At 32.9% G+C, this 115,343-nt stretch carries 113 protein-coding genes, 2 tRNA genes, 1 pseudogene and 1 riboswitch (1 of these 117 running past the window's edge); of the genes and pseudogenes, 44 read left to right on the forward strand and 72 right to left on the reverse strand.

Annotation, left to right across the window (positions count from 1 at the left end):
• Both CHB81_RS15985 and CHB81_RS15990 read right to left on the reverse strand, forming a co-directional pair.
• Positions 1-247 (reverse strand): GIY-YIG nuclease family protein (locus tag CHB81_RS15985; RefSeq protein WP_141130411.1); only part of this gene is annotated, 247 nt, incomplete at its 3' end.
• Positions 248-302: 55 nt separating this feature from the next.
• Positions 303-377, reverse strand: a tRNA-Pro gene (locus CHB81_RS15990).
• A 152-nt stretch (positions 378-529) separates the two neighbouring features.
• Here CHB81_RS15990 and trxB point away from each other — a divergent pair.
• The gene (gene trxB / locus CHB81_RS15995; protein WP_089352866.1) at positions 530-1,477 is read left to right on the forward strand and encodes a thioredoxin-disulfide reductase; all 948 of its coding nucleotides are present in this window, start codon (positions 530-532) and stop codon (positions 1,475-1,477) included.
• 342 nt (positions 1,478-1,819) lie between these two features.
• Here the strand turns inward: trxB and CHB81_RS16000 are convergent, their stop codons facing one another.
• The 5 genes from CHB81_RS16000 to CHB81_RS16020 form a co-directional block, all read right to left on the reverse strand.
• Positions 1,820-2,653: a DUF2807 domain-containing protein gene (locus CHB81_RS16000; RefSeq protein WP_089352867.1), complete on the reverse strand. Its 834-nt coding sequence runs from the start codon at positions 2,651-2,653 to the stop codon at positions 1,820-1,822.
• An 87-nt stretch (positions 2,654-2,740) separates the two neighbouring features.
• On the reverse strand, positions 2,741-3,475 hold the full coding sequence (locus CHB81_RS16005; RefSeq protein ID WP_089352868.1) for a head GIN domain-containing protein: 735 nt from the start codon (positions 3,473-3,475) through the stop codon (positions 2,741-2,743).
• 3 nt (positions 3,476-3,478) lie between these two features.
• Positions 3,479-5,209 carry a PspC domain-containing protein gene (locus tag CHB81_RS16010; RefSeq protein WP_089352869.1) on the reverse strand — a complete coding sequence of 577 codons (1,731 nt, stop codon included), beginning with the start codon at positions 5,207-5,209 and terminating at the stop codon, positions 3,479-3,481.
• A 3-nt stretch (positions 5,210-5,212) separates the two neighbouring features.
• Complete coding sequence (locus tag CHB81_RS16015) at positions 5,213-5,545, reverse strand: PadR family transcriptional regulator (RefSeq protein WP_008464689.1); 333 nt, start codon at positions 5,543-5,545, stop codon at positions 5,213-5,215.
• A gap of 131 nt (positions 5,546-5,676) precedes the next feature.
• On the reverse strand, positions 5,677-6,156 hold the full coding sequence (locus CHB81_RS16020) for a DUF4870 domain-containing protein (RefSeq protein WP_089352870.1): 480 nt from the start codon (positions 6,154-6,156) through the stop codon (positions 5,677-5,679).
• Positions 6,157-6,387: 231 nt separating this feature from the next.
• Here CHB81_RS16020 and CHB81_RS16025 point away from each other — a divergent pair, with 231 nt between their 5' ends.
• On the forward strand, positions 6,388-6,840 hold the full coding sequence (locus CHB81_RS16025; protein ID WP_089352871.1) for a DUF4442 domain-containing protein: 453 nt from the start codon (positions 6,388-6,390) through the stop codon (positions 6,838-6,840).
• Positions 6,841-7,008: 168 nt separating this feature from the next.
• On the opposite strand, the gene CHB81_RS26910 is transcribed toward CHB81_RS16025, so the two are convergent.
• The 3 genes from CHB81_RS26910 to CHB81_RS16040 all read right to left on the reverse strand — a co-directional run bounded on the left by CHB81_RS26910 (position 7,009) and on the right by CHB81_RS16040 (position 12,109).
• Positions 7,009-7,173 carry a hypothetical protein gene (locus CHB81_RS26910; protein WP_176427537.1) on the reverse strand — a complete coding sequence of 55 codons (165 nt, stop codon included), beginning with the start codon at positions 7,171-7,173 and terminating at the stop codon, positions 7,009-7,011.
• Between the two features lie 130 nt (positions 7,174-7,303).
• Complete coding sequence (locus CHB81_RS16035) at positions 7,304-9,556, reverse strand: multicopper oxidase family protein (protein ID WP_089352873.1); 2,253 nt, start codon at positions 9,554-9,556, stop codon at positions 7,304-7,306.
• A gap of 9 nt (positions 9,557-9,565) precedes the next feature.
• Positions 9,566-12,109: a heavy metal translocating P-type ATPase gene (locus tag CHB81_RS16040; RefSeq protein ID WP_089352874.1), complete on the reverse strand. Its 2,544-nt coding sequence runs from the start codon at positions 12,107-12,109 to the stop codon at positions 9,566-9,568.
• Positions 12,110-12,432: 323 nt separating this feature from the next.
• On the opposite strand from CHB81_RS16040, the gene CHB81_RS16045 reads away from it, so the two are divergent.
• Complete coding sequence (locus tag CHB81_RS16045; protein ID WP_089352875.1) at positions 12,433-12,633, forward strand: DUF2683 family protein; 201 nt, start codon at positions 12,433-12,435, stop codon at positions 12,631-12,633.
• A 252-nt stretch (positions 12,634-12,885) separates the two neighbouring features.
• Here the strand turns inward: CHB81_RS16045 and CHB81_RS16050 are convergent, their stop codons facing one another.
• The 4 genes from CHB81_RS16050 to CHB81_RS16065 all read right to left on the reverse strand — a co-directional run bounded on the left by CHB81_RS16050 (position 12,886) and on the right by CHB81_RS16065 (position 15,403).
• Entirely contained in the window at positions 12,886-13,446 is a 561-nt protein-coding gene (locus CHB81_RS16050; RefSeq protein ID WP_089352876.1) for an AraC family transcriptional regulator, read from the reverse strand.
• Between the two features lie 2 nt (positions 13,447-13,448).
• A complete protein-coding gene (locus CHB81_RS16055; RefSeq protein ID WP_089352877.1) occupies positions 13,449-13,979 on the reverse strand; it encodes a DUF3347 domain-containing protein in 531 nt (176 codons plus the stop codon).
• Positions 13,980-14,112: 133 nt separating this feature from the next.
• Positions 14,113-14,499: a hypothetical protein gene (locus CHB81_RS16060; RefSeq protein WP_254921135.1), complete on the reverse strand. Its 387-nt coding sequence runs from the start codon at positions 14,497-14,499 to the stop codon at positions 14,113-14,115.
• A gap of 70 nt (positions 14,500-14,569) precedes the next feature.
• The gene (locus CHB81_RS16065) at positions 14,570-15,403 is read right to left on the reverse strand and encodes an AraC family transcriptional regulator (RefSeq protein WP_089352878.1); all 834 of its coding nucleotides are present in this window, start codon (positions 15,401-15,403) and stop codon (positions 14,570-14,572) included.
• Between the two features lie 103 nt (positions 15,404-15,506).
• Between CHB81_RS16065 and CHB81_RS16070 the strand changes: the two genes are divergently transcribed.
• From CHB81_RS16070 to CHB81_RS16085, 4 genes are all read left to right on the forward strand, one after another.
• The gene (locus CHB81_RS16070) at positions 15,507-16,673 is read left to right on the forward strand and encodes an MFS transporter (protein WP_089352879.1); all 1,167 of its coding nucleotides are present in this window, start codon (positions 15,507-15,509) and stop codon (positions 16,671-16,673) included.
• Positions 16,674-17,569: 896 nt separating this feature from the next.
• On the forward strand, positions 17,570-20,803 hold the full coding sequence (locus CHB81_RS16075; RefSeq protein ID WP_089352880.1) for a TonB-dependent receptor: 3,234 nt from the start codon (positions 17,570-17,572) through the stop codon (positions 20,801-20,803).
• A 16-nt stretch (positions 20,804-20,819) separates the two neighbouring features.
• Complete coding sequence (locus CHB81_RS16080) at positions 20,820-22,613, forward strand: RagB/SusD family nutrient uptake outer membrane protein (RefSeq protein ID WP_089352881.1); 1,794 nt, start codon at positions 20,820-20,822, stop codon at positions 22,611-22,613.
• A gap of 33 nt (positions 22,614-22,646) precedes the next feature.
• Positions 22,647-24,209 carry a DUF5123 domain-containing protein gene (locus CHB81_RS16085; RefSeq protein ID WP_089352882.1) on the forward strand — a complete coding sequence of 521 codons (1,563 nt, stop codon included), beginning with the start codon at positions 22,647-22,649 and terminating at the stop codon, positions 24,207-24,209.
• A gap of 296 nt (positions 24,210-24,505) precedes the next feature.
• Here CHB81_RS16085 and CHB81_RS16090 read toward each other — a convergent pair whose 3' ends face one another.
• From CHB81_RS16090 to CHB81_RS16105, 4 genes are all read right to left on the reverse strand, one after another.
• The gene (locus tag CHB81_RS16090; RefSeq protein ID WP_089352883.1) at positions 24,506-25,078 is read right to left on the reverse strand and encodes a pentapeptide repeat-containing protein; all 573 of its coding nucleotides are present in this window, start codon (positions 25,076-25,078) and stop codon (positions 24,506-24,508) included.
• A 46-nt stretch (positions 25,079-25,124) separates the two neighbouring features.
• Positions 25,125-25,328 (reverse strand): hypothetical protein, encoded by a 204-nt coding sequence (locus tag CHB81_RS16095; protein WP_089352884.1) that lies wholly within the window; start codon positions 25,326-25,328, stop codon positions 25,125-25,127.
• Between the two features lie 72 nt (positions 25,329-25,400).
• Entirely contained in the window at positions 25,401-26,306 is a 906-nt protein-coding gene (locus CHB81_RS16100; protein WP_089352885.1) for an AraC family transcriptional regulator, read from the reverse strand.
• Between the two features lie 3 nt (positions 26,307-26,309).
• Entirely contained in the window at positions 26,310-26,873 is a 564-nt protein-coding gene (locus tag CHB81_RS16105) for a DUF6642 family protein (protein ID WP_089352886.1), read from the reverse strand.
• 577 nt (positions 26,874-27,450) lie between these two features.
• Between CHB81_RS16105 and CHB81_RS16110 the strand changes: the two genes are divergently transcribed.
• The gene (locus CHB81_RS16110) at positions 27,451-27,690 is read left to right on the forward strand and encodes a hypothetical protein (RefSeq protein WP_089352887.1); all 240 of its coding nucleotides are present in this window, start codon (positions 27,451-27,453) and stop codon (positions 27,688-27,690) included.
• Positions 27,691-27,798: 108 nt separating this feature from the next.
• Here CHB81_RS16110 and CHB81_RS16115 read toward each other — a convergent pair whose 3' ends face one another.
• The 5 genes from CHB81_RS16115 to CHB81_RS16135 form a co-directional block, all read right to left on the reverse strand.
• Entirely contained in the window at positions 27,799-29,025 is a 1,227-nt protein-coding gene (locus tag CHB81_RS16115; protein ID WP_089352888.1) for an NAD(P)/FAD-dependent oxidoreductase, read from the reverse strand.
• A 210-nt stretch (positions 29,026-29,235) separates the two neighbouring features.
• Positions 29,236-30,456 carry a DUF763 domain-containing protein gene (locus CHB81_RS16120; RefSeq protein ID WP_089352889.1) on the reverse strand — a complete coding sequence of 407 codons (1,221 nt, stop codon included), beginning with the start codon at positions 30,454-30,456 and terminating at the stop codon, positions 29,236-29,238.
• A gap of 84 nt (positions 30,457-30,540) precedes the next feature.
• Complete coding sequence (locus tag CHB81_RS16125; protein WP_089352890.1) at positions 30,541-31,176, reverse strand: SMI1/KNR4 family protein; 636 nt, start codon at positions 31,174-31,176, stop codon at positions 30,541-30,543.
• A 27-nt stretch (positions 31,177-31,203) separates the two neighbouring features.
• Positions 31,204-31,461, reverse strand: a complete 258-nt coding sequence (locus CHB81_RS16130; protein ID WP_089352891.1) for a hypothetical protein — start codon at positions 31,459-31,461, stop codon at positions 31,204-31,206.
• A 196-nt stretch (positions 31,462-31,657) separates the two neighbouring features.
• Positions 31,658-31,731, reverse strand: a tRNA-Met gene (locus CHB81_RS16135).
• A 154-nt stretch (positions 31,732-31,885) separates the two neighbouring features.
• Here CHB81_RS16135 and CHB81_RS16140 point away from each other — a divergent pair.
• Together CHB81_RS16140 and CHB81_RS16145 are read left to right on the forward strand one after the other, a co-directional pair.
• Complete coding sequence (locus CHB81_RS16140; protein WP_026984135.1) at positions 31,886-32,278, forward strand: START-like domain-containing protein; 393 nt, start codon at positions 31,886-31,888, stop codon at positions 32,276-32,278.
• A 55-nt stretch (positions 32,279-32,333) separates the two neighbouring features.
• Positions 32,334-33,173, forward strand: coding sequence for an aminotransferase class IV (locus CHB81_RS16145; RefSeq protein ID WP_089352892.1), 840 nt, complete (start codon positions 32,334-32,336; stop codon positions 33,171-33,173).
• Here the strand turns inward: CHB81_RS16145 and CHB81_RS16150 are convergent.
• The 7 genes from CHB81_RS16150 to CHB81_RS16180 all read right to left on the reverse strand — a co-directional run bounded on the left by CHB81_RS16150 (position 33,170) and on the right by CHB81_RS16180 (position 39,169).
• Positions 33,170-33,730: a YqgE/AlgH family protein gene (locus CHB81_RS16150; RefSeq protein ID WP_089353007.1), complete on the reverse strand. Its 561-nt coding sequence runs from the start codon at positions 33,728-33,730 to the stop codon at positions 33,170-33,172. The two genes, CHB81_RS16145 and CHB81_RS16150, sit on opposite strands and share 4 nt — an antisense overlap.
• Before the next feature lie 127 nt (positions 33,731-33,857).
• Entirely contained in the window at positions 33,858-34,130 is a 273-nt protein-coding gene (locus CHB81_RS16155) for an HU family DNA-binding protein (RefSeq protein WP_017498096.1), read from the reverse strand.
• 180 nt (positions 34,131-34,310) lie between these two features.
• Positions 34,311-35,258: a methionyl-tRNA formyltransferase gene (gene fmt / locus CHB81_RS16160; protein WP_089352893.1), complete on the reverse strand. Its 948-nt coding sequence runs from the start codon at positions 35,256-35,258 to the stop codon at positions 34,311-34,313.
• Positions 35,258-37,153, reverse strand: coding sequence for an ATP-dependent DNA helicase RecQ (locus tag CHB81_RS16165; RefSeq protein WP_089352894.1), 1,896 nt, complete (start codon positions 37,151-37,153; stop codon positions 35,258-35,260). Before CHB81_RS16165 ends, fmt begins: the two co-directional genes overlap by 1 nt.
• Positions 37,154-37,218: 65 nt before the next feature.
• The gene (locus CHB81_RS16170) at positions 37,219-37,752 is read right to left on the reverse strand and encodes an AAA family ATPase (protein WP_089352895.1); all 534 of its coding nucleotides are present in this window, start codon (positions 37,750-37,752) and stop codon (positions 37,219-37,221) included.
• 93 nt (positions 37,753-37,845) lie between these two features.
• On the reverse strand, positions 37,846-38,145 hold the full coding sequence (locus CHB81_RS16175; protein ID WP_089352896.1) for a hypothetical protein: 300 nt from the start codon (positions 38,143-38,145) through the stop codon (positions 37,846-37,848).
• Positions 38,146-38,251: 106 nt separating this feature from the next.
• The gene (locus CHB81_RS16180) at positions 38,252-39,169 is read right to left on the reverse strand and encodes a S9 family peptidase (RefSeq protein ID WP_089352897.1); all 918 of its coding nucleotides are present in this window, start codon (positions 39,167-39,169) and stop codon (positions 38,252-38,254) included.
• Positions 39,170-39,460: 291 nt separating this feature from the next.
• Between CHB81_RS16180 and CHB81_RS16185 the strand changes: the two genes are divergently transcribed.
• The 4 genes from CHB81_RS16185 to CHB81_RS16200 all read left to right on the forward strand — a co-directional run bounded on the left by CHB81_RS16185 (position 39,461) and on the right by CHB81_RS16200 (position 43,040).
• Positions 39,461-39,757: a DUF493 family protein gene (locus tag CHB81_RS16185; protein WP_089352898.1), complete on the forward strand. Its 297-nt coding sequence runs from the start codon at positions 39,461-39,463 to the stop codon at positions 39,755-39,757.
• A gap of 3 nt (positions 39,758-39,760) precedes the next feature.
• Positions 39,761-40,483, forward strand: coding sequence for a DUF4290 domain-containing protein (locus CHB81_RS16190; protein WP_089352899.1), 723 nt, complete (start codon positions 39,761-39,763; stop codon positions 40,481-40,483).
• A 216-nt stretch (positions 40,484-40,699) separates the two neighbouring features.
• Positions 40,700-42,013: a UDP-N-acetylglucosamine 1-carboxyvinyltransferase gene (gene murA, locus CHB81_RS16195; RefSeq protein WP_089352900.1), complete on the forward strand. Its 1,314-nt coding sequence runs from the start codon at positions 40,700-40,702 to the stop codon at positions 42,011-42,013.
• A gap of 151 nt (positions 42,014-42,164) precedes the next feature.
• On the forward strand, positions 42,165-43,040 hold the full coding sequence (locus tag CHB81_RS16200) for a cation diffusion facilitator family transporter (RefSeq protein ID WP_089352901.1): 876 nt from the start codon (positions 42,165-42,167) through the stop codon (positions 43,038-43,040).
• 512 nt (positions 43,041-43,552) lie between these two features.
• Here the strand turns inward: CHB81_RS16200 and CHB81_RS16205 are convergent.
• The 3 genes from CHB81_RS16205 to CHB81_RS16215 all read right to left on the reverse strand — a co-directional run bounded on the left by CHB81_RS16205 (position 43,553) and on the right by CHB81_RS16215 (position 47,318).
• Positions 43,553-46,042 carry a DUF5686 and carboxypeptidase regulatory-like domain-containing protein gene (locus CHB81_RS16205; RefSeq protein ID WP_089352902.1) on the reverse strand — a complete coding sequence of 830 codons (2,490 nt, stop codon included), beginning with the start codon at positions 46,040-46,042 and terminating at the stop codon, positions 43,553-43,555.
• A gap of 169 nt (positions 46,043-46,211) precedes the next feature.
• Positions 46,212-46,625: a type II 3-dehydroquinate dehydratase gene (gene aroQ, locus CHB81_RS16210; protein ID WP_089353008.1), complete on the reverse strand. Its 414-nt coding sequence runs from the start codon at positions 46,623-46,625 to the stop codon at positions 46,212-46,214.
• Between the two features lie 132 nt (positions 46,626-46,757).
• A complete protein-coding gene (locus tag CHB81_RS16215; protein WP_089352903.1) occupies positions 46,758-47,318 on the reverse strand; it encodes a porin family protein in 561 nt (186 codons plus the stop codon).
• A gap of 458 nt (positions 47,319-47,776) precedes the next feature.
• Between CHB81_RS16215 and CHB81_RS16220 the strand changes: the two genes are divergently transcribed.
• The 4 genes from CHB81_RS16220 (at position 47,777) to CHB81_RS16235 (ending at position 51,805) form a co-directional block, all read left to right on the forward strand.
• Positions 47,777-48,355: a porin family protein gene (locus tag CHB81_RS16220; protein ID WP_089352904.1), complete on the forward strand. Its 579-nt coding sequence runs from the start codon at positions 47,777-47,779 to the stop codon at positions 48,353-48,355.
• A gap of 183 nt (positions 48,356-48,538) precedes the next feature.
• Positions 48,539-49,162 (forward strand): porin family protein, encoded by a 624-nt coding sequence (locus tag CHB81_RS16225; protein WP_176427538.1) that lies wholly within the window; start codon positions 48,539-48,541, stop codon positions 49,160-49,162.
• An 83-nt stretch (positions 49,163-49,245) separates the two neighbouring features.
• Positions 49,246-50,142 (forward strand): site-specific tyrosine recombinase XerD, encoded by an 897-nt coding sequence (gene xerD, locus CHB81_RS16230; RefSeq protein ID WP_089352906.1) that lies wholly within the window; start codon positions 49,246-49,248, stop codon positions 50,140-50,142.
• Positions 50,143-50,284: 142 nt separating this feature from the next.
• Entirely contained in the window at positions 50,285-51,805 is a 1,521-nt protein-coding gene (locus CHB81_RS16235; protein WP_089352907.1) for a PAS domain-containing protein, read from the forward strand.
• Positions 51,806-51,877: 72 nt separating this feature from the next.
• Here CHB81_RS16235 and rny read toward each other — a convergent pair whose 3' ends face one another.
• The 3 genes from rny to CHB81_RS16250 all read right to left on the reverse strand — a co-directional run bounded on the left by rny (position 51,878) and on the right by CHB81_RS16250 (position 54,238).
• Positions 51,878-53,440 carry a ribonuclease Y gene (gene rny, locus CHB81_RS16240; protein ID WP_089352908.1) on the reverse strand — a complete coding sequence of 521 codons (1,563 nt, stop codon included), beginning with the start codon at positions 53,438-53,440 and terminating at the stop codon, positions 51,878-51,880.
• 207 nt (positions 53,441-53,647) lie between these two features.
• Entirely contained in the window at positions 53,648-53,941 is a 294-nt protein-coding gene (locus tag CHB81_RS16245; RefSeq protein ID WP_012022231.1) for a cell division protein ZapA, read from the reverse strand.
• A 6-nt stretch (positions 53,942-53,947) separates the two neighbouring features.
• The gene (locus tag CHB81_RS16250; RefSeq protein ID WP_089352909.1) at positions 53,948-54,238 is read right to left on the reverse strand and encodes a hypothetical protein; all 291 of its coding nucleotides are present in this window, start codon (positions 54,236-54,238) and stop codon (positions 53,948-53,950) included.
• 179 nt (positions 54,239-54,417) lie between these two features.
• Between CHB81_RS16250 and CHB81_RS16255 the strand changes: the two genes are divergently transcribed.
• The 4 genes from CHB81_RS16255 to CHB81_RS16270 are packed head-to-tail and all read left to right on the forward strand — an operon-like array spanning position 54,418 to position 60,002.
• On the forward strand, positions 54,418-56,112 hold the full coding sequence (locus CHB81_RS16255) for a M23 family metallopeptidase (protein ID WP_089352910.1): 1,695 nt from the start codon (positions 54,418-54,420) through the stop codon (positions 56,110-56,112).
• Between the two features lie 11 nt (positions 56,113-56,123).
• On the forward strand, positions 56,124-58,583 hold the full coding sequence (locus CHB81_RS16260) for a TonB-dependent receptor plug domain-containing protein (RefSeq protein WP_089352911.1): 2,460 nt from the start codon (positions 56,124-56,126) through the stop codon (positions 58,581-58,583).
• A complete protein-coding gene (locus CHB81_RS16265) occupies positions 58,580-59,233 on the forward strand; it encodes a hypothetical protein (protein WP_089352912.1) in 654 nt (217 codons plus the stop codon). The genes CHB81_RS16260 and CHB81_RS16265 overlap by 4 nt, the downstream gene beginning before the upstream one ends.
• A gap of 46 nt (positions 59,234-59,279) precedes the next feature.
• Positions 59,280-60,002, forward strand: coding sequence for a hypothetical protein (locus CHB81_RS16270; RefSeq protein WP_089352913.1), 723 nt, complete (start codon positions 59,280-59,282; stop codon positions 60,000-60,002).
• 215 nt (positions 60,003-60,217) lie between these two features.
• Here the strand turns inward: CHB81_RS16270 and CHB81_RS16275 are convergent, their stop codons facing one another.
• The 6 genes from CHB81_RS16275 to CHB81_RS16300 form a co-directional block, all read right to left on the reverse strand.
• A complete protein-coding gene (locus tag CHB81_RS16275) occupies positions 60,218-60,919 on the reverse strand; it encodes a DUF2971 domain-containing protein (RefSeq protein WP_089352914.1) in 702 nt (233 codons plus the stop codon).
• Positions 60,920-61,050: 131 nt separating this feature from the next.
• Positions 61,051-62,880, reverse strand: coding sequence for an ABC transporter ATP-binding protein (locus tag CHB81_RS16280; protein ID WP_089352915.1), 1,830 nt, complete (start codon positions 62,878-62,880; stop codon positions 61,051-61,053).
• Positions 62,881-63,918: a YhcG family protein gene (locus CHB81_RS16285; protein WP_089352916.1), complete on the reverse strand. Its 1,038-nt coding sequence runs from the start codon at positions 63,916-63,918 to the stop codon at positions 62,881-62,883.
• 5 nt (positions 63,919-63,923) lie between these two features.
• Positions 63,924-65,651 carry a phospho-sugar mutase gene (locus CHB81_RS16290; protein WP_089352917.1) on the reverse strand — a complete coding sequence of 576 codons (1,728 nt, stop codon included), beginning with the start codon at positions 65,649-65,651 and terminating at the stop codon, positions 63,924-63,926.
• A 129-nt stretch (positions 65,652-65,780) separates the two neighbouring features.
• Positions 65,781-66,737 (reverse strand): glycosyltransferase family 2 protein, encoded by a 957-nt coding sequence (locus CHB81_RS16295; RefSeq protein WP_089352918.1) that lies wholly within the window; start codon positions 66,735-66,737, stop codon positions 65,781-65,783.
• Positions 66,738-66,746: 9 nt separating this feature from the next.
• Positions 66,747-67,277, reverse strand: coding sequence for a DUF4199 domain-containing protein (locus tag CHB81_RS16300; protein WP_089352919.1), 531 nt, complete (start codon positions 67,275-67,277; stop codon positions 66,747-66,749).
• Between the two features lie 248 nt (positions 67,278-67,525).
• On the opposite strand from CHB81_RS16300, the gene CHB81_RS16310 reads away from it, so the two are divergent.
• On the forward strand, positions 67,526-67,780 hold the full coding sequence (locus CHB81_RS16310) for a type B 50S ribosomal protein L31 (RefSeq protein WP_041516871.1): 255 nt from the start codon (positions 67,526-67,528) through the stop codon (positions 67,778-67,780).
• Between the two features lie 334 nt (positions 67,781-68,114).
• Positions 68,115-69,290: a GlmU family protein gene (locus tag CHB81_RS16315; protein WP_089352921.1), complete on the forward strand. Its 1,176-nt coding sequence runs from the start codon at positions 68,115-68,117 to the stop codon at positions 69,288-69,290.
• Between the two features lie 83 nt (positions 69,291-69,373).
• On the opposite strand, the gene CHB81_RS16320 is transcribed toward CHB81_RS16315, so the two are convergent.
• The 5 genes from CHB81_RS16320 to CHB81_RS16340 form a co-directional block, all read right to left on the reverse strand.
• Positions 69,374-70,237: a PepSY-like domain-containing protein gene (locus tag CHB81_RS16320; RefSeq protein ID WP_089352922.1), complete on the reverse strand. Its 864-nt coding sequence runs from the start codon at positions 70,235-70,237 to the stop codon at positions 69,374-69,376.
• Between the two features lie 152 nt (positions 70,238-70,389).
• A complete protein-coding gene (locus CHB81_RS16325) occupies positions 70,390-70,848 on the reverse strand; it encodes a PepSY-like domain-containing protein (protein ID WP_141130412.1) in 459 nt (152 codons plus the stop codon).
• Positions 70,849-70,876: 28 nt separating this feature from the next.
• Positions 70,877-71,314: a PepSY-like domain-containing protein gene (locus CHB81_RS16330; RefSeq protein WP_089352924.1), complete on the reverse strand. Its 438-nt coding sequence runs from the start codon at positions 71,312-71,314 to the stop codon at positions 70,877-70,879.
• Positions 71,315-71,387: 73 nt separating this feature from the next.
• Positions 71,388-72,659 (reverse strand): HAMP domain-containing sensor histidine kinase, encoded by a 1,272-nt coding sequence (locus CHB81_RS16335; protein ID WP_089352925.1) that lies wholly within the window; start codon positions 72,657-72,659, stop codon positions 71,388-71,390.
• A complete protein-coding gene (locus tag CHB81_RS16340) occupies positions 72,659-73,330 on the reverse strand; it encodes a response regulator transcription factor (RefSeq protein WP_089352926.1) in 672 nt (223 codons plus the stop codon). Before CHB81_RS16340 ends, CHB81_RS16335 begins: the two co-directional genes overlap by 1 nt.
• Positions 73,331-73,634: 304 nt before the next feature.
• Between CHB81_RS16340 and CHB81_RS16345 the strand changes: the two genes are divergently transcribed.
• The 4 genes from CHB81_RS16345 to CHB81_RS16360 all read left to right on the forward strand — a co-directional run bounded on the left by CHB81_RS16345 (position 73,635) and on the right by CHB81_RS16360 (position 79,522).
• On the forward strand, positions 73,635-75,269 hold the full coding sequence (locus tag CHB81_RS16345) for an ABC-F family ATP-binding cassette domain-containing protein (RefSeq protein ID WP_089352927.1): 1,635 nt from the start codon (positions 73,635-73,637) through the stop codon (positions 75,267-75,269).
• 330 nt (positions 75,270-75,599) lie between these two features.
• Complete coding sequence (locus tag CHB81_RS16350) at positions 75,600-76,871, forward strand: hypothetical protein (RefSeq protein WP_089352928.1); 1,272 nt, start codon at positions 75,600-75,602, stop codon at positions 76,869-76,871.
• A 53-nt stretch (positions 76,872-76,924) separates the two neighbouring features.
• Complete coding sequence (locus tag CHB81_RS16355) at positions 76,925-78,070, forward strand: porin (protein WP_089352929.1); 1,146 nt, start codon at positions 76,925-76,927, stop codon at positions 78,068-78,070.
• 21 nt (positions 78,071-78,091) lie between these two features.
• Positions 78,092-79,522: an anion permease gene (locus CHB81_RS16360; protein ID WP_089352930.1), complete on the forward strand. Its 1,431-nt coding sequence runs from the start codon at positions 78,092-78,094 to the stop codon at positions 79,520-79,522.
• Here CHB81_RS16360 and CHB81_RS16365 read toward each other — a convergent pair.
• Positions 79,519-79,830 carry a GNAT family N-acetyltransferase gene (locus CHB81_RS16365; RefSeq protein ID WP_230717524.1) on the reverse strand — a complete coding sequence of 104 codons (312 nt, stop codon included), beginning with the start codon at positions 79,828-79,830 and terminating at the stop codon, positions 79,519-79,521. The genes CHB81_RS16360 and CHB81_RS16365 overlap by 4 nt on opposite strands.
• 286 nt (positions 79,831-80,116) lie before the next feature.
• Between CHB81_RS16365 and CHB81_RS16370 the strand changes: the two genes are divergently transcribed.
• Positions 80,117-80,776: an alpha/beta hydrolase gene (locus CHB81_RS16370; protein WP_089352931.1), complete on the forward strand. Its 660-nt coding sequence runs from the start codon at positions 80,117-80,119 to the stop codon at positions 80,774-80,776.
• Between the two features lie 159 nt (positions 80,777-80,935).
• On the opposite strand, the gene CHB81_RS16375 is transcribed toward CHB81_RS16370, so the two are convergent.
• A complete protein-coding gene (locus tag CHB81_RS16375) occupies positions 80,936-81,451 on the reverse strand; it encodes a hypothetical protein (protein ID WP_089352932.1) in 516 nt (171 codons plus the stop codon).
• A 166-nt stretch (positions 81,452-81,617) separates the two neighbouring features.
• On the opposite strand from CHB81_RS16375, the gene rpmH reads away from it, so the two are divergent.
• Complete coding sequence (gene rpmH / locus CHB81_RS16380; RefSeq protein WP_008464848.1) at positions 81,618-81,779, forward strand: 50S ribosomal protein L34; 162 nt, start codon at positions 81,618-81,620, stop codon at positions 81,777-81,779.
• A gap of 147 nt (positions 81,780-81,926) precedes the next feature.
• The gene (gene carB / locus CHB81_RS16385; RefSeq protein ID WP_089352933.1) at positions 81,927-84,782 is read left to right on the forward strand and encodes a carbamoyl-phosphate synthase large subunit; all 2,856 of its coding nucleotides are present in this window, start codon (positions 81,927-81,929) and stop codon (positions 84,780-84,782) included.
• Between the two features lie 66 nt (positions 84,783-84,848).
• Here the strand turns inward: carB and CHB81_RS16390 are convergent, their stop codons facing one another.
• Positions 84,849-86,057, reverse strand: a complete 1,209-nt coding sequence (locus CHB81_RS16390; protein WP_089352934.1) for an alpha/beta hydrolase — start codon at positions 86,055-86,057, stop codon at positions 84,849-84,851.
• A gap of 232 nt (positions 86,058-86,289) precedes the next feature.
• On the opposite strand from CHB81_RS16390, the gene CHB81_RS16395 reads away from it, so the two are divergent.
• Together CHB81_RS16395 and CHB81_RS16400 are read left to right on the forward strand one after the other, a co-directional pair.
• On the forward strand, positions 86,290-86,637 hold the full coding sequence (locus CHB81_RS16395) for a hypothetical protein (RefSeq protein ID WP_089352935.1): 348 nt from the start codon (positions 86,290-86,292) through the stop codon (positions 86,635-86,637).
• 45 nt (positions 86,638-86,682) lie between these two features.
• Entirely contained in the window at positions 86,683-87,675 is a 993-nt protein-coding gene (locus CHB81_RS16400; RefSeq protein WP_089352936.1) for a S41 family peptidase, read from the forward strand.
• Between the two features lie 47 nt (positions 87,676-87,722).
• Here the strand turns inward: CHB81_RS16400 and CHB81_RS16405 are convergent, their stop codons facing one another.
• Positions 87,723-88,274: a DUF6252 family protein gene (locus CHB81_RS16405; RefSeq protein ID WP_089352937.1), complete on the reverse strand. Its 552-nt coding sequence runs from the start codon at positions 88,272-88,274 to the stop codon at positions 87,723-87,725.
• A gap of 192 nt (positions 88,275-88,466) precedes the next feature.
• The gene (gene yiaA / locus CHB81_RS16410; RefSeq protein WP_089353010.1) at positions 88,467-88,862 is read right to left on the reverse strand and encodes an inner membrane protein YiaA; all 396 of its coding nucleotides are present in this window, start codon (positions 88,860-88,862) and stop codon (positions 88,467-88,469) included.
• Positions 88,863-89,139: 277 nt separating this feature from the next.
• Between yiaA and CHB81_RS16415 the strand changes: the two genes are divergently transcribed.
• The gene (locus CHB81_RS16415) at positions 89,140-89,952 is read left to right on the forward strand and encodes a M57 family metalloprotease (RefSeq protein ID WP_089352938.1); all 813 of its coding nucleotides are present in this window, start codon (positions 89,140-89,142) and stop codon (positions 89,950-89,952) included.
• A gap of 491 nt (positions 89,953-90,443) precedes the next feature.
• Here CHB81_RS16415 and CHB81_RS16420 read toward each other — a convergent pair whose 3' ends face one another.
• From CHB81_RS16420 to CHB81_RS16435, 4 genes are read right to left on the reverse strand one after another with little or no spacing between them, the layout of a single operon-like run.
• Positions 90,444-90,986, reverse strand: a complete 543-nt coding sequence (locus CHB81_RS16420) for a DUF4252 domain-containing protein (protein WP_089352939.1) — start codon at positions 90,984-90,986, stop codon at positions 90,444-90,446.
• Between the two features lies 1 nt (position 90,987).
• Positions 90,988-91,515 carry a DUF4252 domain-containing protein gene (locus CHB81_RS16425; RefSeq protein ID WP_089352940.1) on the reverse strand — a complete coding sequence of 176 codons (528 nt, stop codon included), beginning with the start codon at positions 91,513-91,515 and terminating at the stop codon, positions 90,988-90,990.
• Between the two features lie 17 nt (positions 91,516-91,532).
• Positions 91,533-91,991 carry a hypothetical protein gene (locus tag CHB81_RS16430; protein ID WP_089352941.1) on the reverse strand — a complete coding sequence of 153 codons (459 nt, stop codon included), beginning with the start codon at positions 91,989-91,991 and terminating at the stop codon, positions 91,533-91,535.
• Positions 91,978-92,487: an RNA polymerase sigma factor gene (locus CHB81_RS16435; RefSeq protein WP_089352942.1), complete on the reverse strand. Its 510-nt coding sequence runs from the start codon at positions 92,485-92,487 to the stop codon at positions 91,978-91,980. Before CHB81_RS16435 ends, CHB81_RS16430 begins: the two co-directional genes overlap by 14 nt.
• A gap of 236 nt (positions 92,488-92,723) precedes the next feature.
• On the opposite strand from CHB81_RS16435, the gene CHB81_RS16440 reads away from it, so the two are divergent.
• Positions 92,724-94,196 carry a S41 family peptidase gene (locus CHB81_RS16440; protein ID WP_089352943.1) on the forward strand — a complete coding sequence of 491 codons (1,473 nt, stop codon included), beginning with the start codon at positions 92,724-92,726 and terminating at the stop codon, positions 94,194-94,196.
• A gap of 77 nt (positions 94,197-94,273) precedes the next feature.
• Here CHB81_RS16440 and CHB81_RS16445 read toward each other — a convergent pair whose 3' ends face one another.
• From CHB81_RS16445 to CHB81_RS16480, 8 genes and pseudogenes are all read right to left on the reverse strand, one after another.
• Positions 94,274-95,320 carry a YncE family protein gene (locus CHB81_RS16445; RefSeq protein WP_089352944.1) on the reverse strand — a complete coding sequence of 349 codons (1,047 nt, stop codon included), beginning with the start codon at positions 95,318-95,320 and terminating at the stop codon, positions 94,274-94,276.
• 4 nt (positions 95,321-95,324) lie between these two features.
• On the reverse strand, positions 95,325-97,178 hold the full coding sequence (locus CHB81_RS16450; RefSeq protein WP_089353011.1) for a TonB-dependent siderophore receptor: 1,854 nt from the start codon (positions 97,176-97,178) through the stop codon (positions 95,325-95,327).
• A gap of 26 nt (positions 97,179-97,204) precedes the next feature.
• Positions 97,205-97,405: riboswitch (cobalamin riboswitch) on the reverse strand.
• A gap of 67 nt (positions 97,406-97,472) precedes the next feature.
• A complete protein-coding gene (cobC, locus tag CHB81_RS16455; protein ID WP_089352945.1) occupies positions 97,473-98,009 on the reverse strand; it encodes an alpha-ribazole phosphatase in 537 nt (178 codons plus the stop codon).
• Entirely contained in the window at positions 97,994-98,785 is a 792-nt protein-coding gene (locus CHB81_RS16460; RefSeq protein WP_089352946.1) for an adenosylcobinamide-GDP ribazoletransferase, read from the reverse strand. Before CHB81_RS16460 ends, cobC begins: the two co-directional genes overlap by 16 nt.
• 66 nt (positions 98,786-98,851) lie before the next feature.
• Entirely contained in the window at positions 98,852-100,531 is a 1,680-nt protein-coding gene (gene cobT, locus CHB81_RS16465) for a nicotinate-nucleotide--dimethylbenzimidazole phosphoribosyltransferase (protein ID WP_089352947.1), read from the reverse strand.
• A gap of 165 nt (positions 100,532-100,696) precedes the next feature.
• Positions 100,697-101,206: a bifunctional adenosylcobinamide kinase/adenosylcobinamide-phosphate guanylyltransferase gene (cobU, locus tag CHB81_RS16470; protein ID WP_089352948.1), complete on the reverse strand. Its 510-nt coding sequence runs from the start codon at positions 101,204-101,206 to the stop codon at positions 100,697-100,699.
• A pseudogene (locus CHB81_RS16475) lies at positions 101,203-101,614 on the reverse strand (four helix bundle protein). The gene cobU and the pseudogene CHB81_RS16475 overlap by 4 nt, the downstream one beginning before the upstream one ends.
• Positions 101,615-101,645: 31 nt before the next feature.
• Positions 101,646-102,008 carry a DUF5522 domain-containing protein gene (locus CHB81_RS16480; protein WP_089352949.1) on the reverse strand — a complete coding sequence of 121 codons (363 nt, stop codon included), beginning with the start codon at positions 102,006-102,008 and terminating at the stop codon, positions 101,646-101,648.
• 177 nt (positions 102,009-102,185) lie between these two features.
• On the opposite strand from CHB81_RS16480, the gene CHB81_RS16485 reads away from it, so the two are divergent.
• The 3 genes from CHB81_RS16485 (at position 102,186) to CHB81_RS16495 (ending at position 105,268) form a co-directional block, all read left to right on the forward strand.
• Complete coding sequence (locus CHB81_RS16485) at positions 102,186-103,328, forward strand: ABC transporter substrate-binding protein (RefSeq protein WP_089352950.1); 1,143 nt, start codon at positions 102,186-102,188, stop codon at positions 103,326-103,328.
• A gap of 65 nt (positions 103,329-103,393) precedes the next feature.
• Positions 103,394-104,362 (forward strand): iron ABC transporter permease, encoded by a 969-nt coding sequence (locus CHB81_RS16490; protein WP_089352951.1) that lies wholly within the window; start codon positions 103,394-103,396, stop codon positions 104,360-104,362.
• 129 nt (positions 104,363-104,491) lie between these two features.
• Positions 104,492-105,268 (forward strand): ABC transporter ATP-binding protein, encoded by a 777-nt coding sequence (locus tag CHB81_RS16495; protein WP_089352952.1) that lies wholly within the window; start codon positions 104,492-104,494, stop codon positions 105,266-105,268.
• Here CHB81_RS16495 and CHB81_RS16500 read toward each other — a convergent pair.
• The 4 genes from CHB81_RS16500 to CHB81_RS16515 all read right to left on the reverse strand — a co-directional run bounded on the left by CHB81_RS16500 (position 105,265) and on the right by CHB81_RS16515 (position 107,132).
• The gene (locus CHB81_RS16500; protein WP_141130413.1) at positions 105,265-105,666 is read right to left on the reverse strand and encodes a hypothetical protein; all 402 of its coding nucleotides are present in this window, start codon (positions 105,664-105,666) and stop codon (positions 105,265-105,267) included. The genes CHB81_RS16495 and CHB81_RS16500 overlap by 4 nt on opposite strands.
• Before the next feature lie 79 nt (positions 105,667-105,745).
• Positions 105,746-106,201: a tRNA (cytidine(34)-2'-O)-methyltransferase gene (locus CHB81_RS16505; protein WP_089352954.1), complete on the reverse strand. Its 456-nt coding sequence runs from the start codon at positions 106,199-106,201 to the stop codon at positions 105,746-105,748.
• 87 nt (positions 106,202-106,288) lie between these two features.
• Positions 106,289-106,861: a pseudouridine synthase gene (locus CHB81_RS16510; protein ID WP_089352955.1), complete on the reverse strand. Its 573-nt coding sequence runs from the start codon at positions 106,859-106,861 to the stop codon at positions 106,289-106,291.
• 64 nt (positions 106,862-106,925) lie between these two features.
• On the reverse strand, positions 106,926-107,132 hold the full coding sequence (locus CHB81_RS16515; protein WP_089353012.1) for a hypothetical protein: 207 nt from the start codon (positions 107,130-107,132) through the stop codon (positions 106,926-106,928).
• A gap of 177 nt (positions 107,133-107,309) precedes the next feature.
• Here CHB81_RS16515 and CHB81_RS16520 point away from each other — a divergent pair, with 177 nt between their 5' ends.
• Positions 107,310-107,699 (forward strand): hypothetical protein, encoded by a 390-nt coding sequence (locus tag CHB81_RS16520; protein WP_254921140.1) that lies wholly within the window; start codon positions 107,310-107,312, stop codon positions 107,697-107,699.
• A gap of 55 nt (positions 107,700-107,754) precedes the next feature.
• Here CHB81_RS16520 and CHB81_RS16525 read toward each other — a convergent pair whose 3' ends face one another.
• The 4 genes from CHB81_RS16525 to CHB81_RS16540 all read right to left on the reverse strand — a co-directional run bounded on the left by CHB81_RS16525 (position 107,755) and on the right by CHB81_RS16540 (position 111,717).
• On the reverse strand, positions 107,755-108,282 hold the full coding sequence (locus CHB81_RS16525; RefSeq protein WP_089352956.1) for a MepB family protein: 528 nt from the start codon (positions 108,280-108,282) through the stop codon (positions 107,755-107,757).
• A 53-nt stretch (positions 108,283-108,335) separates the two neighbouring features.
• Positions 108,336-110,081: a hypothetical protein gene (locus tag CHB81_RS16530; protein WP_089352957.1), complete on the reverse strand. Its 1,746-nt coding sequence runs from the start codon at positions 110,079-110,081 to the stop codon at positions 108,336-108,338.
• A complete protein-coding gene (locus CHB81_RS16535) occupies positions 110,078-110,629 on the reverse strand; it encodes an RNA polymerase sigma factor (protein WP_089352958.1) in 552 nt (183 codons plus the stop codon). Before CHB81_RS16535 ends, CHB81_RS16530 begins: the two co-directional genes overlap by 4 nt.
• 206 nt (positions 110,630-110,835) lie before the next feature.
• The gene (locus CHB81_RS16540; protein ID WP_254921141.1) at positions 110,836-111,717 is read right to left on the reverse strand and encodes a protease complex subunit PrcB family protein; all 882 of its coding nucleotides are present in this window, start codon (positions 111,715-111,717) and stop codon (positions 110,836-110,838) included.
• A 187-nt stretch (positions 111,718-111,904) separates the two neighbouring features.
• Here CHB81_RS16540 and rmuC point away from each other — a divergent pair, with 187 nt between their 5' ends.
• From rmuC to CHB81_RS16565, 5 genes are all read left to right on the forward strand, one after another.
• Positions 111,905-113,278 carry a DNA recombination protein RmuC gene (rmuC, locus tag CHB81_RS16545; protein WP_089352960.1) on the forward strand — a complete coding sequence of 458 codons (1,374 nt, stop codon included), beginning with the start codon at positions 111,905-111,907 and terminating at the stop codon, positions 113,276-113,278.
• 6 nt (positions 113,279-113,284) lie between these two features.
• Positions 113,285-113,650 (forward strand): 6-phosphogluconate dehydrogenase, encoded by a 366-nt coding sequence (locus tag CHB81_RS16550; protein WP_089352961.1) that lies wholly within the window; start codon positions 113,285-113,287, stop codon positions 113,648-113,650.
• A gap of 6 nt (positions 113,651-113,656) precedes the next feature.
• Positions 113,657-114,205: an acyl-CoA thioesterase gene (locus CHB81_RS16555; protein WP_089352962.1), complete on the forward strand. Its 549-nt coding sequence runs from the start codon at positions 113,657-113,659 to the stop codon at positions 114,203-114,205.
• 20 nt (positions 114,206-114,225) lie between these two features.
• Entirely contained in the window at positions 114,226-114,621 is a 396-nt protein-coding gene (locus tag CHB81_RS16560) for a VOC family protein (RefSeq protein WP_089352963.1), read from the forward strand.
• Between the two features lie 482 nt (positions 114,622-115,103).
• Positions 115,104-115,343: the beginning of a YceI family protein gene (locus tag CHB81_RS16565; protein ID WP_089352964.1), read on the forward strand. It continues 330 nt past the right edge of the window; only the first 240 of its 570 coding nucleotides appear in the window; its start codon is at positions 115,104-115,106; its stop codon lies off the right edge, out of view.

Consider the following 115,343-nt stretch of genomic DNA (forward strand, 5'->3'; position numbering starts at 1 on the left):
TCACATATTCAAATTTTATGCCGTCAAGATATCGCTTGGCACCGCGTTTTTTTATTTTGGTTTCTAGTAAGACAGCCTCAGATCTTGATTCTAGTTTAATGAAATATATTATTTTCCACGGAATACCACCTTTTGTAGAAAGAGATGCCCCACTATTATGTCTTCTAAGTCTGTCATCAATATCATTTGTCTGACCAATATAAAATTTTGATTTTGTAGTGCTATAGAGAATATAAGTGTAATACATATTAGTGAGTTAAAAGCAAAAAAAAAAGTCTTCTCAAAAAATGAAAAGACTTTTGTCGGGGTGGCAGGATTCGAACCTGCGGCCTCCTGCTCCCAAAGCAGGCGCGATAACCGGGCTACGCTACACCCCGTAAGCGGATGCAAATATAGTAATAAATTTGGTTTGCAAAAGAAAAAAGTAAAAATAAATAAAACTTATTTCGAGATAGTTATTTAGGATTTGTTTTGGGTGCAAATTTTTATAATAAAGTTTACATTTGCATCACTAAAAACTATACATACTATGTCAGATACAATCGAAAAAATTAAATGCCTAATTATTGGTTCTGGTCCAGCGGGTTATACTGCTGCTATTTATGCTGCCAGAGCAAATATGAATCCCGTATTATATCAAGGAATGCAGCCTGGAGGTCAGTTGACTACAACAAATGAAGTAGAAAATTTCCCTGGTTATGTTGATGGTGTTACAGGTCCTGAAATGATGATCCAGTTACAAGAACAAGCAAAACGTTTTGGTGCTGATATTCGTGATGGTTGGGCTACTAAAGTTGATTTTTCAGGAGATATTCATAAAGTTTGGATTAACGATACAATCGAATTGCACTGCGAAACTGTTATTATTTCTACAGGAGCATCAGCAAAATATTTAGGATTACCATCAGAACAACATTATTTACAAATGGGAGGTGGAGTTTCTGCTTGTGCTGTTTGCGACGGATTTTTCTACCGTAATCAGGAAGTAGTGATTGTTGGAGCAGGAGATTCAGCTTGTGAAGAAGCACATTACTTATCTAAACTTTGTAAAAAAGTAACCATGTTGGTAAGAAGCGAAAAATTCAGAGCTTCTAAAATTATGGAAGAACGCGTTCGTAAAACCGGAAATATCGAGATTTTAATGAATCATGATACTGTTGAAGTTTTGGGTGACGAGAATGTAGTTCATGCTATCAAGGCAAAAAACAAAACTACAGGGGAAGTTTTTGATATTCCTGCAACTGGATTTTTCGTTGCAATTGGTCATAAACCAAACACAGATATTTTCAAAGATTACATTACACTAGACGAAACAGGTTACATCATAAATACTCCTGGAACTTCTAATACAAATGTACCAGGTGTTTTTGTAGCAGGTGATGCCGCAGATCATGTATATCGTCAGGCAATTACTGCTGCAGGTACAGGATGTATGGCTGCACTTGATGCTGAAAGATATTTGGCATCTAAAGAGTGAAAATTTTGTTTCAGGTTTATATCTAGAGTTTAAATAAAAGTTTTACCGCAAAGTTCGCTAAGGTTTAATTTTACATTACGCGTAGAAAACACAAAGTTCGCAAAGCTAGATCAACATAAAGCTTTGCGGACTTTGTGTTTTTATAAAACCACCGATATATAAAAACTTTGTTGCCTTTGTGGTAAAATTAGACTGTTTCAGGTTTTTCTTGTTTCAAGTTTCAAGTTATTCGAAATGTGAATGTGAAGTTTATAAAAAAGTCCCAATCATTTATTTGATTGGGACTTTTTATTTTTTATACGTTCCAACAACTTGAAACTTGAAACAAGAAAAACCTGAAACTTATTTAATCTTCTTAAGAAGTTTTGCTTCTTCAGAGAAACGAGTTAATTGAATCGCCGGATTTCCAAAAAGAGAAAGTTCCGCTTTATCTCCAATCGCTAATGAGATTGTTGTATCAGCCAAAATACTTCCAACAGAATAATTTTCGGCAGTAATATTTGCATCTTTTAAGGTGAATTTTGTTCCGGTAAATATTGAATTGTTATCTAAACGAATTGTTGCTTTTTCGGCAATTCCTTCAATAGTAGCATTTGCTTTTTGATATAAATCACATTTAAATTTTATTGCTGAAACTAATGATTTAACAGTAGCGTATTTACTCAATTGTAAACTTGCGTCTTCAGATTTTAAATTCAGTTCTGTTTTTGATTTGTCGTCTGCAATCAAATTGAATTTTTTTGAGTTTACGTTCAGAAATAATTTAGAAAAATCAACACTATTAAAAGTGATATCATCCAATTGAAGCTCCTGAATAGCATAAATTATAGCCTCATTTTTAGCAATTACATTTTTTAAAGAACTTGTATAAGTAACACGTATGCTAAGTTTTTTAAAGATTGTACTTTCTTTCGAAGTATATAAACGGAGTGTTCTGTCTCTTAAATCCATTCCAATGATATCATGCAGATTGTCATCGGCTTCAATTTTGATTTCATTTTTCTCTCCTTTTTCCAGGTAAACTTCCAGATTATCATCAACTTCAATACCATCAAATTCTCCTACTTCTTTCATTGAAGTAGTGACAATTTTAGAACCTTTTATTTTTTCTCTTTTTTGAGCAAAAGTTAATGTTGTAACAAGTAATAGTAAGACTAGGGCTGCGTGTTTTTTCATTAATTCTATAATTTGATTTTCACAAATATAAAAAAATCATCCACTGTTGATGAATGATTTCTTTTATATTTAACAGATATGTAAGGTTTAGCCTTGACTAATGCTTCCTCCTGAACTAGAAGTTTTTTCGATTGTTTTAGGAGCATTATTATAATTAATACTTCCTCCGCTAGATGCACCAGCTTTCAAACTCAAAATTGGGTGTACTTCCAGACTTCCACCGCTTGAAGCATCAGCCTCAATTTCATTTGCCATTAATTTTCCAGCATTTACACTAGATCCACTCGAAGCTTTTGCTACTGTTTTTAATGCTTTACCTTGAATAGTAATAGAACTTCCACTACTTGTTCTGCAGGAGATATTATCTGATTCTACATTTACATCCATCGTTGCGGCACTTGATGTTTCTAATTCTACATCTTGTCCCTGAATAATGTTTTTACTCATTACAGACGCGGCACTCGAAGCTTCTATTTTATTGATAACAGGCATTTTAACCGTTACCTTTTTTTGTGATATGTTGTGGAAAGAATTGAATTTACATCTGATTACCAAAGTTCCATTTTCAACCTTTGTTTCAATTTCTTTCTGCAAATTGTCATCGGCTTCTACTATAATTTCAGTCGAATCAGATTGCACAATAACTAAATCGATCGCATTGCTCACTCGGATATTCTTAAAATCTCCCTGAACAATTCTTTTTTCGGTTGTTACATTTCCGCTGCCTTCAATTGTATTCATGTTAAAATTACATGAGGCAAATAATAATGCAGTAATAGTGACAACAATTAATTTCGTAATATGAATGATTATTTTTATCATGGCTTAGTTAATTTTGATTATAACTCCGTTTTTATCAGTGGTTAATTTTCCTGATGTTTTTTTTCCGTTTAAAACTTCTTTTCCATTTATTTTAATAGATACTTCTTTTACAGTATCGTTATCAATTGTGTTTCCTTCATCGTCATAGTCCATATCATCATGGTCATTTTCGTCTACTGGACAATTCAAGCATTTAATTTTTGATCCTTCAACTTTATAATTATAGTTCCCACTAAAGTGTAAGTTGAAAAAATCGTTGTCAGAATCATCATAATCCTGAACAGAAGAATCTGGTTTAAACAATTGTCCTTCTGGTAAGTACAAATATACATCAACTTCCTGACCTCTAAATTTGTTTTTTACATCTGTCAAAAAATAATTATCAAGAAGTAAATGATTCCCTGTAATTTGATATTTGTAATTGATTTTTTCAGCTCTTTGTCTTGCATTTACAAATGAATTTCCTCTTGCGCTTTTCTCTATTTGCAAATAAGCAGTAGGATTGTCAGTGTGTAAAACATGTAAACGAACATCAGTAGAATAAATCAATTGATTGTTGGCCGAATCCTGAACGAATTCAAAATCACTATGTTGATTTAGGCTTTTAGCGTAGTAATCATTGTATCTGAATTTTACATAAAGAGTATCTGTTACACGAGCGCTGATATCTTTTTTCTCAATTGTTTTGTTGTCATATGAAAGTTCAGTCGCTTGTTTAATTCCAACACTAATTGCAATTGCAACAGCAATAATCCATACAGCTAATAAGGTGTATTTTGTTATGTTTCCAATTGATTTTAAGTTTGGAGACAACAATTTGAAACCTAAAAGAGTCAAAAAGAAAAACGGAATTCCAACTGCAAAGAACATTAATAAACCAAATGACCAGATTGGGTAATCAGTAAAGTTTCCGGCTTCGATAAAGTTTTGCCAAGGAAAATCAATAAAGATATTTGTTCCCAAAGTAAAAACTCCAATCAATAACGCAATCAAAACACTAATTCCAGAAATGATTAAAATTACTCCTAAAAATTTTGCGAAGATTTTAAAAACCGTCATTACAAAGTCTCCAAATGAACTACTTATTCTCTCAGCTCCCGACTTTACCTGGTTTCCCATTGCGTCATAATCTGCATTTTTGAATTTATCAGATAAGTTTTCAATTTCCTCACGAACTTTTTTCTCGATGTTCGAAATGGTAACCGGTTCTCCTGTCATTTCCAATTTTTCAGAGGTTGTAACCGCTTCCGGAGTTACAACCCAAAGAACGAAATAAGCTAAAATTCCAGTTCCAAAACCTGCAAAAACAAATATTAAGAAAATGATTTTTATCCAAACAGCGTCAATTCCAAAATAGTGTCCTAAACCAGTTGCAACACCACCAACCATGCCTTTTTCTTTGTCACGGTACAATTTTTTATGTTTTCTTGCACCATATTCATTAAAAGACTGATTTGGTTTTTCTTCGTCCTCAATAATGTAGTCCTCAGGTTGTCCCATAACCGTAATCACTTCGTCAACGTCTTTTAAGCCTACAACATGTTTTTCGCTTTTTTGTTTTTCTGTTAATAATTCAGAAACACGCATTTCGATATCTTTAATAATTTCATCCTGTCCGGACGAGTTGTTAAGTGATCGTTTTATAGCGTCAAAATAGCGTGTCAATTTTAAATATGCGTCTTCATCGATGTGAAAAAACATACCGCCTAAGTTAATATTTACTGTTTTGTTCATGACTTATTGATTTTGATTGGTGATTAGATTTACGGCGTCAGACAATTCTGTCCAGGTACCGCTAAGTTCGTTTAAAAATGTTTGTCCTATTTCGGTTAATCCATAATATTTTCTTGGTGGCCCGGAGGTCGATTCTTCCCAACGATAATTAAGCAAACCGTCGTTTTTCAGCCTAGTCAAAAGTGGGTAAACTGTTCCCTCTACAACTAGTAATTTAGCGTTTTTTAAAGTGTCTAATATTTCAGATGTATATGCGTCTTTTTCTTTTAATACTGATAAGATGCAAAACTCAAGAACACCTTTGCGCATCTGTGCTTTTGTGTTTTCAATGTTCATAATTTCATTTTGTTTTTTTTAGATTGAACAATTCGTTTTTTGATTGATGATGATTGATTGATGATTGATTTCGAAACTATTCTAATTGATTGTTTATAATGTCCCGACTATAACTTTTAATTTTTTTCAGATTACTTAATAAAAGGAATCGTTAGCGGATATTTATACAATTCTCCGTTTGAAGCTTTTATTGAAGCATAAATCACTAAAAAGAATTCAGCAAACTTTAATAATCCAAAAAGTAAAACTGCTGTCGCTCCAATACTTAATAATGCAATGTTTCCTTGAAAATCGATATTTCTAATAAAGAAATCGTCATCGTTAAAAACAGCTTCCATTGGAAGATTCTGAAGAATAACAGTGATAAAAATCGGAATTGCAATCAAAGCCAAAATCAATGTGTAAAGCAATAAGCTTAATTGAAAATTCAGCGTTTGTTTTCCGTGGTGATTAACAAATTCTGATTTGTCTTTGTAACTCGTCCAGATCAATATTGGGAAAATATAATTTCCAAATGGAATGAAATACTGAGTTAAAGTACTTAAGTGTGTGAACGTTGCAGTGTTCTTTTCTGATGATGTTTCCATGATGAGTGGTGTTGTTGTTTCCATGATTAAAAGCATATAGTAATTTCTTATACAAATATATAGCTAAAAGACAGTATCTTGTTTTGCATAGTACTAATTATTAACAAAATTTTAACAAATCTGAAATTTTAGAACGACTTATAATGAGCTGGAAATAATTGGTAAGTCTTGATTTTATTGGTGAATTAGGAAAGTAATTGGAATTTATTGTGCGTGCATAGTTTTTTTGTATTTTTACATAAAAAAATAAATACCATGGCAATATCAGTTTCTAAACTTAACAAATTTGTATTATTCAAATTACCATCAGCATACATTTGTGGTGTACGTGTAAAGGCAATCGACCAGGATAGATGCGTGGTAAGTGTAAAACACAGATGGATTAATCAGAACCCCTTTAATTCAATGTACTTTGCTGTTCAGGCTATGGCCGCCGAATTAACTACAGGAGCTTTAGTGATTTCTCAAATTCAGCAAAGCGGAAAAAAAATCTCAATGCTGGTTGCTAATAATAAAGGGAACTTTACTAAAAAAGCCACCGGAAGAATAACATTCGTTTGTAATGATGGCCATTTAATTGCCGAAGCAATTCAAAGAACAATCGCAACAGGCGAGGGGCAAACTTTCTGGATGAAATCTATTGGAACAAATGAAGAAGGAGTTCAGGTTTCTGAAATGGATTTCGAATGGAGTGTAAAATTGAAATAGGTTTAAAAGTTTTTTGCCACGAATTTCACGAATTGACACTAATTTTAAATACGTAATTCAATTTGCACAAATTAATTCGTGTGAATTTGTGAAATTCGTGGCGAAAAAAAAATCCCATAAAAAAGGGCTCGAATATATTCGAGCCCTTTTTGTTGAAATACGTTTCTGTTATTTTTTAACGCAACATGCTTTTTTGTCTTTTTTATCTGTTGAAGTTTTCTTGCAGCAAGACTCCTTTTTAGTAGTCTCTTTTTTAGGAGCTGGTTTAGTGTCTTGTGCTTGTGCACCAATTGTAAATAAAGCGATAGCTAAAACGGTAAATAATTTTTTCATTTTTGTTTAATTTAATTGTTAAGTATTTTTCTTTTTTTGATTGAAGATGTTCTTCAAATATAATACGCTTTGGCTTTAGAAATTGTCAACGATAAGTTAATGCGTATCAAAATAATATTAAATTTTATTTCTAATAATTCAGATTTACCCCAAAACCAATTCCCATATCACTATCATAATGAGTTGTAATCCCAAAGTTTCTGCCAGCGATATATTTTAGACCCGCCATATATTCTTTATCTGTATTCCACATTAAGTTCATTCGCAAACGTCTCGAAAGCGGAATGTCTTTTCGTTCAAATTGAATTCTCACATTTCCATCGGTGTAAACCTCAACTTGCGCTTTTACTAGCATTGGCAAAGTATACTCCATACCGGCACTAAAAACCGAACGATTGTCTTTGGTATTCTTTTGTCCAAACATATTTTGTTCCTGTTCGTCCATTCCCATTCTTCTGTAACGCCAGTCAAAACCAATAAAAGGCATAAACCACTGCATTTTACCTATATATCTACCAATATGGGTTTCGGTTTCATAACCATGTTCGTTATTATAACCCAATCTCCATTCGGTTCCAATGCTCCAGCGCGTGTTGCTGAACATTGCTTCACCGTCGTTTCCGTTTGAGGCAAAATCATTCTCAGCCATAAAATGAAACATACGATCGTCCATTTTTAGCATTTTATACGCCATTTTTGGATCGTGAATCAACGGATTTGGTGCTGAATTTTCATAACTAAAAATACGTCCCATTCCCGCCATCATGTGATATAAAATGTGGCAGTGAAAAAACCAGTCGCCATCGGCATTAGCCTGAAATTCGATTGTATCGGTTTCCATTGGCATAATATCAATCACATTTTTTAACGGAGAATATTCGCCATGTTCATTCAAAATTCTGAAATCGTGTCCGTGTAAATGCATTGGATGACGCATCATTGATCCGTTGTACAAGGTAATCCGAACGGTTTCACCTTTTTTAATTAAGATTTTATCCGTTTCAGAAATCACTTTATTGTCCAGACTCCAAACGTAACGGTTCATGTTTCCTGATAATTCAAAACGTAATTCTTTTACCGGCGCATCTTTTGGAAGCGTTGTTTTGGTTGGAGATTTTAGCATTCCGTAATTCAAAGTCGTAATCTCGGCAGTTTCTGTTGTATCGCTTGACATTTTCATATCCTCCATTTTCATGCTTTCCATATTATGCATAGAATGATCTTCGGTTTTTGCAGATTCATCTTCTCCGGAAATTTCAGGATACATAACGGTATTCATGTCCATTTTGTTCAAAGACATTTTCATGCCCATATCGTTCATTTCTCCGTTCATTTTCATCATGTCGTTCATCATTTTCATGCCTTCAAAATATTTCAATTTCGGAAGATGTTTGACAGGCTGTTTAGTTCCATCACCTAAAAACAAAGAAGCAGATCCGGTTCTGTCTTCGGCTGTAGCCAAAAAAGCAAAAGATTTATTGTCTTCAGGAATTGTAACGACAACATCATACGTTTCAGAAACCGCAATAATTAATCGATCGACTTCTACAGGTTCAACATCGTTTCCGTCGCTGGCAACAACCGTTATTTTTCCACCGCCATAAGTAAGCCAGAAATAACTGGAAGCACCACCATTTGCAATTCGCAATCTGACTTTATCACCAGGTTTAAATTGCGAAAGTTGATCTTCATTTTTTCCGTTAATTAAAAACTTCTCATAATAAACATCACTCACATCCATCGCATTCATGCGTTTCCATTCGTTGGTGACTTTTGTTGAAAACTGACCTTTCTTGATTGCTTCGGCATAACTTTGAGTTGTTCCTTTTTTTATAGCAAACCAATCGTTGGCATTGTGTAACATTCGCTGAACATTTTCCGGTTTCAAATCTGTCCATTCACTTAAAATGACAGGAATTGTTGGTAAATCATCGATTCCTTTTCTAAAAGTAGTATCGTCTTTCTTCTTATTGATAATGAAAAGTCCATACAAACCAATTTGTTCCTGCAAACCAGAATGACTGTGATACCAATAGGTTCCGTTTTGAATAATTGGGAAAGTATATTTATGAGTTGTTCCCGGTTTAATAGGCATTTGAGTTAAATACGGAACTCCGTCTTCTTTATTCGGAAGAAATAATCCGTGCCAATGCAATGCTGTATCTTCATTTTTTAAATCATTGTGAACGTAAATCTCCGCAATATCACCTTCAGTAAAAGTTAATGTTGGCATCGGAATTTGTCCGTTGACTGCGATAGCGCGTTTTTCTTTTCCGGAAAAATTCACAATTGTGTCCCGAACATGTAAATCGTAACGAACTACTTTTTGAGCTTGCGCACTCAAGGCAATCAAAAAGACAAGTATAATAGTATGTAGTTTCATATTGATTTTTTAAAGGTTTAGATTTCGCAATCTCAAAGCATTTACAATTACCGAAACCGAACTCAAACTCATGGCAAGAGCTGCTAACATCGGCGAAAGCAAAATCCCAAATACTGGATATAAAATTCCAGCTGCAATTGGAACTCCCAAAACATTATAGATAAAGGCAAAAAATAGATTCTGTTTGATGTTTTTCATCACGGAATGACTTAGTTTTTTCGCCTTTACGATTCCGTTTAAGTCGCCTTTTACAAGTGTTATTTTGGCACTTTCAATGGCAACATCAGTTCCGGTTCCCATTGCGATTCCAATATTCGCTTGCGCTAAAGCGGGAGCATCATTGATTCCGTCGCCCGCCATTGCTACAATTTTGCCTTCGGCTTGCAAACGTTTAATTTCTTTTAGTTTATCTTCAGGCAAACAATCTGCTTTAAACGAACTTAGTTGTAACTGATCTGCAACCGCTTTTGCAGTATTGCCATTGTCTCCCGTCATCATAATGACCTCAACGCCCTGATCAATTAAATCTTTGATTGCTTTTGCACTGCTTGCTTTTATGGCATCTGTAATCGTTACATAGCCTAAAACAATTTTATCAACGGCGATATAAGAAACTGTTTTACCCAGATTTTGCTCGGCAATAATTTTATTTTCAATATCCTCAGAAATTGAAGCACCAACCTGAAGCATTAGTTTTTTGTTTCCTAAAGCTACTTTTGAATTATTTACAGTTCCAATAACTCCTTTTCCGGCAACGGCTTCAAAATCCGGAACGTCAAGTATAGTTTGGTTTTTAGCCTTAGCAAAATTAACTACGGCTTGCGCCAAAGGATGCTCGCTGTGTTGATTTAGCGAAGCAATATTTTGCAATAAAACATCTTCGTTATTATTAACTGAGTAGATTTTTTCGACAGATGGTTTTCCTTCTGTAATAGTTCCGGTTTTGTCTGTGATTAAAACATCGATTTTATTCATGTTTTCGAGCGCTTCGGCATTTTTTATCAGGATTCCTGCTTGCGCTCCTTTGCCGACACCAACCATAACCGACATTGGAGTTGCTAATCCTAAAGCACAAGGACATGCAATAATTAAAACTGCAATCGCATTAATTAATCCGTAAATGTAAGCAGGTTCAGGACCAAATTTCGCCCATAAAATAAATGTCAATATTGAAATTGCGACAACTGTTGGAACAAAATATTTTGCCACACGATCTGCCAATTTCTGGATTGGAGCTCGTGAACGGCTTGCATCATTTACCATTTGTATAATTTGCGAAAGCAAAGTTTCTGAGCCTACTTTTTCGGCAATCATCACAAAAGATTTGGTTCCGTTTATAGTTCCGGCAATTACGGTATCACCCACTTTTTTATCCACCGGAATTGGTTCTCCGGTAATCATCGCTTCATCGATACTGCTTTCGCCAGTAGTAATTTTTCCGTCAACCGGAATTTTTTCTCCAGGTTTTACACGTAATAAATCTCCTTTTTTAATATTATGAATCGAAATTACTTTGTCATTTCCGTTTTCTACCAAAGTTGCTTCGGTTGGAGCCAATTTCAATAATTCTTTTATGGCTCCGTTTGTTTGCCCGTGTGCTCTGGCTTCTAATAATTGTCCTAATAAAACTAAAGTTATAATAACCGTTGCGGCTTCAAAATAAAGATGAATGGTTCCGTGATGTGATTTGAATTCAGAAGGAAAAACATCAGGAAAAAACATTCCGGCAATACTGAATAAAAAGGCAACACCAGTTCCAATACCGATAAGCGTAAACATATTCAGATTCCAAGTGATAATCGATTTATAGGCACGAACAAAGAACATCCATCCTGCATAAAATAATACGGGAATTGAAAATAGGAACTGAACCCAATTCCAGTTTTCAATGGACATTATCTTAAAAAGAGGATTATCAGGAATCATTTCTGACATTGAAATAATAAAAATTGGAAGCGTAAACAAAATCGCAATCTTCATTTTCTTTAATAAGTCAGTATATGTTTTGTTTTCTTCGTTTTCAGAAGCCTGCATTGGTACCAAATCCATTCCGCAAATTGGGCAATCGCCAGGTTCGTTCGAAACGATTTCGGGATGCATTGGGCAAGTAAATTGTGTTCCAATAGCAACTTGAGGAACTAAATCCATTCCGCAAACCGGACAATCTCCGGGTTTGTCATAAGTTTTATCACCTTCGCAATGCATCGGACAATAATAAACTCCCGTTGCATTATGATTGTGATTATGAGTTACAGTTGCTTTTTTTGTATGCTCATGACCAGCATGATTGTCTTTATTGTGACTTGAACAACAAGATTTGACCGCTGGTTCTGTAGCGCTTTTAGAGGAAGTCATCTCAATAGTATACTTTCCGGCTTCGGTTAAGACTTCCTGAAATTTTTCAGTCGGGACATGTTTTTCCATTGTTATAGTTGCCAATGGAGGATTTAAAGTTACTTCAGCCTGAATTCCTTCTACTGAGTTTAAAGTTTTCTCCACTTTTTTACGGCAGCCATCGCAGGACATTCCTGAAATTACATATTGATGAGTCATTGTTTCTAGTATTTAAAGTATTACAATGCAAATTTCCGAAGTAAGGTTTACAACGGTTTGTATAATTTTGAGAATGATTTGTAATATTTATAAAAAAGATAAATTAACCGCAAAGGGCGCAAAGTTTTTTGTCTTTACTAGATTTTATAAAAACGCAAAGTTCGCAAAGCTTTTTGTTCTTTGCGTAAATCTTCGCACTTTGTAGTTAAAGAAATATTTACAAATTCTCAATTTTGATTCATATAAATTTAACTATATTTTAGTTCAGAATTGCATTGTAGGAAAATAGTTTAGGTTTTGTACCTTGAATAAAAAATATAATTATGATAACTATAACCATAGATGAGGAAACGGAAGCAGGTAAAACATTCCTTGAAATTGCAAAGATGTTAGCACTTAAATATAAAGGGATTAAAATAGATGAAGAGAACTCTTACAATCGGGAATTTGTTAAGAAGATTGAGGAAAGTTATGATGATTATAAAAGCGGGAAATCTAAAAGTATAACGGTTGATACTAAATGATGTATGGGGAAGTTTAGGGTTGAAAGAATGATGGAAGTTATAGCTGTTGTCTTGATTTCAGAAATGAGACATTATTCAGATAGATTAAAAACGTGCTAGATTAGCACGTTTTTTTATTGTATAAACTTGATTAATCGTAAAGATGGCAAGACGTTTACGCAGAGCTATTTAGCTAAAGCTTTGCGAACTTTGCGTTTTCATAAAATCTAGTAAAGACAAAAAACTTTGCGCCCTTTGCGGTTAAAAAAACAATTACAAATTCTCAATCTGAATACGTTTTTTATCCTTCAATTGTTTAAAGTAAGTAGGAGTAAAGCCGGTGATTTTCTTAAATTGATTGCTCAAATGCGCTACATTACTATAGTTTAGAATATCGGCAATCTCGCTTAATGAAAGTTCATTGTAGATTAATAACTCTTTTACTTTTTCTATTTTCTGACTGATAAAATATTTTTCGATAGTAGTGTTTTCAACTTCCGAGAATAGATTACTTAGTGTGCTATAATCCTGATTGAGGTTTTCGACTAAATAATCGGATAAGTTGACTTTAAGATCGTTGTTTCTGTGATGAACTAAATCGACGATCAGATTTTTTATTTTCTCGATGGTTTTACTTTTTTTATCATCAATAAAGTCAAAACCTAAGGCTTGCAGATTTTTAAGTAAAACTTCTTTTTGGCTTTCGGTAATTGGATCTTGCAGTTCGACTTCGCCTAATTCAACAGAAATAGTATGAAGTCCGAGTTTTTCAAACTCAGACTTCACAACCATTTTACAGCGACCACACACCATGTTTTTGATGTAGAGTGTCATATTTATTTGATGGTTTCTACCACATTTCCACAAGTTAGCATCGAAGAACCATAATAAGGATTCTTAACTGCTTTTTCTTTGCTTAACCAATCAGCATCTGCCATTGGGCAATATTGTTTGTAAACAACCTCAGTAGATTTAGAAACTTTAATTAGATCGTAAGTGTTTTTTGAAAGTGATTTGAAAGTTTCACGTTGCTTTTTAAGATCTGTTGTTGCAGAAATACTTTTGGCATCAGCAGTTATTTTTTTAACGACTTTCATCCATGCAGTATGTTCGTTGCTTTTTAGTTTATCCATTTTTACCGCAGTAATTGCAGTCAGTAAATCCTGGGCTTTCGCCGAAGTTAATTTGGCATCACTTTTAATTAAGGCATCTTTTACAGTAAAGTAAGCATCATAAACAGCTTGTAACTGATTTGAATCTGCGTCTTCAATTGTAGTTGTTTCTGTTTTAATTGTAGTTGCCTGAATACTATTTGCATTGAAAACTAATGCGATTATTGCGATTATAGTTGCTATTGATTTTTTCATTTTATGTGATTTTAAGAGAGAATGTAAATTCTTCTCTAAGTTAAATAATTTTAATTTTTCTTTGCGAGCTTAGCGTAAATCTCTGCGAACTTTGCGGTTAAACAAAACCCAATTATGGCTATCAGAAATACAATTATTTTATTTTAGGTGGTAACCAAATAGAAGTAAAACCATCAGAAATACTAGCGGTTTTATGGTGTAAAGTTGTTTTCTCGGTAGAGAAATTGAATAGATTATTGTCGAATTCAAATTCATTTGTCGCAATCAAACTAAAGACTAACCCTGAAGGTGTGCAACCCGAATGATCGCATTTTCCGTTACAGCCATGTTGGTCTTTTTTAGAATTATGATTGTCTTTACAACAATCTTTTTGACAAGAATCAGCAGTTTCTTTTTTAGAAGCTGTTTTCGTTTCACAAGAAGTTTTTTCAGAAGTTTTTCCGCAAGCATAACCACTATTGGACATCAAAAAGAAGCCAAGAGTTATAAAAAGAAATAATATGCGGAACTTTTTTGCCAATGAAATTGTTTTAGAAATACAAATTTAGATATTTTTTTTTAGAGCGTCTACATATTTAAGATTTCAAATTTTAAGTTTTCTTAAAATCTGTAGGTTTCATGTTTTTTCGCTTTTTAAAATAATTTGACAAATGGCTTTCATCGGTAAAACCAAATTCATACGCAATTTGCTTAATCGGTAATTGGTTGTTATGGATTCTTTTTTCGATTAAAGTTGTTCTTAAATTATGAATATAATCACGATAACTAATAGTGAATGTTCTTTTGAAGTAAGCACTAAAATAAGTTTCCGCAATATTAAAATGACTCGCAATCACTTTGATCTGAACTAATTTCGGGTTGTATATATTCTGATGTATATAAGATGTGATTTGTTCGTTATCAATAGAATTTCCTTTAACGATAAGATTCTGACTGCGCATAGTTTCTTTGATTAATCCAAAAATTGAAAGAATCTGGTAAAATACAATAGGCGAGGTCGAAACATCTGTTTTGCAATTATAAGCGGCAATGTTTTCGATCGTATTTTTTAATATGGTTTTGCAAGGATCGTCTAATTTTAGAACCGTTTCTTTGAGCGTTTTATCACGCATGAAACTTTCCGGAGTATGAATTAAAAATTCATCGCAAGTAAGATTTTGTTTTGAGTTAAAATAGTTGTCGGTAAACTTTATATAAAAGAAACGCGTACTTTTTTTAATATCAAAATAATGCTCGTCTTCAGGCGAAATCACAAAAAGATCTCCGGATTTATAAGGTAATAGGTTGTTATTCAGGTGATGAACTCCGCTTCCTTTTTTGATGTAAATAATTTCATAATAAGTATGCGTGTGTGGCGGAAGGTGAAATTTTTCATCTTCAAACTCATCAATAACCAATGTCTTGAATTGATTTAATATTGGCATAACATAAATTTACAAGTTTATATCGCAAATGTACAACTTATTTTGCGTTTAACAGCGTTAACTTTGCATCATAGAAATTCTATTCCTTTCTTGTAAAAATAAAATGAAAAAAAGTCTTATTGCACTCTCATTAGGAGGATTAACTATCGGAATTACCGAGTTTGTTATGATGGGTTTGTTGCCAGATATTGCCTCAGATATGAAAGTTTCGATTCCGGTTGCCGGATATTTAATTTCGGCTTACGCTCTTGGCGTTGTTATAGGAGCTCCTTTATTAGTAATCTTAGGAAGAAATTTAGCTCCAAAGAAAATGCTTTTAATACTAGCTTTGATGTTAACGGTTTTTAATGCGCTTTCTATTATTGCACCTACGTACAATTTTTTATTCGCATCGAGATTCCTTTCCGGATTGCCGCATGGCGCCTTCTTTGGTGTTGGAGCTGTAGTTGCAAGCCGTTTGGCAGACAAAGGTAAGGAAGCTCAGGCAATTGCAATTATGTTTTCAGGTTTAACGCTGGCGAATTTAATAGGTGTTCCAATTGGTACTTATATAGGGCACAATTTTGTTTGGCGTTATACTTTTATATTAATTGCCGCTGTTGGTTTGCTTACATTTTTGTTTATTTCTTTATGGATGCCAAATCTGGAGAAAAGCGGGAATGTAAATATGAAAACACAATTACTGTTTTTTAAGAAAACAGAAGCTTGGTTAATTATCGGAATTACTGCGATTGGGTTTGCAGGATTGTTTGCCTGGATTAGTTATATCGCACCTTTGTTAATCAATGTTTCTAAGTTTGCTGCCGAAGATGTTTCATACATTTTAATTTTGGCCGGACTAGGAATGGTTGTTGGAAATTTTGCAGGCGGTAAACTTGCTGATAAATTCTCTCCGGCACCAACTGTATTGGCCTTATTGTTTGTAATGTCGATTGATTTAATCTTAGTTTATTTATTCTCTTATAATCAATACATTTCTTTATTCCTGACTTTTTTAACGGGAGCTATTTCTTTTTCAGTTATTGCACCTATTCAAATGTTAATGATTAAAACAGCAAAAGGCGCTGAGATGATTGCTTCGGCAGCGCTTCAGGGAAGTTTTAATATTGGGAATGCTTTAGGAGCTTTTTTAGGCGGATTACCTTTGGCGGCTGGTTACAGTTATACTTCTCCAAACCTTATAGGTGTTGGAATGGCGATTACCGGTATGATTATTACTGTTGCTTTAATGCAGAAACACAAAAGTAATTTGCAGTTGCAGAATGCTTAAAAAATAATTATGAATAACTGTTTTCCAATATTCAGAATATAAAAAAAATCTGATGAAATATTGTAAACAATATTTTGTTCCATCGGAACATTTCATCGGTAGAAAAAAATGTTCACGATTCGATATCATCCTGTAGGGATGTTTGGTAAATTGTATGCATTGTATTGGACACGAAATAAACGTTCCTATGGAACGTAAAAAAAGCGCATTATTGTTGAGGTTACCGATGAGATGTTCCGATGGAACAAAACGTTGTTTATAATATTTTCATAAGATTGGTGTTACCAATGAAATGTTCCGATGGAACAAAAAAAATGTAGATATATACAAAAGCCCTTAAATCTAATTAGGTTTAAGGGCTTTTTTGTGTTTATAAGTAATTAGACTAAAACCTTTTTTAGTTTGAAATTATCTCTTCTCAAATTTGAATAGTTAAGGCGGCTATTCAATTTCTTCTTAAAAATAATACCTGATTTTTTTGATTCGGATGATTAATTTATTCCTACTAATAATTTTGCAATATTTAATTGTGTAATCGATTATTTTTTCTGAATAACCGAAACAAATTTAAATTCTACAATAATATTTTTAATATTTATTAGTGACATAAATTACACATGTAATAGAAAAAAACGCTTTTATTTTTGATATATAATTTTATTTATGAAATTTTTAGGAAAATTAATTTTTTATATAAAAAAAATATTTATGTTTGTGTAATCGATTACAATATTCTAATTGCTTAAAATGTGATAATCTTAAAATGTCATTTGGAGAATGAAAGAGGTAGATTGTTCCTGCTAAAATGAGAGTTTAAATTGAAAATAGGAGCTGGGATAAAAAAGAAAAAATAAACAAACAACGATATAACCAATTAGTAATTTAAACAATTAACCATGAATTTTAAAGATTTATTTGATAAAGGAGCGAATTGTTCTTTTGCAGTTGTTTTCTTATTGTGCTTGCTAACGTGCAATCGCATGAGCGCACAAAATTTAGCAGTAGAAGGTACTGTTAAAGATGCTGCAGGATTGACTTTGCCGGGTGTAAATATAATTGAAAAAGGAACTAAGAATAGTGCTTCTACCGATTTTGACGGTCATTATAAAATAAAACTAACGAATGCGAAAGCGGTATTAGCTTTTTCATTTATTGGGTTTCAAACCAAAGAGATAGCTGTAGCAGGTAAAAGCAAACTGGATGTTAGTTTAAGCGAAGATTCACATGCATTAAACGAAGTAGTTGTGGTTGGATATGGATCGGTAAAAAAATCAGATTTAACTGGTGCCGTTTCTTCAATTTCAGGAAATGAATTGAAGAAAATACCGGTTTCTAATATTGCCGAAGCCTTAACAGGAAGAATAGCCGGGGTTCAGGTTACATCAAGTGAAGGTTCTCCTGATGCTGATATTAAAATTAGAGTTCGTGGCGGCGGATCGTTAACGCAAGATGCCTCACCTTTAATTATAGTCGATGGTTTTCCAGTGAATAGTATGAGTGATATTGCTGCTTCAAATGTTGAATCGATGACGGTATTAAAAGATGCTTCTTCGACTGCAATCTATGGTTCCAGAGGAGCAAACGGAGTTATTATTATTACAACTAAAACTGGTAAAGATGGAAAAATGGCCGTGAGTTTTAATATGTTTTATGGTATGAAAACAATGGCTAATGATATAGAGGTTCTTCCTGTTGATGATTTTGTAAAGTGGCAATATGAATATGCTTTGCTTAGCCAAACAGATAAAACTATTTTGAGTAATCCAAATTCTTATACAAAGTATTTTGGTAACTGGCAGGATCGCGATTTATATAACGGTGTAAAAGGAACCGATTGGCAAAAACAAATTTATGGCCGTCGTGGTGAAGTAAATAGCCGTGATTTAGGTATTCGCGGGGGAAATGAAAACTTAAGCTACAATTTTAACTATGCTTATTATGATGAAAAAGCAATTATGGTTGGCTCAGATTTCAAGAGAAACAACTTATCATTGGCGTTGAAAAATAAAGCAAGTGACAAAATTGATCTTGCTTTTACAGTTCGTTATTCTGATACAGAAATAAATGGAAGCGGTGCAAATGAGCAAAACGAAGTTTCATCGCTTGATAGCCGTTTGCGTCATAGTGTTGGTTATTCTCCAATTCCAATGCCGGGATTAACGACGGATAATGATGATCAAAGTGTGAACAGTTATTTAGTGAATCCTTTTTTAGCGATATCAGATAATGCACGTCAGCAAACCAAGAAAAATTACAACTTATTAGGAAGCTTTGGATGGAAACTGGCTCAAAATTTAAAATTTCAAAGTGATTTAGGTTTAGATAATTATAATTATTCAGATTATCGTTTTTACGGCTCCTCTACTTATTTTTCAAGTACTGCAAAAGTTGGAGCAGGAAAACCGGCTATGGTAATGAGCGATCGTAAAGATGTACGTTTTAGAAATGCCAATACTTTAAATTATGATTTTAAAAATCTTTTAGGAGTAAACCATCATTTAACCGCTCTTTTGGGAGAAGAAATGATTACGACTACATCAAATATTAACACTACTACAATGTTGAGTTATCCTGATTTCTTTGATTTGGATGATGCAAGGAAGTTGACCACGCAGGGAACACCGTTTTCAGTTGATAATTTTTACAGCCCTGATGATAAGTTACTGTCATTTTTCGGACGTGCAAATTATGATTACAAAGACCGTTATTTATTGACGGCTTCTTTTCGTGCCGATGGTTCAAGCAGGTTTTTGGGCGATAATCGTTGGGGATATTTCCCGGCAGCGGCTGCAGCATGGAAGATTTCTGAAGAAAGTTTCCTGAAAAATACTTCATGGCTTAATCTTCTTAAGCTGAGACTAAGTTATGGTGAAGCGGGTAATAATAATATTCCGGTAGGGCAAACAGTTCAGAGTTATATGTCTACAACTAACTCTTTCATAGATGGTTTTGGTAGTTACTGGGCGCCGTCAAGTGTTTTGGCAAATCCAAATTTAAAATGGGAAACTACTGTGACACAAAATATTGGTCTTGATTTCGGATTTTTTAAAAATCGTTTAAACGGAACTTTCGATGCATATAAAAATGTAACGCATGATTTGTTAATCGAATTTCCGGTAGGAGGAACAGGATATAAAACTCAGTTTAGAAATATGGGTGAAACTCAAAATACCGGTTTTGAGGCAACAGTAAATTTTATCGCATTTGAAAGAAAGAATTTTGGTTTGAATTTTTCTGTGAATGTTGGAATTAATAAAAATAAAATCAACTCGCTTGGCGTAATGGACAATTTTGGTGTAAATACCAATTGGGCATCGACAGATATTGGTAATGATTATGCTGTAAATGCAGGTTCTGCAATGGGATTAATGTACGGTTTTCAAAGTGCAGGACGATATGAAGTTTCAGACTTTGATTATGTTGGCGGAAAATATACTTTAAAAACGGGTGTTGCTGATGCAACAAGTGTTTTAGGAAGTGCCGTACAACCCGGTATGATGAAGTTAAAAAATACCGATGGTTCTGCAGATAACAAAGTTACGACATCAGATCAAACAGTTATTGGTAACGCGAATCCTAAAAGTACAGGAGGTTTAGTTATCAATGCAAATGCTTATGGTTTTGATCTTTCTGCGGCTTTCAACTGGACTATCGGAAATGATATTTATAATGCCAACAAAGCAGAATTTTCTACCGCAAACAGAAACGGACAATATAAGAATTTAAGTACGGAAATGGCTGATGGTAAAAGATGGACAAATTTAGATCCTGCTTCAGGACAATTAGTAACTGATCCTACTGATTTAGCAGCTTTAAATGCCAACACAACAATGTGGTCTCCGTATATGCAAAAATTTATGTTTACGGATTGGGCTGTAGAAGATGGTTCATTCTTTAGATTAAATACTTTGACTTTAGGATATTCTACACCAGAAGCATTAACGTCTAAACTGGGAGTAAGCAAGTTAAGATTCTATTTTACAGCAACTAATGTTTTTATAATTACAAATTATTCCGGTCCGGATCCTGAGGTGTCAACAAAAAGAAAATCACCGCTAACGCCTGGAGTCGATTATTCAGCATATCCGCGTAGCAGACAATTGGTTTTTGGTTTAAACCTTAATTTCTAATTTAAAATTTATCAAAATGAAATATAAAGTAATAATAGCAGGATTAATTATCTCAGGTTTATTGACTTCGTGTCAGGATTTTGGTGAAGATTTTTTTGATACTCCTGCGCAATCAACATTAGGAGATGAAATTATTTTTTCTAATGCTGAACTGGCACAAGGTGCTGTTGATGGAATAAAAGTTTCCTTTGGAGAAGAACAATCCTATAGAGGAAGACTTTTGGCTTATCAGGGATTGAATACAGATACAGAATGGCTTTTGGCATCTTCAATTGAAGGCGCCAAATCAGATTTGGTAACCTATAATGCCAGACCAGATAATACCGAAATGAACTCGCCAAAAAATGCGTGGGCAATGATGTACGAAGGAATCGAACGTGCCAATTTGTGTATTAGAGGTTTACGTACTTATGGCAATGTAAAATCGAATAAACAACTGGGACAATTGTTAGGAGAAGCATTAACATTACGTGCTATTTATTATGCTGATTTGTTAAGAAACTGGGGAGATGTTCCCGTTCGTTTTGTGCCTGTTGTTACCTCAACTATTTATATACCTAAAACAAATCGCGACGAAACTTACAAGCAATTGATCGCAGATTTAGCCGAAGCTTCAACTTTGGTTGGATGGCCAAATGAAACTTCGGCAACAAATAGTACCGAACGTGTAAATAAGGCTTTTGTAAAAAGTTTTAGAGCTCGTCTGGCTATGATGGCAAGCGGATATCAACAATATCCTGATGGAGTGAGAAGAAGTACAGATCCGGAACTTTCAGTAGCAAAGATGTACAAATTGGCATTAGAGGAATGTCGCTCCGTTATTGCCAGCGGTTCTGCACATTTAGAACCTACGTTTGAAGGATTATGGAAAAAATACAATCAGGAAATTGTAACGGCAGGTGGAGAATCTCTTTGGGAAATTCCTTTTGGCGATACACGCGGAAGAATGCTTTTTACCTTAGCAGTTAAACACGATACTTCAGATCAGTTCCAGCAAATGGGAGCGAGTAAAGGTGGTGTTAACGGACCTTTGCCATTTGTTTTCTATGATTACGATCAGGTAGATACTCGCCGAGATGTTACCTGTGTTCCTTATAAATGGGGTACTGCAGTAAGTGGTAAAGCAAAACAGGAACTTACAGATTTACAAACCTGGTATTTCGGAAAATATCGTTTTGAATGGATGAACCGAATTGTTACTGCACCAAATGACGATGGTTTAAATAAAATTTATATGCGTTATGCCGAAGTACTTTTAATTGCTGCAGAAGCGGCAAACGAATTAGAAGGTCCCGGAGCGGCTGCAGGTTATCTTAAAGAAATTCGCCGTAGAGCTTTTGCTCCAGCAGATCAGGCGGTAAAAGTAGATGCTTACGTAGACGGATTAACTGGTAAAGATGCCATGTTTAATGCTATAGTTGAAGAGAATAAATATGAATTTACAGGCGAAATGGAACGCAAATATTCGCTAATCAGATGGAATTTACTAAAAATAAAATTAGACGAAGCTAAAGTTAAAATGACTGATTTGAAAGCACGCTCAGGGAATTATCAGGATGTGCCTTCGACTTTGTATTACAAATATGAAGACGATGGAATTACATTGGATATTTATGGTTTAAACCGAGGCGAAATTCAGGCTCCAACAGGATATACTTCTAAAGCCTGGGATAAATTGGAAGACAATAAAATAACGACTTTATACAAAACCGGAATTGATCCTGATAAAAGACAATTCTGGCCAATCTGGCAAACATTTATAGACAATAGTAATGGTCAATTAGTAAATGACTGGGTAATCGGAAACTAATAAAATCAACAAATAAATTATAGTTATATAATTATGAAAGCAAAATACATATTTAAAGGATTGCTGGCTATGTTTTTATTGATAGTTGCCGGTTGCGAAAGCTACAATGAACCAGTATTGAATGATATTGGAGCCAATAGAACATTTTCTCCAATAGAACTTAAAGCCATCGTTAGAAATCAAACTTCGGTAGAATTAAATTGGACCGTAAAAGACGATGCAGATCATTATGTAGTAGAATTTAGCGCAGACGATACTAAGTTTACAACGATCTATAAAACAGTAAAAGTTTTGCCTACAGAACTTCCGGTAACAATTGCGTTAGAAGGAGAAACAGTTTATTCAATCAGAGTAAAAGGTGTAAGTGCAGCAGGATTAGCAGATTCAAAATGGTCTGTTGTTACAGCAAAAACATTGACAGAGCAAATTTTGTTTGCTGTCGAAGATATCGATGTTGAGGCAAAACAGGTTACTTTAAGATGGACTCCAAATAGCGCTGTAACACAAATCTCAATTGCTCCGGGCGGAATTACACATACAATAACACCAGCAGAAAAATTAGCAGGAGTTGCAGTTGTAACCGGATTAACCGGCGAAACAGATTATACAGCTACTTTGCTTAACGGAACTAAAACAAGAGGACTTAGAACCTTTAAAACCGGAATTGATATAGGAACCGGTATTTTAGTAAAACCTACAGATGATTTAAATGCTGCTATTACCGCAGCTCCTGCAGGTTCAATATTAGTATTGATGCCAGGAGATTATCAGGTATACAAAGATGAAATTGTATTAAATAAAGCAATTACTATAAGAGGATTACGAGCAGGCGATAAACCGTTATTGCATGTAAGGTTTACACTTACTGCCGGCACAGGCAATGTTTCCTTAATTGATTTGAATGTTGAAGGAACAACTATTGGAGATACCAGTTTTATTACCGTTTCTGGTGCCAATAGTACTTATGGAGATATTTTAATTAGCGGTTGTAATATTCATGATTATCTACGCGCCTTAGTGTATGGAAATGCTGCAGCTTCAAAAGTAAATTCATTTACTATAGAAAACAGTACTGTAAAAAATGTAAATACAAATGCACAAGCAGATTTTATAGATTTCAGAAATACTTACGTAGTAAATATAGTAGTCAAAACCAGTACGTTTAATTCTTGTTCAATAGGACGTGATTTTGTTAGGGTTGATGCTGTAGCTTCTCCTAATGGCTTTTCAGGAACGGGATTAACAACAAATGTATTAATTGACAGTTGTACTTTGTATAACGTATCTAATAATGCGACACCAAGAAGAATTTTGTATGTTCGTTTTGCATCCAATAAATCAGCGGTAAAAAATACTTTGATTACATCGACAAGCGCAATATATACGAATCAGGCAAGTACGGATCAGCCTGTATTTAATAAAAATTATTATTATCAGGCGTCAGGTTTTATGGATTCCTCAATTTTAAATAATAAAATAGATGCTTCGGGAACTACTGCAAATCCTCAATTTGCAGATCCTGTAAATGGAGATTTCACAATTGGTAATCAAACATTAAAAGATAATGCAATTGGAGATCCAAATTGGATTAAATAGATTTTTCTACGGTTGGTTTTTATAGAGAGAGGGATGCAGTTTTTGTATCCCTCTCTTGTTTTTTAGTTGGCATGAGATTGGCACGCGGATGACGCGGATTTAAACGGATTTTAATTTTGTTGGAATATTCTTGTACGTTTAGCTTGTCAGACTGAGCGAAGTCGAAGTCCCGCAATGTAAACAATCAACTAGTATAGATTATTGTTTATAGACTTTTGTCTAAGTTTAAAACTTTTACAAAAAATAAAAATCAGCATTAATCTGTTTAAATCGGCGTCATCCGTGTGCCATAAAATTTACTCAATATCCAAATCAAATTTTTCAAGCAAACCAGCAAGTGCAGTATGAGATACTCTGGCTCTTTTTACTTTATTTTCAGAAGGATCAAAAGCGTAATTTCTGGAAGTTCTAAAATCAGTTTTTTCTAGATTCACTTCCACGAAAGTGGCATTTGCAAGATCACAATTTTTGAAAACTGCCAGAGATAAATCAGTATTAGAGAAATCTACATCTTTTAATGAACAATCAATAAAATTAGTTTTCTTTAGTTTTTTGTAAATGAAAGTCGAATAATCAAGAAGACAATCCTGAAAATTCATCGAAAACAAAAAGCTATTACTGGCACTAAAATCAAGTCCCATTAATTTACAACCAATAAATTTGATGTTCTTTAATCCGGTACCTTTTAGAATTGCTAACGAAAGATTACAATTTTTGAACGTGCAGTCTAAAAAGTCAATATAGCTAAAATCACTTTTAGAAAAATTGCAATTGATAAATTCACAATTTACAAATTCGTTATCTGATAATTTCTGATCAGAATAATCAATCGTGTCAAAAGTTTTGTTTTGATGTAATACAGTTTCCATAATACGAGGTTGAGGTTGCAAAGAGGTTTTTTGGGGCAAAAAAGGATTATTCTAATTCGACACAATCAAAAATGTTGTTTTGTAACATTGTTTCAGTTATTTCATTTTCGCTGTCGATTCTTAAAATGTTATCACAATCCTCCAGATCAAAATTCCATATAGTATTATCCGTTAGCAATTCATTAAGAAGCGAAGTTGCTAACTCTAATTTAGATCTTGTATCAACAGAAGTTTTAAAAACATAAATCATAATTTGCTCATTTTTTTACAGGGCAAATTTCTGTAAATGCTTTTTTAGTTACTAGGATTCTATAATCAATAATTAGGACTTATCAATCATTTTTCGGTACTGAGCAGGACTCATTGCTTCGTGTTTTTTAAAGAAACGGCTAAAGTAAGATTGATCCTCATGCCCAACCTGCATTGCTATTTCGCTTACCGAGAGTGTTGTTTGGTACAACAAATACTTCGCTTCAAGCAAAATGGTCTCATCAATCCAAGTAGTTGCAGATTTGCCGGTTGTAGCTTTAACTGATTTATTCAAATGATTTGGCGTAACATTAAGCAATGAAGCATAATAATTTACCTGATGATTTGTTCTGATATTCGGGTAAATAAGTTCCTTGAACTTCGCTGACAGAACCTCAGCAGCAGTTCCTCCCTTGGGAGTTTTGACCGTGTTTCTATTCATTTCACAAAACAAAGTCATTAAATAAGTCTGTATAAGATCCAGATTTATCGTTTCGGCTTCCAGATATTCTGCCTCAAGGCGAATTAGTATGTTACTGATAAAAGCAGCATCTTTTTCGGAAACAATAATTTTAGGATTTCCCGATATTTTTAGAAAATCAAAATCATTGATTATATCACGGTTTCCATACTTTCCGATTAAAACATCAGGATGAAACTGACAAATAAAACCGCTATGTTTACTGTTAATATGCTCAATAGAAAATATCTGACCTGCAGGAACTACAATGATTTCATTTTTATTGGTCTGACATTCTTCAAAGCCCAGTTTTATAATGTTTATCCCCGAAGTAATAAAAATTAAAGTATGGCAATTGTGTTTAGAAGGTGGAACAGGATATTGAAGCTGCATTATCTTCAAACAGAAAAAATGATCTGAATTTGTTTTGAAAAGTTTATTAATTGGATTTTCCAAACCAAGAAATTTTTCACGAAATCCCTTTGTACCATACGTTTTTATTTTTTCGTTTGTTTCCATTTTCTAATAGTACAATCTAAAATCCAATAATTTGCACAACGCATAATGTTTTTGGTACAACTCTTCGACAACTTCCGTAATATCATCATTTTCCTGATACAAGCTAAAAAAAGCTTTGTCGATCGTACTGCTGCTTGCTATTTTATTATAAGATGATCCATAACCTGAGATTGCCCGTGCTCCTGTAATGTCCAGAAAATATTGTGCTTCTTCGTCATTTAAATCCAAAACCTTTAAATTGGCAAAATGTATAATTTTACCTTTCATTTTACCCTCAAATAATTCGGCAATTTCTTCAAGGCTATAATAATAATCATGAAGGCAGATATTGTTGGGTTCGCCAGGCATAACTAAATAAATGATCTCATAATCCTTAAAATTATGATCTTCATAAAGCAGTACATTCAGGCTTTCTTCTAAACCTTCAATTGTATCGCAGGTTTTGTAGATGCTGGTAATGCCTTGATCAATTGCTATCTCTTCTAAGTTTTTTACCACTTGAGTCGCAACTGGAGTATCTATGTCAGGAACACCTTCCAAACAGAAAATAAATTTTTCACTATCCATATCAGCAAACTTTCAGATTAGATATAAATTGAAGTACATTTTTTTAGTTTGACAAAAGTATTTTTTATTGGATAAAAACTATAATCTGAACGATATTTTTAACTCATTTTTGACATTAGTTTAAAATATTGTGATCGCATTTTTGAAAATTGCAATCGTAGTATTAAAAAAGAAACGTTTTTTTTTAACTTAAAAAACATAAAAGTTTAAGAGATTCTTACGAATTTAGCAATAGACAGGTTGGTTCTTTCTTTTCTGAATTTTTTATTTATCTGGCATAATTTTAAGCATGGTTGGTTTTTCCTTAGATTGTGATGTTGCATTTAAATGATTAAACAAATTTCAGGTTTCATTTTATAATATGAAACAGAGTTGAATTGTAAATCGCTTTTTTAGATTTCAATATGACTTAATTTTATACAAGATTTTTTTCGATATTTTATCGGCTCTTGATGGAATTTTAATGAAACGGAGAGTGATTTGTCTTTAAGAAAGAAAATTTAATTCAACAGTTTATTGTTATTCATTTTGTGATTTAGTGGTTTTGAACTCAGTTTGTTTTAAAAAATTATATGCTATGGCTGTTCCTAAAGAGTTATATAATGCAAAATTCCTGGAATATATAGAATCGCTAAAGATTTTATATCTCGTTGATGACAAATTCAAAGTGATTTGTGATGATTATTGCAGGAGTAAAATGAAAACAGAAAAGTATAAGAGAAAATTTGAAAAATATTTCCAGCATAAATTAGAGTTTGAAAATTTGTCTAAAGAATTAGAAGATGAAATATTGATTTATTTGATCCGAAAAGGTTAGGATAATTATTAATTTTTTTACAAATAGTTATAGATGAACCCTTAATTAAACAATGATTAAGAGTTTGTTTTTTTTGATAATGTATTTATTAAATAAAAAAGGATAAAATTAAACAGCGTTTTCTGCAACGTTTGGAACTTCAGGATAAGAATCTTCCAGAGCGGTAATAACATCGTCAGCTGGATAAATTAGTTTTGTTGTGACTTCCATTTTTATATTTTTCCCTTCAATTCCGCTGGCAACTAGTTTGCGATCCCATCCAGAAGTTAACATTCCGTCTTGTTGACCTAAATCTACACAAGTCACATAATCTTTATAACTATACGCTTTTAAAGGTTCAGAGAATAAACTATTAACAGCATTATGACCAGCAAATTTACCCAAAAACATAGAAAACTGACAAGCCATGAGCGAACTGTTTCCTTCATCATCAGTCGGAATATTAGCAACATCGCCCGCAGCAATTACATTGTTGTATTCTTTCAATTGTAGAAATTCATTTACATGCAAGCGTCCTAGTTTGTCTTTTTCTCCTTTAAAAAAGTTACAAAGCGAACTCGCTACTAATCCAATAGTCGAAATAACTGTTTGAGAAGCAATAAAATGACCATCGCTTAATGTGGCTCCATTGTTTTCTACAGCTTTCAGATAAACTCCATTCGCAACTGTTATATCTTTGGCTTTTAAGGTTTCAATTACATAATCCTGTGCTTCAGATGCATAATAATTTCCTACTTTATCAGACTTTTCGATAAGTACGACTTTAAAATCAATTGAATCTTTACCTTGATCAGTCAATATTTTATTGGCTTTTTCTTTGATTACAGTTACCATTTCAAGTCCGGTTAATCCGCTTCCGGCAACTATAAAGGTTGTAGCGCCATTGCCTTCAAAGTTTTTATGTGCCAATTTTGTTAAGTGATCTTCCAGTTTTTGAGCACCATTAAAAGTATCCACATTAAAAGTTTTTTCAATACCCGGAATGTTTATAGCCTTCAAAACACTTCCAGAAGATAAAATCAAATAATCGTAATTCAGAATTCTTGATCCACTTTCGGTTGCAACTGTAACGAGTTTTTGCTCTGGATTGATAATTTCTGCTTTACCAATCATAAGTTTAATGTTCAGTTGTTTGAAATATTTATTCAGTTCAACTCTTAATCCTTCTAGAGAAACCTCGTATAATCTTGGACGAATCGTTAAATATTCATCCATATTTACTAAAGTTACTTCTAACTCGTTTTCTTTTTTCAATTCACGACTTTGACGAATGGCACTCAAAGCGCTCCAAAATCCTGCAAATCCACCTCCAATAATTAATAATTGCTTCTTCATTTTTATAAGATAATTACGATAATATTTTGCTGCAATTTAGAACAAATAATTTATTATTGTAAAATTATTCCTATAATTTTATCTTAAAGCACAATATATAATTTGATATAAAAAGTCTTGGAATATTAGGTGTGCTTTTCCTTATAAATTTTTTAGAGGAAAGTAAAAAACATTAAAATGAAAAATAACTGTCCTGAATTTGCAATCAACTTAAAATAATTCAAGCTGATTATTTGGCTTTTCAGGTTTATTTTTAGGAGATTTAGCATCCCCAAAAACAGTTCTTCCGCCATATTTATGCGAATTGTCGCGTTCTCTTTGAATCAAAGCATCAAAATTAGAGTTGGGCGTAAAACTTTCTTCGGCTTTTCGGGAGATTTCAGATAATTTTCTGATCGCTTCTATTTTGTCTGCATTTCCAATTTTAGCACGATTAATGGCTCTTTGCAAAGTATCAATTGTCTCGTCATAGATTTTTACCGGAACCGGAAATGGATGTCCGTCTTTTCCGCCATGAGCGAAAGAAAAACGCGCAGGATCTTCAAATCGGGTAGGAGTGCCATAAATGATTTCGCTAACCAATGCTAATGATTGCAAGGCTCTTGGTCCCATTCCTTTTAAAAGTAATAGTTCTTCAAAATCTTCAGGTTTATTTTCATGAGTTGTCCAAAGCATTGCGCCAAGTCGTTTCATGTTAACATCTTCCATTCTCACATCATGATGTGCAGGCATAGAAAGATATTGCATTTCCTTCATGATTTTTGTTGGAGATTCTTTAGATAATTCTAAAATACCTTCTCTGGATTTTGTGGCTGCCTCAGCGGTAAGATTTAATATAGTACCCTGGTTTTCGCCATAAATAAAAGTATGAGGCTCATTTATAAAAGATTTTAAATCTTGCGAATGCCAATGATATCTTCTTGCGGTTTTAGAATCGGGATTCATTCCTTGCTGAATAACCGCCCATTGTCCTTTGTTATCAACGATAAAATTATGCTGATACAATTGAAATCCATCCTGAATGGCTGTGTTATCAACTTTGGCGGTAAGTCTGCTGCAATTTGCAAGATTGTTCCCGTCAAGACCGGTTTTTTCGCCCACAAACAAAAGTTCTTGTGGTGTTAACAACGAATTTTTGCCTTTCCCTCCACAAATATAAATTCCCAATTCTTTAGAATGTGGATTTACAGATTTTTTTAATGCTCCAAGTACCGAAGTTGTGATTCCCGACGAATGCCAGTCCATTCCCATAACGGCGCCAAAACTTTGAAACCAAAAAGGATTGCTTAGTTTGCTTATAACTTCTGAAGTTGAAAATTCCATTGCAATCGTTTCTACAATTGCAAAACCAAGTTTAGACATTCGGTCAGCAAGCCATAAAGGAACATGTCCGTAATGTAAAGGTAGATCTGCTGTGCCGGAACGTTTCATTTAAAGGAATTTGTATTTATACAAAAATAAACAAAATACTTCTAAAAGCTTATTTGTAAAATGAAGATCTACAGGTTGTTGAGGTTAATGTCTGGAATTGTATTCATCGGCAATATCGGTCCAATCATTTTCCCAGGTTTTGTTAAAATAAATTTCTGCTTTTTCCCAATCTTCCTCATCCCATTCGTCTCTTTCATCGGTCAATTCCAATTTTTCAGAAATAATGGCATCAATTAAAAAGGTAAGAAACTCTTCAAAATCATCAGCTATGACGGAAATTGGTTCGGGATCTCCGGCAGGTAAATATAAAATCTGACCATTCTTTCCTTCAATTTCAGGGTCATAATCTATGCATAAAAGATTTCCTGAGCCATCATGACCAAACGGGATTCTTTTTACAGAATATAATTCATTCTTGATTTTATTTTTTTGATAGACAGAGTCGGGTTCTCGTTCTCCTTCTGCCATTTTAAAAAAATCCCATTGAACTTTTACTTCTTTGATTGTTAAAAATTCAAATCCTGCCATTACGCCAAGACTTTTCTTTTCGCCATTGTATGTCTTTAATAAATCTATATAGGAAGCTGGCAAAATTTGATTTATATATTTTTCTAAATCAGAAATGTCTTTTTCATTTGCTCCATCATTCATAAATGAATCAAAAATATCTAGTTTTGATCTGAAAGTTTCAAATAGTTTGTTGACCAATATAGTATTCATTAACGACTTGATTTATAATTTTGGGTATTATTTCTCTTCTTCTAAACCGTCAACGGCAGAAATTTGATCCAATATATTGGTTTGGTTGGGCGAAATATAGTTTTTTACCTCTGCCGGAGCTTCTTTCTTAAAAAGAATATCTAATGCATTGTAAAGTTTTAATAAAACATCTTTGTCTTCTTTTGCAATATCTAAAGCAGTATTAAAATTAAAAACATAATTATTCGAATTGCGTACTTCTACTTTTATCGTTTTTGATGTGATTTTAAATTTAACTATGTCCATATTTATAACGTATTAACTTTTTTGTTTTTTTTAATATGAAAATTATAAGATGCTTCTAAAAAGTATTAAAGATATTTAATTATTTAGAGTTACAACTCAATTATTTAAAGTTCCTTACTACAATTTTTTAAACAATGAGTAATTAATTTGAATAAAAAAACCCTTAAACATGTTATGTTTAAGGGTTTAGGTTTTGTAGCGAGGACGGGAGTTGAACCCGTGACCTCAGGGTTATGAATCCTGCGCTCTAACCAACTGAGCTACCTCGCCAAGATTGCAAGTGAACCGTGTTCCTCATTGCGGGTGCAAAGATAGAAATAATATTAAAGGTTGCAAGAATAAAATGAAGAAAAAAAAATATTTTTAAAAATGCATTGTTTTCGGACATATATTCTTATATTTCCAAAAAAATTAAAAGTAGCACATGGATCCAAAAATACGTTACGAAATCGAGTTTCCTATAAATTCTTCGCCGCAATTATTATATCAATATATATCAACACCGTCAGGTTTGTCAGAATGGTTTGCAGACAATGTAAATTCCAGAGGCGAATTCTTCACTTTCATTTGGAATGACTCGCAGGAAAAAGCGCGTTTGGCTTCTAAAAAAACCGGAGAAAAAGTAAAATTCAAATGGGTTGACGAAAGCAGTAAGGATACGGAGTACTTTTTTGAATTGCATATCTTAGTTGATGAATTAACTAAAGATGTATCATTAATGGTAGTTGATTTCGCTGAAAAAGAAGAAGTAGGTGAGGCTAAACAATTGTGGGAGAATCAGATCTCAGATCTGAAACATCTTATAGGATCAGTTTAGTAAAAGTCTATTTTATACCTTATATTTGCCCTGAACAAAATTCAGGGTTTTTTTTATGATCAATTTTAACGGAAACATAGTAGAGCAAAACGATAATATATTAACTCAAAATCGTGCTTTTTTGTATGGAGATGGTGTTTTTGAAACGCTAAAAATAGTCAACAACAAAATCTTGTTTCTCGAGGATCATTATTTTCGATTAATGGCTTCGATGCGTGTTGTGAGAATGGAAATCCCAATGAATTTTACAATGGAGTTTCTTGAAGAACAGGTTTTAAGTCTTGTTCAACAAAACGAAATTTCGGCATCAGCCCGAGCCCGAATTACTGTTTTTAGAAACGATGGCGGATTGTATTTGCCAAAAACTAATGAAGTTTCATATTTGATTCATGCAACGACGCTTGAGAACGTTGTTTATGCTTTAAACACGGCTGAGTATGAAGTTGATTTGTATAAAGATTTCTATGTAACCAAGCAGTTGTTATCGTCTATTAAAACGACCAATAAGTTGATTAATGTTACCGGAAGTATTTTTGCTCATGAAAATGGTTTGGCAAATTGTCTTTTGATAAACGATACAAAAAATGTGGTCGAAGCATTACAAGGTAATTTATTTATGGTTGTGGGTAAAAAACTAATTACTCCGCCAATCTCTGAGGGTTGTCTGAATGGTGTAATGCGTAAGCAAATTTTAGCTTTGGCTAAAAAAGTTGAAGGTATAGAAGTACAGGAAGAAATAATTTCGCCATTTGATCTTCAAAAAGCTGACGAATTATTTCTTACAAATGTAATCATGGGAATACAACCGATAACCAAATATCGAAAAAAGGAGTTTACCAGTAATCTGGCTCATTTATTATTACAAAAACTAAATGAATCCATCTCTGAAAATTAATTCAGATATGGATTTTCAGGTGCATTTGACCATATAAGATAGTCTCCGCCAAGCTCAATAATTTGTTCTTTCCAAAAATGAGTGGTTGACTTTCCTATAATTTTGTTTTTGTAACTATTATCAGCAATGATCCAGGAGTTTCCCTGCATTTCATTCTCAAGCTGATTTTCGTCCCAACCGGTGTAACCTAAGAAAAAGCGAATATTATTTTTGCTAATAGATCCGTCGTTAATTAAGTCTTTGGTTGATTCAAAATCACCTCCCCAATAAATTCCATTAGATATCTCGACACTATTCGGGATCAACTCTGGAATATTGTGAATAAAATATAGATTATCCTGCTCAACAGGACCTCCATTATATATCTTAAACGAAGCTTCGATCTCCGGAATTAGATCATTAATAGTATACTTTAGTGGTTTATTAATGATAAATCCTATTGATCCTTCTTTGTTATGGTCTGCTAATAAAATTACCGATCTATTAAAAGATAAATCTCCAATTATCGAAGGTTCGGCAATAAGCAGGTGTCCTTTTTTTAATTTTTCTGAAATCATACGGCTACAATTTTTATTAAATTTAATCATAAAATATTTAAAATCCCAAATAAAATCGTTAAACCGCACAAAAAAACCCTCCATGGGAGGGTTTTGATTATATTATAAGTTTAGAGAACTTTCTTACTTAGTTCACTGCACCTTCTAATTCAGCTCCAGCTTTGAATTTAACTACATTTTTAGCAGCGATTTGGATAGTTTTACCAGTTTGTGGGTTTCTACCGTCTCTAGCAGCTCTAGCAGATACTGACCAAGATCCAAAACCTACTAATGAAACTCTTCCTCCTTTTTTCAAAGTAGCTCCTACGTTACCTAAAAATGACTCTAAAGCTAATTTTGCCGCAGCTTTTGTAATTCCTGCATCAGCAGCGATAGCATCGATTAATTCTGATTTGTTCATAATAATTAGTTATTAATTGTTGGTTAAAAAAAATTGTTAATACACAAATTTAGTAGGAAATCCGTTCCTTGCAAGTGTTTTCTTTAATTTTAGCAAAAATTGTTGATAACTTGCTTTTTTTGTTCATAAAGCAGGCTGTTCATCGGTGAAAATCAGGTAAAAACCCCCGTTTTACTGACTTTAATAGACCTTTGCACTATCAGAAAAAGTTATCCCGTTTAGTAATTCTGCCACTTGCATTCTCTTTTTTCCTGGTAATTGTAAACTCAATAGCTGAATAAAGCCATCCTGAACGGCAACTTTGATTTCTTTTTTGCTGCAAATTAAACTTCCTGACTCATAAGAATGTGCTTCTGAAATGAGTTTTGCTTCATATATTTTGATCGTTTGCTCTTCATTTTTATCTTTCAAAAAACACCAGGAAGCAGGATAAGGACTTAACCCCCGAATCAGATTATTGATTTCGTCTCCCGATTTTGTCCAATCGATTTTACAATTTTCCTTATTTAGTTTGTAAGCTGTTTTAATTTCTTCATTATCTTTCTGAGTTGTAGTAGTTACATTTCCGTTTTCGATAACTTTTAAAGTTTCTATTACAGTCTCACTTCCTAATAACATTAATCGGTCGTGTAATTGTCCTGCGTTTTCTGTTGGTTCAATTGCAATTTCTGAGTTTAAAATCATTGCTCCGGTATCAATCTTGTCATCGATAAAGAAAGTTGTAACGCCGGTTTTGGTTTCTCCATTAATAATAGCCCAGTTTATTGGAGCTGCCCCACGATAATTTGGTAACAAAGAAGCATGAAGATTAAAAGTTCCTAAACTTGGCATTTCCCAAACTACTTTTGGCAGCATTCTAAAAGCAACAACAATTTGCAAATTAGCATTCAGGGCTTTTAATTCAGCAAGAAAGTTTTCATCTTTTAAGCTTGTAGGCTGTAATAAAGTAAGGTTGTTCGCCAGTGCATATTCTTTTACTGCCGAATATTTTATTTTTTGCCCGCGCCCAGCCGGTTTATCTGCGGCAGTAATAACGCCAACAACATCGTAATTGTTTTTGATAATGGTGTCCAAAATGCCAACTGCAAATTCAGGAGTTCCCATAAATATGATTCTCAATTTTTCCATTATGATTTTAAAGTGTATTTATTATTCGGTTGAATAGTGATATGATTGTTTTCTAATAATTCCTGAAGTACCGAAACAATATCGTTTGCATCCAGTTTTATTTGGGTTTGAATTTCTCGTGAAGTTAAAGCAGTCGATTTTAATAAATGCAGAATTTTATCGGCAATTGAATCAGTTTCTGTGATTTTTCCTTTTTGAGTAATGCAGTAAGAGCAAACGCCACAATTAGAATTAGTTTCTTCTCCAAAATAAGAGAGTATCAATCGGTTTTTACAAGTTTTGCCTTCCTTTATATAATGTAGAACCGATAAAAGTTGTTCTTCTTTTAATTGGTTTTGCTTTTCAAGATATTTCGAAACTCGATTGATCGTTAAGTCATCTTCGCGAACTTCATTAAATAATATAGTGGCATCGTTGTTTTTAGATTTGTATTCGATAATTTCTTTTTCTCGAAGCTTTTCTAAAACAGCAGAAACTTGCTCTTCTGTATGATGAGATTTTTTGGCAATCAAGGAAAGATTAAAAGGAGTTTTCATTTCATAAACACCGGGATATGTTCTTAGAATTGCCAGAATGATTTCTTCATCATTTGGATTCAAGCTCATATACCGAATCACTTCTTTGGATTCGATTAAAAATTGCATTGTGATTTTTTCCGAAAATTCCTGAGACATCGTGATAATTCCCTGCTGATTTAAAAATTGCAAGGCATTATATGTTTTTAAGGTAGGAAAGTCGTATTTATGACAGAAATGATTCAATTTGAATGAAAACGAATCATCTAAACCTTCGCCATAAGCAATCTGAAAATAGTTGCAAAGTTTTACATACATCAGTTTCAGAAACTTTTTATCGGGTAAAACACTCAGAAATTGTTGTTCGGTTTGATTTGCATCTGAATTATTAAAAAGCAAAACCGAAAAAGCTTTTTCGCCATTTCGTCCTGCTCTTCCAGATTCCTGATAATAGTTTTCGATATTTTCGGGAAGCTGCGTATGAATTACTGTTTTTACGTTGTCTTTGTCGATTCCCATTCCAAACGCATTTGTCGCAACAATAACCTGTGCTTGTTCAGACATCCACAGTTGCATGTTTTTGTCTTTTTCTTTTGCCGAAAGTCCACCGTGATAATAGGTTGCTTTGAATCCCAGCGATTGTAATTGCGTTGATATATTTAAGCACGATTTTCTATTTCGTACATATATAATAGAAGGTTGTGGGTTTTTCCTTAGGATTTGTTCCGTACGATACAATTTGTCTTCGACTTCAAAAACCATATATGCAATATTTTTTCTTTCAAAAGATTGCTGAAAAAGTATTGGATCCTTCAAACCTAATTCAGTTTTAATATCTTCAATAACTCTGGGGGTTGCTGTAGCGGTCAAAGCTAAAAATGGAATCTTAGGGAAAAACTTTTTAAGTTCAGAAATCTTCAAATATGCCGGACGAAAATCATGTCCCCATTGCGAGACACAATGTGCTTCGTCAATGGCAATTAAATTTATGGGAAGATTTTTAATGCGTTCCAAAATCCAATCCGATTGTAAACGTTCCGGAGAAAGGTATAAAAACTTATAGTTTCCGTATTGACAATTGTCTAATAAATCAATGATTTCTTCTGTGTGGATTCCGCCCGTAAGTGCAATTGCTTTAATTTCTCGCTTTTGTAAATTTGCCACCTGATCTTTCATCAAGGCAATCAAAGGCGAAACCACCAAGCAGATGCCTTTTTGCATCATTGCCGGAACCTGAAAACAAATTGATTTTCCTCCGCCAGTTGGTAAAAGGGCAAAAGTATCCTGACCGTCCAAAACCGAGTTGATAATCTCTTTTTGTAACGGTCTAAAACTGTCGTGTTTCCAGTATTTTAAAAGAATTTCTTGTGCTTCTGGCATCGGTCATGTTTTAAAGTTAAAAAATTTAGAAATCAGTTTCTAGTTTTACAACTTTAAACATATGCCTAAATTTTATCTAAGATATAAAGAATTCTGTTTTCAACCGTATCTTTAGGTACTTCAATTAAGTTGTAACCGTATTTTTTATAGGTATCAACAAGATGTTTCTGAATTGTTTGTGCTTGTTCAAAATTCTCATAGCGCTCTGTGTCACTTTCGTAAATTTCTTCCCAAGGTGGTAAAATAAAAGTTTTAGAATATTTAAAATCCTCACAAGCCTTTATGAAGCTTTCCGGATAATTGTCGCCAATATAATCCATATAAGCTACAACATCTGGGATTCCGCGGTCTATAAAAACTACGTTTTCCGGTTCTTCAAGAGCATTTTCGAACTGTTTTATACGTCCTTCCAATAACATTTCGCTGAACAATAAAGGTTGTTCCAAAAACAATTGATCGATACCACGTTGTTGTGCTTCGAGAGTAACTTGTCTTGAAATTTCAGGGTAACAACAGTAGCCACGAGCTACCAATTCGTTGATAAGAGTAGATTTTCCCGTTCCCGGGCCACCAATGAGAACTATGATTTGTTTTTGCACTTTCTAAAAATAAAGCGCAAATTTACCTAAACTTATTGGTATTTAAAAAGATTATTTTGCCTTGTGCAAATGATTTCGCAATTTTTACAATTATTATGGTGTTTGATTGGGATCCAGTCCTATAAAATAATTCGTTCCTGCGGAACTAAAATGAAAAAAGAATTGTGGGTTTTGTAAATATTTTGGTACCGGATTATGTGCTGGATTGAAGCCCGGCCCTACAAAATAATTCATTCCTCCGGAACTAAAATAAGAAAGAATCATGGGCTCAGTAAATATTATGGTGTCGGATTGAATCCAGGGATATAAAACCAGCCATTCCTCAGGAATTAAAACAAAAAGAGCCATAGGCTCGACCAATATTGTAGGGCTGGACTTTAGTCCAGTTTGCATAAAAAGATATAAGTCCAGCCGGATGTCATATTTATAGAAAATTATGACGTTAAAACCAACGAGTTTAAGATTTGATTTATTTTGGCTTTAGCCGAATATTTAAATTTTACTCACAAAACAAATATTTCCCAGAACCCGTACCTTCCTTCCCCGAAGGAATAATAATATGCGATTCAAATTTCTTTCCTTTCAAAACATCATTCACAAAATCCAGAACATATTGTTGTCCCTGATGAAAAAGATAACCCGAAAATTCATGTCCGCCACCACAAAACGTAATCAGTTCTATGTCTTTATGTAAATCATTCATTTGATTGTAAACGGCATAAGATCCAAAAAGAATCAGCCAGCCAGAAGTATTTGTTGGACACGAATGGTGAGAACCGGCTGCATACGGGACAGTTTTATCGCTGTTTCCGTGCGCTAATAACATTGGAATTGCTTTTTCTTTCGTAATTAAATTAATATCCTGAATAGCACCCGAACCTCCAATAAAACCAGTGTATTTAAAATTTTCAGGCAAATTACTTTTATATAAATTCATTAGTTTATAATCCCAAAACGAAGCATGGAAGCCAATCTCTGCGCCAGCACTAATTCCTGAAATAAATATTTTTGAGGAATCGAGATTGTATTTATTAGCATTTTCGATCAGGAAAGAAGTTGCCTGCCACATGTCACTCACACCAATTTGGATTGCTTTTATCTTTTCGGTCAAAGTTCCTTTACAGCCAAAATCTTTTCCTTTCATATATAAACTGTATGAAATACTTGCAACTGCATAACCGTTTTTTGCCATAAACATTCCAAAGTCTTTTTCGCTGGTGCGTTCTCCACCGGAAAAACCTCCGCCAAAAGCAAAAATGATTAACGGAATTTTCTCGTTAGTTTTCTTCTGAGGTAAATACAAATCTAAATCCAGCTTAATTGTATCATTCTGGAAATAAGTCATTGTTTTGACTTCCTGAGCCTGAATGTTGTTAAAAATGAAAGCTGTAAAAAGTAAGATGATGTAATTTTTCATTAGAATATGTTTTTAGTCTTAATTACTACAGGTAGTTAGCGGGAGCGAAGATCCAAAGTTTTTCAAATATAAAAGTTTGCCACGAATTTCACGAATTTTCGCTAATGTTTAACTTTATAAATAGTAGTAGATGAAATAATTTGTGAAATTAGATTTTAAGGGATATTAATTAGTGCAAATTCGTGAAATTCGTGGCGAAAAAAAAGCTGTTTTTCCAACGAAAAAAATCTAAATTGTAAAATCCAAAATCTGAAATCAAAACCGTATATTTGCGTTTATTTTTAATTACGAATGGAAAACGATAAAGAAAAAGAAACCGCCGAATTTTACGAAAGATTAAAGGTAGAGTTAGATAACTCAAATACTTGGCCTGCAGAATACTTGTATAAATTTATTATGCCTTCAGTAGACGATAATGTTGAAAGAGTTGAAAAAGCTTTTGACAATCTGGGCGCGGTTATTAAAACAACAAAATCTAAAACCGGTAAATTTACCAGTGTTTCTGTAGATGTTACCATGCATAGTGCTGACGAAGTGATTAGCAAATACAAAGAAGTTTCTACCATAGAAGGTATAGTTTCATTATAACTTATGAACGAAAAATATAAAAAAGAAGTCGCAAATGATGTTGTTTTTAATTTAGAATATAATTCTGAAAGACAACGTTTACTTATTCCGGAATATGGTCGTCATTTGCAAAAATTGATCGATCAGGCTACTCATATTGAAGATGCTGAAACACGCAATAAAGCTGCGAAATACATCATTCAGGTTATGGGAAGTCTGAATCCGCATTTGCGTGATGTGCCGGATTTTCAACACAAATTATGGGATCAGCTTTTCATAATGTCTGATTTTAAATTAGATGTAGAATCGCCATATCCAATTCCTTCAAGAGATGTTTTGCAGTTAAAACCAGATGTTTTGCAATATCCTCAGAACTTTCCAAAATACAGATTTTATGGTAATAACATCAAATACATGATCGATGTTGCCAATAAATGGGAAGATGGCGAAATGAAAAATGCATTGGTATTGGTGATTGCCAACCACATGAAAAAGTCTTATCTAAGCTGGAACAAAGACACCGTTAAAGACGATGTGATTTTTGAACACTTATATGAATTGTCAGGAGGTAAAATCAATTTGTTGCAAAGCACAGAGGAGCTTTTAAACACAACAGATTTATTGCGTACTAACAAACGTATGTCAAATAAAATTACGCCGCCGGGACAGCCAAAAATCCAAAGCAATAAAAATAATAAAGGGCCGGGGAAACCAAAGCCTTTTCAGAAAAACAATAATCAGAAGTAAAAAAAAGTTGCTAAGTGTCTAAGTCACTATGTTACTAAGCTTTTTTTTTAACTTAGAATCTTAGAACCTCAGTAACTCAGAATCTTTTAAAAAACAATCAGAAATACAAAAAAGTTGCTAAGCATATAAGTGACCAAGTTGCTAAGCTTTTATTTATAAAAGAAAAAAAACTTAGAACCTTAGAGCCTCAGTAACTCAGAACCTTAAAAAGAATATATGGGAATTTTTAAAATCGAAGGAGGAATACCTTTAAAAGGAGAAATCACTCCGCAAGGAGCAAAAAATGAGGCACTACAAATTTTATGTGCTGTGCTTTTAACGGGTGATAAAGTAAGAATTAATAATATTCCCGATATTATTGACATCAACAAATTAATCACTTTGTTGGGTAATTTAGGCGTGAAAATTCAACGCAATGAGCCGGGTTCGATTACGTTTCAGGCGGATGAAGTTAATGTTGGATATTTAGAAACCGAAGCTTTCAAAAAAGAAGGTGGAGCGCTTCGTGGTTCTATTATGATTGTTGGACCGCTTTTGGCACGTTTCGGAAAAGGATATATTCCAAAACCGGGAGGAGATAAAATTGGTCGTCGTAGACTAGATACACACTTTGAAGGCTTTATTAACCTTGGAGCAAAATTCAGATACAATAGAGAAGATCACTTTTACGGAGTAGAATCTCCAGAAGGCGGACTTACAGGAACGGATATGTTGCTTGATGAAGCATCAGTTACCGGAACAGCAAACATTGTAATGGCAGCAGTTTTGGCAAAAGGAACAACGACAGTTTACAATGCAGCTTGCGAGCCTTACTTGCAACAATTGTGTAAAATGTTGAACTCTATGGGAGCAAAAATCACGGGAGTTGGTTCTAACTTATTGACTATCGAAGGTGTTGAAAGCCTTGGAGGTTGCGAGCATAGAATCTTGCCTGATATGATCGAAATTGGTTCTTGGATTGGTCTTGCGGCTATGACAAAAAGCGAAATCACGATCAAAAATGTAAGCTGGGAAAACTTAGGTTTGATTCCAAATACATTTAGGAAATTAGGTATTACAATCGAAAAACGTGGCGATGATATTTATATTCCTGCTCACAAAGACGGATATGAAGTAAAAACAGATATCGATGGTTCTATTTTAACCATTGCAGATGCACCTTGGCCAGGATTTACACCTGACTTATTGAGTATCGTTTTGGTTGTGGCAACACAAGCGAAAGGCGATGTTTTAATCCACCAAAAAATGTTCGAAAGCCGTTTGTTTTTCGTAGATAAATTAATCGATATGGGGGCAAAAATTATGTTATGTGATCCGCACAGAGCGGTGGTTATGGGGCATAATTTCGAATCTCAATTAAAAGCAACAACAATGTCATCTCCGGATATTCGTGCGGGAATCTCATTATTGATTGCAGCACTTTCAGCAAAAGGAACTAGTACAATTCAAAATATTGAACAAATTGACCGTGGATACGAGCGTATCGACGAGCGTTTAAGAGCAATTGGTGCAAAAATCGTTAGAGCGTAAAAAAATAATAGTTGCCTGCAAATTAAAGCAATTTAAATAAAAAAACAGTTGTAATATTCTTACATTAAATACGTTTAATTAAAACCTATAAGCGAATAATTTGCGAAATTAGTGGCAACAAAAAAATAATGTTCGTGCTAAAAAAGCTCAAATGACAGATGAACAAAAAGCTATAAAAGCTACTATCTTTAGTATAGTTGGAAACACCTGCATGGCCCTTATAAAAGGTCTTGCAGGTTTTTTTGGCAATTCTTACGCCTTAATTGCAGACGCAATAGAATCAACTGCCGACATATTTTCGTCTTGTTTGGTTTTGTTTGGTATTAAGTATTCTAACAAGCCTCCTGATGAAAATCATCCTTATGGGCATGGTCGCGCCGAACCTTTAATTACTTTTTTGGTAGTTGGGTTCTTAATTACTTCGGCAACTATTATCGGATACGAAAGTATTGCAAACATTCAGACTTCACACGATTTGCCTAAATCCTGGACTTTATATGTTTTGGGAGCTATCATTATCTGGAAAGAATACTCGTTTCGATTGGTAATGAAACGAAGTAAAGAGACAAATAGCTCTTCTCTCGCAGCAGATGCCTGGCACCATCGTAGTGATGCGATTACATCTGTAGCAGCGTTTATAGGGATTTCGATTGCGCTAATTATGGGAAAAGGTTATGAGTCTGCAGATGACTGGGCGGCACTTTTTGCTGCTTTTTTTATCTTATACAATAGCTATAAAATTTTCAGACCGGCTCTTGGCGAAATCATGGATGAAAATCTAAATGATGATTTGGTCGAAGAAATTAGAGTTGTTGCCTTAACGGTCGAAGATATTTTAGGAACCGAGAAATGTTTTATCCGTAAAGCCGGAATGAAATACCATGTTGATCTTCATGCTATAGTTTCAGCCGGAATCTCAGTAAAAGAAGGACATGAATTGTCGCATAAACTTCAAGATACTTTAAAAGAAGAAATACCTCAATTAGGAAATGTTCTGATTCATATAGAACCAGATGATTATCATTGAGGAAGGTCCTGAGGTCCTGAGGTGCTAAGGTTTTCTGTACTTTGTGAAACTTTGTCAAAGTTTAAAACTTTGACAAAGTTAAAAGCTTCAAAAATCCGTTTATTCTAAAAGAGTAAGCGTTTTTTTATGGGCGTTTTCGCCGCGGCGAACGGGCTATCCGCGATATCCCAATGTCATTAAGTTAAGCTTTTAGAAAATAAAATTATTGCAAATCAAATCGGTTTTTATCCGCGTTTTTACGAAGTAAATTGGTTTTATCCGCGTCAAAATTAGACGCTGATTTTACTGATTCGCTAAAGCGAAAACGCTGATAAAAACGGATTTTTCTAATTACTTTCTTGATTAAACCGTTAAATAATTTTATAGTTTTTCCCTTAACTTAATGACATTGGCTTCTATCCCTAACGCAATCCAGCGTAATTAGAAGTTTTTGGTTTTTTTTGTCACTTCGAGCGTCGAGAACCCACAAAGAATTTTACCTTAGAACCTTAGCAACTCAGAACCTTAGCAGCTTAATCCAATACATTCAAAATCTTCAAGCCAAAAACAACACCATTTTGCTGAATTCTGCCTTGATAAGAATGAACATAATCTACTCGGAACATTTTAAACTTCCCGAAACCTAAATTGTCTAAACCAACTGTGAATTCAGAATATGGTTTTCTGTCCGGAATCGCTAAGGAATGGAATCCAAGATTCATAGTAGATTTCAAGAGATTCAATAACGGAATTTTATTCATAATAAATCCAGTGTCATTATGCTCTAAATGCATCTCAAAATAACTATCGTTTGTACTGTTGGCGTAGTATGGCATCAGATTAAAAACATTCAAATAACGATCCGTTGTGCCTATATGAGTTTGGTTTCCGTTAAAATGTCTGTAGTCGATAAACGAAATATTTTCGGCATTAAAGAATTTTCCGCCTCTAAAATTCATTCCCAGGATTCCTTTGTTTCCTAATGATAAATCGTATTGTACAGAAGCGCCAATTCGCTCAAACTCGTATTTCTTTTCGCTCGCGGCAAACGCTTTTTCAAAAGCTAAGAATACAGTTGGATATTTGTCATTTTTAAAATTAAATCTTCCGTCAGGACGGGAAATATATTTATTTCCAAAATTAATTCGAGCCGTTAAAGCAGTTTTAAACAAATGATGGGGATCAAAAGCAGGAGTTACAAAATCATTTGGTGCCAACGGATTATTAGAAGAATAAATATCATCTCTTTTAAAAAACGAATAATCAGTTGTATTAAAAAGAGGTTTTCGTTGTTCGTAAGCAACTTTTGCATTCAGATTTATTCCGTTTGCAACATTCTGAGAATAGTTGATTTGAGCAAATTCTAAATTATATAACTTCATATAATTGTCTTTAAAAAACAAAGAACTTATAGAATTAATAAATTTACTTATTGGTTCTGCACTATTAAATTGTGCCACTTTTGTTCCTCCCGAAGCCGAGATTGTAGCATAATTTATATTGTTGAATTTATGACTAAATTCGCCCGTAACACGAAAACGCTCATCAGAAAAACCGTAATTAAAGGTTGTACTTATAGAAGTACTTTTTCCTTTTTCTTCATTCCATTTTTTAAATGAAAAACCAGAGTCCAGATTAAAACCTTGTACTGTATTAAAACTTAAAGACGAAAGATTTAGCAATCCTTTGTACTCAAAAGAGTGTTTTTTAAAAGTGTTTTTGTAATCATAACCCATTATGACATCGAATACTTTGAACTTATTATTTTTAGCATCGATTGAATCGGTATATTTCTGAGATTTTTTAATGGTTTGTAAACTGTCTTTTTTAGTATAATCATTACTTTCTTCAATTGTCAAAGGAATTGGTCGGATTTCATTCCAAAAGGCATCATCTTTCTTGTTCGCATCAGTTTCAAAAGCTACAATTTCATTGCCGAAAGTTTTCTTCTCAAAAGAAGATGGGAACTCATAATTTGAATACACATAATTGAACTTTCCGGAGAACTTTACTCCAAAAGCACCTGCATTAAAAGCAAGAGTTTGAGCGTTTTTTGACCAGATTTTGTTTTTTACATTATAACTAAAGCTCTGTTTTAGATTCATTACCTCGGTAAATTCGTTTTTCATTCGATAGCCCTTTATGTCTAAATCTACGGCATAAATGGCAAAACTATCATCGACGATATAAATGTAGCCTTCAAAAACAGGTTCTTTATCACGTTTTGGTATTACTTTTATTTTGTAAATCTGCTGATTGTTGTCGTCAAAAAAAGTTCCTTCGAGTTTGTATTTATAGTAATTAAAACTATTATCAGCAATAGGTGAGACGATGTTAATGTTGAATTCTAAGGTATTGTCATAGAAATCATAAGTCGATAAAGTTGCCGTATTATAGCTGAAGCCTTTATTATTTCCCGAAATTCTGGAAGCAATAATTTTCTCTTTCAGTTTGCCCGGTTTTTCAAAAGAAATCTTCGAGATCGTTTCTGATAAATACAAAATACCAGTTCCTGTAGAGTCTAAATTTGACGACATTTCGTCGCCAATATCTACTTTTAAACCCATAATCTTTTTGGGAAGATCTTTTATTTTGAACATTCCTTTCGAATAAAAATCGGCGGTATAACGTGCCGTTTTTTCGGAATTGTTCTTTTTATTTGCGATTGCACTTTTTATAATTGCATTCGCAGGATTGTTTTTAGGATCAATAACGACTTCATTCAATGCAAAACTTTCTTCCTGCATTGTGATGTTTAAGGTAACCGTTTTGGAATTTGCAGTAACGGTTGATTTTTGAGTTTTAAACCCTAAATATTGAAAGACTATTTTGTTTTTGCCAACCTCTTTTACGTTGAGTTGGTAGATTCCCTGCTCGTTTGAAGTTGTTCCTGTGTATGTGTTCTCTTCAAAAACAGATACAAATGGAAGAGGATTTCCTTTATCGTCGGTTATGGTACCTTTGATTTGTGCAAAGTTTGAAATCGAAAAAAATAAAAAGGCAAATAAAGTATAGTTTCTCATGAAAGTTTTTTCTCTCACAAAAATAGAATAAGTAAAAAATGAGCCTATTAATAATTTGTTAAATTGTATGTCAGATAGAGTGAAGTTGAAGTCCTCTCGTTTCTGTAGCCTTCTCCCGAAATTTCGGGACGCTCAGGATGACATTCGTTTGCAAAAAAAAAAAACTTATTTATAAGAATGCCTGAATTGCTAAATCGTAGCTTTTTAGTCCAAAGCCCAGAATAACACCTTTTGCATTTCCGGACAAATACGATTGATGTCTGAAGCTTTCGCGTGCATAAGTATTCGAAATATGAACTTCGATAACCGGAGTTGTAACTGCTTTTATAGCGTCGCCCAAGCCAATAGAAGTATGAGTATAAGCGCCAGCGTTTAGAATAATACCATCAAATGTAAAACCGCAATCCTGAATTTTTCCAATCAATTCGCCCTCAATATTACTTTGGTAATAAGAAAGTTCTACGTTTGGAAATTTTTGCTTCAACGTTTCAAAGTAATCTTCAAAAGTTTGGTTTCCGTAAACTTCGGGTTCTCTTTTTCCTAAAAGATTCAAATTGGGTCCGTTGATAATAGCGATTTTCATAAGTAATTTAATTTTATTAAGATGATTTGAATTCATTTTTTATCTTATAGAAAACATTTCACAAGAATGTAAAAATAAAAAAACCGTTCTAATTAATAGAACGGTTTTTAGAAAAGTATGTGATATATTTTTTTAGAATAAGAATCCAGCAGATACTTGGAAAGTTGAATTTTTTACATCTGCATTTTTAGATGCTTCTGTTAATCCTAAACCATAACGACCTTGTATAAAAATGTTCTTTGTAATTTTAAGTCCTAAACCTGCATTAAGACCAAATTCGAAAGTTTCAGCATCTTTTACGTCAAAATCATTTTTTTCGCTTAATAAAAAGGAAGCTTGTGGTCCAAGTTCTAAACTTACTGATTTTGTTAAATAAAATTTAGCCATAACAGGAATAGATAGGTATCCTAATTCATTTTTAAATTCATCAACTGCATTTTTATAAGTTGCTCCTTGTGTAGAATATAAAAGCTCTGGTTGAATAGAGAATTTTTCTAATAATTTAATTTCTGCAAGAACACCTACGTGATAGCTAGTAATACCTTCTTTGTCAAATGCTACTCCTTGAAGACCTGCATCTCCAGTTTGACTTGCAAAGTTAACCCCTGCTTTAACTCCAAATTGAACTAATTGTGCTTGTATTGTTGCTGATGTTGCTAGGAACAAAACAGCTGCTAAAATTATCTTTTTCATAAAAGTGTTTTTAAAGTTTGGTATTTTTTTAATGTTATCTATTAATCAAAACTACAGAATTAGGAATTTATTGTTTTATAATTTGGTTTAAATAATTACTAAATTTCCCATGTTTTTTGTTTTTTTTGAGTTAAGAAGCTCTTTTTAAGAAAGTTGTTGCTGTTTTATCTTACTATAAGATTTTTGTGTTTAGTAAGAATAACATTTCAAATAAGTTTTTCAAGTAATTTGTTTTGGTAAGTTTATTTTTATATTTACTGGTTTTAATTAGGTGCATGACAAGCAGAATATAGCGTTCAGTTATTGATGTTAAGTGCAGATTTGGTTTATTAATTAGTTTTTCTTTTTTCTTTTTATAAGGGTTTTGCTTCAATTACCACTTTATTTCTTAAAATAAAAATTATTTTTTATTAAGGATATCTTTATATTTGATAATTATAACCCTTAAATAAATTGTAATGAAAAGAATTATTTTAGCTGCAATCGCAGTAATGGTATTTAGCTTTGCTAATGCGCAAAAAACTAGATTTGGAGTAAAAGGAGGTCTTAATCTTACTTCTTTTTCCGGAGGAAATTATTATGATACTAAATCTTTGGTAGGTTTTCAGGTTGGAGGTTTCGCTGAGATTAAAGTTATAGAAAGATTAGCTATTCAACCAGAGGTTTTGTTTTCTACTCAAGGGGCTAAATTTGATGGTGGTTCTTTCGGTGATTACGATAATAAGTTAAATTACATAAACGTTCCAGTTTTAGCTAAGTTTTTTATCACTAAGCAATTTACTGTAGAGGCTGGTCCACAATTAGGATTTTTAGTTTCTGCTAAGCAGGATGGTCATGATGCAAAAGATATTTATAAATCTGTAGATACAGGATTCAATTTTGGAGCTGGATATAATTTTACAGATAATGTTTCTGTGAATCTTCGTTATACTGTAGGTTTATCGAATATTGCAGACTATAATACGGACACTGTTCAGCAGTATTATGATAGTCCAAAAAACAGCGTGTTAGCTTTGACATTAGGATATAAGTTCTAATTTTTGTTTAGAAATATTTAGAAAACCTTCCCTTAATCAGGAAGGTTTTTTTGTGAAATTATATTTTTAAAGAGCAAATAAATTGTAAGATTTTGGCTTTGTTTACGATTTTAATATTTAAGATACAAAGAAAATAAAAGTAAGTATTGGATTACATTTGTTGGTTAATTTTAAATGGGAAAAATGAAAAAGGTTATTTTATCTGCAATTGCAATTATTGCATTTGGTTTTGTTAATGCACAAGAAGTTAAGTTTGGAATTAAGACTGGTATGAATTTATCAAACTGGACAGGTGATACTAAAGCAAGAAGTTTGAAATATATTTTTGGAATAAATGCCGGTGGTTTTGCCGAAATTAAGGTTTCGGATCGATTTGGCATTCAACCAGAAATTTTATATTCTACCCAAGGAACAAAAAATAAAAATTTTGGGGCTTATGTAGATGGCAGATTTCGCAAAGGAGATATTAAGATGGATCTATCTTATATAAATATTCCTGTAATGTTTAAATATTCTACAGATGGTAAGTCTTTTATGGAAGCTGGTCCGCAAATTGGTTTTTTAACATCGGCAAAAGCTAGAACTAAAATAGATGGATTTAGTGAAACCGTTGAGGAGGACGTAAAAAAAATATTTAAATCTCTTGATTTCGGGATTAACATTGGTGCAGGTTATAATTTTAATAAGCATTTGCTAACTAGTTTAAGATATAATATTGGTTTAGCAAATATTGCTAAGACAGAACCTGGAGAGGATATGAAAATTCATAATAGTGTTTTCTCATTATCTATGGGATATAAATTTTAATTAATTACCAAATAAATATTTCTAAAACCTTCCCTTAATCAGGAAGGTTTTTTTATGCCTGAAAATTGTTTTACTTTGTAGATATGAACTGGAACCGATATATAAAAGATTATCAATCGTATTTGCGAATCGAAAGAGGTTTGTCTAAAAATACAATCGAAAACTATGGTTTTGATATCGAGCGATTGTGTCTTTTTTTAGAAACAAATCAAATCGAAGTTTCGCCTTTAAAAATTACTGATGAAACCGTTCAGCAATTTATATATTCGGTTTCTAAAGAAGTAAATCCACGTTCGCAAGCGCGAATGATATCTGGTTTGAAAAGTTTTTTTAATTATTTGGTTTTTGAAGATTACAGAACTGATAATCCATTGGAATTAATCGAAACTCCTAAAACAGGGCGAAAACTGCCGGATACTTTATCCGTTAAAGAAATCGATGCGCTTATCGCAGTAATAGATTTAAGTAAAAACGAAGGAGAACGAAATCGTGCAATGCTCGAAACTTTATACGGTTGCGGACTTCGGGTTTCAGAATTGATTTCGCTCAAAATATCAGATCTTTTTTTTGATGAGGGATTTATAAAAATTACGGGAAAAGGAAATAAAGAACGTTTTGTTCCTATTGGCAAATTAACTCAGAAATACATTCAGATCTATCAGAAAGAAGTCAGAGTGAATCTGAATATTAAAAAAGGCTGTGAAGATACTTTGTTTTTAAACCGAAGAGGAAATCAGCTGACACGGGCAATGGTTTTTACGATTATAAAGGATTTGGCTGTAAAAATTGGTTTGCATAAAAATATTAGTCCACATACTTTGCGGCATTCTTTTGCGACACATTTACTCGAAAATGGCGCCGATTTAAGATCAATTCAATTAATGTTAGGACATGAATCGATTACAACAACCGAAATTTATGTGCATTTAGATAGAAGTTTTTTAAAGGAAGTTATGCATTCTTTTCATCCAAGACGATAATTTTTTGGAAGACTTCTCATTTTTAAATCAAAAATTAATATATTGTAATATATTTTCTACTAAAGGCAGATAAGATCGACGAACGGCATTCTTTTTGTTTTAAATGTTATTTTAATCATTCAATTGAATAAATAAGTAATATATGGTTTTTGATTTATATGAAAATGAGGATTGCTTAAAGGTAAATAATTTTTATAAAAAATTGTTTGCTGAAATGCCCGATTTATTATTTCAATTCGTTATCGATACCGATAATAATTATTCTTTTCCCCTTGTTAGTAAATCGGCCGATGAAATTTTTGAGTTTACAGCCAGTGATTTCAATAATGATATTAAGTTTATTATTTACGAGAGGGTTTTTCTTCAGGATCGTGAAATATTTTTTCAGTCCTTAGTAAAAGCGCGTAAAGAAGTACAACCCTGGGATATTGAATTTAGAGCTGTTTTGCCTAAAAAGGGCTTACGCTGGTTCAAAATTTCTGCTAAAACAGAACAATCTCCAGATGGCAGAGTTAGTTTTTACGGACATGTTTCTGATATTACAGATTTAAAAGATAAAGAAGAGAAACTGCGTATCTCAGAAGAGCGCTTTCAGTTTGCACTCGATGCTTCTACAGCTGGAATTTGGGATTGGGATATGGTTACTAATAATGTTTTCTATTCTTCTTTGTCGTTAAAAATACTGGAATTAGATTCGGCAGATATTTTTGATGATCCGGAGCGTTGGGATAAAATTGTGCATCCTGATGATCTTCCAAAATACTATTCAGACATACAGGAACATTTTGATAATAAGATTCCATATTATGAAAATTACCATCGTGTAATGACTTCAAGTGGTAATTATAAATGGATTTTAGATCGCGGAAAGGTTATTGAAAGAGATGAAAATGGGAAGCCATTGCGTGTCATCGGAACTCATACAGATGTTTCTTTGCAAAAAGAAAAAGAATTAGAACTTATGAAAACGATGAAATTGTATAGCGATCAAAATAGCCGATTGGTTAATTTTTCGCATATTGTTTCACATAATTTAAATACACAAGCAGGAAATATAAAGTCAATCCTGGATTTTATAGACGCTGATAGTAATAAGGAAACCGTAAACGAAATGTTAGAACATTTAAGAACGGTTTCAAATGATTTGAATGAAACGATTTCTAATTTAACGCAAATTGTAAAAACGCAGAGTAATATTAATATTGCGGTCGTTCCTTTGAAACTTAGTGAATATATTGAGAAAACAATTTCAACAATCAAAGGTTACGATAAACAAGTCAAAGTGACTATTGTAAATAATGTTCCTCAATATTTGACGATTAATTTTAATCCGGCTTATTTAGAAAGTGTTTTGTTGAACTTCGCAACAAATGCTATAAAGTACGCACATCCTGATCGTGACCCAATTATTGTTTTTGATTTTTCGATAGAACCAGAAGGCTATAAATCATTAAAAATTACAGATAATGGTTTAGGGATAGATTTGGCTGTGTATGGTGATTTATTATTTGGAATGTATAAAACATTTCACAAACATCAGGAGGCTCGCGGAATTGGCTTGTATATTACCAGAAATCAAATTGAAGCGATGAAAGGAACAATTTCTGTAGAAAGTGAAGTAGGAGTGGGAACGAGTTTTAAAATTGTATTTAATGATATGTAAAATTTAAATTTATACTAAAACAAAAAAGACTATCAATTGATAGTCTTTTTTGTTTTATAAGGATTGAGAAGATTACTTCGCAATATTAACTGCTCTGGTTTCTCTAATTACAGTAACTTTTACCTGACCTGGATAAGTCATTTCGGTTTGAATTTTTTGTGAAATTTCGAAAGATAAATTTGCTGCATTATCATCAGAAACTTTTTCACTTTCTACAATTACACGAAGTTCTCTACCGGCTTGAATTGCGTAAGCATTTTTTACACCGCTAAATCCGTAAGCAACTTCTTCAAGATCTTTCAAACGCTGAATGTATGAATCCAGAACCTGACGTCTTGCACCTGGTCTTGCACCTGAAATAGCATCACAAACCTGAACGATTGGAGAAAGTAATGATTTCATTTCGATCTCGTCGTGGTGAGCTCCAATTGCGTTACAAACTTCTTCTTTTTCGCCATATTTCTCTGCCCATTGCATACCTAATAAAGCGTGTGGTAGATCACTTTCAGTATCCGGCACTTTACCAATATCATGTAGTAAACCTGCTCTTTTAGCCAGTTTCACATTTAAGCCTAATTCGGCAGCCATGATACCACAAAGTTTAGAAACTTCTCTTGAGTGTTGTAATAGGTTTTGTCCGTAAGAAGAACGGTATTTCATTCTACCAACCACTTTAATTAATTCCGGGTGTAAACCATGAATTCCTAAATCAATAACAGTACGTTTACCAACTTCGACAATTTCGTCGTCAATTTGTTTAGCTGTTTTAGCAACAACTTCTTCAATTCTCGCAGGGTGAATACGTCCGTCAGTTACTAATTTATGCAATGATAAACGAGCAATTTCTCTACGAACCGGATCAAAACAAGAAAGAATAATAGCTTCCGGTGTATCATCAACAATGATTTCTACCCCTGTTGCAGCTTCAAGTGCTCTAATGTTACGACCTTCACGACCAATAATTCTACCTTTTACATCATCAGATTCAATGTTGAAAACAGAAACGCAATTTTCAACCGCTTCCTCAGTTCCAACTCTTTGAATAGTATTGATGATAATCTTCTTAGCTTCTTGCTGTGCAGTAAGTTTTGCCTCTTCAATCGTATCTTGAATATGAGACATTGCTTTGCTTTTAGCTTCAGCTTTCAAACCTTCAACCAATTGCTCTTTTGCTTCCTCAGCAGAAAGCCCTGAAATTACTTCAAGTTGTTGTAATTGACTTTTGTGTAATTTGTCAACTTCAGCTTGTTTTTTATCTAAAACTTCAATTTTGTTATTGTATTCGTTTGTTTTAGCTTCAAAATCGTCGTTTACTTTTTTGGCTTTCGAAAGTTCGTTAGAAATTTGAGATTCCTTATCGCGAACTCTTTTTTCTACTTCTGCTACTTTTTTATCTCTGGCTAAAATTACTTGTTCGTGCTCAGATTTTAATTCAATGAATTTTTCTTTTGCCTGAAGAATTTTATCTTTTTTAATGTTTTCGGCTTCTAAATTAGCATCTTTTAAAATTGAAGATGCTTCTTTCTTTGCGTTTTTAATTAAATTAGAAATATTGCTTTTTTCGATGATTTTAGCGATTGCAAAACCTGCTGCAATCCCCACAATCCCTGAAATAATGATCGTTATTATGTCCATGTTTGTTAAAATTTATATATAAAAAAGCCTACATTAATTGCTTGAATAAACTCGTAAAGACAAGTTTTGAGCTAACTCACTGTTCAAGTTTCCAAGCCGAAGCATGGCATACTATAGTAGCGACGATTTGCTCATTCTAAATTGTTAGTGTTGAGTTTACCAATTGTGAACTAATGTAGGCAGTATCTTAGTTTCTGTAAAGAACGTTTAATTTTCGAGATATTGATCTAATAGCGAATTTAATCTTTTAATTCTTTCGATAGTTTCTTCGCCATCGATTGCATTATCAATTTGTTTTTGTTCTACCTGTGATGCAAATTGCAAGGCACACATAGCCAGAACATCTTGTTTATCACGTACCGCGTAACTTTCTTCGAATTGCTTGATCATAGCATCAATTTTTTTAGAAGCACTTCTAAGTCCTTCTTCCTGAGCTGGTTCAACCGTTAAAGGGTAAACTCTGTCTGCGATTGATATTTTAATTCTAAGCTTTCCGTCCATGTCTTTCTAATCTGATAGTTGTGCTATACAGTAATCAATTTCGCGAATTAATGAATTTATTTTAAGCTTTGTCTCTCTCTTGTTATTGTCGCTGCCGAGCAACGAATTGGCTATTTTAAGTGTCTCGTATTGCTTCTTCAAAGCCTCCATTTCTTCAGATTGTTTCTGGATAATTTGCGCAGCTTTGGCTAGTTCTAATCGTAAAACCTGATTGTTTTGTTCTAAAGCTTTTGATTTCTCAAAAAGCTTTTCGACTTTATATTCAAGAGTATCAATTATTTCTGCAATTACACTCATTATAAATCCTATTCATTACTTAATCATACAAAGTTAGTATTCCTTTTTATTAATGCAATTTTTTATCGATTTTTTTACATTAAAAATAAGCAATCAAATGAAATTCAATTAATTGTATTTTTGTAGCTTTTTACTCGGTTTTAGTAGCTAATTTCTTTATCTTAGCAAAAATGTTGTTTATGAGATTTTCACTACTTGCCCTGTTTTTTTCTAATTTTATTTTTGCCCAGACGCAATATCCAAAAAATGATTTTCGACCGCCACTTGATATTCCAATGCAGCTTTCGGGCAATTTTGGAGAGTTGAGACCCAATCACTTTCACGCTGGTTTCGATTTAAAAACCAATCAACGAGAAGGATTAACTGTACATGCAATTGCTGACGGATATGTTTCGCGAATAAAAATCTCGACCTTCGGAAACGGTAAATGTATTTACATTACACATTCAAATGGTTATACTTCAGTTTATGGACATTTGCAAACGGCTGTAAGCGAAATTCAGGATTATGTAAAGAAAACACATTATAAAGAGAAAGCTTATGAAATCGAAATGTTTCCAAAACCTAATGAATTACCTGTTACAAAAGGACAAATAATTGGACTTTCCGGAAATACAGGTTCGTCAGAAGGGCCGCATCTTCATTTTGAAATTCGCGATACAAAAACAGAATTTGTTATTAATCCAATATTTTTCGGATTTGATAAAAATATAAAAGACACAAAAAAGCCAACAGTTTCCAGTGTGTATGTTTATCCGTTAGACAATTCTACAGTCAATCAGTCTAAGCAGCCTTTGCTTTTGAATGTTGCATTGCAAAAAGACGGAACCTATTTGGCAAGCAAAGTAAAAGCGAATGGAAAAATTGGTTTTGGAATTGTTGCTGTTGATCTTGATGATGTTTCGTTTAATAAAAACGGAGTTTTTAATGTTTCAACTTTTTTAAATGGAAATCAGAACTATAATTATCAGTTCAATACGTATTCATTTGACGAAATGCGATATGTAAATGCTTTGGTTGATTATGGTAGATATAAAAAATCAGGTCAACGTGTTCAAAAACTATTTATGAAAACGCCTTATGCTTTAAGTATTGTTAAAACCGATTCGAAATATGGAGTTATTGAGACTGAGCCAAATTTAGCTTCAACATATAGAATTGAAGTTTCTGATTATTTTGGCAATTTAAGATCGATTACGGTTCCGGTTGAATATGATACAGCAACACCAATTGTAAAAGAAGAACCTGTAACCTCAAAATATTTTATAAAAGTCAATAAAGATTCTAATTTTGAAAAGGACAATATGTCGGTATTTTTTCCTGCCGGAACTTTTTATGATGATTTTAATTTGAATTTTGATGTAAAAAACAACCGTATTTATATTCACGATGATACGGTTCCGGTACATTCAAATTTTACAATTACAATAAATGATAGTTCTTATCCGGAAGCGTTAAAAGACAAACTTTTTATAGGAAGATTTAGCGGAAACAGTGCCGGTTATAATGGTACAATTAGAAAAGGAGATGTATTTACAGCTAAATCAAAAACGTTGGGACAATTTGGGTTGGTTTTAGATACTATTGCGCCAACGATTAAGATTGTAAATCCAATTGAGAATAAATGGATTACTGGTGTTAAGAAAATTGATTTCATTATAAATGATTCCTCATCAGGAATTAAATCATACAACGGATATTTAAACGGAAATTGGATTTTGTTTGAGTATGAAAATAAAACGAAGAAAATCACACATACTTTTGATGATACAATGCTTGTCGAAGGAGCAAACGATTTAAAAATAGAAGTAATTGATAATGTGGGTAATTCTGCTATCTTTGAAACTCATTTTTTTAGAAGTCAACAAAAATAAAATCAAAACGTTTGAATAATAACAGGGTAATATTCGTTTTTCTTTTTTTATGCATTGCTTGCGTTTCATTTGCTCAAAATGCTCATGTTAAAGGTGTTATTTTAGATGATCAAAAACGTCCCGTTGGTGATGTAAATATTACCTCACTAGGAAATACAACACAATCAGATTCAAATGGTTTTTTTGAAATCGATGTTCCTTCGAACAAAAAGACATCTTTGATTTTTACTCACATTTCTTTAAAAATGATGAGTTTGACGGTGAGTTTAAAACCAAACGAAATTTTTGTTTTTAATCCCGTAATGAGTAATTCTGAGGAGCAAATGGGCGAAGTTTTTGTTTCTTCCAAAAATAAAAAACGAGTTCAGGGAATTGCAACCATAGATGTCGCAACGATTAAGAAGATTCCTGGAGCAAATGCCGGAATCGAAAACATTCTTAAAACATTACCTGGCGTAAATTCTAATAATGAATTAAGTACACAATATGCGGTTCGTGGTGGAAATTACGACGAGAATTTAGTTTATGTAAATGAAATCGAAGTGTATCGTCCGTTTTTAATTCGTTCTGGTCAGCAGGAAGGATTGAGTTTTACTAATACTGATCTGGTTCAGAATGTTGATTTTTCGGCTGGAGGATTTCAGGCTAAATTTGGAGATAAATTATCCTCCGTTTTAGATATTACATATAGAAAACCAACTCAGTTTGGAGCTTCTTTAGAAGCAAGCTTACTTGGAGGAAGTATGTCTGTTGATGCTGTTTCTAAAAACAAAAAATGGTCAGCAGTGACTGGAGTTCGTTATCGAAATAATAGTTTGCTTGTAAATAGTCAGGATACAGAAACTAATTATACTCCAACTTTTGTTGATATTCAAACGAATATAAATTATGATATTTCTCAAAAATGGCAAATTAGTTTTTTAGGGAACATTTCAGAAAATAAATATTTGTATCAGCCATTAACGCGTGAGACAAAATTTGGAACAATCGATCAGCCAATGACTCTTTCGGTATATTATGATGGGCAGGAGAGGGATAAATACGATACTTATTTTGGTGCTTTGAAAACAACTTATAAAGTTTCGCCAAGTTTTACGCTAAAACTTATAGGTTCATTATTTCATACGACAGAGCAAGAACATTTTGATATTCTGGCGCAATATCGTCTTGGAAATGTTGGAGAAGAAGATACATCCCAAGTTGATTTTACAAAAGGAATTGGTTCACAATTAAGTCATGCGCGTAACGATTTGGATGCTTTAATTGCAAATGCCGAAGTTAAAGGATTTAAAGAATGGTTAAATGATAGTCAGTTAGAATTTGGACTTAAGTATACCAGAGAATCTATAAGAGACAGAGTTGTAGAATGGGAAGCCATCGATTCGGCTGGGTTTTCTATAAATCCGCCACTAGTTATTTTACCTAAAAATAATGAGCCTTATCAGCCTTATATAGGGCCATTATTGCCTTATCAGGATGTGCGTGCAACAAATTATAATACTATAAACAGATTTTCGGGATATGCACAATACAATAAAAAGTCCGAAATAGGATCGAGTCAGATTTGGTATAATTTAGGAGCACGTTTCCAGAGTTGGAACGTTTCCGGAGCAGCTGTTGAAGGAAAAAATCAAATCGTTTTTAGTCCGCGAGCACAATTTGCCATAAAACCGGATTGGGATATGGATATGGTTTTCAGACTTTCAGGAGGATTATATTATCAACCGCCTTTTTACAGAGAACTTCGAGATTTGGAAGGTGTTGTGAACCCAAATGTGAAAGCGCAGGAATCTGTTCATATTGTTTTGAGTAATGATTATAATTTCAAAATGTGGAATCGCCCTTTTAAATGGGTGACGGAACTTTATTATAAATCACTTTCAGATGTAAATGTGTATTCGATCGATAATGTCCGAATTCGTTATGTTGCCAATAATAATGCGATAGCGTATGCACAAGGTCTTGATTTTAGATTGAATGGGGAATTTGTGCCGGGAACAGAATCATGGATTAGTTTTGGTTATTTGAAAACCGAAGAAAACTATGAAGGAAAGGGATATATTGCAAGACCTACAGATCAGCGTTTGAAATTTGCGATGTTGTTTCAGGATTATATGCCAAATATCCCGAGTGTAAAATTATACCTGAATTTAGTTTATAATACTGGTTTACCAGGAGGAGCGCCGGCATATTCAGATCCATATTTGTATCAAAACAGATTGAACGATTATCGTAGAGTGGATATTGGTTTTGCCAAAGTTTTTGTAGATAGCAGTACTAAGGTGGCTAAATCAAACTGGTTAAAAAACTTCAAAGAATTGTCTGTTGGATTGGAGATTTTTAATCTTTTCAACAATCAAAACGCAATTACAAATACTTGGGTTCGCGATGTATATTCTAAAAATCAATATGCGATTCCAAATTATATGACTTCGAGAGTTTTCAATATAAAATTGAATGCGAGATTATGATAGAAAAACGTGAAAAAAGGAAGAAGATTTTTTACGTTCCGGGAATGATTTCGTTGGTTTTTATTCCTTTGTTTTGTTTTTATCATTTTTATAAAGTGGATGCTTTTAAGGTATATAGTGGAATAGAATTAGGTTTGCCTTATGAAGATGTTTTTGAAAAATACAAATTTTCTACCTTAAGGGAATATAAAGTATTTGAGTTTAACGGAAGTGAGTTAGATGGAACTAAAGATTTGAATCAAATGAAGCTTTATCTTAGAATGCTAAGAACTAATAAGGATACAATAAATGGAGTTAAAATTCATTTTGGCTCACAAACATATTATGAAACATTTATTCGAACTATTGATATTATAGCAGAAGAGGAGGCTCCAACTTGGATCATAAATAATAATGATATTTATATTTTAGGAAGTAGTAATACTTTTAAGAAAGTTAAAGACACTATTGAGTATCATACAATGGATTGTGGTACGGGAGAATTAATGGCAAAACAAAGACGTTGGGAATTAGAAAATAAAAGAGAAGAGGAAGAAAAAGCCTTTCAAATATCATTTTTTCAAAACAAATGGAAAATTCTATCGTTAGGTTATCTAGGACTTGTGTTTCTCAACATATTTGCTCTGGTAAAATTCAATAAAAGTAGATAATACAATCAAAAATACTATATTTGATATTCTAATATAATTTGCAGACATGAAAAATTCCTTAAAATATATAGCCTTAGCAATCATCGGAACATTAGTGAGTTGTAAAGATGAAGTTCAGAAACCAAAAGTAATTTATGATGCTGCAAGTAAAGGAAGTATCGTAACAAAATCGGATTCAACGCAAATAGAAGTAGCTGATTTACCTATTCAGATGGAGGGAACGAATTATTTAATTCATCCGGTTGGAGATTTACGCGTTTTTGAAAGAGGAACAAAAGCACGTTATGGATCTTCGAGTGTAAATGATGTGAGTTTTACAATTTCAAATTTAGGAGAATATGAAATTACAGGTTATTTACAGAACTTGAAATTTCAAAAAGTAGATTCAGATTCTATTCGTCCATTATCTGATAAGCCGGTTTTAATTTTAACCGCGACTTATTTAAAGACAGTAGCTGATAGAACTCAGAATAAAGTTATGGTATATACTTTAACTGATTCTGATACTAACAAAGACGGGAAAATTGATACTGGAGATATTAAAACATTGTACTTAAGTAATATTAGTGGAGAGAATTTTACCAAAGTCTCAGAAGATCTTCAGGAGCTAGTAGATTGGAGTTTAATTGAATCTAAAAATCGTCTATACTTTAGAACAATTGAAGACACAAATCAAAACGGACAATTCGATAAAAATGATGTTTTGCATTATAATTACATTGATTTAGCTTCTAAAAAATGGGAAGTTAAGAGCTATAAACCGATCTAGATTTTAGATTGAAAAATTAGAATTTAGTTGTGAAAAAAGCCAAGAAATTAAATTATTTAATTTCTTGGCTTTTTTTGTTAATTGACGAATTAAAATAAGAAACTTTTACAATTCCGAAGGAATTGAAGAAAAGAGCCGTAGGTTCGGCGAATTTTGCAGAGCTGGACTTCAGTCCAGTTTACAATGTTTAATTTGTGAATTTGCGGCAAAAAAATCTAAATCAAAATATCACTTTCCAGGTCAGATTTTTCGATTTCGATTCCAAAACCTAAGCGATCTACTAAATCAATTACGAGTTTTTTATACCAGTTTTCTGATTTTGGATGAATGTATATCTTTTCAATTAGCTGATTAATATCAACATTGATTTTTAATCCGTCATTCAGTTTGATAGTACTTTTTGAAGTGTCTGTAATAATACGAACTTCACGTTCATACTGAAAACTTTTTCGCTTGAAGAGAAACGGGAAAAACAAATCATCAAACGGAATATATTCTTTTTTGTAGTCGATATAATTGACTTCGCCTATGTATTGGTCAAAATTATTCTCAGGCTTTAATGCTTTTTGTAATCTTCCAATTGTAGACTGAATTGCTAATCCTTCACTATTTTGTGTAAAAATTTGCCACATCGCAAAAGATTCGTATTCGTTAATATGCCAGCTGCTCACAGCAACTTGTTCTCTGTGGGTTTTGTAATAATTTAAAAAGTCAGGATTGTCCGTGGCTAATTTTTTAATCTCTTCAAAAGTCGGTTCGCTAAAAGTGCCTTCGTACTGATCTTCAAATTTATCAGAACGCGACATAAAAAGCTTCTTAGAAAGTAATAAATCCAGAAACTTAGACAGGTCTAAGTACTTCCAAACAACTGTATCTGGATCCTCAGGAAGTTTTATGGTCGGATTATTACGATACATCTTTTACAGATTTAGGGTTTATTCTAAAAAAAAGGCCACAGATTACAGTGATTAAAAGGGTTTATTTCATTGTTTAAAAAAAGAACCTATGCTAATCTGTGTAATCTGTGGCTAAAAGTATATTCTTTTATTTACGATTCAAAAGATTGCATCGTTACCAATTTGTTATAAGTGCCGTTATGTGCAATTAATTCATCGTGAGTTCCTTGTTCAACGATTTTTCCTTTTTGCATCACAACAATTACATCTGCTTTTTGAATTGTTGAAAGTCTGTGAGCGATCACAATCGAAGTTCTGTTTTGCATCATATTCTCAAGAGCAACCTGAACAAATTTCTCGCTTTCTGTGTCCAATGCCGATGTTGCTTCATCCAAAATCATAATAGGAGGATTCTTCAATACTGCACGTGCAATCGATAAACGTTGTTTTTGACCACCCGAAAGTTTATTTCCGCTGTCACCAATATTAGTATAGATTCCTAAAGGTAATTCGCTTACAAATTCATAAGCATTAGCTATTTTTAAAGCATCAATAATTTCATCGTCTGTAGCATCTAATTTTCCTAAAGAGATGTTGGCTTTAATTGTATCATTAAATAAAATACTGTCTTGCGTAACCAATCCCATTAGGCTTCGAAGCGATTGCAGATTCATGTCTTTGATGTTGATTCCGTCAATCGAAATTGTTCCGTCATTCACATCATAAAAACGGGTCAATAAGTTTGCGATCGTACTTTTTCCACTTCCGGATTGCCCCACAAGCGCCACAGTTTGACCTTTTTTAATTTGAAGAGAAAAGTCTTTTAAAACCGTTTCATCTTCATACTTAAAGTTAATATTCTGAATGGTTATATTGTTGTCAAAAGTTGTTTTTTCGATCGCGTCAGGTTTTGAAACAATTGGGTTTTCCTGATCTAAAATTTCAAGAACACGTTCAGCAGCAGCATTCCCTCTTTTTACTCCATAAGAAGCTTTAGAAATCGCTTTTGCAGGTGTCAGGATATTATAAGCCAATCCCATATACGCAATAAATGAAGGTCCGCTTAGAGTCTTGTCAATCAAAACCATTTGTCCTCCATACCATAATAAAATTGCAATAACAGTAATTCCCATAAATTCACTTGCAGGAGAAGCTAAATTCTGGCGATTACCAATGCTGTTAGATAGGTTAAAAAAACGTTCAGTTGAGTTTTGAAAAACTGTATTAAAATAGTTTTCAGAATTATATCCTTTTACAACTTTCAATCCGCCGATAGTTTCTTCAATAGTAGATAAAAAAGTACCTTGTTCTTGCTGTGCTTTAGTTGATTGTTTTTTAAGTTGTTTTCCAATTAAAGAAATGATATAACCTGATACCGGAATAAAAATAAAAACAAATAGCGTTAGTTTGGTGCTAATGATTAGCATTGTTGTTATAGTAAAAACTATGGTTAATGGTTCTTTTACAATAAGTTCCAATATGGCTAAAAATGAGTTTTGAACCTCATTTACATCAGCAGAAATTCTCGAGATAACATCACCTTTTCTTTTCTCAGAATAAAATGCCAAAGGAAGTTCCAGTGTTTTTTTATACAGCGCATTTCGCATATCTTTTAAAACACCGTTTCGTAAAAAAGTGATAAAAAACATAGCTAAATAATCTGCTAAGTTTTTTAATAAAAAGATCGAAATTATAATTGCTACCATTATCGACAAAATGTATCCGGGATCATGATTGCCTTTTGTCGTGGTGATATAATAGCTTAAATAATCTTCACCATATTGCTGGAGTTTTAAGATCCCTTGATATACTGGTTTTACTTTTCTTGCCTTTGTCTGATCAAATAATACCTGAAGCATTGGTATTAAAGCAACAAAAGAAAGTGTGCTAAAAAGCGCATACAAAACATTGAAAAAAATGTTTAGAAACGCATATTTTTTATACGGATATATAAAAGGAACTATTTTTTTGATATTACTCATTTATTTATAGATGTTATTTTCTGCTATAGCAATGGCTCTTTCCAGTTTTTCTAGCAATAATTTTTTTTCGGGTAATTGGGTTAAATAAGCTGAGACTTTAATTTGCTCATCATTATCCAGCATCAAATAATTGATTTGTTCAGGAGATTTTTCACTGCACAAAATTAATCCAATTGGTTTGTTTTCGCCTTCTTTTTGTTCGTTTTTCTCGAGCCAACGTAGATATAATTCCATTTGACCTTTGTAACCGGCTTTAAATTTTCCTAATTTTAAGTCAATAGCAACTAATCGGCGTAGGCCACGATGGTAAAAAAGCAGATCGATGTAGAAATCTTCGTCATCAATTGTAATTCTTTTTTGACGCGCAAGAAAAGCAAATTCACTGCCCATTTCAGTAATGAAATTTTGCAGTTGAGCTAAGATAGAACTCTCTAAATCCTTTTCGGAATAACTATCATGCAATCCTAAAAAGTCTAAGAAATAAGGATCTCGAAAAGTTAAATCAGGACTTATTTGTTTATCGTTTTTTAATGATGCTAAATCATTAATAATGGTTTGTTCGGGTTTTTTACTGATAGCAGTTCTTTCATAAAGCATACTGTCAATGCGTTCTTGCAAAGTTCTGACACTCCATCTTTCGTGAACACTCATCTGGATGTAAAACTCTCTTTTAATATTGTTTTCAATATAAATTAGAGTTCTAATATGAGACCAACTCAATTGTGCACACACTGTGTGCACAATTGTAAGATCTTGAATTATAGTGTTTAACTTGATGAAACTGTGTAGGTTTCTTTTGTTAAAACCAGTTCCATATCTGCTAGAAAGCTCTATACTTAAATTTTTAATCAGTTTTTTTCCATAATCAGCTCGGTCGTTTTTAAGAATCTCCTCATTAATGGTTTTTCCAATTTTCCAATACAGCAAAGTTAATTCCTGATTAACCGTTTTGGCAACAAAATGACGAGTCCGATCTATTAATCCAATAATTGAATCTAATAGTTCAGGTTGATCGTTAGTGTCAATTTTGTCACTCATTATTTTTATTTCAATTGCATTCCTGCAATAATGCTTTGAATTTTTTCGTCTAAGAAACTTTCTGCGGCGTCAAAATTTTCAACAGAATCTAATTCTGCATTTACACTAATATAGAATTTAATTTTTGGTTCCGTTCCACTTGGTCTTGCGCAAATTTTAGAACCATCTTCAGTATAATAAATCAACACATTCGATTTCGGAATGTCCATCGTAGATTCTTCGCCAGTCAATAAATTTAATGCGATAGAAGATTGGTAATCCTCAACCATAATCACGCGTTGTCCGCTGATTTTTTTCAAAGGATTTTCACGTAAATCAATCATCATCTGATTGATTTCCTGCAAACCTTCCATTCCTTTTTTAGTCAAAGAAACCAAGTATTCTTTGTAGAAGCCATTTTCAACATAAAGTTGTAAAAGTTCTTTATAAACACTGCTTCCGGCAGCTTTTGCCTGAGCAGCAACTTCACATATTAATAAGGTAGCCGCAACAGCATCTTTGTCTCTCACAGCGTCGCCAACCATAAAACCAAAGCTTTCTTCACCACCTCCAATAAATTCAAGCTCAGGGAAATCTTTAATCATTTTGGCAATCCATTTAAAGCCGGTCAAACCAACTTTGCATTCTACACCATAGGTAGTTGCTAATTCCATCATCATTGGCGTAGAAACGATTGTAGAGCCCACGAATTGTTTTCCATTAATTTTACCTGCTTTTTTCCATTGTTTCAATAAGAAAGAAGTCATTAATATCATGGTTTGATTTCCGTTAAGCAAAATCATTTTGCCGTCGTTATTTCTAACTGCAACACCAAGACGATCACAATCAGGATCAGTTCCAACAACGATATCTGAGTTCGTTTTATCTGCCAATGCCAAAGCCATTGTCAGAGCTTCAGGCTCTTCTGGATTTGGAGATTTTACCGTTGGGAAATTCCCGTCAGGAATTGCTTGTTCCGGTACAATATGTACGTTTTTGTAACCTGCTTGTGATAAAGTATCAGGAACAGATTTTATAGAAGTTCCGTGCAGCGAGGTAAAAACAATCTGTAAATTGTCTTTGGCGGCAGCGAGAGTATTAAAACTTGCGTTTTCGATAGATGATTTTACAAAAGCTTTATCAATTTCGGTATCGATATATTGAATCAGGCTTTCGTTTGCATTGAATTTTATTTTGTCGTAACCCAAATTTTCGATCACGTTGATAATTGCAGCATCTTGTGGAGGAACGATTTGTCCGCCATCTTCCCAGTATACTTTATATCCGTTATATTCCGGCGGATTATGAGAAGCAGTTAATACAATTCCGCATTGGCAGCCTAAATATTTAAGCGCAAAAGATAATTCCGGAGTTGGACGCAAATCCGAGAATAAATAAACATGGATTCCGTTTGCAGAGAAAACATCGGCAACAACTTTTGCCAATGTATTACTATTGTGACGGCAATCGTAAGCAATAACAACTTTTAAAGGTTGATTTGGAAAAACTTCATGCATGTAATCAGACAATCCTTGTGTGTTTTTTCCAAGCGTATATTTGTTGATTCTATTATTACCAACGCCCATAACACCGCGCATTCCGCCAGTTCCAAATTCCAAATTTTTATAAAAACTTTCTTCAAGTTCTTTAGGTGAAGTTGTTATTAATTCCTTAACCGCCGCTTGTGTTTCGTTGTCAAATGTAGGAGTTAACCATTCGTTTACAGCATTCAAAATATTAGGTGCTATATTCATCATTCGTATCTTTTTATATTTAAATAATAATAATTTTCAGGAGCTATTTCCTGCTATCATTCCAATCTTTTTTATCCGCCGCGGCGAATAAAAAAGGATTTTCCCTTCTATCAGGGCTAGGGCTTTATGTTAAAAATTAACCTCTCGGGCAACTTTATAACGAGCTTCGTTACTTTTAGTTCTCAAAATAATCTCTCCCAGAAAGCCTGCTAAGAATAATTGAGTTCCTAAAATCATAGTTGTTAAAGCAATAAAAAACCAAGGATTACTGGTTATTAAGCTATATTTCATTCCATTATACATATGGTATAATTTTGAAACTCCAATATAACCCGCCAATAAAAAACCGATAATAAACATTAAAGAACCCATTGCTCCAAACAAGTGCATTGGTCTTTTTCCGAATCTTGATAAAAACCAAATCGTAATCAAATCGAGGAAACCGTTTATAAAACGTTCCATTCCAAATTTGGTTTCACCATATTTACGAGCTTGGTGAATTACTACTTTTTCTCCAATTTTATTAAAACCGGCATTTTTTGCCAAAACCGGAATGTATCGGTGCATTTCGCCCGAAACTTCAATGTTTTTAACAACTGTATTTTTATATGCTTTTAATCCGCAGTTAAAATCATTTAATTCAACGCCCGAAGTTTTTCTGGCAGCCCAATTAAATAGTTTTGAAGGAAGATTTTTTGCCACAACTGAGTCGTAACGTTTCTTTTTCCATCCAGAAACCAAATCAAATTTCTGAGCCGTAATCATTTCGTATAATCCTGGAATTTCATCCGGGCTATCTTGCAAATCGGCATCCATAGTAATAATCACATCACCTTTTGCTTTTGCAAAACCAGCGTGTAAAGCTTGCGATTTTCCAAAGTTCTTCATGAAGCGAATTCCTTTTACATTTGGATTTTCGTTCGAAAAACTTTCAATAATATTCCAAGAATCATCCGTACTGCCATCATCTACAAAAATGATTTCATAAGAGTAATTATTAGATTGCATCACTTTAATAATCCACGTGTAGAGTTCTTTCAGTGATTCCTCCTCGTTTAGAAGCGGTATAAGTATAGATAAATTCATTTATAATTTTTATTCTTGTGTAGATTTGCTTTTAAAAAATGCTGCGAAAATTAAACCAAAAACAGAACTGATTACGATTGCAAAAGCAGATCCCTTTAATAGTTCAAATGTTGAATACGGATTGTTTAATTTCATTTTTGCAATAGTTTCATTGATAACCGATGCCGGAGATCCAAATTTTTGCATCATTTCAACGGTGTATTTAATCACTAATTCGTGCACAGTTTCTTTTGCAGCCGGATCAATAACGTTAAATAGAATAATATTAAAAAAAGTAGAAATCAGAATTCCAATTACAGCAGCAATAAAATAAGTAGTAAAGGCATCTTTAAAAGGAAAAACTCCCTTTAAATCTTTCTTGGTTTTAGAAAGTAAAAGGATGCTAATAGTCAGACTTATAGCTATTCCAACAAGTCCAACCCACCATGCAGTGAATAAATGTAGATCAACCGCATATATAGTTGCAGTAATTAATGCAGATGCAATTCCAATCATTACACCATAAGTAATACCATTCTTTTTTATAACTTCATTGATCATATTTCTATATGTTTAAAATTAATCCACAAATATAGCAATTCCCAATATAATGAGAGGTAAAAAAAGCTTTTTGAATTTAACTAAAAAAAAGTGAGTTAAAGATTTGTATATTAAAAAAGAATTGTAAATTTGCAGACTCAAAATAATTAAAATTTTAAACAAAAAAGAGTATACTTTGTTTACACCTTTTTCTAACCATGGAAAAGCTTCAAAATAAAAATGCTCTAAACAATAAATAAAAGAAAAAGATGAAAAAAGGAATTCACCCAGAAAATTACAGATTAGTTGCATTTAAAGACATGTCAAATGATGACGTTTTTATCACTAAATCTACTGCAGATACAAAAGAAACAATTGAAGTTGACGGAGTTGAGTATCCAGTTGTAAAAATGGAGATTTCTAGAACATCTCACCCTTTTTATACTGGTAAATCTAAACTTATCGATACTGCAGGACGTATTGACAAGTTCAAAACTAAATATGCAAAACACGTTAAAAACTAATAACTGTTTTTATTTATACAAAAGCCTTCCAATCGGAAGGCTTTTTTTATGGAGTTGTAAAATTTAACCGTAAAGTTCACAAAGTTTTTTATCTAAGTTTGTGCTTAGTAAACGCAAAGTTCGCAAAGCTTGTGAATAATGACTTTGCGAGCTTTGCGTAAAACCTTTGCGCACTTTGCGGTTAAATGATTATTAATATAAAAAACGTATTAACTAAAAAAGCAACTATTTTCTTATTTTGAATAAGCGTACTTTTAATCAAACCCATAAAATATTTGTAACTTTGAGCTCGATAACCAAATCGAGATTTTAACAAGTACCAAATTTTTTATTTATGAATTACATTCTTTTTGACGGTCCCGTCCGGAATGCTTTATTGCCTTTTACCTTCACAAGACCTGTTGCTGATATCTTAATTGGAATCATGACGATTCGTCAAAAATGGGAAGCGCGCTTAGGTTCTACTATAACTACAATTACTGAAGATTATTTATCTGCTAAATTTCCTATGGTGGAAATGGAAGAAAATGTAATGATAAATGCTGCTTATTTACCAAATGATACGTTGGCAGAATTGATTTCTGATTTAAAAGAAAATCAAGCCATTTTTAAAGGTGATGATGTAATCGCTTTTTTTACAACAGAAAATCAGGAAGAAGTAGATTTTGATTCGTACGAAATCATTCAATATAATGACGAAAGCTTAACAGTTGAACATACCTGGGATATATTCTCTAAAAATGATGCGGCAATTCGTGAAGACTTCGCTTATTTAACCGAAGATAGAAAATCGCAGCCAATTCCGAAAAGTGTAAACGTCATTGCGCCCGAAAATATATTTATTGAGGAGGGTGCAAAACTGGAGTTTGTTACTTTAAATGCTTCAAATGGTCCTATATATATAGGTAAGAATTCCGAAATTATGGAAGGAACCGTAATTCGTGGCCCTTTTGCTTTATGCGAAAATGCTCAAGTAAAACTAAATGCCAAAGTTTATGGAGCAACAACTGTTGGTCCCGGATCAAGAATTGGGGGAGAAGTTAAAAATTCTGTTCTTTTTGCAAATTCGAACAAAGGGCATGATGGATTTTTAGGAGATTCTGTTTTAGGCGAATGGTGTAATATTGGAGCGGACAGTAACAATTCGAACCTGAAAAATAACTATGAAGAAGTTAAATTATGGAGTTACGAAACCGAAGGTTTTGCTAAAACAGGACTTCAGTTTTGTGGTTTGATGATGGGAGATCATAGTAAATGCGGAATCAACACTATGTTTAATACCGGAACTGTAGTTGGAGTGAGCGCTAATATTTTTGGAAGCGGTTTTCCTCGTAATTTTGTTCCTAGTTTTTCTTGGGGAGGAGCAGCTGGTTTTACAACTTATGTAACCAAAAAAGCTTTTGAAACAGCAAAATTAGTAATGGGAAGACGAAACATAGATTTCGACGAAACTGAATCTGCAATATTAGAACATATTTTTGAAGAAACTAAAAAGTGGAGAAAAGATTAATTAAATTAGATAATTAGTCAATTTGATAATTCGAAAATTAAGAAACCCGACAGATTTTTAAAGATCTGTCGGGTTTTGTTGTATTAATTATCAATTCTAAGGAAATTTCCTTGTGTATCAAATACCAATTCTACATCATTAGATAACTCTACATCTGTATATGTTTTTTCATTGTCAATTTGTGTGATAAACAAATTAGGATAGTTTGCAGTTACATAAGTAGCAATCTTTGCAGGAATTAAAGCGTTTGGTATTGCCAGGGTTCCTCCGTCAATTTCTGTCCAGTTTCCATTAATATCAAAATCAATTTCGAAGCCGTTTGAAAGTGAAACATCATAAATAGTTCCGTTTGTACTTGCACTATTTTTTTTCTCCACTAATCTAATTGTTGCTGCGGGAAAATGTGTGCTAATTAGCGTTTTTGCCGCTGCTGGCAGTGTACTTGAATTAACTACAACTTCATTATGATTGTCTCCGTCTTTATCAATTCGTACAAAATCCCCTCCTGATGTAAAAACCAGATCTAATCCGTTAGAAAGTTCTACATCATATTTAGTTTTCTCGTTTTCAATTTGTACAATAAATAAATTAGGGTAATTGGCAGCTATATAAGTATTGATTTTTTCGGGTATCAAACTAGTTGGAATAGCTTGAGTTCCTCCATCAATTTCTGTCCAGTTTCCGTTAGCATCAAAATCAATTTCAAAACCGTTTGCCAGCGAAACATCATACACAGTGCCATTTACACTAGGAGTTTTTAATTTTGTTGCCGATTTATATATCGCATCAGGAAAGTAAGTTTCTGTAAATGTTTTTGCCGTAGATGGCAGAGTTGTTGGTTCGATTGCAGTTTTATCAGTAGTTGCAACATTATCATTGCTGTCGCAAGAAGTTGCAGAAAGTAAAATAGATAAAGCCATAAAACTTGTTAAGAATGTTTTTTTCATGATCTGAATATTTAAAATTTAAGTTTTTTATTATAGTGCAATATTATAATGTGAATCTGGAAACAATTAGGAATTTTCTTATTTTTTATAAATTTATTATAAAAAAGCTCCAATTTAAAATATCGGAGCTTATGGTATTTAATATTTAGTTTTTAATGATCTATTCTTAGGAAATTTCCCTGAGTGTCAAATATCAATTCAAGGTTACTGGAAAGTTCTATTTCTATATATGTTCTTTCGTTATCGATTGCTGTTACAAACTGATTGGGATAGTTTGTCGTTACATAAGTATTGATTTTTTCCGGAATCAAATCAGTTGGAATCGCTTGATGATTTCCATCAATATCAATCCAGTTTCCGTTGAGATCAAAATCAATTTCAAAACCATTAGTTAGATAAACATCATAAATTGAACCATCATGATCAGCTTTGTTTTGCTTTTTTATTGTCTGATATGTTGCATTAGGAAAATAGGTCGTAACAAAAATGTCTACTGGTTTTGGTAAATCTGCGGCACTAATTATTCGTTCGTGATCATCATCACTATTGCAAGATGTTGCTGTGAATAAAAGCGATAAAGTAATAAAGCCTGTTAAAATTATTTTTTTCATGATTGTCGTAATTTGATAAATGATTGTTTTAATTGTCAATTCTTAAAAAACTGCCTTTAGAGTTAAATTCCAGTTCTAGTCCATTGTTTATGTCTACTTCATAACCTCTATAATCTTTAGTGATTTTGGTTACTGCTGTATTAGCAAAATTTGTTTTTATATATGAAGCAATTGCTTTAGGAACTATCGCAGTGGGAATTGAAGTGTGGTTTCCGTCAACTTCTTCCCAATTTCCTTTTGCATCAAATTCTACTTCAATGTTATTTGAAAATTGAACTTTATAATCTGTCGAGAAAGTTTCTTTATCCTTAATAATATGTGATGGTTCCTGTCCTGCAAAATGAGTTTTTAGAAAAGTTTGAGCAGGAACAGGCAGAGCAGTTTTTGTTATAACAGTTTTTTGAGCATTTGCAGAGAATGTTAATCCTACAAGTAGACATGTTGCTAATTTTAATTTCGTTTTCATAATTATAAGTTTTTAATTTGATACAAACCTATAACCTGAATTAGGAAACAATTAGGAAAACATAATAAAAAGACTACTTTTTTGGAAAATTGATTTTGAAGGTATGTTTTTCATTAAATAAATATTCAATCGTAATCGAATAATTTGCAATAATAGATTTTACAAGAGGAAGACCTAAGCCGGTAGATTCGTTTGTTGTAGTACGACGGTAAAACCTATTGAAGATTAGTTCTGAATTTAATGGAGAATTACTTCCGCTATTAGAAATTGAAATATCACTTTTGTTGATTGTGAAATTCACAAAACCTTGAGGATGATTATGGATTAAAGCATTTTTTAATAAATTGCTGATTAATGCAATTGCCAATCCTTTATTCATAGAAAAATGTAAAGTATCATTTTCGATTATAGTAATTTTTACTTTTTTAAAATCAGCTAGATCAGAGTAATCTTCGGTTAAAATAGAGCTAAGTTTATTAAAGTTGATATCTTCTTCTTCAGGATATTGTTGGTTTTCGATTTTTGACAACATTAACAGCGATTTGTTTAAACGTGTTAATCTGTTTAAGGTGTCGGTTATCTTTCCAATTTCCATCATTTGTTCTTCAGAGAGGGTTGCGTTTTCTGCAAATAACTCTAATTTATTGATGCTTATTGCCAGTGGAGTTTGTAATTCGTGTGATGCGTTTTCGATAAATTGTTTCTGACTTGAATAGATCGTTTCATTACGGTTTAGCATGGTTTCTACTTCATTTGCTAAAACATTAAACTCATCAATAGGGGAGTTAATAGGTTTTAATTTACTGCCGGTTCCAAGTTTTATTTCTTTAATATTTTCCAAAATGGTATGAAACGATTTCCATATTTTCTTTAATAACAAATGGTTTACTACCAGTATGGTAATTACCAGCATAATATATAAAACAATTAAAGACAGGAACAAATCTGCCAAAAGATCATCTTCTTCAACTATTGAAGCTTTTATAATGAGCTCATAAGGGTTTCCGTTATCATCATTAAAAATTGTTTTTAATACCCGGATAGGTTCATCTTCATTATCATATTCCATAAATTCAGACGAAGTATAAAGTTTATCTTTATGAGAATAATTCCCTTTTGGAAGTGGTTTTATCGTAAACTTATTGATTCCAAATTCTGGAGAGTTCAAGATTTTTTTGTCCGTAAATACATGGCGCATGATCATGATTTTTGAGTTTTTTAAATCATCATCAATATTATCGTGTACTTCGTCCAGAATATGAGCATAAAAAACTCCAGCCCAAATTGGAATGACGAGCAGCAATGTTATTGCCAGATAGCGAAGAGTGTAGTTTTGTAATTTCATTAACTCATTTTGTAACCAATACCATAAACTGCCTGAATGTCAATTTCGGCATTACTATCTTTCAGTTTTTTTCTTAAATTTTTAATCTGCGAATAAACAAAGTCCAGGTTATCGGCCTGATCTGTATGATCGCCCCAAACATACTCGGCAATAGCAGTTTTGTTAATTAGTCTATTTGGATTAATAATAAAGTAGTACAATAGATCAAATTCTTTTCGGTTTAGAATTAGTTCTTTATCGTCTATAGAAACCGTTCTTTGTTCCGGAGAAAGAGTTATGTTTTTCCATACAATCAAATTATCTCCATTATGATTGTTTCTTCGAATTGCTGATTTAATTCGGGCGTGCAATTCAGATAAATGAAAAGGTTTACTCAAATAATCATCAGCACCTAAATTCAAGCCTTCGACTTTGTCATCAACTGCATCTTTAGCAGAAATAATAATAACGGCACTTTGCTTTTTTTGTTTTTTAATTTCCCTAAGTAAATCTAACCCGTTACCATGAGGAAGCATAATATCAATTAAAATGCAATCATAATCATAAGTTCCAAGTTTATCAAATCCTGAAATATAATCGTGTGCTGTTTCAACGATGTATTTCTCTTTTTCAAGCGATTGTTGTATGACTTCACGTAAACCAGCTTCATCTTCTATAATTAAAACTTTCATCCTTTGTCTGTTTTATGTAATTCAAATGTAAGAATACGATTTCAAAGTAAATACAGATTTCTGGAAACATTTGGGAATTTTTCTAATTAGAAAATGTGCCAATTTGATATTGAGATAATGTATTTCTTTGAGATAAGTTTAATTTGAAAAGATAATTAGCTAATACACGCATTATCTAATTATCTAATTGACAAATTGCCACATTTTCTAATTGCCTAATTATCTAATTAATCTATCTTTGCACCACGAAAAAAATGGGTTATCAAATAAACGATGAACCGATAAAACAAATTCACAGAAAGTAATGATTACAGTTAACGATATTTCGGTTCAGTTTGGTGGAACTACATTATTTAGCGATGTTTCTTTTGCTATAAATGAAAATGATAAAATTGCCCTTATGGGTAAAAATGGTGCGGGAAAATCGACACTTTTAAAAATAATTGCAGGTCAGAGCAAACCTTCTACTGGAAGTATTTCTACACCAAAAGATGCTGTTGTGGCTTATTTGCCTCAGCATTTGTTAACTAAAGATGGTTCTACAGTAATGGAAGAAGCATCAAAAGCTTTTGGTGAGATTTTTAAAATGAAAGCTGAAATTGACGAAATCAACGAACAATTAACTGTTCGTACAGATTATGAAAGTGACGCTTATATGAAATTGATCGAAAGAGTTTCTGACTTAAGTGAGAAATATTACGCAATCGAAGAAGTGAACTATGAAGCCGAAGTTGAAAAGATTTTAGTAGGTTTAGGTTTTGAGCGTGAAGATTTTACACGTCAGACTTCTGAGTTTTCAGGAGGATGGAGAATGCGTATCGAATTGGCTAAAATTCTTTTGCAAAAACCGGATTTGATTTTACTGGATGAGCCAACCAATCACATGGATATTGAAAGTATTCAATGGTTAGAAGATTTCTTGATTAATTCAGCGAAAGCGGTTGTGGTAATTTCGCACGATAGAGCATTCGTAGATAATATTACGAATCGTACTATTGAGGTTACAATGGGACGAATTTATGACTATAAAGCTAAATATTCTCATTACTTAGAATTAAGAAAAGATCGTCGTGTACACCAGCAAAAGGCATACGATGAGCAACAAAAAATGATTGCAGATAACAGAGCTTTTATTGATCGTTTTAAAGGAACATTCTCTAAAACTGATGCCGTTCAATCGCGTGTTAAAATGTTGGAGAAATTAGTTATTGTGCAAGTTGATGAAGTAGATAACTCAGCATTGAAATTAAAGTTTCCGCCTGCTGCACGTTCAGGACAATATCCTGTTGTGGTAAAAGAGTTATCTAAAAAATACGGAGATCATGTTGTTTTTAAAGATGCTAATATCGTAATCGAAAGAGGTGAGAAAGTTGCCTTTGTAGGTAAAAATGGTGAAGGAAAATCGACTATGATCAAAGCGATCATGAAAGAAATTGGTATCGATGAAGGAAGTGTTGAAATTGGACACAATTCTCAAATTGGATATTTTGCTCAAAACCAAGCTTCTTTGTTAGATGAAAATGCAACTATTTTTGAAACAATTGATGCAATCGCTGTTGGAGATATTCGTACTCAGATCAAAAATATCCTTGGTGCATTTATGTTTCAGGGTGATGATATTACCAAGAAAGTAAAAGTGCTTTCTGGAGGAGAAAAAACACGTTTGGCAATGATTAAATTATTACTAGAGCCTGTTAACTTATTGATTCTGGATGAGCCTTCTAATCACTTAGACATGAAAACCAAAGATATTATTAAAGATGCTTTGCGAGATTTTGACGGAACTTTAATTTTAGTTTCTCACGATCGTGATTTCCTTGACGGATTAGCAACTAAAGTTTTTGAATTTGGAAACAAACGCGTGAAAGAACACTTTGAAGATGTTGCCGGTTTCCTGGCGCACAAGAAAATGGATTCTATGAGAGAAATCGAAAAGTAATTTTCGAACTTTATAAATCAAAAAGCACAAGTTTATTCTTGTGCTTTTTTTTGTGGTAATTTTTATCTCTGTTACTTGAGAAAAAGGAGGCGGATTTTGTAAGATGGTTTGCTGAAAAATTATGTTTTCAAAAGCTGTTATTTACAAATTTTAAGAATATAACTCTTATGTTGTTTGTTCCTCTATAAAAGAAAAGCTAGAACTAGTTTTGTGTTTTTATTATTTTGTGTTTGAAAAACAGAAAGTTATCTAAAATCATGACAATGTATTAGACTTTGTCTGTTTTTTCATACCTTAGTAAATGTATTTTCAAATTAACTTAAATTTAACATGAAAAAAGTCTTTTTGTTTTTTGCTGTTTTGATGGCTGGAATATTTAGTCAGCCTCTTTTTTCTCAAACGGATAACGAGCCTGTAGCCTTGGGTTTGCCTGGAGATAATCTTAATTTATTTGCTGTATTAGATATTTTTCAAAAATCAAAAACCTTAGAAGATTTTGAAAAAGTATTAAACGAACAAGACAGCAAAGTCAATAATTTAGATTTAAATAATGATGGAGAGATTGATTATATTGAAATAGTAAGTCAAAACGATGGAAATATCCATTCGATTGTTCTTCAGGTTGCTGTTAGTGCCACAGAAAAACAAGATGTTGCAGTTATTGAGGTAGATAAGGATAAAAAGAATAATGTACACGTTCAGATAATAGGGGATGAAGATTTATATGGTAAAAATTATATCGTAGAGCCATCAGATACAGTATCGGGAACGCCTAATCCTGGTTATAAAGGAGATGGGACTGTAATTGTGAATAATAATACAACCAATAATTATAATACAACAAGCCCAAGTTATGTAAGTGTAAGTGTATGGCCAGTTGTGTTGTATTTGTTTTCTCCTGTATATGTAGTGTACAGATCTCCTTGGTATTGGGGATATTATCCTCCATACTGGCGTCCGTGGCGTCCTGTTTACTATCATGATTATTGGGGGTATCATGGGCATTATTACAGAAACTCATATTACCAAAGAACAGCTTCTATTAGAAATCCCAGATATTATAATAATTATGCTAACAGAAGAAATACATCAGTATTAGTTAGGGACAATAGAACTAGTGGACGTTATAATACGACTTATAACGGAAGGGATTATAAGAGGCCAGCTCCTGTAACATCTACAAGACCAACTACGACCAGACCGGTAACACGTCCTACAAATCCGTCGACCAGACCGGGTACAACCAGACCAGTAACCCGTCCGACAAATCCGTCGACGAAACCAGGTACGACCAGACCGACTACACGCCCGACAACTCCAACTAATCCATCAACGCGACCTGCTGTAAAACCAACACAGCCCACAACGCGTCCGGCACAGCCAATAACACGTCCAGTAACTCCAGTGACTCGTCCGGCACAGCCAACAACACGTCCGGTAACTCCGACGACTCGTCCGACACAGCCAACAACACGTCCGGTAACTCCGACTACTCGTCCGACGCAACCAACAACAAGACCTGCTACGCCCCGTCCGGCAACTAACCCTTCGGGAAATAGAAGTACTACTACACCAAGGGCAGGGAGAGCTTCTGGAAATTAGTTTACGTTTTAGGTGCAGGATTAATGCAGGCTTAATTTTTTATTTAAGAATTTATGAATAAAATTTTACCAGGAAGAATTGTTTTTATTTTTCTTTTAATGCCATTTTTTATAAATGCGCAAACACCAGTAGCTCCTGTAGTACCTGAAAGTACGGTTAAATATCCTCAATTTCAATTCAAAGGATTATTCCAAGCGAGATATCTGCAAGCATTAGAAGAAGGCGTCGATGTTATGGGAGTTCATCATTCTACAGGTGATGTTGTTCAAAGTTCGTTTGATATTAAAAGAATGCGTGTTGGTCTTAATACGAAATTAAGTGAAGCAACAGAAGTAGTAATCCTGGTAAACCTTGCCGATTTTAAATCAGATCCAAAAGGGAAAGTTCTGGAGAATGCTTATGCAAAATATACTTTTAATAAATATTTTGCTGTAACAGGAGGTCAATTCCGACCTGCTTTTGGTATTGAAGAACTTGTTCCTGTAGACATCATTAAATCATTTGATTTCTCAAATCAATATTATGAATTCGGAAAAAATGGCTGGACCAGTTTTCAAATAGGAGCGTCTGCAACAGGAGCTTTTGATCTTGGAAAAATCCCCATTAATTATGCTGTTTCTATGTTAAACGGAAATGGGAAAGATCAGGAAATGGATAAAGATAACGGAAAACAATACTCTACCAGATTGGTTTTTGGGTTGTCAAAAGAACATAAAATCAATTTAGGATTAAATGGTGGTGTCGGAAAGGTTTTTAAACAAGATGTTTTTGCTTTAGGTGTAGATATTACAAGTGATTTTAAGCTTACTGATAAATTTACTTTTGATTTGCAAATAGAATATAAACAAGGTACAAACCATAATTTGTATTTTGCTTTGCCAGTTGATGCAAGAACAGCAAGTGTTGCAGATTATCAAATGCGCGGTATTTATTTCTTGCCAAATTTGCGGTATTTGGTTGATTACAAAAAACTAACTTCATTAGAATTGTCCTGTCGATATGAAAGATTTGATCCAAGTTATAAAATCGATTCTAATGTTAGGCAAACTTATACACCAATGATCAGTCTTGAGTTTGGTAAAGCTTATACGGGGCGCATCGAAATGGGGATGGAAATTGATCGTTTTGACAAAAACATTCCGGATACATCCATGTATAATGACAACTTATTTATAATTCAGTTTCAGTGCAGACTGTAATTTAATCTAATTTTTATTGTTATGAAAGAAGTAAAAATTCCTCAAACTCTGATTACACTTGTTGTTGGAATAGCAATTTGGTTTATTCCTGCGCCAGATGGTGTAGTAATTGAAGCCTGGCATTTGTTTGCCATTTTTGTGGCAACAATTTTAGGAATTATTTTGAAAGCAGCACCAATGGGAACCATGTGTATGATTGCCATTGCACTTACTGCATTCTCACAAGTTTTGGCGCCGGGTGAAGCTGGAAAATCAATAACATTAGCTTTAAAAGGTTTTGGAGATAAAGTAATCTGGCTTATCGGAATTTCATTTTTTATAGCAAGAGGTTTTATTAAAACAGGTTTAGGGAATAGAATTGCGTTTCTATTTATTAGAATATTCGGTAAAAGCTCGCTAGGATTGGCTTATGGTTTGGGATTGGCAGATTTAGTTTTGGCTCCTGCTGTGCCAAGTAATACGGCTAGAGGAGGAGGAATTATTTATCCGATTATGAAATCAATGTCAATGAGTTTTGGTTCGATGCCGGATCAACCGGAAACACATCGCAAATTAGGGGCGTATCTTACTTTAAGTAGTTATAATGCCAATTTAATTGCTTCGTCTATGTTTTTGACCGGAACAGCGAGTAATCCAATGTGTCAAAAATTTGCTCTTAATTTAGGAATAAAAATTAGTTGGATTTCGTGGGCAACGGCAGCGATAGTGCCTGGTTTGGTAGCGTTTTTTGTAATTCCTTTTGTGTTGTATAAAATATATCCGCCAGAGTTGAAGAAAACAGGTGATGCACCTCAGATTGCAGCTCAAAAACTGAAAGAAATGGGGCCAATCACACGTAACGAGTGGATGATGTTATTGACCTTCTTTATTTTGCTATTTCTTTGGATGACGGGCGATTTGTTTTCTATCGATGCTACAACGACTGCTTTTATAGGTTTGGTTATTTTACTGTTGACCTCTGTTTTAACTTGGGATGATGTAAAATCTGAAAAAGGGGCATGGGATACAATTGTCTGGTTTTCGGTTTTAGTAATGATGGCAAGTTCGCTCAACGAACTTGGGTTTATTGGCTGGTTTAGTAATCTTGTAAAAGCCGAAATAGGTGGCTTAAGCTGGCAAATGGCTTTTCCTATAATTATATTAGTATACTTTTTTAGTCACTATCTTTTTGCAAGTGCCACGGCTCATGTGGCAGCAATGTATGCTGCTTTGCTGGGCGTTGGAGTTTCGCTTGGAATTCCGGGATTATTGTTGGCTTTTATGCTTGGTTTCGTTGGTTCGCTTTACGGAACTTTAACGCATTATGGACATGGACCTGCGCCAGTTTTCTTTGGAAGTGGTTATGTCGACCTAAAAAGCTGGTGGGTCAAGGGATTAATAACAGGATTGACAATGCTCTTGATCTATATGGTTATAGGAGGATTGTGGCTTCGATTAATTGGATATTTTTAAATTCTAATTCCGGGAGGGAGTAATTCTTTATACTCGGGATTTTTTTTGATGAATAAAACAATTCTAGGATGAATAGGCATTAGTTTGAATTTCTTTTCAACGACAATTTCCATGATGTTTTTAAGTAAAGTATCAACTGTAGTTTGATTGTCAAAGCCTTCGGGACTGTTGATTTTGGTTAGGAAAATTTTCTTTTCCTGAAAAGAATATTCAACAGAAAGTAATCCTTCCGGGACTATGGTTTCAAATTGTCGTGCAAAAGTATTGTCTTTGATTTCCATAGTTTCAATAGGTTCCATATTAGTCATGTTTTGGGGATTGAATTAAAAAATAATAGAAAAAGAACATTAATGACATTATATAGAAAATTCGTGGAAGATTTTTTAAATAATGGTCAAAGTAACTACAAAGGTAATCATTTGATTTTCAATATAAAATTATTTTTGTAACCGTAATGTAGTCTTAACTTATTTATTAGGGTAATTTATTTTGGTTAAAGAATAATTATGGTGTGGGATTTGCAGTGGATATTGTTAAAAAAAAGTAATTTTAGCTTGAAATTAAAATCTGTAACCATAATTCTTTTCCTGTCAAATGAGTAAAATTCCTGTTTATTTTATGCCTGGTCTGGCGGCTAGTCCGGCTATTTTTGAAAGAATCAAATTAGATGAATCTGTTTTTGAGATGTGTTTGTTGGAATGGGAAATTCCGCTGCCAAAAGAATCACTGTCTGATTATGCGCTGCGAATATCTAAAAACATCAAACATGAGAATCCGGTTTTGATTGGAGTTTCGTTTGGAGGAATCTTGGTTCAGGAAATATCAAAACACATTCAAACCCGAAAAGTAATAATTATTTCGAGTGTTCGAAGTAATACCGAATTCCCAAGAAGAATGAAAGTCGGGAAAACTACAAAAGCCTACAAGCTTATTCCGATGAAGTTAATTTTGAATATCGAAAATCTTGCAAAGTATTCTTTTGGCGAGAAAATAAATAAACGCATTAAATTATATGAGAAGTTTCTGGCTGTCCGCGATCTCAATTATTTGCAATGGGCAGTAGAATCGGTTATTTTATGGGATCGTGATCAAGTTGATTCAAATGTCGTTCATATTCATGGAGATCAGGACGATGTTTTTCCTATAAAGTATATTAATAGTTGTATTGTCGTAAAAGGAGGAACCCATATTATGATCCTGAATAAATACAAATGGCTGAATGAGAATTTGCCTTCGATAATTTTGGAAGAATAAATTCCAATTTTTTAAATTCCAAATTCCAATTGTTTTATGGTTCGAAATCTTTGCCAAAGTTTTAAAACTTTGACAAAGATTTACACGCAATGACAAAAAAAAATCCCAAACGCCAATAAATTGGAATTTGGGATTTTAAATATTGTAATTTAAAGAAGTTTAGATTTTCTTCATTTGATCTTTCATCATTGTGATTTGCTCTTTCAGCATTCCTTGTTTGTCAAGTTTCTTAGCTTCGTTCAATAAATTAGTAGCTTCAAGTTTTCTTCTTCTTGACATTGCAACTCCGGCAAGGTTTAATTTTGCTACTGCTAAGTCCATATCCATTGATAGTCCAAGTTCGATTGCTTTCTTGAAATGTTTCTCGGCTTGGTTGATATTTGTCTGAGACAACATAATTCCGTGTAGGTAATTAAAATATCCTTGTTGTTTTCTTACTAAAGCCGCTTCCGGGTTTTTGATATATGCCAGCCATTTTTTAGCACCTTCGAAGTCTTGTTTTCTTAATTTAAGGAAAGCTAAAAGGATAAATTCGTTTTTAAAGTAAAGAAAAATCGGAATTGCCGTCAATAATATAAGGAAGATTCCAGTTCCTACTTCGTGATCGACAATTTCGTAAACGCCAGCAACTACAAGAAGTCCGGCCAAAATAAGTTTAATATTTTTATGAAACATAATAGATGTATATTTGTGATTGCAAATATAGTAAAATGAATTAAAAATATTTTTATTAAAGTACTTGCCAGAAAAAAAAGTCTTTGTATATTTGCACTCGGTTTTGGAATAACGATATCCAAAACAGAAAAACAGATAATAGACACCATTTTAAAGATACAAAGCAATGAGCAAAAGAACATTTCAACCATCGAAAAGAAAAAGAAGAAATAAGCACGGATTTATGGACAGAATGGCTTCTGCGAATGGAAGAAAAGTTCTGGCGCGTAGAAGAGCTAAAGGAAGACATAAATTAACTGTTTCTAGCGAACCTAGACACAAAAAATAATGTTTGTATAAACATACATAAGGCGATTACTTTTTTAGTATCGCCTTTTTTTATACCTTGTCGGTAAAAAAAGATGCAACATTCTAGTTTAGAATACACTACGAATGTTTTTTAAAGTACTTTATATAACTACACAATACAAATAAAATGCCTAAAGACACATCAATAAAATCAGTTTTAATAATAGGATCAGGTCCTATTGTTATTGGACAAGCTTGCGAATTTGATTATGCAGGATCTCAATCTGCACGTTCTATTCGTGAAGAAGGAATTGAAGTTATCTTGATAAACTCAAATCCAGCTACTATTATGACCGACCCAACAATGGCCGATCATGTATACTTGAAACCTTTAACTACAAAATCGATTATTGAAATTCTGAAAGAACATCCACAAATTGATGCTGTTTTGCCTACAATGGGTGGACAAACGGCTTTGAATTTATGTTTGGAAGCTGAAGAAAAAGGAATCTGGCAGGATTTTGGAGTAAAATTAATTGGAGTTGACGTAAACGCGATCAATATTACAGAAGACAGAGAGCAGTTTAAACAACTTTTAGAAAGAATTAATGTACCAACTGCACCTGCAAAAACTGCTACTTCATATTTAGAAGGAAAAGAAATTGCTCAGGAATTTGGTTTCCCGCTTGTAATTCGTCCTTCGTTTACACTTGGAGGAACCGGAGCAGCAATTGTTTATAAAAAAGAAGATTTTGATGAGCTTTTAACACGTGGTCTTGAAGCTTCGCCAATACATGAAGTTTTGATTGACAAGGCTTTGATGGGATGGAAAGAATATGAGTTAGAACTTTTAAGAGATAAAAATGACAATGTTGTAATCATTTGTTCGATCGAAAATATGGACCCAATGGGAATTCATACCGGAGATTCGATCACGGTTGCACCGGCAATGACATTATCTGATACAACATTCCAAAAATTAAGAGATTACGCCATCTTAATGATGCGTAGTATCGGAAATTTTGCGGGAGGTTGTAACGTACAATTCGCAGTTTCGCCAGACGAAAAAGAAGATATCGTAGCAATAGAGATTAATCCTCGTGTGTCTCGTTCATCTGCATTAGCGTCTAAAGCGACTGGATATCCAATTGCTAAAATTGCTTCTAAACTTGCTTTAGGATACAACTTAGATGAATTGCAAAATCAAATTACAAAATCTACTTCGGCTCTTTTTGAACCAACGTTAGACTATGTAATCGTGAAAATACCACGTTGGAACTTTGATAAATTCGAAGGTGCTGACAGAACTTTAGGTCTTCAGATGAAATCTGTTGGTGAAGTAATGGGAATTGGACGTTCGTTCCAGGAAGCGTTACACAAAGCAACTCAATCTCTTGAGATTAAGAGAAATGGGTTGGGAGCTGACGGAAAAGGATATAAAAACTACGAACAAATTATTGAGAAACTAACTTTTGCAAGTTGGGATCGTGTTTTTGTAATTTATGATGCAATCGCAATGGGAATTCCGTTGAGCCGTATTCATGAAATCACAAAAATTGATATGTGGTTTTTGAAACAATACGAAGAGCTTTATACTTTAGAAAAAGAAATTTCGAACTATAAAATCGATAATCTTCCTAAAGAACTTTTGCTTGAAGCGAAACAAAAAGGTTTTGCTGACAGACAAATCGCTCACATGATGAATTGTCTGGAAAGTGAAGTGCATACTTTACGTATGGACAAAAATATTAACCGTGTGTTTAAACTGGTTGATACTTGTGCGGCAGAGTTTAAAGCAAAAACACCTTATTATTACTCAACTTTTGAGGCTGAAATCGAAAAAGCAAACGGCGAGCGTTATGTAGATAACGAAAGCATTGTGACTGAGAAAAAGAAAATCATCGTTCTTGGATCTGGACCAAACAGAATTGGACAAGGAATTGAGTTTGATTATTCTTGTGTGCACGGAGTTTTGGCTGCTAAAGAGTGTGGTTACGAAACGATCATGATTAACTGTAATCCTGAAACGGTTTCTACAGATTTTGATACAGCTGATAAACTATACTTCGAGCCAGTTTTCTGGGAGCATATTTACGATATCATTCAGCACGAAAAACCAGAAGGTGTTATTGTGCAGTTAGGTGGACAAACAGCTTTGAAATTGGCTGAAAAATTATCTAAATACGGAGTGAAAATCATCGGAACTAGTTTTGATGCGCTTGATTTAGCTGAAGATAGAGGACGTTTCTCAGACTTATTGAGAGAATTACATATTCCTTTCCCACAATTTGGAATCGCTGAAACGGCCGACGAAGCTTCTGCTCTTGCAGATACTCTTGACTTTCCATTATTGATTCGTCCTTCTTATGTATTAGGAGGTCAGGGAATGAAAATCGTAATCAACAAGAAAGAACTTGAAGAGCACGTTATCAACTTATTGAAAACGATTCCAGGAAATAAATTGCTTTTAGATCACTATTTAGCCGGAGCAATTGAAGCTGAAGCTGATGCGATTTGTGATGCTGACGGTAATGTTTACATTATCGGAATTATGGAGCACATTGAACCTTGCGGAGTTCACTCTGGAGATAGTAACGCTACTTTGCCTCCTTTTAACTTAGGAGAATTCGTAATGCAACAGATAAAAGATCATACTTATAAAATTGCAAGAGCTCTTAAAACAGTAGGTTTAATCAACATTCAGTTTGCGATTAAAGATGATACGGTTTATATTATCGAGGCGAATCCTAGAGCTTCGAGAACGGTACCGTTTATTGCAAAAGCTTACGGAGAACCTTATGTAAACTACGCTACAAAAGTAATGTTGGGTCATAATAAAGTAACTGACTTTGATTTTAATCCACAATTAAAAGGATACGCGATCAAACAACCGGTTTTCTCTTTCAGCAAATTCCATAATGTAAATAAAGCATTAGGACCTGAAATGAAGTCAACAGGAGAAAGTATCTTGTTCATTGATGATTTAAAAGATGATCAATTCTACGAATTGTACTCTAGAAGAAAAATGTATTTGAGTAAATAATCTCAAATCCAGATATAAAAAAAAGCTCCATGAAAATGGAGCTTTTTTTATGACTTTTAAGTATTGTTAATTTTTATTCAAGTGCTTTTCAAGTATATTTTTAAAATTTGAATACTCTGATTTATCAATTTTTAGTTTTTCTAGCTTTTGTAGACCTACTTTTAGCGTTTCTTTTGCTTCTTGTGTTCTGTTTAAATGCTCTAATATTTCGGCTTTGCTATCGTATAAATTAATTCCATCCGGATATAATTCTAAAGCCCAATTTATGACACTTAGTCCTTCACCTGGATTTTTATCAAGTATAGAATAAGCCAGACTGTTCAATTGTCCTTCATATGGTAAATAGCTATAACCAATCCAATTGGATATATTTTGGTAATAAGATTTTAATTGAAGACTAAATAGAATTTTTTTGTTTTTTAACATTGTGGAAATTTCTTCAGTATTTGGCTGTCGTAGTGTTTTTGAAAATTCGATTAAGGCTAAAGGAATTTCTTTAAAGGGCGATGACATATGTGTTGCATCTTTTAAATAATCGAATTTAAATTTAAGTCCATTTACTTTTTTAGATTGTAAAATGGTATCCAATAATCTGATTCCGGCTGTAAATGATTTTTCTGTTTTATCAGCATCTCCTACAGAAATATTTAAAAAAGAATTAATCTCATTTGCACTGTTTATTAATCTTTTGATCTTTTTTTGAATTTCATTTTCATCATAAGTCAGATTAGGACTTATTGCGATATAAGAATTGAAGATGTGCTTGTTTTCTGCAAAAGAATTAAGTAGATATGTTCCTCCTAAAGAATGTCCAATTGCTAATTTGTAATCGTTAGTATCATACTTTTGCTTGATTAGAGGGAAAACTTCTTCGATTAAATGCTGATCTAGAAGAGCTGAAAATCCAAAGTCAGGTTTTTCATTCCAATTCTTTTTTTCTTCTTCACTGGTTGGCATTGGAACAAATTCTTTTGGTCTGTTTTCAGTATATATCCCGACCACAATCATTTTGTTTAATTCACCAATCGCAGACAAATAACTTATGGAGTTTGAAACATAATTAAACATTGGTTCCCATTGTGCATCAAATACATAGACTACTTGAAGTTTTTCATTTTTTACTTCTTGGTAATTTGGAGGGAGATAAACAGCAATTTTTCTTTCCTTGTTATAGATTTTTGATTTTATTGTCAATATTTCTTTTAAGCCGTCTGGTGATTGGCCAAATATTGTTAGAACTGAAAAAAGAAAAAAGATAGTTAGTTTGAGTTTCATGAATTTAACTTACAAAAAAGGTTAATGGTTTGTTTCTATTTTTCAAATATAGCTAAATTCTTAATTTTTTATCTGTGTATTGCCATAGAAACGATAAAAAAAGCTCCATGAAAATGGAGCTTTTTTATGACCTTTTTTTAAGTTGCATTTGATAATGAAATATTTACCTATATTTGATTAAGTGCCGATTTAACTTCTTATTTTTTATTGTAACCAATTTTAAAGGAAAAATATGAAATCATTTTTTATCTATCTCTTATTGTTTATTCTCTTTTTTAATGTTGATGTCTTTGGGCAAAAAAAAATAAATGAAAAGTTTAAAAAAGAAACAATCAGTAGAATTGATTTATTATTAAAGGAAAATTATGTTTTTCCAGATCAGGCAGAATTAATAAGTAGTCTCTTAAACAAAAGTTTAAAGGAAGGGAAATTTAAAAAAGACGAATTACTTGATTCTTTTGCAATTGCCTTAACTAAAGAAATTAGAATTGTCAATAATGATAAACATTTGGGCATTTGGTCTGTTTTTGCTCCTGCAAAAGAACATGAACCTTCAAATGATGACTATCAGATTTATTAAAAAAATTATACAGATACTCGTAAACAAGCAAACGGTTTTAAAGAGGTGAAAATAATAGATGGAAATATTGGCTATCTAAATATCAATTTTTTTCTTGCAGAAACGAGTAATACTATTGATGCCTATATGAATCTCTTAGCAAATACAGATGCTGTAATTATTGATTTACAGAATAATGGAGGTGGTAATCCTAAAACAGTAAATTATTTATGTAGTTATTTTTTGGAGAGTAATTTATTGATTAATACACTTTATTTTAGACAAGGAAATCGAAAAGAAGAAGTTATTACTCATGAAATAAATGGAAAGAAAAGGATTGATGTTCCTTTATTTATAATTACTGGCCCAAAAGCTTTTTCAGGAGCTGAGGAATTTAGTTATAATATGCAAACCCAAAAAAGAGCAACATTAGTTGGGGAAACCACTGGAGGAGCTGCAAATCCGAGGGATGTTTTCAAGGTAAATTCAGATTTAGAAATCTTTATTCCAACTGGTACAGGTACAAATCCGGTAACAAAAACAAATTGGGAGGGAATTGGCGTTATCCCTGAAATTAAAACCTCGGCGGAAAATGCCTATTCTAAAACTGTTGAATTAGCAAGTCAGGCTGCAGAAATATATAGAAATAAGAAAGCATCCGAATCAAAAAAATTATATGATGAATTAGAAGGGATTCTTGATAAACCAACTCAATCCTATTCAGAAAGTGATATTGCAAAAATAGACCAACAAATACTCCAGATTTTTACCAAAGGGAAGGATTTAAATTTATTTAGCGAAGGTGAGATTAATTTCTTCGGTTCTCAAAACATCAAAAAAAATCCTATTATCGCAGAGTCTATATTTAAAAGTAATACTGCTTTATATTCCAAATCTCCAATGACTTATTTAGCTTATGGTGATATGCTTGAACTAAATGACAAGAAAAATCTAGCTTTGACAAACTTCGAGAAATCAATAGCATTAGCAGAAGAACAAAAAGCGCCCTATTTAGAAGGGTTAAAAATGCGATATGAAAAGGCAAAAAGTAATAAATAAAAAAAGCTCCATGAAAATGGAGCTTTTTTGTTTAGTATTGTTGGTTTCTAATAAGCAAAATCATATTTATAATTAAAAGTTCCATTTGTAACTTTTGTTGTAACGGGATTAGAAGCGCTTACCGGTTTTGAGTAATCGTCGACACAATTAAAAGAAAAAGTACCTGTTACTGTCTTGGCGGTTAAGTCAATAGAAGTAATAGATAAGCTGCCTTCTACTACATATTGAGATTTTCCTTTGCTATTAAGAGAAACTTCAATTTGTGTTTTTGAAGCATCAAAAGTAGTTGATGTGATAGCATAAGTACCAACTTTAAGATCACTTCTTTTAATATAAAGTCTAATTTCATCTATTAGATTTTTTCTTCCTACTACCTGAATATATTCGCTAGCAGGGTAATAATCAAATAATGGCTTAGTAGCATAATTGGAGTTATATGGATTGTTTACTTCCCACACAGTATCATCGACTTTTGCAGTCATTGCAAATTTTGAAGTTGGTACAGTAGGGTCTTTTGGATTGTCTTCGTTGCTATTGTCGCTTGAGCAACTGTTTAAAATAATAATTAAAAGAAGTAATAAAAATTTTGGCGCTTTCATTGATTGAAATTAAGGTTTAAATTGGGTGTAAATGTAGGTGAAATTAGGTTAATTTAAGCAAGATAAAAAGACCTATTTTAAAGAAATATCAATTAATTAGGAAAAAATTAAAAAGTAATAAATTGAAAAAAGCTCCATGAAAATGGAGCTTTTTGTGGTTTATAAATTGGTAGTTAATTTTTTTTTTTAATGTTATTCATTTGAGAACGACATATTATCTCTAGTATTTTTTTGTACCGAAATAGCACCAAATAATGCTAATAAAAAGGCAAATGCATAGAAACCTTTTTCGCTTGGTAAAATTGTAGCATTCCAAAGTCCAACTGTTAATAATACAATTGATAAAAGTGTTCCAAACCAGCAGATTCCGTAATACATATCCGTTACAGGAAGTTTTTCAAGTCTGTCTCTTACACTTTTTTGTAATGAAACTACAGCAAAAAGGCCAAACATTAAAACAGTAAAATAATACCCTTTTTCGTTCAATAGCATTTCGGCTCTTGCAAGTCCAACAATATATCCAATCATTCCGGCTCCAAGAGCTACCCAAGATGCCGCTATAAAGGCATTCGATGTTTTTTGTACCATAATCTTTAATTTAATAATCATGTTTTGGTGAAGTAACAAATATAATTAAATAAGATTCTGATAATAGTAAATGGTGATAAATATTATTAAGGGTAATCTTGTAAAATGTTAAATAACAAAAGCTCCAATTATGGAGCTTTTGTTATTGATATAGAATCTTTGTAATTACATATTCATTTTACTTGGTGACTTAAAAGTAAGAATTAACTTTATTTATAGTTTGTTATTGATAATTATTGATTTATATTTATAGGATTAATCTTAAAATTACAGCATTATGAAACCAGTCAACAGAATAGGGCTAATAATTGCTCTTTGCTTATCACAGTTTTTTATTCAATGTAGCAGTGATGACAAGAAAGGAATTGAAGAAAAAAAAATAACAGAACAATATACAGATGAAGTTATTATGTTAAGAGATTTTCTTTCAAAAAGTATGCCTGTCGATATAAAAAAAATCAAATATGATTTCGATATGGTGGCTTTTATAGTTGATGGAGACATGATAATAACTTTAGAAAATGCTAGAGGTCGTTATAATTATTCAAATTCAAAAAATATATCTAAAACAAGTCAAAGAGTTGATAGTTATATAATGAATCCAGAAATAGCAGCGTCAGTACAAGTTTATGTGTCTCCGGGAGTACCTTCGGATTGGAAAATAGCAATAAGTGAAGCAATAACTAATTGGAACAAGGTAAATTCAAGCATTAATATAACTACTCAAAATATCAAATCGAATTTGACAATAGTTATCGATTCATGGGAAGGTAACTCAACACAAGGTATTGCTAATGCATATATGGCGTCTTCTACTGGCCAGCCTGGAAAAGCTATATTTATAAATACTTATTTCAATAATTTAAGTGCATCTAAAAAAATTAATGCAATGGTTCATGAACTTGGTCACAATTTTGGACTAACGCATACTAATGAACTAAAAGGGACTTTAATATCATGTACTCCGCTTGTAGATTATGATTCTGTAATGTTTGCGATAACACATGAATGGACAGGCTTTAGTGTCTATGATAATATTGCAATTAGCACGCTATATCCCGTGGCTGTTGGTGCAAAAAAAACTATATAGATACAAAAAAATCAATATTATTTCTACGCAACAAATGTTTGTGAAATAACTCCTGGAAAGGATGGTTATATTTTTGATGGGGATGCTGGTTACTTATATTCGACACAAATTGCTGGAACTGTACCTCTATATAGAATACTTAATGGTACGTCTATCAAAGATCATAGATTAAATAAAATTAAATCTTCATCTAACGACGTTATTGTTGGATATTTATTTCCTACTCAACAACCGGGAACCACTGCACTTTATAGTTATGGAATTTATGAATCAAAATTAGGACAAACTCCATCATATATGTATCACTATAAGTACACAACAATTAATTCGGATGCTGTATTAAAAGTTATTGTAGGATATGTGAGTAACAAAACAATTACAAAAGAAACACCAAAGTATCCTATTGTGATATAAATAGAGTTAAATTGATAGTAGTCAAAATAAAAAAAGCTCCATAATTGGAGCTTTTTTTGAATTTAAAGTAAGATGAATTACTTATTATTAATCAATTGTTGCAAAGGCTTCAATTGATCCATGTCTATATTTGATTGTTTTAAAACGCTCATTAAGGTCATAATATTATTAGGATTCATGTTTTTTCCTAAAACGCGAACCACTGCAAAACCATTTTCTTTTCTGTTGGCAAAAATTACAAATTCTTCGATATTGTCGTCCGCGCCAACATAACTTACAGATGCGCCGTCTTTACCTGAGCCAACACTCATTAATTGTTGGTATTTTGGGTTTTTTAGAATTGCTTTGACTTTAGTTCTTTCTGTTTCAAATTGAGCCTGGTTTTTATCATTGGCTTTGAATGCCAGAATGTTCATTTTGTCAAACGAATTCAAAGCTTCACTCTGTTCTGCAGATAATTTTGTTTTATCTACATTCAGGATATTAGGTGAAACATCAAGTGCAATAAAATCCTTATTGTCGGTATTTTCAACAAAATACTTTTGCAATGAAGGTTCAGAATTACAACTTACTAAAGTTAGTAATACTAAAAGGGCTGAGGTAAAGACGCTTATTTTCATATTATTTTTTGCCTTTAGAGGCTTTTTTTAGATCAGAACCACCTGGAAGCTGCATTTTATCCGTTAGAACTGAGATTTCGTTGATATCAAAATTACCTGTTAATGACAATAAAACAGTTTCGTCACCTTTAGCGCCGTCAATAAACATTAGTAATTCTTTTACTTGTGAATCTGTTGCTCCGGATTTCACAGAAATTCTTACGTTTCTTCCGCCATCATTTACTCGCATTAATTCTTCTAAACCAGCAGATTTAACATATTTGTCAGCAGAAGCTTTCATGTCGGCTTCAATTTTTGGATTCTTAGTTGTAAATACTTTTAAGTAGTCTAATTTTTTAATCAGATTGATGTATTGCTGAGTTTCTTTATCAGAACCATCAGCTTTTACTTTACTCATTAAATCAAACATTTTTTTATTTACAATTACAGATGTTACATCGTCCTGACCATCAAATTTGTCAAAAGCGCCTTGTGCATAAAAAGCTTGTGTAACGAATGCGAAAACTAGTGTTATGATGAAATTTTTCATTTTTGATTGAATTTTAATTATTGTTTAAAAATTTTGTTTTTTGATTGTTCGTATTCTTTAATGTAGCCTACACTTTCAATACCTACATTAACATTGTTTGACAATAGTGCCAAAGCCTTTTGCGTTGCAGCAAGTGCTTCTTCAGGATTGTCATAGGTTCCTAATTCTGATTGCGCTACAACCGGAGGTGTAGTTTTTTGGCTCACAAAATAAAAGGTTCCAATTCCTAGTAAGAGAACAGCCGAAGCCGCAATTGATAACCACGCCACATTTCGTTTTTTAGTTTGTAGTGGAATTTCCTGCGTCGATTTTTGTTCTTTTACCTGAGAGAAATAACCAAACATTGGTTGATATTGCTCCAAATGCTGCGCAACATTTGAGGAGGAAAAGTATTCTTTTAATTCCTTTTCTTCAGCAATAGAAGTTTCTCCCTGAAAGTATTTTTCTAATATATTTTCTATTTTATCTAATTCCATAACTATGTGTATTAACCATTGATTCTCGTATTTTTTTTCTCGCTCTCGAAAGTGCTACCCGAATAGCTGTTTCATTCATATTGACAATTTTTGCAATCTCATCAAATTCATATTGCTCAACATCACGCAGCTGAATCAATATTTGAAGTTGCTCAGGTAATTGATTTATAATTTTTTCTACCCATTGTAAACTGTCCGAGTCTTCTAATTTTTTATCTAATTGAGGTTCGCGATCTGTAAAATTATTATGTACTATTTTAAGATTTCCTGCCCTTTTTGATTTTAATTGATCCAGACAATAATTTTTAGTCATTGTCATTGCGACTGCTTCGATATTATTGTAAGCATCCAAATTGTCTTTTTTATTCCATAATTTTACCATTACTTCCTGAGTTGCGTCCTCAGCTTCTTCGGTACTGGTGAGTAATCGTTTTGCCAGACGAAAAACTTTGTCTTTAAAAGGATTAACTAATTCTATAAAAACCATCTGGTTCATATGTGGTTGTTTTTTTGGTTGGTTTTGTAATTTATCTCTTTTATGAATTCGACTATTTTAGGGTCTTTTTCATTTATAAATCGAAAGATTACTCGTTAGCTTATATAGTCAAGACGAGGCACTATTCTATTTGTTACAGCCATATTTAATTTTTTTTATTGAAAAAATTAAATAAACTTATAATAGTTAAAACTAAAGATACTATTTTTACGTTTGTATTACATAGATACCACTATATGAAAACAATTTTAAAGAGCCTATTACTGCTGTTTTTACTCGCATTTTCTTTGCAATCCTGTGAAGATCAGGATGATGTTGCAGCTCCTGCCGATTTACAAATCAATAATTTCGTCTGGAAAGGATTGAATCAATATTATTTATGGCAAGCCGATGTGCCTAACTTAGCAGATAATCGCTTTGGTAGTCAGGAAGCTTTGAATTCTTTTTTAAGAGGATATTCCAGCCCTGAAAGTTTATTTCAGGATTTATTGAATAAACCTATCAGTAAATTTCCAAAAGGTCAGGCAATTGATCGTTTCAGTTGGATTGTTGATGATTATACCGTTCTGGAGCAAGAACTTCAGGGGACTTCAAAAAATGATGGTTTAGATTTTAGACTTAGTTATAAACCAGGAAGCACAACAGATCTTGTAGGTTTTGTGCGTTATATTATTCCAAATTCTGATGCTTCAACAAAAGCTATAAAACGTGGCGATCTGTTTACTGGAGTTAACGGAACTCAATTAACGGTTTCAAATTATCAATCGCTTTTGGCAGCTGATAGTTATACACTGAATATGGTTACTTATAATGGGACTACTTTTGAATCTAACGGTAAATCAGTTTCTTTGGTAAAAACTACTTTAGATGAAAATCCTATTTTTATTAATAAAGTAATTGTTTCAGGAAGTCATAAAATTGGATACTTAATGTACAACGGATTTTATGGTAATTATGATGCTCAGCTTAATGCAGCTTTTGCCGATTTAAAAGCTCAGGGAATAACTGATTTTGTTTTAGATTTAAGATACAATGGAGGAGGTTCTATTCAGACAGCAACTCGTTTGGCAAGTATGATTACAGGACAATTTACCAATAAAATTTTTGCTAAAATAAAATGGAATCCAAAAGTAAATGCTTTTTATGAAAGTGAAGATGCAGAATCACTTAATGACAGATTTGTCGATAAAATGGATGGTGCAGCAATTAATAGCCTGAATTTGAGTAAAATTTATGTTATTACTACCGGAGGAACAGCATCTGCAAGTGAATTGGTTATAAATGGTTTAGTACCTTATATTTCTGTAGTTCAGGTAGGGGAGACAACTGTTGGTAAAAATGTAGGTTCGATTACGGTGTATGATTCTCCAACTTTTGGAAAAACAAACAGAAATCCAAATCATAAATACGCAATGCAGCCTTTAGTTTTAAAAATTGTGAATGCTTCTGACTTTGGAGAATATACTGATGGTTTAAAACCAACTTTGGAACAAAAGGAGCTTATTAGTAATTTGGGAGTTTTAGGAGATCCATCTGAACCATTATTAAATGTAGCAATTTCTAATATTACAGGTTCAACCGGAAAAAGAGCTCAACAAGGCAGTGGAAAAGAATTACAACCTTTTACTGATTCTAAAGCTATGAATGGTGTCAAAAACCAAATGTATCTTGAAAAAGCGCCGGAGGGGCTTTTAAGAGCATTAAAATAAAAATATTAAAAAAGGCTTTCAGAAATGAAAGCCTTTTTTAATTATTAGAAATAATATCCAAAAACTAATTCTAATTGTTAGTCGTTAAAGTAAAAACCGTTAGATCCTAAACCGGTAGTTAATTCTTTTTGCAATACACCGGTTAAGCTATAAATATAAGCCGTACCATCTGCTGAAAAGCTTCCTTGTGCAACATAAATACGGTTGTTTTTAACTGCAAATCCATATATATAAGTTGCTGCAGAAGTTAAAATTGGTGTTGTTGATGCAGCCGTAGCATTGGTATTTATTGCATAAACAGCACTTCCTACTGTATAGTAAATCTTATTGTCTTCAAGATCCATAAATCCTGCTTCTTTTAAGCTGTCAGGAAAAGCAATTTTAGTAGTTGTTTTGTCCGCTATTTTTACTTTTACAAGTTCGCTATCATTTCCAAAACCGCCTTTTAAGATGTAAAGAATTCCGTTTTCTTCTTCAATACAATCACCGTTTTTACCAATTTGTACAGGAGCATCCAGTTTTTTTGTAGCAATGTCTACAACCAATAATTTATCGTTGGCAGGATCTGTGATGTATAGTTTTCCGTCTTTCAAAACCACTCTGTTAGCAGTTGAATTCAAGTCGATTTTTGACTCATAAGTATTAGTTGCAAGGTTAATTACAGCAACATAATCATCTGTATCTCCTGTTGCAGCATTTTCGTATGAATATGTATTTGCATTCGTAACATATGCTTTACCATCTTTTACAACTCCGTATCTTGGGTTTTTTAAGCCAGTTTCGATCTTAGCAATTAATTTAAAAGTATATCGGTTAACTACTGTAATATTATTAGCTCCGCCTGAAATAATATAAGCATTGTCACCACTAAAAAATATATTCTGTGCAAATTTCCCAAGTACATCATTTCCATTTACAGTCGAGTAAACGTCTTTAGTAAAAGAAGTTAAATCATTACTTGAAAATGAAACAGTACCTTGTTTAGTTCCTTCATTTAAGATAAAAAAACCATTGTCATAAACTCCTTTTGGACCATCATCATTTTTATCATTGTCATCATTTGAACATGAAACGAATAGCGAAGCGGTAAGTGCTATTAAAAATAATTTATTAATAAACTTCATTATATTAAAATTTTAGGGTTAAATACAAATTAAAATTGCGACCTGGCATAGGTCTGTATTCCAAACTTTCATATTCTTTATTAAAAAGATTTAATACTTGAAAACCAAGTTTGAAAGTGTCGAGAAATTTAAAATCATAGTCAATTCCGATATTCGAAACATTATAATCATTTATTATATCCTTAGGGTTATTGTTTTCTGTTGTATAAACAAAATCATTAAACATAAATTGATAATAAGCTGAAATTCTATTTCTGGAATAAGAAACAGATGCTGTAGCTTTATTTAACGGAACATAGAAAAGTTGCTTTTTAGTATCTTCATTTTTTGAAGCCGTGTAAGCATAAGTAGCATTTGCTGCAAAGTTGTTTTTGCCAAACTGTTTTTTCCAGCTTAACAATGTTTCTGCACCATAGCTATTTACTTTATCGGTATTTTGTGGAGACCAAATGCCGTTGCTTCCCGGAATCCATTGCAATAAATCTTTTATTTTCATGTAATAAAAGGTTTGGGTAAGCGAAATGTTTTTGAAAGTGAAAACATTACCAATTTCTGCCTGATAAGAGCTTTCCGGTTTTAAATCCGGATTTCCTCCCGTTTCCCAATACAAATCATTAAAAGTTGGAATTCTGAAATTTCGGGATAAATTCAATTTTAGATTATACAATTTGCCAAATTGATAAGAAGATCCCAACGAAAATAAAAGAGGTGATTCGTAATTGTCTGTAAATTCTTTTCGAATCCCAAATTCATTTTTCCATTCAACCGAAAGGTCTTGTTTTACTAATAAAGCAGCCGAACTAATTTCTCTGACATGATCTCCAAAACCACTTCCGTAACCTTTTGTTCTGTTGTAGTCAATAATGGCTTCTATTTGCGTTGATTTAGAAATTTGATAGCCTAAATCTGCTTTCGTGATAAGGCTTTCAGTCTTTCCGTAGGTGAAAAAGTTGAGTGAATTATCAGGATAATATTGATAGTTTTCGAATATATATGCCGCTTTCAGATTGGTGGTAAATTTGCCAAAATCGCCGTCATATTCTAATAAGTTTCGGCTAAAACCATTTATATACCTGGTTTTAGTTTCTGATTCTGAGACTAATGAAGTGTTTCGGTCCGTATTAGAAGTTTGGCTGTACAATTTTAAACTGTTTTTAGCATCGAATTTGTAGCCAACATTCGCGCTCATTGTAATAATATCGTATTGACCGTTTTGGTTCCAGCGTTGCTCACCTTTCCAATTGTACAGGTTTAGATATTTATAATCATTTGTCGAACTGTTTTTAGAAAAACCAATTTGCGCACTCCATTTTTTGTTCGAAATATTAGTTTTATAATTGATTCCGATAGTATTGAAACTTCCGTAATCAAGTTTTAAATTAGTCTCAAATCGATTATAAAATGCCAAATCGTTGTTTAAGTGTACGGTTCCTCCAATGGCACCACTTCCATAAATAACACTTCCTCCTCCGGCTTTTACACTTACAGAATTATAATCAGAACCTGAAATAGTATTAAAATCAGTGCTTCCGTTCATTTGAGAATTAATATTTATTCCGTTCCAGATTACCGCCGTTTGAGATGCGGTAGTTCCTCTAAAAGCTACGGTTGAGACCATTCCACGTCCGTATTCTTTAAAATAAATAGTAGAATTGAAGTTCAAAAGATCCGTTAATAAAGCTTCATTTTTATTAATAACCGAATCATTGAGTTTTAAAACCGATTGTGAATTGGAGTATTTTTTAAGATTCGCGTCAGAAACGACAACTTCTTTAAGTTTGTTAATAGAGTCATTCTGTGCCCAAATAACCTGGCACAACAACAGTAAACAAAAGGCAAAACGTTTTTTTAAAGTCATAATTTCTACACTCTTTTTCCCGAGAGCTCGATATTCGTTACAAAGGCAGGTCTCCTGGCTTGCGTCTTGTTGTTTACCTTCCCAATCGCCGGGGCGAGCAGTGGTTTGTAGTTTACAACAAGCATTCTTTTCAGAACTAAGCTTACAGTTGCGGGTACAGCTCAAGATTTATTACTTGATTCCCTTTTAATGTGTTAATGAACACAACCTTAATTTCGTGCAAAGATAAAGTTAAAATTATTGAATTTTCAAATTTGTTTTAGGTTTTCGACGAAATTATAAACAAAATACAATTTAGAATTCTATTTTGATAACCTGACCAAAGTCTACTTTGTTGTTAAAAGCATCCTTGAGAAGCAATGAAGTATGATGACATAAGATGCTTCTTATGACACCGGCATGTGCTATGATAATAATAGGATCTGCTATTTTTTTTGAAGTTAGATTGGATAAAAAGTCGGCAACTCTTTGGTGTAATTCAACAAAAGACTCTCCGTTTGAAGCTTTGATATTAACAAAATCTTCCATCCACGGATTGAGTTCTTCCGGTGAGATATCATTCCAGTTTTTCATTTCCCAATCACCAAAATTCATTTCCATTAATCGTTCTTCTTTTTCAAACGAAATGGTTTTGATCTTCTTTTGGATGTGTTCTGCTAAAATTACACAGCGCTTTAAAGGACTTGAAAAAACAATAGCTTCTGCGGGCAATTGCGAAATAATATTTTCAAAAATTAAATCAAAAGGTTCAGCCAGATTTACATCAGATTGTCCGTAACAGATACCTTTTTCGCAAACTGTTTCTGTATGGCGAACTAGATAAATTTCCATATCAAAAGAATGCTTAAATAATAAACTACTTCGCAAACTTGTTGCGTTGCGCCAAGGCAATCTCCAGTATAACCATCAATCCATTTTTGGAAATAGCGAGCTAAAAAATAACGCATTACAAAAACAGGAATCAGCGCCAAAAGAAATTTATATTGAAAATAAGAGAAAATGAACAACGGAATTAATCCGAAGAAAAACGATCCTAAAATTTCTTTCCAGGTATGTTTTTTGGCAATAGGTTTACTTTTACTCGAAGCATCATCACGAGAATATTCATGTGTGAAAATGATTGAAATTGCTGCTAAACGACTTAAAGCGTGAACAGAAACAAATAAAAGAAAAATAAGAAGATAAGAGTTTTCATTTGCGAAAAGCGAAATAGATTCTGAAAGCAATTTGAATTTCAGTAAAAAAAGTAAAACCAAACCAATTGCTCCATATGCACCAATGGCGCTGTCTTTCATAATCATCAGGATTTTTTCTTTGGTCCAGCCTCCGCCAAAACCATCACAAACATCAGCGAATCCATCTTCGTGAAAAGCTCCGGTTGTCAATATAGAAGCGATAATAGCTAAGATTACAGCTGTTTCTGTTGAAAGAAAAAGTGAAAAAAGATAAAATGCTAAAAAAGAAATGCTGCCAACAATCCAACCAATGAAAGGGAAATATCGCGTTGCTTTATTCAAATAATCAGGATCGTGTTTAATGTTTTTCGGACATGGAATTCTGGTGTAAAACATTAAACAGGTAAAGAAAATATGTAGTTCTTTTTTCATTTATGAAAATAGGGTTTATAAAATTAAGATTACGACTGAAAACTGAAACTGAAAACTGTGACTTCGCTACTTTCTACTAACCCCCGCACTTTCAAAACTAGCCATTTCATTTAAAAAAGCCTCGGCAGATTTTAAAATCGGGAAAGCAACGGCACAGCCAGTTCCTTCACCCAAACGCAAATCTAGGTTTAAAATTGGTTTTGCATTTAAATAATTTAATAATTTCTGATGCGCTTTTTCGGCAGAGCAATGGCAGAAAATAGCATTTTTATGGATATCAGGATTTATTTTTGAAGCGATTAAAAATGCAACGCTGCAAATAAAACCGTCTACCAAAATGAGCATTTTGTTCTCAAATGCTGTTAACATTCCGCTTGCCATCTGAATAATTTCAAAACCTCCAAAATAAGCTAATTGCTGTTTTAATTCGGCTTGACCGGAATAATTTTCAATTGCTTTTTTAAGTAAATCATGTTTCTGACGAAGTTTCTCGTCTTCAACACCGGTTCCTTTTCCGACACATTCTTCAATAGAAAAACCAGTTAATAGGCTCATTAAAACAGCTGCTGTCGATGTATTTCCAATTCCCATTTCGCCAAAACCAATGCAGTTCGAACCTGTTTTGGCAATAGTTGTAACAATAGATTTTCCTTTTTCGAAGCACAATTCCAATTCCGTTTCGCTCATTGCCGGAATGTGTAAAAAAGACTGAGTTCCTTTTGCTATTTTGGCATGAATCAAATTTGCATTCGTCGGAAAATCATAATTTACTCCGGCATCAACTATCGATAATTGGATATTATTTTGATTACAAAAAACATTTATTGCTGCACCGCCTTCCAGAAAATTACCAACCATTTGTCGGGTCACATCTTGCGGATAAGCGCTTACGCCATGATTTGCAATACCATGATCAGCTGCAAAGACAACAATGTTTGGGTTTGTTATTTTTGGGTTTAAAGTTTCAAAAACTGTCGCCATCTGAAAAGCTAAAGTTTCCAGAGTTCCCAAAGCGCCAATTGGTTTGGTTTTAGAATCTATTTTGTCTTGTAAAAGTGTACTGAAATCATTTTTGCTTTCAGCTTTAGTTTCAGCTCTTATTTCAAAATCTAAAATATGATTCACACTAATATTTTTAATCTCTTTACAATCCGGAGCTTCTGATTTTTGTTTCCAGTGCAACTGCTGCAACATAGGTTGATTGTCGTAGTTTGTCGCAGGTTTTCCGATACAGAAATAACCCAAAGGCTCAATGTTTTCCGGTAAATCAAGAATCTTTTTAAACTGATAATAATTCAAAATCGAAACCCAACCCATTCCGTAACCTTGTTCTGTAAGGGATAGCCAAATGTTTTGTGCCGCACAAACCGAACTAAATTTTACTGCCTCATTACTTCCTACAGTTCCAATCGTAAACTGATTTAAAACAGCACGATCGTAAGCAATAATAAGGCCAATTGGAGCTTCTTCTATTGCTTCTAATTTTAATGATTTATAATGTTCCTTTTGTTCCGCATTATCAGTAAGTTCTTCGGCCTTTTTATTATAATCTAAAAATAGATTCTTTACAGCACTTTTAACCTCAGTAGATTTTATGATATAATATCTTGTAGCGTCCGTTAGTCCAACTGATGGAGCCCAATGTCCCGCCTGCAAAGCCTTCTCTATTACTTCATCAGGAACCTGGTCAGTTGTAAAATGTCGGGTATCACGGCGTGATTTTAATATATCATCTAAGTAACTCATAATGTAAATTTAAATTCCAAATTCCAAATTCCAAAACTCAAATTTCAATTTAATATCAATTGCAAAAATCAATGTCAATAAAGAATTTGAAGATTAAAAAATTAAGTAAAGGTAAAGTATAGCGTTGGAATTTGGAATTTAAAAATTTGGAATTTCCGTTTAAGGTTAACCCTTGATCTTAACTGGAATTCCGGAAACCATCAATACAACTTCATCAGCATTTGAGGCAAGAAACTGATTCATCCAACCTTGCAATTCAGTAAATTTTCTACCAATATGAGTTTCGGCATGAACGCCCATTCCAATTTCGTTTGTCACGATAATTAAAGTTGCATTTTCCTGACTGGCGATCGAAAGAAATTCTTTTTTTGCCTCTTCTAAACTTAGAGCAACGTCATTTTTATGATCTATAAAAAAGTTCGTTAACCATAGTGTTACGCAATCAATCAAAGCAATTTTTCCGTTAAAATCAATTTCGCTTAAATGTTTTTCTTTCTCAATATTGGTCCAGCGTTCATCACGTTCCTGCTGATGTCTGTCTATTCTGTTTTGAAAATCGGCATCCCATTTTCTGGCGGTCGCCACATATATTGGAGAATCTGAAAGTTGTAAAGCTAAATTTTGAGCATAACTGCTTTTTCCTGATCGTTCGCCTCCGGTAATTAAGTAAATCATCTTCTATTAATTATGAATTGTAAATTGTTAGTTTTAAGTATAGGCTGTTTAGAAATGATTTGACTTTTGGTAGTTTTGATGATACTGGTTATTAATTTTAATATTGAAATTGCATCATTATTAATGTTTTCAAACTCATTTTTGTTTAAATAATCAGTTGCTTTTAATAATTCTAACCAATAAACTGATTCATTGGCTTCCTTATTGAGCAATTGCAAATTTATGAATAAAATCATTTTTACTTTCGGCATGTTCTGCTTCTCGCACCATTGCACCAATGCTTGTTCCAGATCGTAAGAGTTGTTTTGAAAGTACAAATTCTTTTTTCTCAATAGAAAGATATTGATATAGTTTAACTATTCGAATAGCAAAATCAAAACTTTTATCTTTAACAATGTTGTTTTTCATAATTAACAATCAACAATTTATAATTAACAATTTAATAAGGGCAATGACGACAATCGTTTCCGCAGCAGGTTCCTCTTTTTAAGTGAAACCAGGCTTTAAAAACGTAATTTCCGTTTTCAATATAATAGTCAATTCCTTCGATTAGTTTTTCTTGTTTTGGTAAAGATATTGCTTTATTTTTAAGTGCTTTTTGCGGAGTCATTGTTTCTATATATGCATCAATTTTATCCTCGCAAGCTTCTTTAAAGCATCTCGGACAAAGGCAATCTTCTCCTTCTGCGAGATTGAAAATGGGAGGAAAGTCATTACACCAACACTTGTTTTCGGTTGATGTATCTCCACAACTAAAAGAAGTGTCACAACTCGAGCAAACTTTTGTTTTTGTGGTATTCATACGGGTAAGATGGTGTTATTTGGGTTTTGTAAGAATAAAGGTAAACAAAAAAAATAGAAATTAACTTACCTTTGTCACTATTGAAAACTTAAATTATGAAATTGTAAAGATTCAAATTATATGCCATAATGAAGAGAAACAAGACCAAATTCCATTAAAAAATAATAGAACCTATATATGAGACATTTACTACCTAAATTTATTTTCATTCTATCTTTTTTTCTCCTCGTTGGATGTAAAAAAAATGAAACAACAGAGATTGTAAAAACCGAAATCGCAAAAAACAGTATTGAATATGCTTCCGGACTTTCTATCGTAAAGCACGAAGGTTACTCGGTTGTAACAGTTTTAGAACCCTGGCCAAATGCGAATGCAAAGTTTACTTATGTCTTAAAAGAGAAAGATGCAAAAGTTCCTGATAGTTTGCAAAAATATAATACAATAAAAGTTCCTTTGGAGTCCATTGTGGTGACTTCGACTACGAATATTCCATTTCTCGAAATGTTAGAAGTTGAGAACAAATTGGTTGGTTTTCCCCATACCGATTATATTTCTTCAGAAAAAACCAGAGCATTAATTGATAAAGGTTCTGTTAAGAATATTGGGCAAAACGAAAAATTAAACATCGAACAGTTAATAGCGTTATCGCCGGATTTGATAGTAACTTTTGGAGTTGATAACAACAATCCAATGTTGGAAAATTTGAAAAAAAGCGGATTAAATGTTTTTATTCAAGCCGATTGGATGGAACAATCTCCACTAGGAAAAGCAGAATGGATTAAACTTTACGGTGCTTTGTTTGGAAAGGAAGATAAAGCGAAAGAGTTGTTTGATAAGATCGTTTTGAGTTATGATCAGGCTAAGAAATTAGTAGTTGATAAACCTGCAACATCAACTGTTTTGTATGGTTCTATGTATGAAGATATTTGGTACGTTGCCAAAGGAAATAGTTGGGTAGCTCAATTTATGAAAGATGCTCAGGCAAATTATTTATGGGCTGATTTGAAAGGATCAGGAAGCGAAGGTCTGTCTTTCGAAAAAGTACTTGTTAAGGCAAAATCGGCTAATTTCTGGATCGCCTCAGGTTCTTTTAAAACTTTAGATGAATTTGGGAAAAGTAATCCGCATTATACTGAATTTGATGCTTACAAATCTAAAAACGTATATACTTTTGAAGGGAAATTTGGAGCAACCAGAGGAACCATTTATTATGAATTAGCACCAAGTCGTCCAGATTTAGTGCTGAAAGATTATATCAAGATTTTTCATCCGGATGTATTACCAAGTTATGAGTTTACTTTTGCATCTAAATTAAATTAAGAGCATTGGTAAATAAAAAGCGAAATATAATTCTGTTTTCCGTACTTGGTTTAGCCCTTCTGTTTATGTTTTTTCTAGACATTAGTTTGGGATCGGTTACGATTCCTTTCAAAGAAGTTTATACCAGTATAACAGGCGGTCAGGCAAGTAAATCAACGTGGGAATATATCATTATTAATTATCGTTTACCAAAGGCAATCACAGCAGTTTTAGTTGGGGTTGGTTTGTCAGTAAGCGGATTGTTAATGCAGACATTGTTTAGGAATCCATTGGCTGGACCAGATGTTTTAGGATTAAGTTCCGGAGCAATTTTGGCGGTGGCAATTGTAATTTTAGGTGCAGGTTTTTTACCTACATTTTTAAATTCAATTTTATTGTCTCCATACGGAATTGTATTGGCGTCTACACTAGGTAGTGTATCCGTTTTAATGTTGGTTTTAGTAGTAGCACAACATTTACGAAATACAATGGCAATTTTAATTGTAGGACTTATGTTTGGTAGTTTTACAAGTGCAATTGTTGGAGTTTTAACCTATTTCAGTTCAGCGGAGCAATTGCAGAAATTTACTTTTTGGTCGTTAGGAAGTTTAGGGAATCTTTCCTGGACTTCTATTTCTATTTTGGCAGTTTGTGTTGGTTTTGGCCTGCTTTTGAGTGCGAGTAGTATAAAACCGTTAAACGCATTGCTTTTAGGAGAGAACTACGCAAAAAGTATGGGCTTAAATTATAAGAAATCCCGACTTGTTATCATTTTTGCAACAAGTATTTTGGCCGGAAGCATAACAGCTTTTGCTGGACCTGTAGCTTTTATAGGTTTGGCAGTTCCACACATTGCAAAGCTGACTTTTCAAACCAGTAATCATGCTATTTTATATTGGAGTACTTTTTTCTATGGAGGAATAATTATGCTGTTTTGCGATATGGCATCTCAGATGCCGGGATTAGAGACTACATTGCCAATCAATGCAATAACATCGATAATTGGCGCACCGGTTGTAGTGTATTTATTAATGAGAAAAAGAAATTTTCAATAGAAAGTATTGCCCGCAGATTATGCGGATTTAACAGATTTACACAGATTCTTAAAATCGTTTTAATCATTATAATCTGTGGCAAAAAAAACTTAGCAACTTAGCATCTCAGAACCTTAGTAACTATAAATGATGAAATCGATCCTAAAAACCTCAAATTTAACTATTGGCTATAAGTCCAAGAAAGAAACTGTGACTATTGCCCAGGATTTGAATTTGAATTTAAGTTCCGGAAAACTTATTTCCTTAATTGGAGCAAACGGAATAGGAAAATCGACTTTGCTGAGAACTATTACTGGAATTCAGCATCCATTGGCGGGGAATGTTTTTTTGAATGATAAAAATATAAATACTTATAAACCTTTAGATTTAGCACAAAATTTAAGTTTGGTTTTAACCGAAAAATTACCACCAAGTAATTTATCAGTTTTTGAGTTAGTGGCGCTGGGGCGCCAGCCTTATACAAATTGGATTGGTAGTTTGACTCCAGCTGATATCGAAAAAGTACAGGAAGCTTTAGAACTAACTCAAATTGAACATTTAGCTCAAAAAAGACATTTTGAAATTAGTGACGGACAATTACAAAAGGTTTTAATAGCAAGAGCTTTGGCGCAAGATACTCCATTAATTATTTTGGATGAACCAACAACACATCTTGATTTATTGCACAAAGTTTCACTCTTTAAATTGCTGAAGAAACTAACACAAGAAACTCAAAAATGTATTTTGTTCTCAACACATGATATTGATTTGGCGATACAATTAAGTGATGAAATGATTATCATGACACCAGATTTAGTAGTTCAGGATGAGCCTTGTAATTTAATTTCAAAAGGAAGTTTCGCCACTTTATTCAAAGACGAACATATTATTTTTGATGCCGAAAAAGGGAAGTTTGTGATTACTTAAACGAGATTATTTTCTCTCTTATATTTGTTTCTTTGTATTGTAAGAGTAATCGTTAGTTCACTAATATCTGTGCTTAAATTTTTAAGATTAAATTTCATTACCTGATCTGAATCAATAATATAGTAAGTGAAATAGTGACGGATATCTTTGGAATTTATATATTCAGTAATTACTCTTTCATTTTCAATATTGCTCCATGGAACCAGATTTAAATTTTGATACTGAATTCCCTCAGAATTAATTCTAAATTGAATTTCATCAATTCTTTTTATTCCTTTAATTAAATAAGGAATTTGAAATAGAAAAATACCCAGTAACACAAGAAATATAAGAGATTGATCCTGATTTAGAAAATATATTGCAGCAACAATAAGTCCAATTAAAAGTAATATTCTCAAAAGAATATTTGTTCTTGTATAGTAAATTAAGAATTCTTTAGAATAACTTAAGTTGTTTATTTCAATTAATGGCCTCATCTTAAACCTTCAATCCAATTTGTCTCTTAGCTTCACCAACTACAAAAGCAACAGAATTAGCAATATTAAAGCTTCGGATTAATTTTGACATCGGAATGGTTAAATGATTCTCAAAACGGGCTAAAACTTCCTTACTTAAACCAACGCTTTCTTTTCCGAAAACCAACCAATCTCCATCTTGAAAATCAGTTTCAAGATAAGATTTCTCTGCATGAGAGCTCATCAAAAATACACGTGACTGATCTGGAATCTGTTGAATCCATTCTTCTATATTTTGATATTCGGTTACGTTAAGATGTACCCAATAATCCAAACCCGAACGTTTCAGGTTTTTATCATTAATCACAAATCCAAAAGGATGAATTAAGTGTAATCTACTTTCTGTACCCACACATAATCGTCCGATATTTCCAGTATTATTTGGTATTTCAGGTTCTACAAGAACAACGTTTAGCATTATCGTTTATTTGTTTATTCGGTTAATTGTTAATCTGAGAATTTAGAATAAAAAATTATCTAATTTTCAAATTGACACATTATCTAATTAATTCTCTAATTTAAAATCGGAAACTTCAAGAACTTCTCCCGCTTTTAAGTGCTGCAAATATACATTTCCTATACGAACGCGAACTAATCTTAAAGTAGGAAAACCAACCGCAGCAGTCATTTTTCGAACCTGGCGAAACTTTCCTTCGTTTACGGTTATTGAAGCCCAGGATGTTGGTCCGTGGCGTTCGTCACGTATTTTTTTTGCCCTTGGACCAAAATCCGGAATTTCGGTTACAATAAAAGCAGAGCAAGGTTTGGTTTTGTATTTTCCGCCATCAAAACCAATTTCAACACCATTTTGCAATTGTTCAATCGCTTCGGGCGTGATAACACCATCAACCTGAACATAATATTCTTTGTCAACTTTTTTGCTTCTTATTTGTTCACTTACTTTTCCGTCTGTAGTTAATAAAAGCAATCCTTCGGAATCTTCATCAAGACGACCAATTGCCATTGTTCCTTCGGGGAAATCATGTAATTCACCCAAAAGCTTTTTCTTTCTTTTTAGCTCATATATAAATTGACTCAGATAACCGTAAGGTTTAAAAAGAATAAAATGTTGGTGCATGCTGTGTTTTTAGACTGCAAAGATAGTTTTGTTTGAGAAAGTAAATAATTCCTGGCGGCATTTATTACTGTTTTGAAGCTTTCATTTTCTTCAGCCATGAAAAAACAAACCAGATCACCGTTATCGCAAATAAGAGGAGCAACGGCATATAGTAATCTTTAAAAAAATCATGAAAATAGCTTCCTACTAAAATGTAAATCGATGCCATACATAGTTTTATCGAAATAAATTCGGCATTGGACCAACTTGTTTTGATTTTGAAAAAGTTCATTATAAGTGATTTTAGATTTTTATTAAAATTACAATTTTCAAGAATATTCTGCAATATTTTAGGTTTTAATAAATTGAAAGTTAAGGTTTTAATATTGTTTTTAAAAGTGATATAGAAACCCAAAGCTATGTTAAAGAACTTATTTCTTATTCTTAAAATTCGTAATATTATATAGTAATGAAAAAAATTAATGTTATGGAAAATGATAATTTAGGTTCCAAAAAGATAAACGGAACACAGAAAGATAGTGAAGATTTAAAAGGAAAAAAAGTTTCGCACGAGAAAGTACCGTATACACCAAAGCTCAAAAAAGAAGTCGTGACAGATGCTGATGGAAATAAGGAAATTGTGGATCGGGCAAGAAATGAAAATGAAAATATTAAAGAAGTTTCGAACGGAATTGATTCCGATAATCCAAATGCAAATCGCGGTGTTTCGACTGATGAAGAAGCAAAAAAAACGGTTGAGAACAAAGACAGAAACTCAGATGTAAATCCAAATCGTTATCCAAATTCAAATCCTGATAATCATAAAGACAGAGGGAATATGAAATTGGACGAAGAATGAATTTTTCTTTATTTTGTATTAAAAGGGCCTGCCTAATTAAAGGCGCCTTTTCTGTTTAAGATTGAAACAATTTGTTGAATGTTTCAAAATCTACTTCAGGTATTATTTCATAAAAATATTGCAATTGCCATTTCTGTGTTTTTTGAGCTTGCGGACTTGTCGTTTCAGCCCAAGGCGGATAAACACGTGTTGCTCGTTTGCCTTCTTTGGTTGGCGTAGAGAAGATTCCTTTTTCTAATAAAACAGTTTTCGGAAAAACAAACTGCCCCAGACGATCCCCTTTTCTTGTACTAACAATTACAAAATCAATTTCGTCCGAAAAGTCAAAAGGTTCTATTATTCCTGATTTATTACGTTTCCATAAAGTCACAAACTGACCTGTTTTTACAGGAGTAATTTTAGCTTCTCTATAGCAAATATTCTTTTGGTCCAAGCAAAACTGATAAGCGTTATACTCCGCGCTCTCTGGCACTGGCTGAGGTTGTGAACAGTTGAAATCAAGACAATCATAAACCAATTCTTTAGCTAAATTTAAATCTTTGGAAATAGACTTTTGATTTAACCAGTTACTTTTAACTATCATTTTAGAATATTGGCTTAGAAATTATTGTTACTTTTTGGGAAAGGTACTATTTTTTAGAATGAAACATTCAATCCAAAATTCAATCCCCATTGAAATTGATTGAAAGATTGATTATTCAAGGGATTAAGATAATAATTTACAGCAGGCTCAGCAAAAATATTTGTCTTTTTATAAATACGATATTGCAAAGTAGTACTCAAAGTAGAACCATAAACAAAGTCATTTGCATTTACATTACTACCAATCGAGTTGCCATCTAGAGCTACATTGTTAGAAATCAGTTTCCCTACAAATCCGCCAGTATTCAAACTGATGCTTGCTTTGTTTCTAGTAAATACAGCGTATGAAACTTCTAAAGGCATTTCGATATATTTAAGGCTTTGATCTAAATTTCCACTTTCTAAGTTATCACTTTGAATATCACTTTGTTTTAATGCATCTGTAGTACTATTTGAAACAAAAACATAATTGGAATTATTTGTTATTCGTGCTGGTGCAATTGATTCGCTCGCAACATAATAACCTTTAGGACTTAACGAAGCAACAGTTTTTGTGTTTATATAAGAAACATTTGCAATACTTTGCCCCAGTTCATTAATCTTAAGGCCTGATCCTACAGCCCATTTATTAGTAATCTTATATTTTGTTTTAACACCATAGGTGCTACCTTGTTTCGAATCGTTTGCGTAACCTAGTGTTTTGTCATTTTTACTGTTTTGAGAATTTGCGATACCGGCAAAAACTTCTACAGCCCATTTTTCAGCATTAGAAACAGATTTAGTTTCTTTATCTTTTTTAGTTTCAGGAGTTACGGCTGCAATACCTTTTTCCAGATTTTGAAGCTCTGCTAACTGTACAGAGTCTATTTTGCTTGTTGAACTGTTTGATTTTGAATTGCCTTTTTCATTGCTGGCAATAAAATCTTTTTTAGAATAATCTATTGTTTTACTTTTTTGAATTTCTCTGCTATTATTTGTTGTATTTTGATTGCTATTAAAAGCAGGGTTTGACGAATAAAAAGCAATGTTGTTGCTGTTTTTTGCGCCTGTTTTATCTTCAAAAAGAGATTTTGACAATTGATTTTTTGAGTTTGAATTAAATCCATTTGTTTTGCCTGAATTAAACGTTTTCTCCGTAAGAATCTTGTCTGTAGCTGTTTTTTTATTATTTGGAAGTTGGTATTTAGAAACAGAATTAAACGAATCTTTTTTCCCTGTTATAAATGTTTGTTCCGCTACAGCTTGATTTGTATTCCTTTTTTCAATGTTTGATTTTTTGTGTGTACTGTTATTATTTGTTTTGTTTTCAGAATCAACATGAGCCACAGCAGTTTCTGGTTTTTGATAAATAGTAACAGACGGTTTGATTGCTTTTTTTGATGATGATGAATCTCCTTTAGATGTATTTGATTTTTCTTTGACTTTATTGTTTTCTACCAGATTTTCTTTGGTTTGATTTTTTTCAAAACCCTCTTTCAAAATTTTATTTTCTGGAGTAGATATTGTGCTATCATTTAAGTTGTTTTTATTCTTTTCAGTTTTCTCTTCAATAACAACTTTATTAGTACCAGAGGCGCCGTTATTCAGGTTTTTAATTCCTGAATCAGAAGTAAAATGTAAAACAGAAGGAAGCAACAAACCTAATAAAAGGCATGCGGCAGCCGACCACCAAAGAATAGCTCTTTTTTTCTTTTTAGGTTGGTCTAGTTTTTCTTCAATTTGCCCCCATAATTCAGGAGGAGGAACACTTGAAAAGTCTTCCATTGATGAAAAAATATCTTCTATATTTTGTTTTTTCATGCTATTTTAAAATTTTTTATGCTCAAAATTCTTTTCTGCAAAATGTGCTTGGCTCTATTTAAATTTGATTTTGACGTTCCTTCGGAGATCTTTAATAATTCGGCGATTTCTTTATGTTTCATTTTTTCAAAAACATACAAGTTAAAAACGGTCCTGTATTGATCTGGTAAATCCCGAATATATTCTAACAGTTTTTCTTGTTCTATAGGGATAGCTTCTAATTCTTCCTCTTCGACAAAATCTGTATCGGGGTCAAAAACATCCAGAAAGAAACTTTCTTTTTTCTTTTTATTTAAAGTCTCAATCAATTTATTAATGAAAATACGTTTTAGCCAGCCTTCAAAACTTCCTTCAAATTTATATTGGCCAATTTTCTGAAAAACAATTACAAATGCCTCCTGAAATACATCTTTGGCATCGTCTTCGTTTTTCATATATTTCAGGCAAATACCGTATAAAACAGGAGAGAACAACTGATAAATTTTCAGTTGTCCTTCTCTGTCATTTTTCAGGCATAGCTTGATATATTTTTCTAAATCGTCTTTCAAGAAGTGGTTAAATTTGGTTTTGCAAAAATAGTTTTTATAAGCTTATAAAACTATCTTTTATAATAGTACGAATTGCGTCTTGATTGTTTTTTTACGATTGTTAGGTTTTGATTGTCAGGTCTTTCTGTTTTAAAAGTGTTGCCTTCAAAGCTAATTAAGCAATCTTTTTACGGATCAAAACATCAAAATCTCTTTTTATAATTTGATTATTTTAAGCTAGTGATTTTGTCCTTTATTAATTTTTTGAAAAGTTTAATTTCGGAGCCCTGATCATCAGTGTCGTTATTGTCAATATAAATTCTGGTAACTTTTAGACCTTTATGAAGCTCAAAATATACACCACCCTGACCAGCTGAATCCGGAGTACCATATGTTTTTGTTTGCCCTTGGTTGTTTAAAATTTCAGAAGGAACACTTGATAATAATGAAGCATAATCACCTCTCTTAGTTGTTGCGGTGTATCTGTATTGGCTAAAATCGTAACCTCCAGAAACAACATTTTGGAACTTCAGAATATTAAAATCATTTATCTGAAAGAAATTTTGACAATCAGCTCCTGTACATTGTGCTTTATATGTTCCGATGATAATATTGTCCGGATTTTCAGTAGCTTTAATAAATATGATTGGTTTGGAAGTTTTAGGAATCAAAACAAAATCTGATGGATAAGTTGAGGTTGGTGATGTTGTCTCACCTGGCAAAGGTGATTTTTCGTAAAAGTTGACAATCATTTGACATTTGTTTTCAACTATATTAGTAATTTTAATTGTATAGCCACTTGAAGATTTTATTCCAGAGAAAACTCCAATTAAATAGTTTTTAGTAAAATCTATTGCAGGATCACTTGAGTTAGGGCAAGTATTTGTATGTTTTTTAAAATACTTATCCATATTTTCCTGTGAAGTTGCAATAAGTGCCACAGCATTAGTTGGGTTTGTTACCATACTATAATTACAGAAAAGAGGATATCCTGTGAACGAAACATCAGAATAAGTTCCGCAATCTATATTCATTTTATCGTCGTTACTAAGGGAACATGCGCTAAATCCAAAAGCTATAAATAAGCTCAACATTACTTTTTTCATCATTATATTGTATTAGGTTATAATTCGTAGATGAATTTCTTTTAAAAAGGTTGCGTTAAAAAGAGAACTTTTTTTATTTATTTTTTTAAGTTCAAGTCATTTAGAATCAGTATGAATCAATAAAATTTTAGTTTTAAAAATTAAGTACTACGTATTATTGCTTACTTTTACTTTTAAAATAACCTTAAGTATGTTTGATTTTCTTCCACTTTTACTGGCCTTTGTTATTGCGCTATTCCTTGGAATTTACTTAGGGAAATTATTGTTTTCGGCCAGAGCCCAATCAGAAAAAGTGAGTTTTGAAGAACGATTGAATGCAAATGTTAATCAGTTGCAGTTGCAAAAAGAACAATTTGAGAACGAAAGAAATAACTTTCAGAAGCAACTTCAATTAACAAATTCCGAGAAAGAAAGTATTCGAACAGAAAAAGACAGCTTGGCAATTCAGCTTTCAAAAAAAGAAGTTGATTTTGAAAATTTATGGGAACGACATAAAGAACAAAAAAGCGAAATAACGGAGCTTCAGGAAAAATTTACCAAAGAATTTGAAAATTTAGCCAATAAAATTCTCGAAGAGAAGTCGGCTAAATTCACCGAGCAGAATAGCGAAAACATGAAAAATATCTTGTTGCCATTGCAAGATAAGATTCAGGGTTTTGAGCAAAAAGTAGAGCAGACACATAAAGAAAGTATTGATTATCATGCTGCATTACGTCAGCAGATTCTTGGGTTAAGTGAGATGAACGCTCAAATGAGTAAAGAAACCCTGAACCTGACCAAAGCTTTGAAAGGTGATAGTAAAATGCAGGGCAATTGGGGCGAACTGGTTCTGGAGCGTGTTCTGGAAAAATCAGGCTTAGAAAAAGGCAGAGAGTATGAAGTTCAGCAAAGTTTTACCAATAACGAAGGAAACAGAGTGCTGCCGGATGTTGTAATTAATTTACCGGATGGTAAAAAGATGATTGTCGATTCTAAGGTTTCTCTTGTTGCTTATGAGAAGTGGGTTAATGAAGAATCTGAAATTCTTAAGATTGATTTTTTAAAAGAACATGTAAACTCCATTAAAAGGCATGTAGAACAACTTGGAAGTAAAAATTATCATGATTTATACCAAATCGAAAGTCCGGATTTTGTTTTGCTTTTTATTCCAATAGAACCCGCATTTGCCATAGCTTTAAATGAAGATTCTACCTTATATAATAAAGCATTTGATCGAAATATTGTGATCGTTACACCAACAACTTTATTGGCAACTTTAAGGACGATTGACAGTATGTGGGCGAATCAAAAACAACAGGAAAACGCTTTTGAAATTGCCAGACAAGCTGGAGCATTGTATGATAAATTTGAAGGCTTTGTGAGTGATTTATTAAGAATTGGAACTAAAATAAAAGATACTAAAACGGAATACGAAAATGCCATGAACAAACTAGTTGATGGTCGTGGAAACCTAATTTTGAGTGTCGAAAAATTAAAGAAAATGGGGGCAAAGGCTAAAAAAGCACTTCCGGAAAATATTATTGCGAGAGCATCAAGTACAGATGAAAATCAATCTTTAAACTAAGATCTTATGAAAAGAATTTTGTTAATAATTGCAGCGCTTTGTGTTCTGGTCTTTACCATTTATTTTGCCTTTATATATTTTGTTCCTTATAGTGAAGGATATCGCTCAGGCGAATTAATCAGAATGAGTCACAAAGGTGTATTGATGAAAACCTGGGAAGGAGAATTAAGTCAAGGCGTTTCAGGCTCGCAAATATTTAGATTTTCAGTATTGGACAGTGACCAAAAAGTAATAGATCAATTGAATGAATTAGAAGGTCAATATGTAAAATTGACTTATGTTGAACGATATAAAACATTTAGCTGGTGGGGAGATTCTCATTTTTTCATCACCGCAGTTCGAAAAGAAACTTCTCCATTTAAATATAAATAAACAATTATGGCCGCAGATTTTAAACCCGTTTCCTCATCAAAAATTAGTATTTCAGAATTAATGTTGCCTTCGCACACTAACTTTAGTGGTAAAATCCATGGAGGTTACATTCTACAATTATTAGATCAGATAGCTTTTGCTTCTGCATCAAAATTTAGCGGCAATTATTGTGTAACGGCTTCAGTTGATACGGTAAACTTTTTAAAACCTATTGAGGTTGGAGAATTGGTTACCATGAAAGCTTCTGTAAATTATGTAGGAAGGAGTTCTATGGTGGTAGGTATTCGTGTTGAGGCAGAGAATATCCAAACAGGAACAATTAAACACTGTAACTCTTCTTATTTTACAATGGTAGCCAAAGATAAAGAAGGTAAAAGCGTACAAGTTCCTGGATTAATTTTGTCTAATCTGGAAGAAGTAAGGCGTTTTAGAAAGGCAATTAAACATATTGAGGTTAGAAAAGAAGTAGAGGATCACGAAAAAATTACGAATGTAAGTTCTATCGAAGATTTAGCCAGTTTGGATAAATACAATGTGTTGTTAGAGATTAGCTAGAATATTTAAAGTAAAAGAAAATGGTAAAGTTTGGATATACAATTCTATATGTAGAAGATGTCGAGAAATCGATTGTCTTTTATGAAAATGCATTCGGGTTTTTAAGAAAATTTATCGCACCTGGAAATGATTATGGAGAATTAAATACGGGAGAAACTACAATTTCGTTTGCCTCTAAGTCTTTAGCGAAACAAAATTTAAAAGACGGTTTCCTGGAAAGTAAAATCGAAGACAAACCTTTTGCAATTGAAATAGGTTTTATAACGGATAATGTTGAAGAACTGGTACAAAAGTCAATTTCTTTTGGTGCAATTTTAGTAACAGAACCAAAGCAAAAACCTTGGGGACAAATCGTGGCTTATATCAGGGATTTAGATGGTTTTTTAATAGAGATATGTACAGAAGTGCAAGGATAATAATTTGAAATGTTTTTGTCCCGTAGTGCAATGTCGTTAAGTTAAGTTTTTTTAAACGAAATCTTGTCAGACTGAGCTTCCCGATGCTTCAGGAGAAGCTCATAAGTAACTCGACAAAGAAAATTTTACCGCAAAGTTCACAAAGTTTTGTGAATTACGCTTTGCTCTAAAATCACAAAGGGGTTGTGTTCAAAGCTTAACTTAATAAAATTGCCTGTAGAGGTAATATTTAGAATTATAAAACTACCATTTGTGAAACCATTTTACATTTCACAAATCACTCCATAAAACTTTTCACAAACATTTAGCACAAATCGGCAACCGTATTCCTTAAAATTTCGTAACTTTAAGTATAATGATTGGGTTACTGTTTTTCACGGAGTACTGCCATTCTATTTTTTTTAGATTCTATATTAAGTCCAGTTTTTTCTCTTCTTAAAATAAAAAAAAAGAATGACATAATTGTTTAATTATTGACGATTATGAAAAAAACTACTTTATTTATTTTGCTATTTACCGCTTATTCCGTTATTGCGCAGGAAAAATTCTTTACTAAAACTGGAACAGTAAATTTTGAAGCATCAGTTCCGTTTTTTGAAGAAGTAAAAGCCGTAAACAGACAGGTTGCAATCCTTTTAGAACCTAGAACAAGTACATTTGTTTGTACTGTTACCATCAAAGATTTTCGTTTTAAATTAGACCTGATGCAGGAACATTTTAAT

The sequence above is a fragment of the Flavobacterium sp. ov086 genome (genome assembly GCF_900187965.1).
Lineage (GTDB): Bacteria > Bacteroidota > Bacteroidia > Flavobacteriales > Flavobacteriaceae > Flavobacterium.

Coding starts and splice junctions, on each gene's coding strand:
- CHB81_RS16015 (WP_008464689.1), bottom strand. CDS start 5,545: ATGAACATTGAAAACACAAAAGCACAGATGCGCAAAGGTGTTCTTGAG.
- CHB81_RS16220 (WP_089352904.1), top strand. CDS start 47,777: ATGAAAAGAATTATTTTAGCTGCAATCGCAGTAATGGTATTTAGCTTT.
- CHB81_RS16065 (WP_089352878.1), bottom strand. CDS start 15,403: ATGCCAATATTAAATCAATTCAAGACATTGGTTATTGATGAGTTTGAA.
- cobT (WP_089352947.1), bottom strand. CDS start 100,531: ATGAGTTACTTAGATGATATATTAAAATCACGCCGTGATACCCGACAT.
- CHB81_RS16425 (WP_089352940.1), bottom strand. CDS start 91,515: ATGAAAAATTTCATCATAACACTAGTTTTCGCATTCGTTACACAAGCT.
- CHB81_RS16000 (WP_089352867.1), bottom strand. CDS start 2,653: ATGAAAAAACACGCAGCCCTAGTCTTACTATTACTTGTTACAACATTA.
- CHB81_RS16360 (WP_089352930.1), top strand. CDS start 78,092: ATGAAAGAAGTAAAAATTCCTCAAACTCTGATTACACTTGTTGTTGGA.
- CHB81_RS16445 (WP_089352944.1), bottom strand. CDS start 95,320: ATGAAGTTTATTAATAAATTATTTTTAATAGCACTTACCGCTTCGCTA.
- CHB81_RS16255 (WP_089352910.1), top strand. CDS start 54,418: ATGAGATTTTCACTACTTGCCCTGTTTTTTTCTAATTTTATTTTTGCC.
- CHB81_RS16460 (WP_089352946.1), bottom strand. CDS start 98,785: ATGAAAAAAGAACTACATATTTTCTTTACCTGTTTAATGTTTTACACC.
- CHB81_RS16395 (WP_089352935.1), top strand. CDS start 86,290: ATGAAATCATTTTTTATCTATCTCTTATTGTTTATTCTCTTTTTTAAT.
- rmuC (WP_089352960.1), top strand. CDS start 111,905: ATGTTTGATTTTCTTCCACTTTTACTGGCCTTTGTTATTGCGCTATTC.
- CHB81_RS16430 (WP_089352941.1), bottom strand. CDS start 91,991: ATGGAATTAGATAAAATAGAAAATATATTAGAAAAATACTTTCAGGGA.
- CHB81_RS16550 (WP_089352961.1), top strand. CDS start 113,285: ATGAAAAGAATTTTGTTAATAATTGCAGCGCTTTGTGTTCTGGTCTTT.
- CHB81_RS16165 (WP_089352894.1), bottom strand. CDS start 37,153: ATGCCAGAAGCACAAGAAATTCTTTTAAAATACTGGAAACACGACAGT.
- CHB81_RS16520 (WP_254921140.1), top strand. CDS start 107,310: ATGAAAAAAATTAATGTTATGGAAAATGATAATTTAGGTTCCAAAAAG.
- CHB81_RS16005 (WP_089352868.1), bottom strand. CDS start 3,475: ATGATAAAAATAATCATTCATATTACGAAATTAATTGTTGTCACTATT.
- CHB81_RS16540 (WP_254921141.1), bottom strand. CDS start 111,717: ATGATGAAAAAAGTAATGTTGAGCTTATTTATAGCTTTTGGATTTAGC.
- CHB81_RS16120 (WP_089352889.1), bottom strand. CDS start 30,456: ATGAAACGTTCCGGCACAGCAGATCTACCTTTACATTACGGACATGTT.
- rpmH (WP_008464848.1), top strand. CDS start 81,618: ATGAGCAAAAGAACATTTCAACCATCGAAAAGAAAAAGAAGAAATAAG.
- CHB81_RS16510 (WP_089352955.1), bottom strand. CDS start 106,861: ATGCACCAACATTTTATTCTTTTTAAACCTTACGGTTATCTGAGTCAA.
- CHB81_RS16175 (WP_089352896.1), bottom strand. CDS start 38,145: ATGCAAACTGGACTAAAGTCCAGCCCTACAATATTGGTCGAGCCTATG.
- CHB81_RS16105 (WP_089352886.1), bottom strand. CDS start 26,873: ATGGATAGTGAAAAATTTATTTTCTGTTTGGAAGGTGTTCCTGACATA.
- CHB81_RS16490 (WP_089352951.1), top strand. CDS start 103,394: ATGTTTTTTCTAGACATTAGTTTGGGATCGGTTACGATTCCTTTCAAA.
- CHB81_RS16250 (WP_089352909.1), bottom strand. CDS start 54,238: ATGAGTGTAATTGCAGAAATAATTGATACTCTTGAATATAAAGTCGAA.
- CHB81_RS16130 (WP_089352891.1), bottom strand. CDS start 31,461: ATGGACATAGTTAAATTTAAAATCACATCAAAAACGATAAAAGTAGAA.
- CHB81_RS16530 (WP_089352957.1), bottom strand. CDS start 110,081: ATGAAAAAACAAAATATAGAAGATATTTTTTCATCAATGGAAGACTTT.
- CHB81_RS16070 (WP_089352879.1), top strand. CDS start 15,507: ATGAAAAAAAGTCTTATTGCACTCTCATTAGGAGGATTAACTATCGGA.
- CHB81_RS16435 (WP_089352942.1), bottom strand. CDS start 92,487: ATGAACCAGATGGTTTTTATAGAATTAGTTAATCCTTTTAAAGACAAA.
- CHB81_RS16440 (WP_089352943.1), top strand. CDS start 92,724: ATGAAAACAATTTTAAAGAGCCTATTACTGCTGTTTTTACTCGCATTT.
- CHB81_RS16205 (WP_089352902.1), bottom strand. CDS start 46,042: ATGAGAAACTATACTTTATTTGCCTTTTTATTTTTTTCGATTTCAAAC.
- CHB81_RS16080 (WP_089352881.1), top strand. CDS start 20,820: ATGAAATATAAAGTAATAATAGCAGGATTAATTATCTCAGGTTTATTG.
- CHB81_RS16480 (WP_089352949.1), bottom strand. CDS start 102,008: ATGAATACCACAAAAACAAAAGTTTGCTCGAGTTGTGACACTTCTTTT.
- CHB81_RS16235 (WP_089352907.1), top strand. CDS start 50,285: ATGGTTTTTGATTTATATGAAAATGAGGATTGCTTAAAGGTAAATAAT.
- CHB81_RS16055 (WP_089352877.1), bottom strand. CDS start 13,979: ATGAAAAAATCAATAGCAACTATAATCGCAATAATCGCATTAGTTTTC.
- CHB81_RS16115 (WP_089352888.1), bottom strand. CDS start 29,025: ATGAAGAAGCAATTATTAATTATTGGAGGTGGATTTGCAGGATTTTGG.
- murA (WP_089352900.1), top strand. CDS start 40,700: ATGGGAATTTTTAAAATCGAAGGAGGAATACCTTTAAAAGGAGAAATC.
- CHB81_RS16290 (WP_089352917.1), bottom strand. CDS start 65,651: ATGAATATAGCACCTAATATTTTGAATGCTGTAAACGAATGGTTAACT.
- CHB81_RS16450 (WP_089353011.1), bottom strand. CDS start 97,178: ATGACTTTAAAAAAACGTTTTGCCTTTTGTTTACTGTTGTTGTGCCAG.
- CHB81_RS16370 (WP_089352931.1), top strand. CDS start 80,117: ATGAGTAAAATTCCTGTTTATTTTATGCCTGGTCTGGCGGCTAGTCCG.
- CHB81_RS26910 (WP_176427537.1), bottom strand. CDS start 7,173: ATGAAAAAATTATTTACCGTTTTAGCTATCGCTTTATTTACAATTGGT.
- CHB81_RS16225 (WP_176427538.1), top strand. CDS start 48,539: ATGAAAAAGGTTATTTTATCTGCAATTGCAATTATTGCATTTGGTTTT.
- CHB81_RS16100 (WP_089352885.1), bottom strand. CDS start 26,306: ATGGAAACAAACGAAAAAATAAAAACGTATGGTACAAAGGGATTTCGT.
- CHB81_RS16035 (WP_089352873.1), bottom strand. CDS start 9,556: ATGAAACTACATACTATTATACTTGTCTTTTTGATTGCCTTGAGTGCG.
- CHB81_RS16280 (WP_089352915.1), bottom strand. CDS start 62,880: ATGAGTAATATCAAAAAAATAGTTCCTTTTATATATCCGTATAAAAAA.
- CHB81_RS16560 (WP_089352963.1), top strand. CDS start 114,226: ATGGTAAAGTTTGGATATACAATTCTATATGTAGAAGATGTCGAGAAA.
- CHB81_RS16275 (WP_089352914.1), bottom strand. CDS start 60,919: ATGTATCGTAATAATCCGACCATAAAACTTCCTGAGGATCCAGATACA.
- CHB81_RS16335 (WP_089352925.1), bottom strand. CDS start 72,659: ATGAAATTACAAAACTACACTCTTCGCTATCTGGCAATAACATTGCTG.
- aroQ (WP_089353008.1), bottom strand. CDS start 46,625: ATGAAAATCGCTATTATCAACGGACCCAATTTGAATCTTTTAGGAAAA.
- CHB81_RS16265 (WP_089352912.1), top strand. CDS start 58,580: ATGATAGAAAAACGTGAAAAAAGGAAGAAGATTTTTTACGTTCCGGGA.
- CHB81_RS16140 (WP_026984135.1), top strand. CDS start 31,886: ATGGATCCAAAAATACGTTACGAAATCGAGTTTCCTATAAATTCTTCG.
- CHB81_RS16095 (WP_089352884.1), bottom strand. CDS start 25,328: ATGATTTATGTTTTTAAAACTTCTGTTGATACAAGATCTAAATTAGAG.
- CHB81_RS16355 (WP_089352929.1), top strand. CDS start 76,925: ATGAATAAAATTTTACCAGGAAGAATTGTTTTTATTTTTCTTTTAATG.
- CHB81_RS16420 (WP_089352939.1), bottom strand. CDS start 90,986: ATGAAAATAAGCGTCTTTACCTCAGCCCTTTTAGTATTACTAACTTTA.
- CHB81_RS16325 (WP_141130412.1), bottom strand. CDS start 70,848: ATGAAAAAAATAATTTTAACAGGCTTTATTACTTTATCGCTTTTATTC.
- CHB81_RS16310 (WP_041516871.1), top strand. CDS start 67,526: ATGAAAAAAGGAATTCACCCAGAAAATTACAGATTAGTTGCATTTAAA.
- CHB81_RS16040 (WP_089352874.1), bottom strand. CDS start 12,109: ATGACTCATCAATATGTAATTTCAGGAATGTCCTGCGATGGCTGCCGT.
- CHB81_RS16045 (WP_089352875.1), top strand. CDS start 12,433: ATGATAACTATAACCATAGATGAGGAAACGGAAGCAGGTAAAACATTC.
- CHB81_RS16185 (WP_089352898.1), top strand. CDS start 39,461: ATGGAAAACGATAAAGAAAAAGAAACCGCCGAATTTTACGAAAGATTA.
- CHB81_RS16295 (WP_089352918.1), bottom strand. CDS start 66,737: ATGAATTTATCTATACTTATACCGCTTCTAAACGAGGAGGAATCACTG.
- CHB81_RS16215 (WP_089352903.1), bottom strand. CDS start 47,318: ATGAAAAAGATAATTTTAGCAGCTGTTTTGTTCCTAGCAACATCAGCA.
- CHB81_RS16010 (WP_089352869.1), bottom strand. CDS start 5,209: ATGAACAAAACAGTAAATATTAACTTAGGCGGTATGTTTTTTCACATC.
- CHB81_RS16485 (WP_089352950.1), top strand. CDS start 102,186: ATGAGACATTTACTACCTAAATTTATTTTCATTCTATCTTTTTTTCTC.
- CHB81_RS16125 (WP_089352890.1), bottom strand. CDS start 31,176: ATGAATACTATATTGGTCAACAAACTATTTGAAACTTTCAGATCAAAA.
- CHB81_RS16365 (WP_230717524.1), bottom strand. CDS start 79,830: ATGACTAATATGGAACCTATTGAAACTATGGAAATCAAAGACAATACT.
- CHB81_RS16525 (WP_089352956.1), bottom strand. CDS start 108,282: ATGATAGTTAAAAGTAACTGGTTAAATCAAAAGTCTATTTCCAAAGAT.
- CHB81_RS16405 (WP_089352937.1), bottom strand. CDS start 88,274: ATGAAAGCGCCAAAATTTTTATTACTTCTTTTAATTATTATTTTAAAC.
- cobC (WP_089352945.1), bottom strand. CDS start 98,009: ATGGAAATTTATCTAGTTCGCCATACAGAAACAGTTTGCGAAAAAGGT.
- yiaA (WP_089353010.1), bottom strand. CDS start 88,862: ATGGTACAAAAAACATCGAATGCCTTTATAGCGGCATCTTGGGTAGCT.
- carB (WP_089352933.1), top strand. CDS start 81,927: ATGCCTAAAGACACATCAATAAAATCAGTTTTAATAATAGGATCAGGT.
- cobU (WP_089352948.1), bottom strand. CDS start 101,206: ATGATTTACTTAATTACCGGAGGCGAACGATCAGGAAAAAGCAGTTAT.
- CHB81_RS16350 (WP_089352928.1), top strand. CDS start 75,600: ATGAAAAAAGTCTTTTTGTTTTTTGCTGTTTTGATGGCTGGAATATTT.
- xerD (WP_089352906.1), top strand. CDS start 49,246: ATGAACTGGAACCGATATATAAAAGATTATCAATCGTATTTGCGAATC.
- CHB81_RS16270 (WP_089352913.1), top strand. CDS start 59,280: ATGAAAAATTCCTTAAAATATATAGCCTTAGCAATCATCGGAACATTA.
- CHB81_RS16190 (WP_089352899.1), top strand. CDS start 39,761: ATGAACGAAAAATATAAAAAAGAAGTCGCAAATGATGTTGTTTTTAAT.
- CHB81_RS16375 (WP_089352932.1), bottom strand. CDS start 81,451: ATGTTTCATAAAAATATTAAACTTATTTTGGCCGGACTTCTTGTAGTT.
- CHB81_RS16330 (WP_089352924.1), bottom strand. CDS start 71,314: ATGAAAACGAAATTAAAATTAGCAACATGTCTACTTGTAGGATTAACA.
- fmt (WP_089352893.1), bottom strand. CDS start 35,258: ATGGAAAAATTGAGAATCATATTTATGGGAACTCCTGAATTTGCAGTT.
- CHB81_RS16200 (WP_089352901.1), top strand. CDS start 42,165: ATGACAGATGAACAAAAAGCTATAAAAGCTACTATCTTTAGTATAGTT.
- rny (WP_089352908.1), bottom strand. CDS start 53,440: ATGGACATAATAACGATCATTATTTCAGGGATTGTGGGGATTGCAGCA.
- CHB81_RS16245 (WP_012022231.1), bottom strand. CDS start 53,941: ATGGACGGAAAGCTTAGAATTAAAATATCAATCGCAGACAGAGTTTAC.
- CHB81_RS16180 (WP_089352897.1), bottom strand. CDS start 39,169: ATGAAAAATTACATCATCTTACTTTTTACAGCTTTCATTTTTAACAAC.
- CHB81_RS16345 (WP_089352927.1), top strand. CDS start 73,635: ATGATTACAGTTAACGATATTTCGGTTCAGTTTGGTGGAACTACATTA.
- CHB81_RS16090 (WP_089352883.1), bottom strand. CDS start 25,078: ATGGAAACTGTATTACATCAAAACAAAACTTTTGACACGATTGATTAT.
- CHB81_RS16555 (WP_089352962.1), top strand. CDS start 113,657: ATGGCCGCAGATTTTAAACCCGTTTCCTCATCAAAAATTAGTATTTCA.
- CHB81_RS16110 (WP_089352887.1), top strand. CDS start 27,451: ATGGCTGTTCCTAAAGAGTTATATAATGCAAAATTCCTGGAATATATA.
- CHB81_RS16505 (WP_089352954.1), bottom strand. CDS start 106,201: ATGCTAAACGTTGTTCTTGTAGAACCTGAAATACCAAATAATACTGGA.
- CHB81_RS16495 (WP_089352952.1), top strand. CDS start 104,492: ATGAAATCGATCCTAAAAACCTCAAATTTAACTATTGGCTATAAGTCC.
- CHB81_RS16300 (WP_089352919.1), bottom strand. CDS start 67,277: ATGATCAATGAAGTTATAAAAAAGAATGGTATTACTTATGGTGTAATG.
- CHB81_RS16320 (WP_089352922.1), bottom strand. CDS start 70,237: ATGAAAAAAACATTCTTAACAAGTTTTATGGCTTTATCTATTTTACTT.
- CHB81_RS16285 (WP_089352916.1), bottom strand. CDS start 63,918: ATGAGTGACAAAATTGACACTAACGATCAACCTGAACTATTAGATTCA.
- CHB81_RS16075 (WP_089352880.1), top strand. CDS start 17,570: ATGAATTTTAAAGATTTATTTGATAAAGGAGCGAATTGTTCTTTTGCA.
- CHB81_RS16085 (WP_089352882.1), top strand. CDS start 22,647: ATGAAAGCAAAATACATATTTAAAGGATTGCTGGCTATGTTTTTATTG.
- CHB81_RS16050 (WP_089352876.1), bottom strand. CDS start 13,446: ATGACACTCTACATCAAAAACATGGTGTGTGGTCGCTGTAAAATGGTT.
- CHB81_RS16025 (WP_089352871.1), top strand. CDS start 6,388: ATGGCAATATCAGTTTCTAAACTTAACAAATTTGTATTATTCAAATTA.
- CHB81_RS16155 (WP_017498096.1), bottom strand. CDS start 34,130: ATGAACAAATCAGAATTAATCGATGCTATCGCTGCTGATGCAGGAATT.
- CHB81_RS16315 (WP_089352921.1), top strand. CDS start 68,115: ATGAATTACATTCTTTTTGACGGTCCCGTCCGGAATGCTTTATTGCCT.
- CHB81_RS16415 (WP_089352938.1), top strand. CDS start 89,140: ATGAAACCAGTCAACAGAATAGGGCTAATAATTGCTCTTTGCTTATCA.
- trxB (WP_089352866.1), top strand. CDS start 530: ATGTCAGATACAATCGAAAAAATTAAATGCCTAATTATTGGTTCTGGT.
- CHB81_RS16145 (WP_089352892.1), top strand. CDS start 32,334: ATGATCAATTTTAACGGAAACATAGTAGAGCAAAACGATAATATATTA.
- CHB81_RS16020 (WP_089352870.1), bottom strand. CDS start 6,156: ATGGAAACAACAACACCACTCATCATGGAAACATCATCAGAAAAGAAC.
- CHB81_RS16340 (WP_089352926.1), bottom strand. CDS start 73,330: ATGAAAGTTTTAATTATAGAAGATGAAGCTGGTTTACGTGAAGTCATA.
- CHB81_RS16150 (WP_089353007.1), bottom strand. CDS start 33,730: ATGATTTCAGAAAAATTAAAAAAAGGACACCTGCTTATTGCCGAACCT.
- CHB81_RS16515 (WP_089353012.1), bottom strand. CDS start 107,132: ATGAACTTTTTCAAAATCAAAACAAGTTGGTCCAATGCCGAATTTATT.
- CHB81_RS16390 (WP_089352934.1), bottom strand. CDS start 86,057: ATGAAACTCAAACTAACTATCTTTTTTCTTTTTTCAGTTCTAACAATA.